The sequence below is a fragment of the Flavobacterium sp. LMO8 genome, assembly GCF_009495755.1.
GTDB lineage: Bacteria > Bacteroidota > Bacteroidia > Flavobacteriales > Flavobacteriaceae > Flavobacterium.
Genome location: NZ_WIBJ01000031.1, coordinates 594,763 through 710,105 on the forward strand (window position 1 = coordinate 594,763; position 115,343 = coordinate 710,105).

A 115,343-nucleotide genomic window follows, 5' to 3' on the forward strand; every position below is an offset into this window, starting at 1 on the left:
TTTAACTCTTTTAACTTTTTTACTTTTTACAACTTTTGGATTTGCTCAAAATGTTCTTTTTAATGATACATTTCAAGATGATTCTAATAAATGGACATACAACGGTGATGGTTTTGATTCAAAGATTGATGATGGTAAGTTAATTTTAGAGAATAAACATGCTACAAAATCTAAGTGGCGCTATATATCTATCGCACAAAATACAGAAAAAGTAGATTTTGATGTACAGGCGACCATAACTCTTGATAAAACCCCAACAGATTATGCTACTTATGGTTTGGTTTGGGGAATGTATAGTGATAATTCGGATTACAGAGTTGTACAATTGTCTGCTAATAAGCAAATTCAAATTTATCATTATTACAGTAAAGAGTTTCACTACGGCAAGAAGTGGAGTGCTTCTAAAAATGTTGGAGGTAAAGGAAAAAAGAACAAAATTAAAGTTGAAAAAAGATCTAATATCTTCAAAGTTTACGTTAATGATGCTTTAGAATATCAAACGGGTGAAAATGCATTTTATGGTACTTTATTCGGATTTATTTTAGATGCTGGTGTTACCATCGAAGTTGAAGATTTGAAAATAATTGAGCGTCCTTCGACTATCAAAGTCGTTCAAGAATTCAATCCTAACTTGAAAATGGTAAAATTACCAGAAACCATATCTAGTTCTACTATAGAAGAAACAAATCCAGTAATTTCTGCTGATGGTACTATCTTATATTTTGATAGAAAAGATAATCCATTAAATATTGAATCTCGAAAAGATGATATTTGGTTCTCCATAAAAGATAAAAATGGAACGTGGTCTGAGGCTAAAAATATTGGTCGACCATTAAATAATCGCGAAAATAATTTTGTTATTTCTACTTCACCTGATAACAATACCTTGTTATTGGGAAATAAATATGCATCAGATGGTGTTTCTTCAAATGGAGGCGGTGTGTCAATAGCTAGAAAAGGATCATCAGGATGGGAAATTCCAACAGCAGTAGCTATAGAAGACTTTGTAAATACAAATTCTTATGTTGGCTATTTTCTTTCCAATGATAACAAAAACCTGTTAATGACAGTAGAACGACCAGAAGGACTTGGTTTTAAAGATATTTATGTGAGTTTTGTAAAAGAAGATGGGACATTTTCTAAGCCTAAAAGTCTAGGTAATGTAGTAAATACTTTTGAAGATGAAGCAAATCCTTTTTTAGCATCAGATGGTAAAACATTATATTTTGCTAGTAAAGGTCACCCTGGCTATGGTTATATGGATTTATTCGTAACAAAACGATTAGATGACACATGGACAAATTGGACAACACCAGAAAATTTAGGAAATATAATCAATTCTTCAGGGTATGAGTTAAGTATTTTTCTTTCTGCAAAAGGTGATAAGGCTTATATTGGAAAACAAAGAGATATCTGGGAAGTCGATAACACTGTCAAGCAAGACCCAGTGGTTTTAGTAAAAGGAAAAGTTTATGATGCTAAAACCAAACAAATTTTAAGTGCAAAAATCGAGTACAATAACTTAAAAACCAATAAAATGATTGGAACTGCAATTTCAGATCCAAAAACAGGAAGCTACTCAATTGTATTGCCATACGGATTTAATTATAGTTTCATGGCAGATAAGGAAAATTATTACGCCATCACTCAAAACGTTGATTTATCTAATTTAAAAGAATACAAAGAAATGGAAGTGGATTTGTATTTAACTCCAATTGAAAAAGGCGCAATCATTCGTTTAAATAATATCTTTTTTGATTCTGGAAAATACGATTTATTATCAGAATCATTTGCAGAGTTAGATATTTTATTCGGATTATTAAATGATAATAAAAATATTAAAATTGAAATTGCAGGTCATACAGACGCAGTTGGATCTGATGTAGCTAATATGGAATTATCAAAAAACAGAGCAAACTCAGTTCAAAAATACTTGGTTGGAAAAGGTATTTCTTCAGATAGAATTGTAGCAAAAGGATATGGCGAAACCAAGTTTATTGCTCCAAATACAACAGAAGATGAAAAACAATTAAACAGAAGAGTAGAGTTTGTAATTCTTGAAAAATAATTCGACTAACTTTTCTATCTTCGTGTAAAAATTATATCATGGCACGAACGAGTTCAACAGAAGTCCAAATTAAAAACATGCTCATTCCAATTGTACAAGCTATTGGTCGCTCGGGAAAGTTAATTTATTTATTGATTTTGTTGATTGTTGGGTTTTTGGTGTATCAGTTTTTTACAAAAAGCAGCGAATCTTCAACCATTGAATACAATTCTGCATTAATAGAAAAACAAATTAAAAATGTTGGAAAATTAGTCGTTACAGAAGGTCATTATGCAGAAGTAATTACTTATAAAGATCAACAAAAGTATTTCATGGATTTTATTACTTTTGAGAAAAAAGCTTTAATTGTAGCTAATGCCGATGTTTTAGTGATGTATGATTTACGTCAATTAAAATATGATATTGATGAAAAAAATAAAACAGTTACTTTAAAGAATATTCCAGAGCCGGAATTAAAAATTAATCAAGATTTGCATTTTTATGATGTAAATCAGAGCAGATTTAATCCGTTTAATGCGCAAGATTACAACAAAATAAACAAAAAGGTTAAAGCAGAACTGACTAAGAAAATTGAAAAATCATCGCTAAAGTCAAATGCTAAAAATCGTCTGTTAAGTGAGTTGTCAAAAATATTAATTCTTACCAACACTATGGGTTGGACATTAAAATATGATGGTAGCGAAGTAAAAACAGACAAAGACATAGAATTAAAAATAATTAATTAAAAAGAAAGTCCCGATTCAATCGGGACTTTCTTTTATAATTTACTTTCTAAACTATTCCAACCACCACCATTAATACAATCAATTCCGTTTTGTTTTAAAATTGAAGTAGCTTGTGCACTTCGCATTCCTGAACGGCAACAAGCGATAATCGGTTTGTTCCATTTTTTGATGGTTTCAATGTTTCCGTTTAAAACTTGTAAGGCAATATTCTTTGAACCTTTAATGTGACCGTCTTTAAATTCATCTGGAGTTCTTACATCTAAAATAATAGCGCCTTTTTGAACGTATTCTTGCACATCATTGGTTTTATTTCCTAATCCTAAAAAATCTAAAATTCCCATAATTGTTTATTTTTTTTGACAAAGATAAAGGTGATTGTATAGCTTTTCAGTAACAAAAGTTACTAAACTTAAACGTTAGCTTTTTCAAAAATCAATTCTAATCCACCATCAATTAAGTGAGCAACTTCTGGGCGATTGGTTTTAACTTTTTCTAAATGATTTAAAACTTTATCTACTAAATCTGAATTTCCTTCTTTTTTAGCCAATTCAGCAATTTCAACTGATAATAACCAATCGTTAGAATGTCCAGCAGAAACCGAAGCAAATGCTTCTTTTAAAGTCGTAGTTGCGGGTTTTCCTTCTCTAATATTACGAACACTTGCATAAAGTTTTTCTAATTCTTCTCTTTCAACAGATTTTTTCTGTTTGATGGTTTGCGATGATGGAACGTGATTAATCATATCAAAACTATTCACATCAGCTGGGCCAGAAAAAGCAGAAATTACTTTTTTACCAACAGCCATATCGTAAATTCCCCATTCTGGTTGAAAAAGGACGGTATCGTTGTGCGTAACAGTACAATTTTTGAATTTAATCAATAAAATTTCACCTTGCAGATTTCTTGAACCTGTGACAATTTCTCCTGTGACTTTGATATTTCCTTCAAATTCTAAAGTTACTTGCTCTCCTTCGTAAATATCATACGCACGTAAATCTCTCGGACTCATTTCTTCAATAGCCAAGTTGATGCCTTTTAGTTTTCCAATTGGCGAACCAAAACCTTCAGCATGATATTCTGTTCCATGACCTACTAATTCTTTTTCTCGGTACGAAAGCGCCGTTTTTCCTGTTGTTTGTACATAAACCGATTTTCCTTCGTGTTCAATTACATTGGTAAAAATTCCAGAAATCTGAATTCCGGTGCTTAACTCGATGGTTCCTAATGATTTAGAGTCAATTAATTTTTGAACACTTTTTGGTCCGCCTTTTCGAAGCGCCATTGTATTTGCAAATTCTTCTAAAACAGAACTTAATTTAGCAAAATCAGGCGTAACATATAATTGCGGTTGAGGTTTTGTAATATCAAAACTTTGGTCTGCCGCCGAAATATCATACGGAATTTTCTTTACGTTATCGGTCATACACCAAGCACTTTCTCCAATTGAAGAAAGTAATCCTGCACCATAAATTTTTGGATTTTCAACTGTTCCAATTAAGCCGTATTCCACTGTCCACCAATGTAGGTTTCTAATGCGCGACATTTCTGATAATTCGCCCATATTATTCTGTAAGAAATCAACTTGCTCTTCTGCTTTTTTAATTTCCTCTTCTGGAGTATCTTCTGCTTCTTTCAAAATCGAAAGCAAGCGAATAGCTTCATACAATTCATAATCGCGAGAAGAGGAGATAGCTTTACAACCAATTTCACCAAAACGTCTTAAATATTCAGCATATTCCGGATTGGCAATAATAGGAGCGTGGCCAGCACCTTCGTGAATAATATCGGGAGCTGGAGTATATTCAATATGTTCTAACTGACGAATATCGCAAGCAATAACCAACACATTATAGGCTTGAAATTCCATAAAAGCATTGGGTGGAATAAATCCGTCAACGGCAACTGCAGCCCAACCGATTTCTTTTAAAATTCGATTCATCCCATACATATTTGGAATGTTATCGATTTCTAAACCTGTTTTTTCTAAACCTTCTAAATAAGAATTATGCGCTACTTTTGAAAGATAAGATACATTTTTACGCATTACATAACGCCAAACCGCTTGATTTATCGGTGTGTAATCATCATAAACTTGAGGTTTAATGAATTGTTTTAAATGCTTTGGTAATCTGTCAATCAGCGGATTGCTTTCAAAATGCGTTTCCATAATTTTACTTGTCATGTTTGAGGTAAAATTACGAATTTTTCAGAAAGCAAGAAAGCTTTTTAACGATTTGACACAACTAATTGTAAATTATCAATCTACTTTTTCAACTGGAACGGCTGGTTCAATTTTAGGAACGCTATCATTCTGAATTGTTGGAGAAGGTGTTGTAGTAGTAGGAACTGTAGTGTTTATAGGAGTTACTCCATTAACATATTCAGTTTCTTCTAATTCTTCCGTTTTTCTTCCAAGTTTGATATGTGGATTGTCTTTATTACCGGTTACATTAATTGGAATTCCAATTATTCCAAGAGGAGGTAGGCCAACCCTCATTTTTAAATTTAATTTTCCATCTAAACTTGTTTGTCCTTCAAATCGTAGGCGAAATCCTGCGGTTTTAATTTTGAATCTTTCTATATTAATAATGTTGTTTTTAATATTTGATTTTATGGTAACTTCTGAAACATCTGGATCTAATATTTCTGGTTTTTCAGTTTTTTTTGAAACCGCATTTAATAATTTAAACCCTTTTATTTTTACCTTTTTCACATAAATTTCTCCATTACCTTCAATTGATGGCAAAATAGGTTCCATTGTGTTGTTAAGTACTCCTTTTAAATTATAATTAATACCTATAATTCCCTCCGCATTTTCTGCAGAAGATGCCATTTCTCTAAAAATTGGGATTTCGGTATAAGCTCTTTTAATATCAAATTCGGATGCTTTTATATTGTATTTAAAATGGGCTTTCTCATTCCCTTCATTTTTATAATAAGCATTCATTGTAGCTTTAGCATTAATTATGTTTAATGTGCTATTATTAAGAGTAACAGCGCCATTTTGAATGACAAGATTTCCATTTAGATTTTCAATCTGAATTTCGTTATATTTTATTTTTTTGATGTTTGAATTTAATTCTAAATTGTAGTTATGAGGTATTTCAATAACTCCAGCTACAATTGTTTCTTTTTCATTGCTATCATGAATTTCGTAGGTTTCATGTGGAAATAAATCGTTAATATCGATGTAGTTTGAGTTCAGTTGAAATTTACCATATAAAATTTCTTTTGAACTAAAAACAAAATGTATAACATTCAATAAATATCCATTAACAGATAGGTCAGAATTTCCAAATTTACCAATGAAATTTTCAAAATTCATTTTATCTTGATTAAAAGTAAATATACCTTTTTCGATTAAAAGTGGTTTATTTAAAAGACTGCTATTAGTGTTTATGTTATTCACAATTAAAGTACCCTTATTTTTTAGCTTATGAATATTACCAGAAACAGCATCACTTTGTTTACCTGTTAATTCAACATTTGCATTAATACTACCATCTAAATCAAGACCTTTTTTTGAGAAAACTTTATAAATCTTAGAAATATTTAGTATACCATTTGCTTTGATATCATAATTTAAATCTTCAAAATTTTTAATTTTCGCACTCAAATTAAAAGTATTATCTTCAAATTTAAATAAAGATGGCATAATGGTAAAGTTTCCATCTTTAAAATATCCATTAGAACAATCTAGAGTTGCATTTAAATTTATATTACTAATAGGATGTGGATAATATGAAGTTTTAATAATTCCATTTTTCAACTCAAAATTTCCTTTAGATATTGGAAATTTATTTTGATCTCTAATATAATCTCCTTTTGAAACAATATTTGCTTTTAATTTTCCACTAACGTTAATATCAGGAATTTGCAATGCTTTGTTCACGATTTCTAAGTCTAAATCAGATGCTATTTTTGTGTCAATAGTAATTTTATTTCCAAAACCAACTGATTTAAAGTAGGCATTTAGTTTACTATTATTAATGTCAAAATTTAAATTATCGATATTAATTTTTAGTTGATTTATGTCTAAGTTGGGAAGTTCTGAGTTTAATTTTATTTCAAGATTTTTTATAGGAAAAGGTGCGTCATCATGTTTTACAAATCCATTTCTAACATTGAAATTAAATTTTAATTCAGGATTTGTTTTGGTGGAAGCAATATATTTACCTTTTAAACTTATTGATGCATCGGTTTTACCATCCATTTTTGTTTTTTGCATCCAACTAATATATTCGGGTGGTAAAGCTGTAAATAAATCTTCTAAATTACTGTTTGCTGTTTTTAAGTTAAAGTCCATTTCATAACCATCTGTTATAAAGTTGAAAAAACCATCAAAAGTTACAGGTAATTTATTTACAATTAAATCATTTTTTTCAAAAATAAAAGATAATGAATTAGTATTTATAACAGTAATTAAATCGGCTTTAAGTTTTTTGTTTTTTAAGTATTCTTTAGAATCATATGTAAAACTAATACTATCAATTTTAGCAGAAGATTTTAAACTAAAATTTGATTTGAGTAAATTTCCTTTTCCTTTGTATTCAAATCCTTTAGCTATAATGTTAATTTTTGTGGAAATATCTTTATAAGTTAAATGAGAGTTTTTAATTTGAATGTTTTCTAAATTTAGAGTGGCACTTTCATTAGAATCTACATCAGTAGTTTTTTCTGATTTATAAATATTGTAATTAGCATTCCCGTTCTTATCAACTAGAATATTAATTTTTGCATCGTTTATATAAATTTCATCTATTTGAGTTTCACTACTAAAAACTAAACTCCATACGTTTATTCCAAAGCCTACTTCTTGTGATTCAAGTAATGATTTTGATTTAAATGGTGCTGAACCTTTTAAATCTAAGTCGTTTAAAGTTAAAGTTAAAGATGGGAAGTTTTTAAAAAATGATAAATTAGAATTTTTAAAATTTAATTCGCCTTCTAAATTATTATTAGCTAACTCTTTTACTTGTTGTGTTATTGTATCTGCAAAAATTATTGGAAGTACTAGGAAAGAAAGTAAAGTAATTATTAATGTAATTCCACTAATTTTTAGTATTTTTTTTTTGCTAGATGACATGATTTGTAATATTTTATATGCAAATGTAATATTTTTGAAGCATTTACTAATTATTTAAAAAAAGTGTTTAAAAAAAACCGTAACAATTGATCTGTTACGGTTTTTTTTAGCCGATTATTTGGTTAAATAAATCTTCGTTTTCATTTAGATAATGAAATTCATATCCTTTTTCTTTCATTTTGTTTTGAATTGGTAATGAATCGCATTTGTTTTTCAATTCAAGACCTACAATAACAGCGCCTGATTCTCTATTGTTTTTTTGTTTGAATTGGAAATACGTAATGTCGTCATCTTCACCCAAAATTTCATTAACAAATTCTTTTAATGCTCCTGGACGTTGAGGGAATTGTATCATAAAATAATGTTTGAGTCCTTCATACAAAAGAGAGCGTTCTTTAATTTCTGCGGTTCGTTCAATATCGTTATTACTTCCACTTACGATGCAAACTACATTTTTTCCTTTAATTTTGTCTTGATAAAAATCAAGAGCTGCTATTGTTAGTGCTCCAGCGGGTTCAACTACCATTGCTTCTTCATTATAAAGTTGTAATATTGTTGAGCAAACTTTACCTTCGGGAACTAAAATAATATCGTCTAAATTGTTTTTACAAATTTCAAAGTTTAGATTTCCTACTTGTTTTACTGCTGCACCATCTACAAATTTATCAATATGGTCTAGTCTTGTATTTGTTTTGTTTTCAATTGAAATCTTCATTGAAGGCGCACCTTGTGGTTCAACTCCAATTATTTTAGTAGTTGGACTTAATTTTTTTAGAACAGATGAAAGTCCAGCTGCTAATCCACCACCTCCAATTGGAATAAAAATATAATCAATTGGGGCACTAAAGCTCTCTAAAATTTCTAGTCCTACCGTTCCTTGCCCAGCAATAACCTTTAGGTCATCAAATGGATGTATAAAAGTTTTATTTGTAGCTAATGATTCGGCTTGAGCAGTTGCATTTGAGTCGTCAAAAGTATCGCCAGTTAAAACAATTTCAATGTACTCTTTTCCAAAAAGTTGTACTTGCTTTATTTTTTGTTTAGGCGTTGTTTTAGGCATATAAATTTTACCCTTTACTTGTAAAAGGTTACAAGAATAAGCTACGCCTTGTGCATGATTTCCTGCACTTGCGCAAACTATTCCGCTTTGTTTTTCATCTGTGCTTAAAGAGCTCATTTTGTTGTAAGCACCACGTATTTTATACGAGCGTACAACTTGTAAGTCTTCTCTTTTTAATAAAATATTGGCTTTAAATGTATTTGATAAATTAATATTAGTTGTTAAAGGTGTTGGAAAAACAATTCCTTTAAATTTTTCTTTTGCAACTATTGTTTCATCAAATAAATTTTCAATTGTCGTTTGTAGCATTATTCTACTATTTTTTTCATTGCAGTCATTGCGGCTCTCAGTTCTGCGCCACAAATTTCAATTGAATGATTTCTGATAGCGGCATTTACTTTTACTAATTCGAAATTATCTACATTTGAATTTGCTGAGTTATTGAAGTTTTCTCCAATTAGATTGGTGTCTATTTTCTTCATGAAATCGGCTAAAAGAGGTTTGCAAGCGTGATCAAATAAATAACAACCATATTCTGCTGTATCAGAAATTACACGATTCATTTCAAATAATTTTTTACGTGCAATTGTATTTGCAATAAGCGGTGCTTCATGAAGTGATTCATAATAAGCAGATTCATTTTTTATTCCAGCAACAGTCATTGTTTCATAAGCTAATTCCACACCAGCTTTTACAAAAGCAACCATAAGAGTAGCATTGTCAAAATACTCTTGTTCGTTAATTTTTTGTTCACATGCTGGCGTTTTTTCAAAATTGGTTTGTCCTGTTGCTTCTCTCCAGGTCAAAAGGTTTTTATCACCAGCAGCCCAATCTTCCATCATGGTTTGTGAAAAATGACCAGATAAAATATCATCCATGTGTTTGTTGAATAGTGGCGTCATGATTTGCTTTAATTCTTCAGCTAATTTAAAAGCTTCTACTTTGGCAGGATTAGAAAGTCTGTCCATCATGTTAGTAATTCCACCAATTTTTAAGGCTTCGGTAATCACTTCCCAACCATATTGCACTAATTTTGAAGCATATCCTGGATTAATACCTTTTTCAATCATTTTGTCGAAACTCAAGATAGATCCAGTTTGCAATAAACCACAAAGAATGGTTTGTTCGCCCATTAAATCAGACTTTACTTCTGCTACGAATGACGATAATAAAACACCAGCTCTATCGCCACCAGTTCCTACACAATAAGCTTTTGCAATTTCTAAACCATCTCCATTTGGATCATTATCACTATGAACAGCAATTAAAGTTGGAACTCCAAAACCTCTTAAAAATTCTGCTCTAACTTCTGAAGCTGGAGATTTTGGAGCAATCATGATTACTGTAATGTCTTCACGTATTTTTGTACCTTCTTCTACAATGTTGAATCCATGGGAATAAGACAAACAAGTCCCTTTTTTCATTAATGGGACTACTTTTTTAATTACATCAGTATGTTGTTTGTCTGGAGCTAAATTAGAAACTAAATCGGCTTTAGGAATAATTTCTTCAAAAGTACCCACTTCAAATCCATTTTCTGTTGCGTTAACAAATGATGCTCTTTTTGATTCAATTGCTTCTTTGCGAAGAGCGTATGCAACTTGTAAGCCACTATCTCTTAAGTTTTGACCTTGAGCTAATCCTTGTGCTCCACATCCTATGATTACTATCTTCTTTCCTTTTAATTTATCGACACCATTAGAGAATTCTGAGGCTTCCATGAAATCACATTTTCCTAATTCTTGAACTTTTAAACGATGTGGTAATGAGTTGAAATAATTTGACATTATCTATTTTTTTAATTTAATTTATTGACTTTGTAATTAAAAATTACATTTGAAATATTTTACTTTTATGATTTAAGTATTCATTATTTATTGGTTGTTTTGTTGGGTCATTTAATTCCATATTCAAAACTTTTTTATGAATCCCTTCACTAGATTTGATAATTGCAATTCGAGAACTTTTTACAAATTCTATTAATCCGTATTTGTCTAATTCGGATAGTAAATTGTTAATTTCTTCATCCTGTCCTGTTGCTTCAAAAACGGTGTAGTCGTTTCTAATTACAACTGCTTTTGCACCAAATTTGCGCAATAAACGTTCTACTTTTACATCTCGCATGATGACATCTGTAGGAACTTTGTAGAGTGCCATTTGTTGCCAGATAATTTCTTCATTAGTGTTATTAAAAACTTTAAAAACATCTACTATTTTTTCAATCTGGCGTGCCAAGTTTTTCACAACATCTGCAGTTTCATGAACCACAATAGTAAAACGATAAATGTTATTGATTTCGCTAGGAGAAGAATTAAAACTGGTTAGGCTGATTTTTCTTCTAGAGAAAATAATAGCAATTTTATTTAGAAGACCAACTTGATTTTCTGTATAAACGGTTAATGTATGTTCCTCTTTCATTTTAAATTTGATCTTTACTTAATACAATTTCTGCAACACCTTTTCCTTGTGGAACCATTGGAAAAACATTGTCTTCGTGTAATACTGCAACTTCTAAAAGGTATGATGCTGGATGATCAAGCATTTCTTTTAAACTCGATTTTAACTCCTCTCTTTTTGAAATTTGTTTTCCTTTAATTCCATAACCTTCAGCAACTTTAACAAAGTTTGGACTTTGTATGTCAGTAAACGAATAGCGTTTTTCGTGGAATAGTTCTTGCCATTGGCGCACCATTCCTAAAAAACTATTATTTAATATCATGATCTTTACATTTGGTTTAAATTGCATGATAGTTCCTAACTCTTGAATATTCATTTGTGCTCCACCATCTCCCATTATTGCTACTACCTGTCTTTTAGGAGCTCCAAATTTGGCTCCAATGGCTGCCGGAAGAGCAAATCCCATAGTTCCTAATCCACCACTTGTAATATTACTTCTTGATAGTGTTTGTTTAGCATATCTGCAGGCTACCATTTGGTGCTGTCCAACATCGGTTACAATAACGGCTTCTCCATTAGTTAATTCGTTTAAAACATGTACCACTTCACCCATAGTAAGTTCTCCTTCAGTAGGATTTAATTCTTTTTCTATCAGTTGTGTTGTTTCAATATTTCGCTTTGTTACAAATTCATTAAACCATTCTTTATGTGATTTTTTATCAACCAAATCAGTTAAAATTGGAAGCGTTACTTTGCAGTTGCCCCAAACAGGAATTGTTGTTTGAACGTTTTTATCAATTTCGGCAGGATCAATATCAAAATGAATAATTTTAGCTTGTTTGGCATATTTGTCTAATCTTCCGGTAACACGATCATCAAATCTCATCCCTACCGCTATCAATACATCACATTCGTTAGTAAGGTAATTTGGGCCATAATTTCCATGCATTCCTAACATGCCAACACCTAAAGGATGGTTTGTTGGAATAGCGCTCATTCCCATAATTGTCCAAGCTGTTGGTAATCCCGCTTTTTCAATAAAGGCTAAAAATTCTTTTTCAGCATTTCCTAAAATAACACCTTGCCCAAAAATCACAAATGGTTTTTTAGCTTCGTTAATTAGTTTTGCTGCTTGCTTTATATATTCGTTTCTAACAACTGGTTCTGGTCTATAACTTCTAATGTGTGAACATTGTCTGTAGCCTTTGTAATCAAATAATTGTAATTGTGCATTTTTAGTAATGTCAACTAAAACAGGTCCAGGTCTTCCAGATTTTGCTATGTAAAAAGCTTTTGCTAAGACTTCAGAAATTTCATTAGCATCAGTTACCTGATAATTCCATTTGGTAACCGGCATTGTGATGTTGATTATATCCGTTTCTTGAAAAGCATCTGTCCCAAGAAGATGCGCAAAAACTTGTCCAGTAATACATACTAAAGGTGTTGAATCAATTTGAGCATCAGCTAAACCAGTTACTAAATTAGTTGCACCAGGTCCGCTTGTTGCAAAAACAACACCGGTTTTTCCACTCACTCTTGAATAGCCTTGAGCTGCATGAATAGCACCTTGTTCATGACGAACCAAAATATGGTTTAATTCTTTTTTATAGTCGTATAGAGCGTCATAAATTGGCATAATAGCTCCGCCTGGATAACCAAAAACGGTTGTTACATCTTCTGATAGTAAAGCGTCAATAACGGCTAAACTTCCTGATGTGTTATGTGTTTTTTCAATGGTAGGCTCAACTATTTTTTGTTTTAATGCTTCCATAATTTTGTTGTTATTGTTCGTCAGTTACACAACCTTCGGATGCGTCAGTTACTAATTTTAAATATTTATATAAAACGCCTCTTGTAACCTTTGGTTTCGGTTGAACAAAAGCCTTTTTTCTGTTTTCTAATTCATCATCTGAAATTGCTAAATGAATTGAGTTGTTTACGGCATCTAATTCAATTAAATCGCCATCTTTTACTAATGCAATTGTTCCTCCATCGTATGCTTCAGGCGATATGTGTCCTACTACAAAGCCATGTGTTCCACCACTAAATCTTCCATCTGTAATTAAGGCTACACTTTTTCCTAATCCAGCGCCAATAATTGCGGATGTTGGTTTTAGCATTTCAGGCATTCCTGGTCCACCTTTTGGTCCAACGTAACGAATAACAATAACATCACCCGCTTGGATTTTTTTATTTTCAATTCCTTTAATCAATTCTTTTTCTCCATCAAAAACTTTTGCTGGTCCACTAAATTTTTCTCCTTCTTTTCCAGTGATTTTGGCAACAGAGCCTTTGGTTGCTAGATTTCCGTATAAAATTTGTAGGTGTCCAGTTTCTTTGATAGGATTTTCAATTGGTCTAATGATGTTTTGTGTTTCAAAATCAATATCTACTATATCTTTTAAATTTTCCGAAACTGTTTTTCCAGTTACAGTTAAACATTCTCCATGCAGCATTCCTTTAGATAATAAATATTTTAAAACCATTGGAACACCACCTTTTTCATGTAGATTTTGCATTAAATAATTTCCACCTGGCTTAAAATCGGCAATTAAAGGTGTTTTATTACTTATTCTTTGAAAATCATCCTGTGTGATTTTTACACCTACACTTTTTGCCATGGCAATGATATGTAATACGGCATTTGTACTTCCGCCAAGAGCAATTAAAGTTGTAATGGCATTTTCAAAAGCCTTGAAAGTCATAATGTCTTTAGGGCAAATATTTTTTTGTAGAAGTAATTTTATATAATGAGCGGTTTGTTTACATTCTTCTATTTTTTCATGAGAAACGGCTGGATTTGAACTAGAGTACGGAAGGCTCATTCCTAAAGCTTCAATAGCAATAGCCATTGTATTTGCTGTATACATTCCACCACATGCTCCTGCGCCAGGGCAAGAATTTTTTATAATTCCTTTATATTCTTCTTCAGAAATTTTACCAGCTATCTTTTCACCAAGCGCTTCAAAAGCTGAGACGATATTCAAATCTTTTCCTTGATATTTCCCTGGAGCAATAGTTCCACCATATACCATAATGGAAGGACGGTTCAATCTTCCCATTGCAATTATTGAACCTGGCATGTTTTTATCGCAACCTGGAATAGCTACTACAGCATCATAATAATGACCGTCTACTACACTTTCAATGCTGTCAGCTATAATTTCACGACTTACAAGTGAATAACGCATTCCATCGGTTCCATTTGTAATTCCATCACTTATTCCAATGGTGTTGAAGATAAGCCCAACCATTTCTTCTTGATTAACTTCTTGTTTAATCAAACTTGCCAAATGATTTAAATGCATGTTACAAGTATTGCCATCATAACCCATTGAAGCAATTCCGACAAAAGGTTGAGCTAATTGTTGATCGTTTAAACCAATTCCATAAAGCATGGCTTGAGCTGCAGGTTGAGTAGGGTCTTGAGTTACGGTTTTGCTGTGTTTGTTTAATTCCATTTGGATTAGTTTTGAATGGCAAATTGTTTTTCCATTACTAAGTTTTTATAGGCAGTTTGCAATTTTTTGCCCAATGTGTTTTCCCAGTTTAGATTGAAGTTTTTCTTTTCTAATGAGTTAATTCCAATTATTTCAGCCGCGGTTCCACATAAGAAAGCGCCATCTGCGTTCTGTAAATCATTAGGAGTATAGCTACCTTCAAATAATTCGATATTTAATTCTTTACAAAGTTCAAATACAGTTGCTCGTGTAATTCCAGGTAGGATATTTCCTGTTTTAGGAGTAAATAGTTTTCCGTCTTTTTCAAAGAATAGATTTGAACCTGGCCCTTCTGCTAAAAACCCATCTGAATCTAATAAAACAGCTTCGTCAAAACCTTTTTCTTTTGCTTCGGTTGCAGCTAAAATCGAATTGATATAGTGTCCACAAACTTTTGCTTCAACTTTTGTTGATCTAGGATGAGGTCTGCAAAACGAAGAAATAGTTATGTTTAAAAGGGTGTCACCTAAGTAAGCTCCCCATTCCCAGGCACAAATCATGATTGAAACTTGTGTAGGTTTTGTGAGACTCATATTAGGACTACAGTATACTAATGGTCTAATATAGGCGTCTTGAAAATTATTTTTTCTTAATACTTCATAAGTTATTTCACATAACTCATCAACATTATATTGAAAAGAAATGTTTATTAACTCACAAGATCTTTTAAGTCTTTCGTAATGCTCTTTTACTTTGAAAATTTTGGTACCATTTTCTGTTTTATAGGCTCTAATTCCTTCGAAAACACCATAGCCATAGTGAAGTGTTTGCCCATATAAATCAATTACTTTTTCAGTTGCTTTGCAATATTCGCCATTCGAAAAGAGGATGGTGTTCTTATTGCAATACGGGTTTAATGCCAAATTTGAATTCATTTTTTCCTGATTTTATTATAAAAAAAAACCTCCAAAATTAATTAGGAGGTTTTGTATCATTTAAACATAGCATCTCCTATTCGATAAGTCGAATAATAATAGAAATGATAATGTTTTTGTTGTTTTCCATTGTAATTAAATACAGGACAAAATTAGTTATAAATTATATAGGTTATAAATTTTTTATATTATTTTCAGTATTTTTATTAAAACTATAAAAAAGTAGTGCTTATTTAGGTAATAATTCTTGAATTAATTATTTTACGACTATTTAATTTATAAATTCAAAATTTTAAATGATTCTATTTTATAGTTGGTGGGTATTGATTTAAAATTTTAGAAACAAATTCTTTAATTCTTTCATCTTTTTTGTCTGTATTGTTAGTTAAATAACCAGATCCTTCTCCTTGCCAAACCAATTCTTTTGTTTTAGCATCAATAATATCTATAAAAAGAGTGCCTTCTGGAGTAGTGGTTACATTTGTAAAACCGCCACCCATTCCCCACCATGGATTCCAGCCCCAGCCCCAGCCAAATCCCATGTTGTTATAAACATCAACACGTTCTCTTTCTTTGGTAAAAATACTAATCAAAACATCAGGATTTTCAGATTTACTGAAGCCTTTTGTTGGCATTACTTCATCGATAGAATATAAAATTCTTTTTTTGTCTAAATCTGAAATTTCAGCTTTATCTACACCACTTTTTAAATAGGCGTATGTTTTATAATTCGTAAATGTTGCTTTTTTATCATAATCAGCATTTACTCTTACTGAACTGCACGAAGCTAAAGTTGCAATAAATAAAATCGAAAGTAATTTTAATGTCTTCATAATTTTAATTGTTTAAAGTTTCAGGTTTCAGGAGTAAAGTTTTTAATCTCAAATTAACTTGAAACTTTAAACTTGAAACTATAATAAATTTTCGTCTACTATATTAGGGATGGTAATTTTTAATAAAGGTTGCGTTTCCATGGCTCTTTTTATTGCAAAAATGGCTCCTTCGTTTCTTGCCCAACTTCTTCTTGAAATTCCGTTGTTAACATCCCAGAAAAGCATTGACTCTAAGCGTCTTGATGCCTCTTTACTACCATCAAGAACCATACCAAAACCACCATTGATAACTTCGCCCCAGCCAACTCCACCACCATTGTGGATAGAAACCCATGTAGCGCCTCGGAAACTATCACCAATTACGTTCTGGATAGCCATATCTGCTGTGAACCGAGAACCATCGTAAATATTTGAAGTTTCACGATAAGGTGAATCTGTACCTGAAACGTCATGGTGGTCTCTTCCTAAAATTACGTAGCCAATTTCTCCACGAGCAATTGCTTGATTGAAAGCTTCTGCGATTTTGATTCGGCCTTCGGCATCGGCATAAAGTATTCTTGCTTGTGAACCAACGACTAATTTGTTTTCCTGTGCGCCTTTTATCCATTGGATATTATCCGCCATTTGTTGTTGGATTTCTTCAGGCGAATTTTTCATCATTTCTTCTAAAACATCACAAGCAATTTTATCTGTTTTAGCTAAATCATCTGGATTTCCTGAAGCGCAAACCCAACGGAATGGTCCAAATCCGTAATCGAAACACATTGGTCCCATAATGTCTTGAACGTAACTTGGGTATTTGAAATCGATATGGTTTTCTGCCATAATATCTGCTCCAGCACGAGAAGCTTCTAGTAAAAACGCATTTCCGTAATCGAAGAAATAGGTTCCTTTTGCAGTATGTTTATTAATTGCAGCTGCATGACGGCGTAAGGTTTTCTGAACTTCTTCTTTGAATTTATCCGGATTATTCGCCATCATGTCATTCGATTCTTCAAAAGAAAAACCAGTAGGGTAGTAGCCACCAGCCCAAGGATTATGTAAAGAAGTTTGATCTGAACCTAAATCGATATGTAAATTTTCCTGATCAAAACGTTCCCAAACATCTACTACATTTCCTAAGTAAGCAATAGAAACTACTTCTTGATTTTCTAATGCTTTGCGTACTCTTGCAACAAGCAATGTAATGTCTTCTACAATTTCGTTTATCCAACCTTGTGAATGACGAATATGTGTAATTTTTGGATTGACTTCGGCACAAACGGTAACGCAACCTGCAATGTTTCCTGCTTTTGGTTGAGCTCCACTCATTCCGCCTAATCCAGAAGTTACGAATAAACCGCCTTTTGGAGATTTTTTTATTTTTCTGAAGCCGTTTAAAACGGTGATTGTTGTTCCATGCACAATTCCTTGTGGACCAATGTACATATAACTTCCAGCAGTCATTTGTCCGTATTGAGAAACACCTAGAGCATTCATTTTTTCCCAATCGTCTGGTTTGGAATAATTTGGAATCACCATTCCATTCGTAACTACAACTCTTGGTGCGTCTTTATGCGAAGGGAATAATCCCATTGGATGACCTGAATACATGGCTAATGTTTGCTCTTCGGTCATTTCTGCCAAATATTTCATGGTCAATAAATATTGCGCCCAATTGGAAAAAACAGCACCGTTGCCGCCATAAGTTATTAGTTCATGTGGATGTTGAGCTACAGCATAATCCAAATTGTTTTGAATCATTAACATAATCGCTTTCGCTTGTTCGCATTTTCCTGGATATTCATGAATTGGTCGCGCATACATTTTGTAATCAGGACGAAGGCGATACATGTAAATTCTACCATACGCTTCTAATTCCGCTTTAAATTCTGGAATTAATTCCGCATGATGTTTCGCATCAAAATAGCGAAGTGCGTTTTTTAACGCTAATTTTTTTTCTTCGGTTGAAAGAATTTCTTTTCTTTTTGGTGCGTGATTTATTTCGGCTTCGTATGGTTTTGGATTTGGTAAAACCGATGGAATACCTTGTAATATTTGTTCTTGAAATGTCATAACTGAGTTTATAAGTTTAACAGATTAAAAGTTTAAAAGAGATTTTCAAATAAACTAATTTTCCCGTTTTTTATTTGTATTCGTTTTTTTATCAAACCCATAAGGGCAATGTCTACAACCGCTTTTACAACAATAGCCTCTCTTTAGATGATATTTTTCTGTGAAACACTTGTATCCTTCAGGTGTGTAGTAGAAATCTTCACCTTCTTTTAAATTATTCGGATTTAAATCGTTATTCATATCGACAAATCGTCTTAAAAATATTTATTTTTATCATTTTACAAAAATAAATATTTTTAACCAAGATTACTTCTTTCCTTTGGCTAAATAATAAATTAAAGAAGAAATTTACCAACTTTGTATCAAATGATAATAATAGTTTTTAAATATTTAATTCCGAAAGGATTTCGAGGAATAACTTTGTTTCCTTTTATATTGCTTTTTAGTAAAAGTGAAAAGCAAAATTGTGTAGTATTGAATCATGAAAAAATTCATATTAGACAGCAAATAGAATTACTAATACTTCCTTTTTTTCTGTGGTATTTTTTTGAATTTTTATTTAGATGGATTCAATGTAAAGACAAGAAAAAGGCTTATTTGAATATTTCGTTTGAACGAGAAGCATATACAAATGAAAAAGACCTCGACTATTTAAAGAGGAGGTCTTTTTGGAATTTTTTGAAATATTGTTAGTTGTTTTTTTTCTTTTTTAAAGTTGGATTTTCTGCTGGAACGCCATCAGAATATTTGCCTTCTCCTAAAAATATTTTGCCTGCATTTGGACCTGCGGGAACAACATCTCCTATTTTTATATGATCTTCAGGATTGTATTTATATACTATATGGTCTGATGGCCATTCATAAATTTTTCTTCCATCAGTTGGTTGATTTTTTGCCTTTGCAGCTAATGGTTCTTTGTCTGATTTTAAATAAGCTGGACCTGGTGCTTGTGGGAAACGTCCTTCTCCATAATTAGTTTTAGGTTTTACAACTAACTGATATTGTAATTTTCCAGAATGATTTCCTCCATTTAATTCTAAAATCTCTACAGAATTTTTAGTTTGCGACATTATTGTAATACCATTAAAATGGGGCATACCCACAGGTGTACAAATTACTCGTATTGGGTTTTCTTCATCAACAACTATTATATCTGCCAATATTTCATCAAGTATAATAGTTGCTTTTCCATTTACCATGTTAACTGTGCCGTAATCTTGATACCAATATTCTGGAGATTCTGGACAAGTTAGTGTTACTCTACCATGGTTTTCAGTTGGAATGATTTCAGATACTGAGGCAGTTCCTGTTATTTTTCTGTTTGTTCCTCCTACAGAAGTTCCTACATAGGCGTAAGCTTGTGAAGTTCCGCTATAATTTAATGCTTCAAAATAGCCTCCTGCTCTCGTGTTAGTGTTGCAATATGCATATCCTTGAACTCCAAATGAATCTTGATTTTGGCTGCTTGCCAATCCTTGAACACCTACTGAATACCCTGGATTTCCAGCAGTTGTTGCTCTATTATTAAAACCTCTCAATGCTATTTGTGTGCCTCCAAGCGTTGCATTAGTGATATTTAACTGGTTGTATGAGGTTGATGGATTGAAAGTTGCAGATGCATTATCAACATAACTGTAAGTTGCCATCCATACGTTTGAATAAGCTATGTTGGCTGCTACGGTTGCTGCACCTGTTGATTGAGCAAATATACTCGTGTATCCAGCAGCAGGATTATTTGCATATAAACCTGAACCATTTAAATTTTGTGCAGGAATTCCAAAACTAAAATTTGTTTCATAACCAATAACACCACCTACATTGGTAGAATGGCCAAAAATTGCATCTCCCGCACCACTACTAACGTCAAGTTTATAAGTTGATGGGGCGATATTGACACCTATATTTCCAGTGTTCCCAATACGAAGTCTTTCGGTATTATTTGTTCTAAACCTTAACTCAACATTATCTGTGGTACCAATAAAGTTTGTAGCGGGTGTGGTTCCAGCATTTCCAAGAATAGACCAGTCATTGGAGTTTCCGGTTGATAATCTAACCCATGCCGCTCCATTCCAATAATAATAGCCAGGTGTTACTTGATTTGGACCAACAGCAGATGTAAATGTATTATATACAAGTTCTGATGTAGTTGGTGCTGTAAGAGGAGCTGCAGCATTGGTAGCAGTTAATGCTACTCTTGGAATTAATAAGCCATCATTTGTTGAGGTTACATCTAAAGCTCCGTTTGGGATTGTAGTTCCAATTCCAACTTGAGCTGTTGCATAAAACCCATAAAATACGAATAAGAGTAAATGTTTTTTCATATAAATTAAGAGTTAGTTTGTTTTGTGTGCAACAAATTAATAATTAATTTAAATATTTAATAGTATTCTGTCTGTTTACTTGTTGAAGTGTTAGTTTTTATCGATAAAAAACAAAAAGGCAATCGATTCGATTGCCTTTTGTTTTTATTTTTAAAATATGTTTTAACCTATATGATTATAAATATTATTTCTTTTTAGGAGCTTCTTTTTTATTGTATTTAATAATGCCATTTGGAATTCTTTCGAATTTAACATTATTTCCATCAAAATAAATAGGAGTTCCTTCTTCTTTACCACCATCATTATTCATAACACCATTCATGTTCTTATCAAAATTGTTAGATAGAACAGTTTCTGAAATTTCTACTCCATTTTCATAACCTTTTCTTGTGCCTATAGCTGTCCAATTAAATGAAGCATTGCTTGTTCCATTTGAATTTTCTTTTACATAAAAACCATCATTTGTAACTTTGCTGATATAAACACCATTAGTTTCTCCAGTAGGAGTGATGGTAATATTGATTGGCTCGTTGTTAGAAACTAAGTTTTTGAATGCTTCTTTGAAAGTAATATAGCTTTCTCCATTAGAAAGTTTTCCTACGCCTCTTGTTGTTACATCTACTTCTGTTGAAGTTGCAGTATAAGAAATGGTTCTTTGAGCGTTATTTGTTTCTGTTAATTGTACAATTGGTTCATTTGTAATAGTATTTCCTTGCACATACATTCCAAACTCATTTCCTTTTGTCATTAATCCATATTGATTTCCCTTTATATAACCTCCCATGAAACCTCCGTTTACTCCAAGTCCAATTAGGTTATTTTGGTTTGCTACATTATTTAGTCTACCAGTGCCTGTTACAACTCCTCCTGCACTTCCAAAATATCCGCTATAATTTGTTCCAGCTCTTGATACATATCCTAAAATTCCAAAATCACCAGCTGCATTTGTGCCTAATACTCCACCTGTAGCATCTGGTTGATCTGCAACTCCTAATAAAAGAATGTCTCCAATAACTCCAAATTGATATGCATCAGAAGAAGAGGATCTTGTTGCAAAATTTCCATATACACCAGCCATTGCATTAGAAGAAGTGTTGTATGCTCCACCTTCAAGGCCAGTTCCTTTTGTAATATTATTGTTTTCTCCTAAAACAGGACTTGCTGTTGTTAATCCAGAAGCAGTTTCATCAATAATTCCGTGAACTCCGATTGGAATTGTTGTTACTCCTGTAGCACCATCTGCTTGACCTAAAACTCCTTCTCCTGTTTGTACAAAACTTGAAATAACGCTTGGTTGTGTTAGCCCAACAACTCCATATCCAGATCTATTTGAAAACCCAAAAACACCAATTCCGCTATCGTCTGAATAGCCTGATACCGCTCTTTTTTTAGTGCTATTTGGGTATCCAGTAATGTTTTGAAATGCTGTTGCAGAAGAATGTGCAGAAAAAACATCTCTCGTGTCTTCTCCAGATGCTTTTCCGATAACAGTATTTCCTTGTACTCTTAATCCGTTTGTTGGTGCCGCATTAGTTGATGCATACGTTGCTCCAATACTAACATTGCTGTTTTCTCTTAGTCTTACACCTTCAACTCCATTAGTTGTTAGTCCTAAGTTGTCTGCTGCAGAACGAAATACTCCTGTATTAGAGTCTGCATTCCAAGAAAATGCTGGCTCTGTATTTGTTCCTGCAAAATAGGATTGTAATTGACCGTTAGTGTTTGAGATATTTAAGCGGTCAGTGTTGTTTGTTTTAAATCGTAAATCTTGAGCATCACTAGTTCCTACATAATTTGTTCCAGGTGTAGTACCAGAATTTCCAGTTAAAGCCCAATCGTTATTTGAACCTGTAGTTGTTAATTTTTGCCAAACTGAACCATCAAAATAATAGAACCCGACTACATCTATGTTTGAAGCTTGTCCTGTTTGTGTGCTATTAAGTGCATTAACATAGATTAGAGTAGATGTAGTAACAGGTGTCATGTTTCTAGCTCTTCTTCTGTCAACTCTAGGAATTATTAGTCCATCTACATTGGTAGCTCCACCAGTTGCATTTAATGCTGTTATATCAAGTGTCGATTGAGGTGTCGCTGTACCAATTCCTACTTGCGAAAAAACTGAAATATTTATTAATAATAGAAAATAAAGTGTAAATTTTAAAATTTTCATGATTTTTTTGTTTTTAGAGAAGGCAAAAATAATGCTTTTTTTTAAAACTTATTAATTATTCGATGTAACGCGTAAAATGCCGATAAAATACCTTTTTAATCGATAAAATGCATTTTTTATTTAAGAATTTGTTGTTAATTGTTGTTGTAATTATATTTATTTAGTAATTTTTGTTTTAAATATTTTTAATTTGGTATTAAATGTTATAAAAATAACATTTAATTAAGTGATATATTTTCTATTTTGTGCCTTTTTTGATTATGGAATTTAGTTTACTATAATTTAGCCTTTTTTAGATTTAAATTTTATGAACGATTATCTTTGATAAAGGCATTTTTAATATATAATAGTTAAAAAAAAACAGCACCAAAATTAATTGATGCTGTAGTATTTTAAAGAACCAAATTATTTTTTAGTTCTGTTTTGATATAGTATTAATAAATTATTTTTTTATTAACTATTGTGCCATTGGTTAATGTAATTTGAATTATTAATCCAGCATTATTTTTTTGAATTTTAGATAATGGAATTTCAAAACTATTAACCTCTGGATAAAAGACTAATTCTCTACCAATAATGTCAAAAACTCTAACGGATTGGATTTCGTTTTTGGTTGATTTTACTGTTAAAACGTCTGAATTGATAACCCAAATATTATTATTATCTGCTTCAAAATCATCTGCTCCTAAAGTTTCGTTCGTGTAACGTAATACAAAACGATTATCATGATTTCCAGCAACGCTTGTAAAACTATATGGACTTTGTCTTAAATCATGAATAATGTTCGTTAACTTGTCTTCCAAGTAAATATTTTGATTTGTATTGGTAAAGAAACCATCAACCACTCCTATTCCTATTGAATAAGTTCCATCTTGTGGTACTTTATATCCTATTGAAACTTTATCATTTTGATCAAAAGGTAATGCTCTACCTTGTATTACCATAGTATCATCACCAATTTTTGAGTACAAATTAAAGTCTAATTTCTCATCAGTAATTGCATCATACATTCTATCTCTATCATTTGAAGCCTCATTAATATATCCTACCAAATTTCTAACAGCATTTGAATTAGATCTAATTAAGTCTAGCCAAATTCTTCCATTACCATCATCAATTCTTTGGTTCGTATTTCTGAAAAACTCGCTATTATCATTTGATGTTCCTCTCATAGAGTTATCAAAAGTTACAGTTTCATTTGTTCCTGCTGATGTATGTAACATAGAAACAAAGAAACCTTGACCTGATGCAATTGAACCTAAAAATATACCTGGCCCTGAAGAAGTACCTGAGCTATTATAAGTTATATAGTCGCCAGGAGAGTAGTTGTATACATGGTCATCATAAAAATGATCTGCTATGGCATTATCAGGTAATGTTCCGTGTGTCCATACTTTAATAAATCCATCAATATTAGTATTGGCTGATAAAAATGATATAGCGTTTACAGCAGATGGATATGGGTTTCCTATTAGATTCCAGTTGTCATCATGATCGGTAGCTAATGTTGAAGATAAACCTGTTGAATAACTTCCTGAATTCCATGCGCCTCTTGATATTGGTGTTGTAATAACTCCGTTATTTGGCGTGCCTGTAAAAGTTGCAGTAAATGGTGCTAAGGCCGTTGTAAAATTATTCGGTCCTCTAACAATGTATCCTTTTCCTAGTTCCATAATTTCATTACCGCTAATCCAAGTACCATGGTTGTTAACAGTATAACCTAAACTAGGAGCCCATTTATAAATATAACTTGTTGGTGTTAAAGGTGAAATAGCGCTACTTGCAAAGGATGTTACAGGAGATGACCAATAGACATAGTCTAATCTTCTCATGTTAACCGTTCTATGCATGTGCATTGTTCCAGAATTTACATCGTTATTAATTTGAATTAAGCTTGAGCTATTGTTAAGTTGTAAATCTCCACCAGCATTAATGTTAACCCAATCAGTAATTATTAAATCATTTGTTGTATTAACAGTTAAAACAGCTCCATTTTCTATAGTTAAATTTAAACCTAGAGCATCGTAGTTTGTACCAGATACGATAGGGTCGTTAGCTGTGTTAGGAATTACTACACAATCAGCCGAAGTTGGAACTCCAGTAGGTGTCCAGTTGTTAGCATTGTTCCAATTAGTATTAACTGAGCCATCCCATACTTTTGATCCATTAATTGTAACTGTAGTTTCGTCTGTTTCTACTATTGTGCTTCCATCACATAAAGTATATGTAATCTCAGCGGTATATGTTGTTGTTGAAGTTGGGCAAACGTTAATTGTTGGAGTTGATCCTACTACAGGCCCTGCTGTCCCTGATCCTTCATGCCATACAATAGAAGCTATTGAAGTTCCATTAGGTACAAAGCGCCAAGCTTCATTAGTTGTAGACCAATTTGGATCTAACACATTTCTTCCTGGAGGCACGGATGCTAAGGTACCCGTTGAATTTTGAATTCCAATTACGGCATTACCATCATTCCACATTGGTTCCGAACCGAAACCTGCATAAGTGGTCACATTTTTTTTCTGAATATAAACTTCAATGATATTTGAATTTTCATAAAGCACTAACATTCCAGTATAATCATTAGCACTATCGTTTGAGAACATTGGAACATTATACCATGCCACAACTAAAGCTCTACATCCACTTGGAAGATTTACTAATTCCCATCCTACATTACCTGCAGTTGAAGGATCCATATCGTGAAATACTCCAAATATAGCATTTTCAATTAAAGCAGCATGTCCACTAACTGGAAGATTTGTTCCTGGTGAATATGTACTCCATCCGCAATATCCGCCAGGAGTATTATTAGTTGTATCAAAAGTTATAACTCCATTTGAGCCTATTAAACATCTATTAAATGTGTTTCCATAGAAGCAAAAATCAAATGGTAAATTTACAAGAGGTGACCATACATCATCTGTATTAACACTAACAGGATTAGCAAGTCCAGTAAATGCAAAAGGAGGATTATAAACTATTGGTTCAACTATATAATCTGTTGTATCTCCTAAATCTAAATAAGTTGCTTCAAGATCTACACAAGTGCTAGCAGCAACACAATTAATTGCAGCTGGATCGGCTCCATTTAAGCCTAATCCACCTGAAACTACATTAGGACAACCAGTAACAACAGTACTCACTGTCATTACTGTAAAAATTCCAGCTGAAGAAGTTGCTGATAAACCGCTGTTAGTGCAAGTAGAAACTAATTGCCAATGTACTAAACCACTAGCAGGAGCTATTGCACCATTGTAATTTGTATATGTACTTGTAGCTGCGCCTGCATTTGTCCATGACGTTCCACCGTCTGTACTGAACTGCCACTGATACAACATGTCTAATGCTAAAGTATTACCTGTAGCTGTTACTGAATATGTTGAGCCAGGCCACCCAGTATTAGGGCTTGTAGATGCGCTACCTCCAGTAGGTGTGCCCAAACAAGAAGGGAAACAGGCGCCACTGTATGATACAGAAAGTGAAAATCCGGAATATACTACTGAACTATCTGAAGTAAATTGAATTGTTAATGTTTGTCCAGCCGCACCAGTGAAATTAATTGAACCATTCCCTGAATAACTTGCTAATAAAGTTCCTCCTGTTCCTACTCCAGAGTAAATATTTATATCATCTATACTTTCGGTAATGTAATTACCAAAAATTGTAATTGTAGATCCAAGACCTGCTTCTAAAACAGTATAACCGTTAGATGAATTGGAATAATTTCCTGAAACACCCCCATTGTCATATAGTACAGTATTAGTTCCACAAGAAACAGTATTATTACCAGAAGAAGGAATATTTAATGTATTTACAGTAGTAAAGGAAGCGTTTGAGGAATTTGCAACCATGCCGCTATTTGTACAAGTTACAACTAATTGCCATAGTACAACAGTTCCTAATACTGGTGCTGAAGCGGTATAATTTGAGTAAGTACTTGTTGCTGCACCAGCATTTGTCCAAGTTGATCCAGAATCTGTGCTATATTGCCATTGATATAACATATTTGTGGCTGAGGTATATCCAGATGATGATACTACATAGTTTGAGCCAAATGCACCAACTGATGGTGAAGTACTGACAGTACCTCCGCTCGGTGTTCCAGAACATGCTAAGTAACAAACCCCGCTATAAGTTATTGTTAGATTAAAACCTGTGCCGTTAATAGAGCCATCCGAAGTGAATTCTACAGTAAGTGTTTGTCCAGCAGTTCCTGTGTAATTTAGTGTTCCAGAACCAGTGTAAGAACCTAATAATGTTCCAGAAGTTCCAACGCCATCGTAAATTCTTATGTAATCGTAGGTTGATTCAGTATCGTGATTTCCAGAAATATTTATTGTTGCTCCAGTTCCAGCTTCTAAAACTGTATATCCATTAGAATTTGATACGTAGTTTCCAGAAGGTCCTCCATTGTCATATAAGACAGAGTTAGTACCACAACTAATTGTGTTGTTACCTGTAGAAGGTATAATTGCAACAACAGTTAATACAGCTACATTAGAATTTGCTGATGTACCACATGTATTGCTTGAACGTGTTCTATAACGATAACCACTCATAGAAAGAGGTACATTTGTAAGATTTAAAGTTGCTGTTGTTGCATTGCTATAAACACCTCCATTAGTTACTGTTGTCCAAGTTGTGCCTCCATCAGTACTTACTTCCCAAATAAAAGTTGTTGGAGAATTACTATAGGTAGCACTAAATGATGTATTAGTTCCTGGAGCAATTGTTTGGTTAGCAGGATTAGAAGAAATTGTTGGTGCACTACCAACTGATAATGCCGTATTATTAGAGTTTACTGTACACCCTAAAGCGTTTCCAACAACTACATAATAATTTCCAGCATCTATAGAGGCAGGATTAGTAATTGTTAAGGTCGCTGTTGTTACACCACTATAAAGCGCTCCGTTTGTTAGTAATGTAGCAGGTGCTTTATACCACTGGTATGTTGTTGCGCCTGTAGCTGTTACTGTCATCGTTCTTGTTCCAGAACCAGCACATACAGTTGCTGGAGCAACTGGTTGTACAGTAATTGTAGGAGGGGAGTTAATTGTAATTGAATAACCATTATGCATTCCTCTAGGGCTTGTTACAACAACCTGACCACTTGTTGTGCCAGGTGCTACTACAGCGGTAATGGTGTTTAAGTTTACACGGGTTACACTCGTACATGATGTGCCGTTTATAGTTACTGTATGAGTCCCAGTTTCAAAGTAATTACCTGATATTGTTATTGTATTGCCAATACATGAGGATGCAGTTACACTGTTAACTACGATGTAATTAAAGACAACTCTTCCAACAGCACCAGCACCACCAGATCTTGGCCCAGTTCCTCCACCAGCTCTTTCGCCACCACTTCCGCCTCCACCGGGAATACCTCCACCAGCACCATTAGAATTTGTTCTTGGAGCTGCTCCGCCTGCTCCTTGGATAGTTATTAAATTTGTTAAATCGTTAAGACCTAAACCAGATACACCTCCTGCTTGACCTGAGGTATTTCCTATTGTACCGTTTGAACCATTGTTATTTGTTGTTCCACCACTAGCAATACCTCCTGTTCCTATTGCTCCAATGTTTGGCCCTCCACCAGTTCCTCCATTAGCAATGATATTACATAATGGTAAAGCACTAGTAATTGTAGTATTTCCTCCAGTTCCTCCAGTTCCTGCTGGATTATTTATTCCTGCCGCGCCACCTCCACCTATTGTATAGGTAAATGTATTACCTGCATTCACTGTATAGGTTGCTGTAGCGGCTCCGCCACCGCCACCGCCAGAACCTCCATTGTTGTTAGAATCTGATCCGCCGCCGCCGCCGCCGCCGCCAAAGGCGCCAACTGTAACATGTGTTACATTTGCAGGAACCACAAACGATCCACTACCTGGACCATTTTGAAAGCCTGGCTGTGCAAATGAGATAATACTAAATAAAATAAAACAACTTAAAATAAATTGTTTTATTGTTTTATGGTTTGTTAAGTAATTAAAATGAAAAACGAAATAGTTTTTCAAAAAATAAGTAATGATTTTCATTTTATTTAGAGCTTTTGTTGTGAATTTGATTTGTTAACTCTCAAATATATATAATTTAATTATATTATTCGTTTTTTTTGACTATAAATGTTTAAGTAAAATGTTAAATATGTACAAATTATTCGTTTTATCGATAATTTAAGCATTTCATCTGGCAATATTACAAAAAAAAAGGCTAACAAGTAGTTAGCCTTTTTTTTTATTAAAATTTATTTTTTATTAAAAAATTACTTTAAAAGTTTTAACAGATCCATTTTCTAATGTAACCTCTACTAATAAAGCACTTTGAGTTTTCATTATATTAGTTGATGAAAAAGTTGAGTTATTTACATTATTATACATACCTAACTGTCTTCCTAATAAATCATGAATTCTTACCGATTTCATGTTTTGATTAAATGAGTTAATGTTTATTGACTCATTTGTGAAAATATTGACAGTGTTATTGGTGTCAAAATCTTCATTTCCTAAAGTGCCATTGAACTTCAAAATAAAACGAGTGTCATTTGTTCCAGTAGTTCCTGTAAAACTATATGGTGCTGCTCTCAAATCATGTGTTATTCCTAAAGTTAGATCTTCTAAATAAATGTTTTGAGATGTATTTGTGAAAAGACCATCAACAGCAGCAATAGCAATTGTATAAATGCCGTTTTCAGGAATCGTTATCCCAAGAGGAATTTGATCATTGTTGTCAAATGGTAATGCTCTACCTTGTATGCTTAGTCTTTCAAATTCATTAGTTGAAAAAATTTCAAATGTAGTTTTAACATCTAATGCTGGTGCATCAAAAAGTCTGTCTATTTGATTTGTAGCTCCAGCAGCATAGCCTACTAATGTTCTTATATTTGTTGTGTTAGGTGCAACTAAATCTATCCATATTCTATTTCTTTCTATTTCATCAGTTGATTGCGTTTCATTTCTAAAAAACTGATCATTTCGATGTGTGTTGCTTCTCATAGTATTATTAAATACTACATTTTCAGTTGTTGCAGCAGTAGTGTGATTCATTCGAACGAAAAATCCTTGTCCAGCTCCAATTTTACCCGTAAATAGAGGGCTACTTGAAGCTCCTAAATTATTATATGTAACATAATCAGCAGTAGTATAATTATATTGAAAACTTTGATAGAATGGTTCAACACTACTTACAGGTAGAGTGCCATGCGTCCAGATTTTTACAAATCCAGCAATATTAGTATTTGTTGACATAAAACTTAAAGCATCAATTGCAGATGGGTATGGATTTCCAACTAAGTTCCAATTATCATCATCTGCGGTAACAGGTGTAGATGTTGGTCCTGCATAAGGTCCACCATTATAAGTACTTCTACTAATGGTTGCGTTGATAATTCCATTATTTGGAACACCAATAAAGTTTGCTGTATAATTTTGAAATGCTGTTGTATAACTATTTGGTCCTCTAACAATATATCCTTTACCAAGAATCATTGTTTCATTACCAGAAATCCAATTACCAAAATCACTTGCATATCCAGTTGATGTTGTTGGTGACCATTTATATATGTAAGTGTTAGTTGTACCTGGTGAAATTGCACTAGAACTAAAGTTAGCAACTGGAGATGACCAATAAACATAATCTTGTTGTCTTATGTTTGCATTTCTTTTCATAGAAATAATACCTGTATTTGCTACATTGTTTATTTGAATTAAACTACTACTGTTTTCTAGATTGAATGTTCCTCCAACACTTACATCAACATAATCTGTTATAGTTAATGTGTTTGTAGGTAAGATGTTTAATTCGCCACCTGGTTTTACTTGTAATGTTTTTCCAAAACCATTAACATTACTTCCAGATATAATTGATCCATTTGTAGCATTTTTAATGATTACACAAGTGTTTGCATCAGGTACACCAACTGGTAACCAGTTATTTGGGTCTGACCAGTCATCTGTATTGCCTAACCAAACTTTAGATTTATTATCAACTGAAACAGTTTGGTTTACCGCACAACCATTTGATAATGTTGCTGTTGCTGTAAATGAATATGATGTTTGTTCTAATTGTGATAAATTAGGTTTTACATATACTGTAACGGCTGGTGAACCAGGGATATATGGAATTGTACATGCTAAATCTTGATAAGCGTCTACTGGAAGTGCACTTGTCCAATTAAAAGATGTGTTTAAAGGAACATTTCCAAATAATTTAACATTATCTATAGCCACTCCATCACACCAAACTCCATAATAGCGAATTCTAAATCTAAAATTAGGATTGTTAATATAAGCACTCAAATCAAATTCTATATTTGTAAAACGAGTTCCGTAACCAATATCGGCTGTGTATCGAGTAATTTCTGTTGGCCATGTTGCTCCTCCATCAGTTGAAACCTCAATTGAAACGTAATCATTTGGTAAACTAGTACCATCTATAAAATATCTTGAATAAAAAATGTCAAAATTTAAAAATAAATCTAAATATGTGTTTGTGTTAACTGTAGGTGATTGTAAAGCTGTGTTAATTGTATAAGCTCCAACATCAGAAGTTGCCATAACGAAATTATTTCCACCTAAACCTGATGAAATTGCTGGAAACCAAACTTGTTGTGCAGGTACAAAAGTACTTGTTTCGTTTTGCCATTGTGTTAATGCGTTTATAGCTCCTCCGTTTGAAGTTATATTATTAACACCAAACACACCCAAACCTGAATTGAATTTTTCATCGATAAGATATGTTAATTCAACATCTCCCGAAGCGGTTAAAGATAATACTTGGTTTTCACCACATACCTCTGGTAGGGAAGGTGTGAAGCTGATGGTAGCCAAAGGATTAACTTTTGCAATCACTTTAGTTCTTACTAAAGATTCACATCCGTTATAAGATGAAACCCAATACGTTGTAGTTGCAGCAATTACAGGAGTAGTCCAAGTTCCTGTTGCAGTTGTTGCTAATGGAGCTCCTCCGTATTCGTTTGCATACCATCTGTATTCTGAAGGACTATTTGTTCCAACGGCAGTTAATTGAACTGTTCCTGGGCCACAAGTTTCTAGTTCAGTAACGCTTGTAATAAACGTGTTACATGTTGCTACAACAGTAAAGGTATAGTCTTCAGTTTCTCCATAATAATTAATGTTTTGACATGAGTCAAACGTGCTTATAGCATTAGGGTCATATGGGGCAACATAGTCGTCTTTATTAATTCTTATTCTTATTCTATAATCTCCAAGAGCTTGTGCTATAGGTATAATAAATCCAAAAGAAGTTGAATAAGTTGCTACACCTCCAGAACTATACACTTCTTCAGAGACATCTAGAAAATCTCCATCTCGATTCCAATCTACCCATGCTTTTACATAGCCTCTACTATTCGTTTGCATTGATATATTTACACCTTGTCCTTGTGCTTGACGAGCTTTGTTTGGAAGTCCAGAAAAATCTTCATAACCTCTTGGTACGGATGAAAATGTTGAAGTGTTAGAAACATCATTCAATGATCCAACAAAAGAAATATTCGTAAAATAAGTTAAATTCTCAAAAGTTGCCCCTACAGAAGGTGTGCAATAGCTTGGTGCTGTAGTGGTTGTAGTTGTTCCAGTTAGTGGAGCTGTAGTGTTATAAATAGGTCCTCCAGTACATAAACTATTGTATGAGAATACAAAAATATAATACGTTGTACTAATTGTTAAACCGGTAGCAACAAAAGAAGTATTACTGTCAGTATCTACAATAATATTTGTGCCTCCTAATACACCTGAGCCAATTGTATAACTAGTTCCATTTGTCAATGTTGGTGCAATTCCTGTTGTATTAATAACTACTAAATAATTATCTGAAACTGGTGAAGCAGCTGTAAAAGATCCGCCTATAGTTGTACCTCCAGGACTTAAAAACAAGGCAGTTGGTTGTGCGGTTGGAGCAACACAAGGTGACGCATCAATAATTTGTAAAGAATAATCTTCGGTTTCACCATCAAATCCTGTTTGACAAGGTCCAGTGGTTGCAGCATTATATCTAGACTGAACTCTCATTAATATGGTGCCACTTATAGCTCCTAAAGGGACTGGTATTGAAAGAGGAGATAAACTTGTTAAGCCGTTTGTTACATTTGTAGCTGTTCCTAAATTGTAAAATTCACCTGCGTCAGCAAAACTTCCATTTCCATTCCAATCAATATAAACAGATTGGTAATTTGTGTAATTTCCACCTGTATTAATGTAAATGTTTAAGGGGTATGAACTTCCTTTTATTAGTGTTGTGCTTAATGAAGTAAAATCTTGGTAACCTGTATTAACAGATGTTCCTAAATTGTTAATAGTATTAAAATTTACACCTGTAATTCCATCTGGAAATGTACCTCCACTGGATGCGCAAATAGTTACAGTTAAAATTGCAACATTAGAATTTGCTGAAGTTCCACATATGTTACTCGTTCTAGAGCGATAACGATAGCCATTCATTGAAAAAGGTACACTTGTAAGATTCAAAGTTGCTGTTGTAGCATTGCTATACACACCACCATTTGTTACAGTCGACCATGTTGTTCCTCCGTCAGTACTAACTTCCCAAATAAATGTAGTTGGTGAGTTTGCAAACGTAGCACTAAAGGAAGTGCTTGCTCCAGCTCCTATGGTTTGGTTTGCAGGATTTGCCGATATAGTTGGAGTACTTCCAACAGATAATGCTGCATTATTTGAATTTAATGTACAGCCTGCTGCGTTTCCAACAACTACATAATAATTTCCCGCATCGGTTAAGGCAGGATTTGTTATGGTTAAGGTTGCTGTATTTACACCACTATATAAAGCTCCATTTGTTAATAAAGTTCCAGGGGATTTATACCATTGATAAGATGTAGTTCCAGTAGCAGTTACAGTCATTGTTCTTGTTCCAGAACCACCACATACTGTTGCTGGTGCAGTTGGTTGAACTGTAATTGTTGGAGGAGTGTTTATTGTTATAGTGTAACCATTATGCATTCCTCTAGGGCTAGTTACAATCACTTGACCACTCGTTGTGCTTGGAGCAACTACTGCAGTTATAGTGTTTACATTAACACGGGTAACACTAGTACAGGCAGTACCATTTATTGTTACTGTATGGGCGCCAGTTAAAAAATAATCTCCAGTTATTGTAATGGTATTTCCAATACAAGCTGTAGCGGGAACAGAATTAACTACAATATAGTTAAAAATTAATTCACCTGTAGCTCCAGCTCCACCAAATCTTCTGCTTCCACCTCTTTCTCCACCGCTTCCGCCGCCTCCAGGAATACCTCCTGTTGCGCCATCAGAATTTGTTCTTGGAGCAGCACCTCCAGCACCTTGTTGCGTAATTAAATTGGTTACGTCGTCTAATCCAAGACCTGAAACTCCTCCCGCTTGCCCCGAAGTGTTCCCTAATGTACCGTTAGAGCCATTGTTATTTGTTGTACCGCCACTTGCGGTACCTCCAATACCTGTCAATCCTAGATTAGGTCCTCCGCCGGTTCCGCCATTAGCAACTATATTACAGAATGGTAATGCGCTTGTAACGGTTGTGTTTCCACCAGCTCCTCCAGTTCCTGCAGGATTGTTGTTTCCTGCAGTACCACCTCCACCAATTGTATACATAAAAGTGTTTCCAGCAGTAACTGTGTAAGTTGCCGTAGCAGCTCCGCCACCTCCGCCACCTGATCCTCCTTCATCATTAGTATCAGAACCGCCACCACCACCACCACCACCAAAGGCGCCAACTGTTACGTGGGTTACGTTTGCAGGCACAACAAATGATCCGCTATTAGGTCCATTTTGAAATCCTGGCCATTGAGCATGGGCGTTACTGACAAAAAGAAATAGAAAACCTAAAATGTAAAAAACCATATTTTCTTTCAGGTTTTTAATTTTTATTGTTAATTCAAGTAAATTTTTTGAAAGAGAATTTGATGAGGTGTAATTATGTTTCATAAAATATACATTTTTACAAGATTGATAGATTTGTTGTTTTGTTCACCTCAAATATAATAATATATTTTAAATAATTGCATTATGAGTCAATAAATTACGATTTTAATAATAAAAAATAATAGAAAATTTATTTTATTTGTTATTTTAACATATAAACACGATATTTTTTAATTTAAATTTTATTTTTTTATCATACGAAATCGTTTGAGAGTGTAATTTTTTAGGTAAAAAAGTAGGTTATAATTAAATTCTATTCAATAATTTTAAACTAATTAAAAAAAAAAAGAAATAATTTAATTTAATTCTATATATTTGTACTAAAGTTTTAAAAGTCAATAGTATGAAAAGAATTTTACTATTATGTGTTGTGATATTAGGTGTTCAGAACACTTTTTCGCAAATGTATGTGAGTCCTAATAGTTATGTTTTTGTTAACGATCAATTTGTATATGTTAAGGAAGATGTTAATTTAGACAACAATGGGCATGTTTTTTTAAGAAATCAGTCTCAATTATTGCAAGGTAGAACGGGTGCTGGTATTAATCAAGGTTTAGGAAATTTATCTGTATTTCAAGAAGGTACTACTAATAATTTTCAGTATAACTTTTGGTGTTCACCAGTAGGTGTTCCATCAGCAGCGGCAGGTAATTCAAACTTTGGTATTACTCGTTTGTTTCAGCCTTCTGGATTAACTAGTAGTACAGCTGCGTTGTTAACGTCTGGTTTTGATGGTGTTGCTGGTCCTTCTTTAACAATTTCAAATCGTTGGATTTATACTTATACTGCATCTAATTTGTATGCACAATGGAATTACATTGGTGCTGCTTCTTCAATTGCTCCGGGTTATGGTTTTACTATGAAGGGTACTTCGGGGACTGATGCTTTTGTAGCTGTTGCTGCCGATGGTGTTCAAAATAATGCAGGAAGTGCACAACGTTATGATTTTAGAGGTAAGCCTAATGATGGTGATATCTCTACATTTGTTTCAAATGCAGCTGGTCCGTCTTATGATAACACTACTTTAGTGGGTAATCCATATCCATCTTCTTTAAATATTAATTTATTTTTATTAGAAAATAGTGGTTATACAGTAAATTATGGTACAGGAGCATATAGTTACGCTGGAGGAGAAATAATTGATGGTGCTGCTTTATTTTGGGAACATAATAAGTTAAATAATTCTCACAATGTTGGACAATATGTAGGAGGTTATGGTGTTTATGTTGCAAATGGAGCTACAGCATTTAGTCCAGGTACATACACTGCAGCGCCTTGGCATACTTATAGTAATGATGGTGAATCTTTTACAGCAGGTGGTTCTGGTGGTAATCATTATGAGAGAATGTTTAAACCTGTAGGTCAAGGATTTAAAGTTCGTGGTGAAGTTGCATCTGGAAATGTTGTAATGAAAAATTTATATAGAGCATTTGTTAAAGAAGGTGCGGTAAATGCATCGCAATTTGAAAGAAATGCTAATACAGCTAATGAAAATGGTAACTGGGATGAAATTCCTAATGTTGCAGGTGTAGATTATACACAATTTTCAAGACTACCTGCTCCGCAATTTAAATTGCTTACAAGAATTAATAATTTACAAATGTATGAAACAGCAGTAGCTTTTAATAATAATGCTACTGATGGTTTTGACTTTGCTTTAGATGCAAAGTCTACTTTTGGTGAAGAGGCTAAAACGGTTTATTTTAAAACAGCAAGCAATGATAGAAAATTGGTAATCACTACAATGCCTTTTGATATTACAAAACGAATCCCTATAGCTTTTAAAACGGATGTTCCTGCAACTTTTGATTTAAAAGTTGGTGATATCATTAATTTTAATTTAGCTGATAATATATTTTTATTTGATGGAGAAACTGGAATGTATTATGATATTAAAAATAATATTCATACAATGGTTTTATCTGCCGGAGATACTGGAAGTCGTTTTGAAATTACATTCTTAGATGAAACTTTATCTAATCCTACAGATGTTTCGACTGATTTTAATGTAGTTCAAAATAATACACAAGGTCAATTGACGATTTTTAATACTAAAAATTACGATATTAAGTCAATTACTTTGTATGATGTTACTGGTAAATTAATCATTAATAAAGCAAATGTTGGAAGTAATGATTCTTATTCATATCCTACTTCTCAATATAGTGAAGGTGTTTACATTGTTAAATTAACTACAGTAGATAATGGTGAAATATCTAAGAAAATTATAATTAGTAAAAAATAATTTTTTTAATACTAAAATAGTAAAGCAGCTTAGGCTGCTTTTTTTATGCAAATTCATAATACCGAAATACAATTAGATTTTAAAAAGAATATAAAACTCTTTATAAAAAGAGAAGATTTGTTGCATCCTATTATTTCGGGAAATAAGTATAGAAAACTTAAATACAATATTGAAGCTGCAAAAAAGTTACATCAAGATACGTTACTAACTTTTGGAGGTGCTTTTTCTAATCATATTTTAGCGGTGGCAGGAGCTGGAGCAGAATTTGGTTTTAAAACTATTGGAGTAATTAGAGGAGAGGAACTCGAATCTAAAATCCAAGATAATCCCACTTTGGCAAAAGCACAAGAATTAGGAATGCAGTTTTACTTTGTGACTAGAGCAGCTTATCGCAACAAAGAGCAAACCTCTTTTATTTCGCATTTACAGAATAAATTTGGAGAATTCTATCTAATTCCAGAAGGAGGCACGAATCAATTGGCAATTAAAGGTTGTGAAGAAATTTTAACGGAAACTGATGTAGACTATTTTACACACATTACATGTGCATTAGGAACTGGAGGCACTACAGCTGGGTTAATCAATTCATTAACTCAAAAACAGCAGCTAATTGGATTTTCTTCTTTAAAAGGTGCTTTTTTGTCTGAGGTAATTCGTAATTTTGTTTCGAAAACCAATTGGAGTATAAACGATGCGTATCATTTTGGAGGTTATGGTAAAGTAACTGACGAATTGATTTCTTTTTTAAATTTGTTTTACAAACAAACGTCAATTCCGTTAGATCCTGTATATACAGGTAAAATGGTTTTTGGAGTTTTAGATTTAATTCAAAAAGGATATTTTCCAGATAATTCGAAAATTTTAATGATTCATACCGGTGGTTTGCAAGGAATTAAAGGCATGAATTTTGCTTTGCAAAGTAAGAATAAAGAAATAATACAGTTTTATGAAATTTAAATTTGCACTATTTATTTTGACGCTATTTGTAGTTAGTTGCACTAGCACAAAGCCAATTGTTAGAACGACTACAAAACCTAAAGTATCAACAAAATCTAAGTCAGTAACTCAAAAACCGGCACCAAAAACAACTACAAAATCTACTGTTGTTACTTCATCAACTAAACCTGAAATAGGAGGAACAAAACCTAAATCTGATTCAGAAGTTAGTTTAGTCGCTACATCTAGTGTAAAAACATATACAGAAGAAATTCAATTTTATGTAGATAATTTTAAGGAAATTGCAATGAATAACATGAGAAATCATGGTGTTCCAGCGAGTATTACTTTGGCGCAAGGAATTTTAGAATCGGGTGCAGGAAAAGGCAAATTGGCAATGAGTGCTAATAATCATTTTGGTATTAAATGTCATACAGGATGGGCCGGTGAAAGTGTAAAACACGATGATGATGCTGCTCAAGAATGTTTCCGTAAATATGAGGATCCAGCTGATTCCTATCGTGATCATTCATTGTTTTTAACATCAAGATCACGTTATTCAAATTTATTTAGATTGAAAAAAAACGATTATGAATCTTGGGCAAAAGGGTTAAAAGCTGCAGGTTATGCAACAGATGTTAAATATCCTGATAAATTAATTGGATTAATTGAAAGATTCGAATTGCATAAATTTGATAGTTTAGTATTAGGTAATGATTTTAAATCTGATACTAAAGAGGAAATAGCTACTCAAGGCGGTAATTATTATACGATTCAGCAAGGGGATACTCTGTATTCGCTGTCAAAAAGATTTAATGTAACAATTAATGATTTAAAGAAATTAAATAATATGTCTGATAACTCAATTTCTATTGGACAACAATTAAAAATTAAATAATGTTTTATAAAAGAAGTAGCGAACTATTTTTAGAAGCTAATAAAGTTATTCCTGGTGGTGTAAATTCTCCAGTAAGAGCGTTTAAAGGTGTTGGCGGGACTCCAATTTTTGTTAAGGAAGCTAAGGGTGCTTATTTATTTGATGAAGACGGTAATCGTTTAATTGATTATATTAACTCTTGGGGACCAATGATTTTGGGTCATGCTTATGAACCGGTTGTTAATGCTGTAATTGAAAAGGCAAAAAAAGGAACCTCTTTTGGAATGCCAACGGAATTAGAGACCAAAATTGCTGAATTGGCAGTATCTATGGTTCCAAATATCGATAAAATTCGTTTTGTAAATTCGGGTACCGAAGCTTGTATGAGCGCAATTCGTTTAGCCCGTGGTTATACAAAGCGTGACAAAATTATTAAATTTTCTGGTTGCTATCACGGACATTCCGATTCATTTTTAATTGCGGCAGGAAGTGGTTTGAGTACTTTCGGTATTCCCAATTCTCCGGGTGTAACTGAAGGAACTGCTAAAGATACATTATTATCAGGATATAACGATATTGATAACGTAAAAGCATTGTTCGAAGCTAATAAAAATGAAATTGCAGCCATAATAATTGAACCTGTTGCTGGGAATATGGGGTGTGTTCCTCCTGTACAAGGGTTTTTAGAAGATTTGCGAGCAGTTTGTTCAGAAAACGGCACTCTGCTTATTTTTGATGAAGTTATGACAGGATTTCGCTTAGCAAAAGGTGGTGCGCAAGAATTATACGGAATTCAAGCGGATATTGTTTGTTTTGGAAAAGTAATTGGTGGTGGATTACCTGTTGGAGCATTTGCAGCAAGAGAAGAAATTATGAATTACTTAGCACCTTTAGGACCAGTTTATCAAGCGGGAACATTATCAGGAAATCCATTAGCTATGGCGGCTGGATTGGAAATGTTGAAAGCACTGAATGCTGATGACGATATTTTTAAACGCTTAGATGAAAAAACAGCTTATTTAGAAAAAGGTATTCGAGAAGTATTAACAGAAGAAAATGTTATTTTCACCATTAACAGGTTAGGATCGATGATTTCTGTGCATTTTGATGCTAATCCTGTTTATGATTTTGCAACAGCTAAGAATGGAGATAATGACACATTTAAGAAGTTCTTCCACGGAATGTTGAACAGAGGAATTTATATTGCACCTTCTGCTTATGAAACGTGGTTTATTACTGATGCGTTAACTTATGAAGATATAGATTTTACTATCGCTAAAATTAAAGAAGTAGCAAAAGAATTATAAACAAAAAGTCCCGATTTTCATCGGGACTTTTTTTATTTTATTAAATTTTCATAAAGCACTTTATTACTTTTTAATTTTTTTAACTGTTCTGGGTTTAATGTATGTTCAATTTTGCTTTTCATTGTTGCATAAACCTCATTTCTTTCATGTTCAGTTGTTGATTTAAGTAATGTTTGATGCTTTAAAGTTAATAAACTATATAAGCCATTTTCTATAGAATCCTCTAAAGGTATTACTTTTAATAATTCATTAAGTTCTAATTTTGCCTCTACTTCAGGATTCAGATTTTTTTTATCTTGAGCAAAGGAAATCGAATTACAAGCGATAAGTAAGAATAGAGAAAAGATTATTTTTTTCATAATAAATAAATTGTTAGAATTGTTTCGAATGTCAAATCTAGTTTAATTTTGAGATTTAAACAATAGAACAATTAAAAAAATTATTTTCTACTATTATTTTTTATGTTTTTTTTGCATTTTTATTTTCCCTTTTTTTATTTTATTTTTTTGTAAATCTTCCCATTTTTGATATTGTTCTGGTTTTAGAATTTTTTTCATTTGAGCCTTGTGTTCAATTTGATGGTCTAAAATTTCATTTTTCATGGCAAACTTCTCATCAGCAGAAGGTTTTTTTCCTTTTTCTCTTTTTGCTTTCATTTCTGTCATTTTAGCTTCTCTTTTTTTGGCATTTTCTAACAAAATCGCCTTAATTTCTTTCTGCTGTTTGGCATCTAAATCTAATTCCAAAGTCATTTTTTTAACTTGTAGTTCTGTTTGTTGTTCTGGAGTTAATTTTTCTCCTTTTCTACCTCTTTCTTGTGCAAAAGTTAGTGATGAAACTACCAATAGTGCTACTAAAATTAATTTTTTCATGTGTTTTATATTTTTAATTGTTTGATGATAAGACACAGCCATTTTAAAAAGGTTTAATCGTTAACAAAATATTATTAAAAATTGTTTTTAATTAATAGTATTAGAAAAACGTTTGTATATTTGCAAAGTGAAAAATTTAGTCATTTTAATTGCTTTTTTTATGCTGGCAAAGCCAGTTATTCCATTTTTGGAATACATTGTTAATTATGACTATATTGTAAAAGAGCTTTGTGAAAACAAGGAGAAACCAGAACTTAAATGTAATGGTAAATGTCACTTAACGAAGCAATTGGCAAAAGCTGCTGAAGAAGACAAAAGCACTTCTTCAGACAAAAAACAAAACGTAAAACAAGAAATTGAGAACATGTTTTGTCAAGAATTTAAAGCAGTTTCTTTTGTTGAAAATTTCGTTTTCACAAACAAAAAAATCAATTCTGACTATCAGAATTTGTATGCTTTGACTGCAATACAGTCCACTTTTCATCCACCCACCTTTTTAGTTTAATTTTTTATTGCAATTGATTCTTATTCTTAGAATCGATTAGGATATCTATGTCTAAAATTGTTTAAAGAAATCAATCTTTAAGCACAAATAATATTAAATTTTAAAAACTAAAAATTTTCAAAAAATGAAATTTCAATTAAAAAATATAGTAGCTGTAATGGCTATAGCTTTAGCATTTACTTCATGTTCAGACGATGATAATAACGCAATAACAGGTGAAGGAAACTTAAAATTAGAATTCGATAATGTATATGGTGATGCAGATTTTGCATTCAATACAGCATACACAAACTCAAACGGAGAAGTTGTTAAAGCTTCAAATGCAATTTACATCGTGAGTAATATTGTTTTAACTAAAGAAGATGGTTCAACTTATACTGTGCCTAAAAGCGAAAGCTATTTCTTTGTAAACGAAGCAGATGCTGCAAGTACATTATTAAATTTACCAAACATTCCAGCCGGAAATTACACAAAAGTTACCTTCGGAATAGGTGTTGACCAAGCGCAATTTAACGCTGGAGCAGACGGGCAAGGAACCATGTGGACAGATGCACAAGCATTAGGAATGACATGGTCTTGGGCTGCTGGATATAAATTTGTAAAATTTGAAGGAACTGTTACTTCAGCAACGCATACAAATGCAAATTATAGAGTGCATACAGGAAAAACCGGTGATGTGTACAATTATGTAGAAGTTACTTTAGATTTACCAGACAACGCATTAGTAAGAACAAACATTACTCCTCAGGTTCATATCATGGCAGATTTAAAGAAGATTGTTGATGGTACAACAGTTATCAATTTTGAAGAAGGTCTAGACGTAATGGGAGGAACAAAAGTGCAAAACATTTCTGCAAACAACGTTCCTACAATGTTTGAAGTACACCACGTTCACAACGATTAATTTTAGTAGAAGCTAATCCAGCTGTACATTTCAAGTCCGCAGGAAAAACAAAAATTTTGTAAGCTAAAAAATGGGCTTCTTAGGTCGCCATTTTTTAGCAACAAAATCAATTTGTTTTTCCTTTACGGGCTTTTCATTCCCATCTGGGCTAAAACATAGCGTTATGCAAACAAAATATTTTATGCTGTTGGCAATTGGATTTTTATGCAGTTGCGCATCAGACTATTCATCAGAATACCAAAACATTCCAATTGATTACCAAGTACCATCAAATTTTCCACCATTAGCCTACAATATGGCTAATAATCCATTAACCGAAAAAGGTTTTGAATTGGGAAAAAAAATCTTTTATGACGGTAGATTAGCTTCAGATGGAGTGGTTTCTTGTGGTTTTTGTCACATTCAAGAAGATGCGTTTACACATCACGGACACACCTTTAGTCACGGTGTTGGTGATGGTGTTGGAACTCGAAATGCACCTCCTATTCAAAATATGGCCTATCAAACCCAGTTTTTTTGGGACGGAGCAGCCGATCATATAGAATTGCTATCAATGGCGCCTATTTCTAACGAATTAGAAATGAATGGCAATATTATCAACATTATCAATATGATGAAAAATGATAATGAGTATAAAAAATTATTCCGTCAAGCTTTTCCAGACGAAGAAATCAATTCAGAAAACATGTTAAAAGCATTAGCACAATTTATGACCATGCTCACTTCTTCCAATTCACGTTTTGATAAATACAGAAGAAACGAAGCAGGAGGAACCTTAACTTCAGAAGAATTAGCTGGTTATGATTTGTTCAATCAAAAATGTGCTTCGTGTCATGCTACTGATATATTTACCGATAATTCGTTTAGAAACAATGGATTACCAATAAATCCGTCAATAAACGACAAAGGAAGATATCGTGTAACTGAATTGGATAATGACAATTACAAGTTTAAAGTGCCAAGTTTGCGAAATATTGAAAAAACCGCACCTTATATGCATGATGGTCGTTTTTATACTTTAGAAGCAGTGTTAAATCATTATTCGTCGGGTGTTTCAAATACTCAAAATTTAGACGCAAGTTTAAACAATGCTGGAACGCTGGGAATTCCATTAACGGCAACCGAAAAATTACAACTTATAGCCTTCTTAAAAACCTTAACGGATAATGAATTTTTAACGAATCCTAAATTTGCAGAATTTTAAAAATATGAAAAAATATATCATCATTTTCCTATTGATTTTTCAATATGGATTTACAACCGAAAAAGACAGTTTGTCAACAATTAATCCGTTTTTAAAATTTCATCAAGTTTCTGAGGATTTTTTTGATGATTGCGATGCTTGTGGCTGTTCGGCAAGTGGCGGAAGTATGGGTTTTGCCTCTATGTTAAATACCAATTTTGTTGGAATTCGTTATTTTAATCAATCCTATAAAAGTAGCGATGGTTTATATAGTAATTCGGCTTGGTATAACGAAAGTTATAACACTATGCAGGTTTGGGCACGAATTCCAGTGGTGAAAAAAGTACAAATTTCTGCTTTAATTCCGTATCATTTTCACAATCGAGAATCAGCAAACGGAAAGCAAAATGTTAGCGGAATAGGGGATATCACCATTTTAGGAATGTATCAATTGTACCAAACACAAAAAGATAGCACCGTTTTAGTGCATTCATTACAAGCTGGAGCAGGAATAAAAGTTCCAACTGGAAAATTTGATGAAGCAAACAACGGCAGTTTCAACCCAAGTTATCAAGTAGGAACAGGAAGTTTAGATTATCTTTTAGCTACCGAATATGTGGTAAAAAGAAAGCAATTTGGACTAAATACCATGCTTAATTATGTGATTAAAACGGAAAATGATAAAAATTATCGTTTTGGAAATCAATTCAATTATTCTGGGACTTTTTTCTATTTGTATGAAAAAGAAAAGTATTCCATTGCACCACAACTTGGTTTTGCTGGTGAGGTATATGAAGATAATTATCAGTTAGGTCAAAAAGTACGCAATACTGCTGGTGATATTTTCTTTGGTAAATTGGGTTTTGAAATAGGAAAGGATAAATTTTCTGTTGGAGCAAATGTAATGTTACCAATTTCGCAAAATTTGAATGGTGGTAATCTGGAAGCCAATTACCGTTGGAGTTTGAATTTGAATTATAGTTTGTAATAAAAAAGGAACTCATTTGAGTTCCTTTTTTATTTATTTTCCTAAATATTCTGCAATTTTATTTTCTCCAACAACTGTTATTTTCATCAAACCATGTTTGCTAATCCCTTTACTAGCAGCATCCCATTTTTTTCCGCTTAAATCGGCTTTTATTTTTAAATCACCAATCGAAATTCCTTCGTTAGCTTTTAAAATTTCAATGATATGTTTTTCATCTTCTGTTAATTCAGGTCCTTTTTTCTCTGGACGCATTTGCGGGAAGAACAACACTTCTTGAATAGAAGCATTATTGGTTAAAAACATAATTAAACGATCCATTCCAATTCCTAATCCAGAAGTTGGTGGCATTCCATATTCTAAAGCTCTTAAGAAATCTTCATCGATAATTCCGTTTGCTTCATCATCACCTTTTTCAGCTAAAGCCATTTGGGCTTCAAAACGCTCTCTTTGGTCAATTGGGTCGTTTAATTCTGAATACGCGTTTGCGATTTCTTTTCCACAAACCATCAACTCAAAACGCTCAGTTAATTCAGGATTATCGCGGTGCGATTTACATAATGGTGACATTTCTTTTGGATAATCTGTAATGAAGGTGGGTTGAATGAAATTACCTTCACATTTCTCACCAAAAATTTCATCAATCAATTTTCCTTTACCCATAGTATCGTTTACTTCGATTCCCATAGATTTTGCAGCTTCGCGCAATTCATCTTCTGTTTTTCCAGTAATGTCAAAACCTGTGAATTGTTTAATCGCATCTGTCATTGTTACTCTTGCATATGGTGCTTTGAAGTTTACTTTATGTTCTCCAAAAGTAGCTTCTGTAGTTCCATTTACTTGTAAAGCACAATATTCTAATAAATTTTCAGTCATTTCCATCATCCAGTTGTAGTCTTTATATGCTACATAAATTTCCATTGCTGTAAATTCTGGATTGTGGGTTCTGTCCATCCCTTCATTACGGAAGTTTTTCGAAAATTCGTAAACTCCGTCAAACCCACCAACGATTAATCTTTTCAGATATAATTCGTTAGCAATTCTCATGTATAATGGAATGTCTAAACTGTTATGATGTGTAATAAACGGACGAGCAGCAGCTCCACCAGGAATCGATTGTAAAACCGGAGTTTCTACTTCCATATAACCAGCTTCGTTAAAAAATGTTCGCATAGCGGTGAACAATTTGGTTCTTTTCATGAACACTTGTTTCACTTGGGGATTTACTACTAAATCTACGTAACGCATACGGTAACGCAATTCAGGGTCGGTAAACGCATCAAATACATGACCTTCTTCGTCGGTTTTTGGTAACGGAAGCGGTTTTAATGTTTTGCTCAACATTTTAAAATCATCCACACGAACGCACATTGCGCCCACTTTTGTCATGAATAATTCACCTTCAATTCCAATAAAATCACCTAAATCGGTTAATTTTTTGAAAACTTGGTTGTAAAGTGTTTTGTCTTCGCCTTCGCAAAGTACATCACGATTAAAATACAACTGAATTCTTCCTTCGCTGTCTTGTAATTCAGCAAACGAAGCTTTTCCTTGATCACGAACACTCATTAGTCGACCAGCCAAAATAACCTTCTTGCCTTCTTCAAAATTTTCCTTCACTTGCTTTGAAGTGTGATTCACCGGAAATAAATCCGCTGGATAAGGGTTAATTCCAAGTTCGCGTAAAGCGTTTAGTTTGTCTCTTCTAATGATTTCTTGTTCCGAAAGTTGCATAGTATTGTATTTAAGCGTGCAAAGATAATTTATTTTGTTTCAAGTTTCAAGTTCAAAGTTTAATGTTTTTTGAAGCGAATGGCTTAGGCGTTTTTGGTTTCCATGTTCCTGCTTTTCGTTTCAATCTTTTTAAACCTGACAGGTTTCAAAAACCTGTCAGGTTTAAAAAGGATTTTCTCTTCAATCAGGGCTAATTAGTAAACTATTCGTATCTTTGCGTTACTTTTTAAAACACAATTTCGGTTGTTATGAAATCGCGACCAAACACGAGTTTGCGCAAGCAAACACATATGACTAGAAAGGCGATACATTTGACCTTTAAAAAACAATAAAAGCTACAAATGAACAAAAAAGTCCAACTTCAAGATTTAGGAAATAAAGATTATAAAGACACTTGGGATTATCAAGAAGAATTATTCAAAGAAATTGTGGATATTAAAATTCAAAACAGAAAAGAAAACTCCCAACTTCCAACTCCTAACTTCTTTCTATATGTTGAACATCCACATGTTTATACCCTAGGGAAAAGTGGTGATGTATCAAATTTATTACTTTCCGAAAAACAATTAGAAACAAAAGGAGCCACTTTTTATAAAATTAATAGAGGAGGAGACATTACGTATCACGGACCTGGTCAAATCGTGGGGTATCCTATTTTAGATTTAGAAAACTTTTTCACCGACATTCATAAATATTTACGATTCTTAGAAGAAGCAATTATTCTGACATTAGCAGATTACGGTTTACATGGAACCAGAAGCGAGGGAGAAACCGGAGTTTGGTTTGATGTAGGCACTCCATTTGCAAGAAAAATTTGCGCTATGGGCGTTCGAGCTTCGCGTTGGGTAACCATGCATGGATTTGCATTAAACGTAAATGCTGATTTAGGTTACTTTGATAATATTATTCCATGTGGAATAAAAGGGAAAGCAGTTACATCTATGCATGCAGAATTAGGGAAAGAAATAAATGAAGATGAAGTAAAAGAAAAAATCTTAAAACATTTTCAAAACTTGTTTGAAGCGGAGATTGTTACTTCTAAAATCTAAAATTATTAATCTTTAATTATAAATCCAAACTCAATTGCTCAGGCAATAGTCTAAAACTCATTCGGTGATATTTGCACGGACCATATTTCTTAATGGCTTCTCTGTGTTCAGTTGTAGGATAACCTTTGTTTTTCTTCCAATTGTACATTGGAAACTCTTCGTGAATTTTATCCATATATTCATCACGGTACGTTTTTGCTAAAACTGATGCAGCAGCAATACTTAAATATTTACTATCTCCTTTAATAATACTTGTAGAAGGAATTGATTTTAATAGTTCGATTTCCTCGATAGTAAAAATTTTACCAGTTTTTTGTTTCATACCTAATTTTCCATTCAAAGGACGATTTCCATCTACAATTATATACTCTGGAGTTGGATTTAGCTGCAAAACACTCTCTTGCATAGCTTTCATGGAAGCATTTAATATGTTTATTTCGTCAATTTCGTTGGGAAAAATATGGGTTACTGCAAAAGAAGTTGCTGTTTCTTCAATAATAGGTTTTAGTTTTTCTCTGTTTTTTTCGGAAAGTTGTTTGGAGTCGTTTAGTAAAATATTTTCAAATTCTTCAGGTAATAATACAGCAGCTGCAGTTACTGGGCCAGCCAAGCATCCTCTTCCGGCTTCGTCAGTTCCGCATTCTAATATTAAATTACTGTAACTTTTACTTAACATACTTTTTTTTGACAAAAATATATTTTTCTACGCAACCTTTTTGTGATATTTTCATCTTTAGTATGAGAATGTTCCGTAAAATGTTTTTTTAAAACTAAAACTTTAACAAAAATAAATTAGTAATATTCCGAGGTATTATTTGTTTATTTAAGAAATAATTAAGAAGTTTGCGGAATAACTAACTCAAATAAATTTAATATGAGATCGAAGTTTAAATGGATTTTTACGCTTTTAGTAGCGTTTACGATGCAGTTTTCGTTCGCGCAAGAGAAAACTGTTACAGGTGTAGTTTCTGATGAACTAGGGCCTATCGCTGGTGCTAATGTTGTTGTTCAAGGAACAACTCGTGGTACTACAACTGATTTTGATGGTAATTATACTATCAAAGCAAAACAAGGTGAAGTTTTAGTGTTTTCTTACACTGGTATGAAAGCTTCAACTGTAACTATTGGTGCTGCAGGTAGCTATAACGTTACAATGGCAGAGGATGTTTTAACAGGTAGAAATGTTGAAGTTATTGGTGCCGTAGGTATCAAAAGAAAACAAGATGCTGTTACATCATCAAATCAAGTTGTCAACTCTGCTGAGTTAAGACAAGCAGCTAGTCCTAACGTTGTTCAGTCGTTAGCTGGTAAAGTATCTGGTTTAACAATCAATACTACAAACAATGGTGTTAATGCTACTACAAGAATTGTATTGCGTGGTAACAGATCGATTTCTGCTAATAATGAAGCTTTAGTAGTAATTGATAACGTTATTTCTAATGCAAGAACGTTACAGTCTTTGGCTCCAGAAATTATTGAGTCTACAAACGTATTAAAAGGTGCTCAAGGTGCTGCTTTATACGGTGAACAAGGGGTTAATGGTGTAATTATTGTTAACACTAAAAGAGGTAACAAAGGTGGTAAACTAAGAGTTGCTATTAATTCTTCAATGGATTTTGAAGAAGTTAATTTTGTGCCTCAAAGACAACAACGTTACGGACAAGGATGGAATGGTGAACACATTTCTTACGAGAATGGTGGTTGGGGTGCTGAAATGGATGGTGTTGTAAGACCTGTTGGTTTAGCTCAAGCTGATGGAACTTATATTATGGCTCCATATTCTCCAATTAAAGACAATATCAAAAAATTCTTTGGTACTGGTACTTTGTTTCAAAATGGTATTTCTATTAGTGGTGGTGATTCTGAGTCAGGATATGTTACTTTGTCTGCAAACAGACAAGCGACTGCATTCGTTGTTGATGGTGATAACTTAAACAGAGATACTTTTTTGTTTAGAGCTGGAAAGAAATTTAATAAGTGGACAGTTGACGGTAACGTAACTTACAATACTGAAAAAACACAAACTACTTCTTCAAGTTTATTTACAGATTTATTACAAACGGCTACAAATATTCCAATTGAGCGTTTTGAGAACTCTGGAAACGAAGGTCACTGGACTTCATACTACAACAATCCTTACTGGTTAAGAGATAATGTAAGAAATACAAACAGAAGAGATCAGTTTAGAGGTATTGCTTCATTAAACTATGAGTTAAATAAAAATATTAACTTTAACTATGTTGCTGGTTTAACTTTCTTACAAACAAATGGTATGTCTTATACAAATGGATATACTGATTTATTGCAAGTAGGTGGTGGTAACCATACTATTGTGTCTTCATTTGATACAAACAATGCAAATTCAAGAAACTTTTACCATGATTTTATGGTTAACTTTAATTACAAGTTAACAGATAAAGTTTCGTTTAAAGCTAATATTGGTAACAATATTCAAGATAGTTATTCTCAATTTACTTCAGTTGGAGGTGATAACTTAACTATTCCTGGATTATACAATATTTCTAATGTTACTGGAGAGGTTAGAAGATCTAATAATTTTACTAGAACAAGACGTTTTTCTTTATTTGCTAATTTAGATTTCGGATTAAGTAAAGGTGGAGATTCTGATGAGTTTTTATTCTTAAACTTAACAGCTCGTAACGATTGGGATTCAAGATTCACTGGATTTGAAAAAAATAATTATTTTTACCCATCTGCAGGTTTATCTTTTATTCCTACAAAAGCATTTGAAGGTTTAAAATCGAATACTTTTAACTACTGGAAACTTGCTGTTTCAGCTGTAAAAGTAGGTAACGCGGGTCCGTTAACGGCATATCAATCTGAATTAAATTATAATCCAGGTTCTGGTTATCCTTTTGGTGATTTGAATTCATTTTTACCAACACAATCTCCAGTTAATGCAAGTTTATCTCCTGAGTTCATGACAACTTTTGAGTTTACAACAAATTTTGGTTTCTTTAATGATAGATTAACACTTGATGTTTCTGCATTTCAAACAAAAACTACAGACTTAATTACAAGACAAGAGTTGTCTGCAGGTACAGGTATTACTAATCAGTTAACAAATATTGGTCAATTAACAAATACTGGTATTGAAATTGATTTAGGATTTACTGCGATTAAAGCTTCTGACTTTAATAATTTAGGATTAAAATGGGAAAATCGTATCGGATATTTTACAGCTAAAACAATTGTTGATAAAGTTTCTGATTTAGCTACAGAAGTTCCGTTAGTTAATTTTACTGGAACAGGTGTTGGTATTTTTGCTGTTGAAGGTGAAGAATTTCCTTTAATCAAAGGTATTGCTTATGCAAGAGATGATCAAGGTAGAGTTTTAATTGATCCTGTTTCAGGAAACCCAGTTAGATCTGAAGGTTATGAAGTTTTAGGAAAAGCTACTCCTGATTATATTATTAACTACAATACTGCTGTTGAATTTAAAGGTGTTCGTTTAGCTGCTGTAATGGATTATAGAACAGGTCACCAATTTTGGTCAGGTACTAAAGACTGGTTATCTTGGTCAGGTCACTTATATGAATCAGCTGAAAACGGAAGAGGTGGATTTATTTTCCCTAATTCTGCAATCGAAACTGCTCCAGGTGTTTATACAGAAAATACTAATGTAGTAACAGGAGGTTCATCTTATACTAGTTACTTGAATTATTTCTCTAATGAATATAGAGCAGTTACAGAAAATTTCATATTAGATGCTACTGCATTTAAAGTAAGAGAGTTGTCATTAAGCTATACTTTACCAACTAAAACTATTGAGAGAACAGGTTTAACTTCATTACGTCTAGGTGTTAATGCAAGAAATCCTTTCATGGTATTACCTAAAGAAAACAGAGGTTATTCTGATCCTGAGCAATCAAGATCTTCAGGAAATGATCAAGGTTTAGCAGTTACTGGACAGTATCCAACTACTAGAACTTTTGGTTTTTCACTTAATGCTTCATTTTAATAAATTAGAATATGAAAAAATTAAAATTAATAATCCCATTAGTAGCACTTGCGTTCTTTTCGTGTGATAATTATTTAGATATCAACGATAATCCAAACCAAGCTACTGAATCTAATGTTAACCCTAAGTTAACGTTATCGGCTGCACAAACAGCTTCTTTTTCTCCTTTAGTAAGAAGGATGAATGAGTTAGGAAGTGTATTTATGAATCAATGGGGTCCAAACGTAAACTCTTTTACTGGAGGTTATGCAGAAGAGTTTGGTATTACTATGAGTAATAACTTCTACGAAGATATTTGGACTTCTGTTTACAGAAATACTTATGAGTATTCAAGAATTATCAACTTCCAATCTGCTGATTACGATAATCATAAAGCAATTGCTAAAATTATGAAGTCATTTTACTTCCAATATTTAGTAGATATTTATGGTGATGTTCCTTATTCTCAAGCACATTTAGGAGTTGCTAGTCCATTTCCTACTTATGATGATGATCAAGCAATTTATAGAGATTTAATTGTACAATTAGATAGTGCTATAGATATGATTAATAACGCTCCTTCTACAACTGTTGCAGTTGGTGCAGAAGATGTCATGTTAGCTGGTGATATGTCTAGCTGGATTAAGTTTGCTAATACTTTAAAATTAAGAATTTTATTACGTGAAGCAACTAAAGCTGAAACAGATGCTGCAACTGATACATACTTAACTGATCAGTTTGCTGCTTTAGATCAAAATTTTTTAAACTTTGATTTAACAATTAATCCTGGTTATTCAAACGGTAGTGATTCAAGACAAAATCCTTGGATTAACTTAATGTGGGAACTTAACTTAAGCTCAGCTGGTGCTAGAGTTGAAAGAAATACTTATCGTTTTAGAAGAGCATCTGATTATTTTGCTGGTCAATTAAACAGTTCATCAGATCCAAGAAGATCTAGATTATTTACTACTAATGGAAGTGGAAATGTGGTAGGAGTTGAACAAGGTTCAGCAACGGCTCCAAGTGATTTATCTGGCTTTGGTCCTGGTTTAATGGTTGAGCATGATCAAGATGGTTATGTAATGTTATTAGCAGAAAGTTTGTTATTACAAGCTGAAGCAGTAGAAAGAGGTTATATCTCTGGAAATGCGCAAATGTTATTTGATCAAGCTATTGATGCTTCTTGTAACGTTTTAGGTGTTACTCCTGCAAATGCTGCTGCATATATCTCTGCTATTAATACTGTTGACGGTAAAGGTTATGCTGCTAGTGCTGATAAGATTGAAGCTATCATGTACCAAAAAAGTGTAGCATTATCTTGTATTAATGGTTTAGAGTCTTGGATTGAGTATACTAGAACTGGTTATATTAACAATATTCCAATGCCTTTAGGTGCTACTTCTCCAACAGGTGCAAAACCAATGCGTTTAATGTACCCAACATCTGAGTTAGCTAGTAATTCTGCGAATGTTCCTGCTTTGTCAGTTAACCAGTCGTTTACTACTGCTCCTTTTTGGAAGAACTAATTTTAAAAATTGTAAATATGAAAAAATTGTTAACCTTAGCTATATTAGCGTCTGCTTTTATTGCTTGTACAGATGATGACATCCGTGTAGAACAGAATCTTTCTGGTCCTCAGGTTGTTGGTTTTAATTCTTCTTTTGAATCAGTTGCTTATTTCGAAGATTTAGGTGCTATTGAAAGAGAGTTTCCAGTAAATTTACTTAATTCTGGTAACGGTCAATTGACTGAAAGTGATATCGTTGTTGAGTATGAAATTAATTATGATTTATCAACTGCAACAGAAGGTGTAGAGTTTGATTTTGTTAATTCTACTGGTTCAGTTGTTATTCCTGCTGGAACTAATTTTGGAATGATTCCATTAATTGTTAATACAGGAAGTTTAAACCCTACTGCTAAAACAGAATTGGTTCTTAATTTAACAGCAACTACTGAAGGTTCAGTTATTGGTGAGCAATACAAAACAATGAAAATTGTTTTTGTAGGTTGTGAAACTAATTTGGAAGGAACTTATACAAGAGGTTCTAGAACAGCTGATATTTCTAAAATAGCACCTAATGTTTATTATTCAACTTATTTCCCTGCATTTTCTTCTTACTACTGGTTTGAGTTTTCTGATGTATGTGGAGATTTGGCTATTTTAGATTGGCAATTCCAAGCTTCTAATCCTATAACTCCAACAGATTCACCTGATGAATTTGTTCACGGAATTATAGAGAGTAATGGTGATTTAACTTTCTCTGGAGCTAATGTTGCGGGTGTTTCATGGTATGTTGATCTAACTTGGACTTTAGTTAAACAATAATTTAATTTATATGAAAAAACATAATTTAAAATATATTCTTGCTTTTTCTGTATTCGGATTATTACTATCTTGTAGTGATGACGAGGATGCAACAAAAGATAGAATCGCTAAGTCTGTTGTAACAGCAGATTTAACAACTTTCAACTTACTTGAAGGTGAAACAGCTACAGTTACTTTAACAACAGACGTTCCTTTGAAAGATAAATCGGACTTTAAACTAGAATTAGTTGGAGGTACAGGCTCTTTTAGAGATTTCTCTTGTTCAGGTACTGAAACTGGTATTGATGATGGATGGGGTGTAATTGGTCACAAGATTGAACTTCCTGCTTATGCAACTTCAACTACTTTTGACATTTCTCCAATTTTTGATTTATTACCAGAAGGAACAGAAACATTAACTTTTAGATTATATCCTATGGGTAACAGTCTTAGCTTAGTTGATGATGCATCTGAAACAATCACAGTAAATGTAACAAATGCTACTTCTGATGATGTAGTTGCTGTTCTTGATTGGTCTGAAAACTATTATGACGCTCACGGAACATTAGTTGAAGGAGCTTATTTAGATGTTGATGGAGACGAACATGCATTTTGTGATTATGATTTTGATCTTGAAATTTATGATTCAGCTTTTAACGTTGTAGCCAATAGTTATTCTTCTTGCCCAGAGGAAGCTTCTCTTTCTTCTTCAGAGCCAGATGGTGAATACTATATTGTTCCTAGTTTTTGGACTTCTGCTGGTCCTGTAGCTCCCGCTGAAACAATTTTCTTTAATGCTAAAATTACTATGGCTAAGCCTGGTGTTTGGATAAGTGAAAATGTAATCACTTCTTGGGATAGTACTACTGGTGGTGTTGTTGAAGGAAATCCAGATGGGTATAACTTTGCTGGAATACTAACAAAAACAGGTACAACTTATTTATTAGAAGATGAAGATGGTAACACTTTAGCTTCAGGAAGAGTTCAAAATTTAAAAAATAGAATTCCTCGTAAAACTAAATAATAAGTTAAATTATTATTTTATAAAGGTCACACATTGTGTGACCTTTTTTTATTGCTTATTTCTCATTACATTTGCTCATATTTATTTATGATGAAAAAGTTTATTTTTGTTTTATTGTGTTTAAATTCTTATTTAATTTTTTCTCAAGTTCAAGATGATAAAAATTTATCAGAAGACTCAGTTTTGGGAAAAAAAATAAAGCCTTCTATTGACCTATATAAAATTTATTCTTTAGAGAAAGACACAACTTATGTAGACACTTCTTTAACTATAAAAGATGAATACAAATACAATTACTTAAGAAAAGATGTTTTTGGGTTAATGCCTTTTGCTAATGAAGGTCATACTTACAATACATTAAATTTTGGTTTAATTAAAAAAGATGTTTTACCAAATATTGGTTTCACTGCAAAACATTTTAATTATTTAGAGGCTCGTGATATTAAATATTATTCTGTTCCAACGCCTTTAACGGAATTATATTATAAAACAGTTATGGAGCAAGGACAATCTCTAGATGCTTTTTTAACTATAAATGTTAAGCAAAATCTTAATTTTTCAATTGCCTATAAAGGATTACGCTCAATAGGTAAATATATTAATAATATTTCTAGTGCTGGAAATTTCAGATTTACAACCAGTTATTTTACAGAAGACAAACGTTATTTTTTAAATGCTCATTTTACTGGTCAAGATATTTCTAATCAAGAAAATGGAGGGATAACTGATACAAGTCTTTTTGAATCAAGCGAAGATCCTTATAATGAACGAGATCGTTTAGATGTGTATTTTAGAAACGCTACATCTTTATTAAAAGGAAATCGTTTTTTTATCGATCATTCTTTTAAATTAAATAAAACCAATCCAAATAGTTTAGTCTTTACACATCAGTTTAAACAAGAATATAAGTTCTTTGAATTCTCACAGCCAACTGTAAGTGACCGTTTTGGTGCTGCATTTTCAAGTGCTATAAAAAATAAAACACGTTTCAATACCCTATACAATAAATTAGGGGTAGGATATAAAACAAAAAAATTAGGTCATTTAGAGTTTTTTATAGACGACACTAATTATAACTATTATTACAATAGTTTTGTTTATGGTGGTTCAGGAGCAATTGTTGTTCCAAATGCTATTTCTGATAGAATTAATATGTTTGGCGGAAATTACACTTATTTTGCAAATAAATTAACAGCTAAATTACAAGTAACACAAGCTATTACAAAGCAAGCTATTTCTAATATTGAGGCAACAGCTAAGTACGTTATTAACTCAGATTATCAATTTGAATTTCAATATAAAAAACTAAATAGTTTACCAAATTTAAATTTTACTTTAAATCAAAGTAATTATGTAGATTATAATTGGTATAATAAATTTAAAAACGAAAAACTTAATCAATTTTCATTTTCAGCTTTAACAAAATGGTTAAATGCTTCAGTTCAATATAAAGTATTAAACGATCATTTGTATTTTGATAATACTACAAACGATATCACTAAACTTACAATAAAACCGTTTCAATACGATAAAACCATTAATTATTTATCAGTAAATGTAAATAAAGAAGTTAAGTTATGGAAATTAGGCTTAGATGTAACTGTTTTATATCAAAAAGTAGATCAAGCTTCAGAAATTATTAATGTACCTGATTTAACTGCCAGAAGCACTTTGTATTTTTCTGATTATGTTTTCCAGAAAGCAATGCTTATACAAACAGGAGTTACTTTTCAATATTTTTCTGAATATTTCGGAAACGATTATAATCCATTAATTGGTGAATTTTACGTTCAAAACGAAAAGAGAATTGGAAACTTCCCTATGTTTGATTTCTTTGTGAATGCTAGAATTAGGCAAGCAAGAATTTATCTAAAGGCAGAGCATTTCAATTCTGCTTGGACAGGCTATAACTTCTATTCAGCTCCAAATTATCCGTATCGTGATTTCATGGTTCGTTTTGGATTAGAATGGAATTTCTTTAAATAGATTTTTTTTATATTCTTCATTTTTAGTGTATTTGCTTTATTAATAAATTTCACACTATCTTTGCAAAAGATTAGAAATGTAACAAATGAAATACGCAAAAAATATATTAGAAACTATTGGAAATACACCTTTAGTACAATTAAATAAAGTTACTTCAGAAGTAGATGCATTAGTTTTGGCTAAGGTTGAAACCTTCAATCCAGGTAATTCTGTAAAAGATAGAATGGCTGTGAAAATGATTGAAGATGCAGAAGCAGACGGTCGTTTAAAACCAGGAGGAACCATCATTGAAGGAACTTCAGGTAACACCGGAATGGGTTTGGCTTTAGCAGCTATCGTTAAAGGTTACAAATGTATTTTTGTTATTTCTGATAAACAATCTAAAGAAAAGTCAGATATTCTTAGAGCAGTTGGAGCTAAAGTAATCGTTTGTCCAACCGATGTTGAACCAACCGATCCACGTTCATATTATTCAGTTTCAAAAAAATTAGGAGAAGAAATTCCAAATTCTTGGTATGTAAATCAATATGATAACCCAAGTAACGCTATTGCACATTACGAACAAACGGGTCCAGAAATTTGGGAACAAACTGAAGGAAAGATTACGCATTTTGTTGTAGGTGTTGGAACGGGTGGAACTATTTCAGGAACTGCAAAGTATCTAAAAGAGAAAAATCCAAATATCAAAATTTGGGGTATTGATACCTATGGTTCGGTTTTCAAAAAATACCACGAAACTGGAATTTTTGACGAGAACGAAATCTACTCATATATCACAGAAGGAATCGGTGAAGATATTTTACCTAAAAACGTTGACTTTTCATTAATCGACGGATTTACTAAAGTTACCGATAAAGATGCAGCTGTTTATACCAGAAAAATTGCTTTAGAAGAAGGAATTTTTGTTGGAAACTCTGCTGGAGCTGCCGTAAAGGGTTTATTACAGTTAAAAGAACATTTTGGTCCAGAAGATGTAGTTGTGGTCTTATTTCACGATTCTGGAAGCCGTTATGTTGGAAAGATGTTTAACGATGATTGGATGCGCGAAAGAGGTTTCTTAGAAGAAGAAATCACAAAAGCTGAAGATTTAATCAAAGAGCATATCGAAAAACCATTAGTAATTGTTCGTACTGAAGAATTAGTTTCGCACGCTATCGAAAGAATGAGAAAATATAAAATCTCTCAAATTCCAGTAGTTGATGTAAATGGATTTGTAGGTTCTGTTGATGAATCCGATTTATTCCAAAGTTATATCACGGATAAAAATACTGCGGAAAGACCAATTCGCGAAGTAATGGGAAAACCATTTCCAATTGTAAAATTAGGTACGCCAGTGGAAGAAGTTTCTAAATTAATCACTAAAGATAACCAAGCGGTTTTAATTGATTTAGGAAATGGTAAACATCACATTATTACAAAACACGATATTATCAACTCGATAAAATAATTTTAAAAGGACGTTCATTTGAACGTCCTTTTTTTATTCTCCTAGTAAAACTCCTGAGACATTCCAAGCACTAAAACTTCCACCTTCGTTTGGACCTTGTGGGATTTTAACTTGTATCGTATGTGTTCCCGCTTTCAAATTTCCTAATTCAATATAAATTGGATTTGTTCCCGTTCCCGGACACCAATTCGAACGACTTAAATCTGAAGAAGATAATCCATCATTAAAATTTCCTGATGCAGGATTAAATAAGCGATAACCACCACAATCTTGTCGCCATGGAATAAACGAAAACACTTCTTTTCCGTTTAAAACAATGGTGTTTTTCTTTGGAACAAATTCGTCACCGTTTTCCCAACCACCATGACCAGTGGTAATGTAGCGCAATTGTGCGTTTTTGATTTCTTTGTCCAAAGTAAAAGTTACTTCTAAACCTTTTTCGTGATTGAACATCGTAGCATATTCTTGTCCCGCCATTTCCATTACGTTTGTAGTGTTGAATAACGGAATTGAAACATTCGTTTTATCCAACGAACTTTCGCTTGGATTAATAGTGATATTCATCGAAATTTTATGTCCGCCTTTGTCATAATTACCAATAAACGTTCCTACATAAACCGTTTTTCCTGATAAATTTGATTTTAAATCGGTTATGTCCATTCTGTATGGCACAATTTCGTACCAAGTTTTATCTTTCAGTTGAATGTAGTTGTATTGTTTGATTCCGAAAGGTGTAAAAAAGCGCATCAATTCAATTATTGGAGAAAAATCAGAAGTTGCCACAACACCCTGATATTGTTTTCCATTTCCGTTTTCATAAATAGGTAAAGTTTTAGCGCCATTTTGCAAACCATCTAAAAACGATTGTTTCTTATCTTGCGGAACCATAAAAACCGAACCCGTTCTGTCATAAGCATCACCATTCGATTGTTCCATTAAGTCTAAAAAGACTAAATCTCCTTTCTTAATTTCAGGAAATGTGATTTTTTTCAAAATAATAGTACCGTTTGCAAATCGCAAAATACTATCATTCGATTTGGAAGCGTCTGAGAAATTAATGATTTCATTTTCAAATATTTTAATCGTTGTAAAACGACTTTTCCAAACCAAATCTTTATAAGTCAATCCATCTAAAATAGGACTATTTGTAGTGCTGTTTTGTAAAATCATATTCGGACTAACCGATTTCATTTTCTCAATTTTAGTAGCCGAAATCACAAAATTACCATTACGAACCATCTCTAAAACCAACCCAATATTTTGTCCTAAAGTAGTTGGCGCTCCTTTAACTTGCAATTCATTCGTGTACCAAAGTTCAATGGTGTTTGAATTGATAATGGTTTTCGCTTTTTGACATTTGTAACCTAAAATAGTTTTGGTTTCTGGTAGAAATTCGAAGTTTTGTTTCGCTAAAGAAAGACTATCAACCGTAGTAACTGACTTGTCTTTTTTGAGTTGGGTAACATGAACAATTTTATTTTCAGAACGATTGATTAACGTTTGTTCGTATGGAAATTCCGCTTTTCTTGAATTCATTTTCTCAGTAGTAACTAAAGTTTCTGTTGGATTTGAGAAAACAAATATTGCATCTTGATTTTCGATTAGCTTCCCATTTGAACTTCTGCTGTAAGTAATTTTGAATCCTTTTGGTGGTTTTGCGCCTGTTTGAGATTGCGCAAACGTAAAAAGAATTAATAATGTGATGGTTATAAATTTTTTCATAAAAGTTGGGTTGTTCAGCAAATATAATTTTTTATCTTTGTTTTTCAATTATATACGCCATACAGAATGAAAGAAGATTTTTTGCACCACGTGTGGCAATTCAAGAAATTTGATATTGCCAATTTAAAAACTACAAAAGGAGAGTCGATTCAGATTCTCAATTCAGGACAATATTTGCAACTTGCCGGACCTGATTTTTTCAATGCGCAATTGATTATCGGTAACCAAAAATGGGCTGGAAATGTAGAAATACATCTCAAGTCATCAGATTGGTATGTGCACCATCACGAAAAAGATTCTAATTATGATTCGGTCATTTTACATGTCGTTTGGGAACATGATGTGCCTGTTTTTAGAAAAGATAATTCCGAAATACCAACTTTGGAACTTAAAGAACATGTTGTACTGTCGGATTTACATAAGTATCAATCGTTAATAAGTCAGAAATCATGGATTTATTGTGAAAATGATATTGGAAAAGTCGATGATTTTGTCTTTAAAAATTGGCAAGAGCGTTTGTTTTTTGAACGTTTGGAAAGAAAATCAATAGAAATTGTAAAATTATTACAAGATTCCAATAATGATTGGGAAGCTGTTTTGTTTTGTCTTTTAGCAAAGAATTTTGGGCTAAATACAAATGGAATTTTGTTTCAAAATATGGCAAAATCAATTCCGTTTTCAGTTATTCGAAAAGAATCTTTTTCAGTTGAAAACTTGGAAGCTTTATTTTTTGGACAAGCCAATATGTTGGAAGCTAATTTTCAAGATAATTATATTAAAAAGCTACAACAAGATTATAATTACCAGATTCATAAGTATCAAATTCCTAAAAAGATGTTCGAAAAAGTTGAGTTTTTTAAACATAGACCCGATAATTTTCCGACCATTCGATTAGCGCAATTAGCAGCTTTATATCATAAAGAACAGAATTTATTTTCAAAAATCATAAGTATTTCAAAAATATCAGATATCTATAATTTGTTCAAAGTTGAAGTTAGTAGTTATTGGGAAACACATTATAATTTTGATAAGGTTAGCGTTTTAAAAAAGAAGAAATTATCAATAGCTTTTATCGATTTGATTCTTTTAAACACTATTATTCCTGTTAGATTTACTTACGAACAAAGTTTGAAAAAAGAAAACGCTCAAGAAATTATAAATTTTGTAGAAGTAATTGAACCTGAAAAAAATATTATTGTAGATAAATTTTCAGCAATAGGAATTGTTGCTAAAAATGCTTTTGAAACCCAATCCTTACTGCAATTAAAGAAAGAATATTGCGAAGCTAAAAAATGCTTGGAATGTGCTATAGGTATTCATTTACTTAAAAATTAATTGTATTTTTGAGCGTTAATACTCAATCAATGGTTCAGAATTTATTACATTTTTTTGAAAAACACGGATTTTTTGTGGCTTCTCGTTTAGCTGATAGGTTAGGAATGCGTGCGACTAATGTGCGTTTGTTTTTTATTTATATTTCGTTTATAACCGTTGGTTTAGGATTTGGGTTTTATTTGACATTAGCATTTCTATTAAAGTTAAAAGATATGATAAAAGCAAAAAGAAGTTCAGTTTTTGACTTATAAAATTTCATTAAACGCAACTTTTATTTGTTTTTTAGATTGTTTTCTTATCTTTGAAAAATTAACAACCAATACAATTATATGACTGCAAAAGTAGAATCGTGGGGTTCACGAGTTGGACTTATTTTAGCCATGGCTGGAAATGCTGTAGGATTAGGAAACTTTTTAAGATTTCCTGTTCAAGCAGTTCAAAATGGAGGAGGAGCTTTTATTATTCCTTATTTAGTTTGTTTTTTATTAATGGGAATTCCGTTATTGTTTGTTGAATGGAGTATGGGTAGATTTGGTGGAAAATCAGGTCATCATAGTACACCATTTATTTTAGATAGTATGGATAAAAGAAGATTTTGGAAATATATTGGTGTTTTTGGAATTTTTACAAACTTAGCCGTTGCAGCTTATTATTGCTATTTAGAATCATGGACTTTAAGTTGGGTTTGGCATACAATATCAAGAACTTTTGCTGGTCAATCCCAAGAAGAAGTTGCTGGATTTTTTAATAGTTATGTTGGTTTAGAATCTCCATCTCAAACAATTTTCTTTTGGGTATTCTGTTTAATTTTAAACACTTGGATTTTATCAAAAGGATTAAGTGGAGGTGTTGAAAAAGTAGCTAAAATAGGAATGCCATTATTAATTTTATTTGGTGTTTTCTTAGCTATAATGGCTTTTAATGTTGAGGCTGGAGTTGCTGGAGCTATTAACGATGCGTCTGTTGGATTAAATTTCTTATGGACACCAGATTTTTCAACTATTTGGACACCTAAAGTATGGTTGGCAGCTGCTGGGCAAATTTTCTTTACACTTTCTGTAGGTATGGGGTCTATACAATGTTACGCTTCTTATGTAAAAAAGAATGATGATATCGCTTTAAATGCAATGAGTGCTGGTTGGATGAATGAATTTGTTGAAGTGGTTTTAGGAGCATCAATAATAATCCCTATTTCTGTTGGATATTTAGGTATAGATAAAGTTTTAGAAATGACTCAAACAGGTGGTTTAGGTCTTGGTTTTAAAACTTTACCATTCTTATTCGAACAATGGGGAACTGTTTTAGCAATTTTATGTGGAGTATGTTGGTTTGGATTATTGTTTTTTGCAGGAGTAACTTCATCATTAGCAATGGGTACACCAGTTTTAGGATTCTTAAAAGATGAGTTTGGTTGGAAACATAAAAATGCGGCTTGGGCTTTTGGTGGTTTAGTATTTATATTAGGATTGCCGACAGTATTATTCTTTAATTACGGTGTTTTTGACGAATATGATTATTGGGCAGGAACTTTTTCATTAGTAGTTTTTGCATTTTTTGAAATTATTCTTTTTGCTTGGATTTTTGGAATGGATAAAGGCTGGAAAGAAATTACAACAGGTGCAGATATTAAAGTGCCAACTATTTATAGATTTATTATAAAATTTGTAACACCAGTATTCTTAGGGGTTGTTTTCTTTTCGAGTTTGCCAGGTGTTTGGGATAAAATTTTAAATAAAGATATATATCAAAAAATTGCAAATACAACAGATGCTAAGGAATTAGAATTATTAAATGAAACTATTTTATTTGTAAACGCTTCAAGATTATTATTACTTTTAGTTTTCTTAGGAATTTCATATATGGTATTTGTAGCTTATAAAAAACGTAAAAAAGAAGGGAGAATATAATTATGAAAACAGAAGCTTTAATTACAATGCTTACAGCAGTTGGAACGGTAACAGCTGTTACAGGATATTTTTTCTACTTGGTTTTGACTACTCCTCCAAGGCAAGAGCCAGATTCTTTTGAGGAAAACGATGAAGAATTAGTACGTAAAAACGATTAATTAAGAATAAAATGAACAAAATAAAATCCTACTTCATGTTTTCAAGAGAACACCGAAGTGGGATTTTCTTGTTATTACTACTCATTCTTTTTGGACAATTAGCTTATTTTTTTCTATCCGAAAATTTATTTCAGAATAAAGAAATAAAAGAAGATAAAGCGTGGTTATTAGTTCAAAATGAAATTGATAGTTTAAAACAAATAAAAACAAATAGTAAGGATACTATTTATCCTTTTAATCCTAATTATATAACGGATTATAAAGGATATAAATTAGGAATGACAATTCAAGAAATTGACCGTTTACATGCGTATCGAAAACAAGGAAAATTTGTAAATTCTGCAAAAGAATTTCAACAGGTAACTCAAGTTTCAAATGATTTTCTATCTAAGATTAGTCCGTATTTTAAATTTCCTGATTGGGTTGTAAATAAAAGAACGTCTACTTCGGAAAAATTCCATAAGTTTTTACCAAAGGAAAAGGAAAAAATTATCCAAAAAGATATAAACACAGCAACACGAGAAGATTTAATCGCGGTGTATGGTATTGGGGAAAAATTGGCGGACAAAATTTTGCTAGAAAAAGAAAAGCTTGGTGGTTTTGTTAGCATGGAACAATTTCAGTTTATATGGGGAATTAGTCTAGAAGCTATTACTGATTTACAAAAACGTTTCTTTGTTAAAAATACCTCCGAAATTAAAAAAATAGCAATTAATGATTTGTCAATGAAAGAATTGGCAAAGTTTCCTTGTTTTAATTATGCTCTTGCAAAAGAAATTGTTGTGTATAGAACAATGAACAATGGTATAAAAGACATTACGGATTTAACAAAAATTAAGGGAATGCCTAACGAAAAAATCAAAATAATCGCCTTATATTTGGAATTCTAAAAAAATAAATAAAATCAATACATTAATTTTATGAATTCAATATATTTCACTGAAGAGCACGAATTATTCAGACAAAGTTTTAAAGATTTTTTGCATAAAGAAGTTGTTCCTCATATCGAAAAATGGGAAAAATCAGGAACAATTGAACGTTTCATTTGGGGAAAATTTGGCGAAATGGGTTTCTTTGGATTAAACTATCCAGAAGTTTACGGAGGAATGAACTTAGATTTATTTTACACAGTTGTTTTTTTAGAAGAGCTCCAAAAAATTAAATCTTCTGGCTTTGCGGCTGCTATGTGGGCTCATGCTTATTTAGCAATGACACATTTAAATGCTGAAGGTAGTGAGCGAATTAAACAAGAGTATTTAGCGCCAAGTATTTCGGGTAAAAAAATAGGCGCTTTATGTGTAACTGAACCTTTTGGAGGTAGTGATGTAGCAGGAATGCGAACTACAGCTGCAAAAAATGGAGATAAATACATTATTAATGGTTCAAAAACATTTATTACAAATGGTGTTTATGCAGATTATTATGTTGTAGCTGCAAAAACAAGTCCTGAACTAGGTAATAAAGGTATTAGTATGTTCTTGGTGGATACAAATCTAAAAGGAATTTCGGCAACAAAGTTAGATAAATTAGGATGGAGAGCTTCTGATACTGCTGAAATAGCATTTGATAATGTTGAAATTCCTGCAGAAAACTTAATGGGAGAAGAAGGAAAAGGTTTTCCATATATCATGCAACACTTTGCTTTTGAGCGTTTAATTATGGCAATTAATGCGCATGCAAGAGCAGAATATGCCATTGAATATACTATTGAGTATATGTCACAGCGTGAAGCTTTTGGAAGCACAATCAATAAGTTTCAAGCCTTGAGGCATACCATGGTTGAACATGCAACAGAAATTGAGCATTGCAAATTGTTTAATTATGCTGCTGTAGCTCGTTTAGATAAAAAAGAATACGTTGTTAAAGAAGCTACCATGGCAAAATTAAAATCAACTAAAGTGGCAGATTTAGCAATTTACGATTGCTTACAAATGTTAGGTGGTTACGGTTATATGGAAGAATATCCTTTGGCACGTTTGTTAAGAGATAGTCGTTTAGGTCCAATTGGTGGAGGAACTTCTGAGATTCTGAAAGAAATTTTATCAAAAATGATAATTGATAATCAGAATTATAAACCAGCGGTTAAATAATTTTGATTTATAATTTTTAATTCAGAATTATTTTCTACATTTGCAGCCTTAACGAGAGGAGGTGTCTATATTATGTTAATTATACCAATTAAAGACGGAGAAAATATCGATAGAGCATTAAAGCGCTATAAAAGAAAATTTGATAAAACAGGAACTGTTCGTCAGTTACGTGCTCGTCAAGCTTTCATTAAACCATCTGTTGTAAACAGAGCTAAGATCCAAAAAGCATCTTACATTCAAGGATTAAGAGACTCATTAGAGAGTTAATTTTTTGAATAAACTATACTAACCGCTAACTAATAAAGTGTAACTTTGTTGTTAGCGGTTTTTTTTATGTCTACAAATCTACAAGCATATCAGGATTATTTAGTTAAAGAGAAAAACTATTCTCCTTTAACGGTTCGTGCTTATTTAGATGATATTAAATCTTTTCAAGAATATCTTCTCGGTCAATCTGTAAATCTCGAAGAAGTTATTTACCCACATGTTAGAAATTGGATTGTGGTTCTTGTAGAGCAAAATATTTCAACCACTTCAGTTAATCGTAAAATATCGGCTTTAAAATCGTATTACAAATTTTTGTTGAAGGTGAAGCAAATTTCGATTAATCCATTGTTGAAACATAAATCTTTAAAAACTGCGAAGAAAGTTCAAATTCCTTTTTCCGAAAAAGAGTTACAAGATGTTTTTTCTGAAAATGAATACGCAAATGACTTTGAAGGTATTCGAAATCAATTTGTAATAGAACTTTTTTACACAACTGGAATTCGTAGAGCAGAGTTGATTAACTTAAAAATGAATAGTGTAAACGAAATTCAAAAAACAATTAGAGTTTTAGGAAAACGAAATAAAGAACGAATTATTCCGATGTTAGATTGTACTATTGAACTTTATAGATTATATAAGGAGCAACGAAATCAATTAGAGAGGATTAATGATGGTGAGGTGTTAATTTTATCTAAAACCGGAAATAAAGTAAGTGAATCACTTGTTTATCGTTTAATAAATGATTACTTTAGTACTGTCTCGAAAAAAGAAAAAAAGAGTCCACACGTTCTTAGGCATTCCTTTGCAACACATTTGTTGAATAATGGAGCCGATTTAAATTCCGTAAAAGAGTTATTAGGTCATGCTAGTTTATCGTCTACTCAGATATATACGCACAGCAGTTTGGCTGAAATAAAAAAAGTGTATCAAGAAGCGCATCCTAGAAATAAGAAATAACTCGATTGTATAACCATTTTAATTAACAGAATTATGAAAGTTAATGTGCAAGCAGTAAATTTTAATGTAGACAGAAAATTGGTAGATTTCATTCAAGAGCGAATGGATAAATTAGAAAAATATTACGATAAAATAGTTTCAGCTGAAGTTTTTTTAAGGCTTGAAAATACGAGTGATAAAGAAAATAAAACAGTAGAGATAAAAATTAATGTTCCTGGCGACGATTTTGTGGTTAAAAAAACTGAAAAGAGTTTTGAAGAAGGAGTAGATTTATCGGTTGATTCTTTAGAGCGTGTAATCTTAAAACGAAAAGAAAAATTAAGAGCGCATTCATAAAAAGAAAAAAAACATAAAAAATGTTTTGATTCAAAAATAAATTATATACATTTGCAGTCCGTTAGAAATAGCGGACTTTTTATATTTAAGTTGCCGGTGTAGCTCAGCTGGCTAGAGCAGCTGATTTGTAATCAGCAGGTCGTGGGTTCGAGTCCCTCCATCGGCTCAAAGTTATAAGTAACTGAATGTAAAAGGTTTGGGGAGATACTCAAGCGGCCAACGAGGGCGGACTGTAAATCCGCTGACTACGTCTTCGCAGGTTCGAATCCTGCTCTCCCCACGAGATTTTGAATTTAGAGAGAAGGATTTGGTTTTCTGAATTCTGATGGCTAACTTCTGAATACACAAAAGCCGGTGTAGCTCAGGGGTAGAGTGCTTCCTTGGTAAGGAAGAGGTCACGGGTTCAATTCCCGTCATTGGCTCTTAAAAAAAGTTTATTTTTTGAACACTAATATATAACTAAGATTAAATTATTAAATCATGGCAAAAGAAACCTTTGATCGTTCGAAGCCCCATTTAAATATTGGAACTATCGGACACGTTGACCACGGTAAAACTACGTTAACAGCTGCAATTACTAAAGTATTAGCTGATGCTGGTTTATCAGAAGCAAAATCATTTGATCAAATTGATAATGCTCCAGAAGAAAAAGAAAGAGGTATTACTATTAATACATCTCACGTAGAATATTCTACAGCTAACCGTCACTACGCTCACGTTGACTGTCCAGGTCACGCGGATTACGTTAAGAACATGGTTACAGGTGCTGCTCAAATGGACGGTGCTATCTTAGTAGTTGCTGCTACAGATGGTCCTATGCCACAAACAAGAGAGCACATCCTTTTAGGTCGTCAAGTAGGTGTGCCTAGAATGGTTGTATTCATGAATAAAGTGGATATGGTTGATGATGCTGAATTATTAGAATTAGTAGAAATGGAAATCAGAGATTTATTGTCTTTCTATCAGTATGATGGTGATAATGGTCCTGTTGTTCAGGGTTCTGCTTTAGGAGGATTAAACGGAGATCCAAAATGGGTTGCTACTATTATGGAGTTAATGGATGCTGTTGACAACTGGATTGAATTACCAGTTCGTGACGTTGAAAAACCATTTTTAATGCCAGTTGAAGATGTGTTTACAATTACAGGACGTGGAACTGTTGCTACGGGTCGTATCGAAACTGGAGTTGCTAATACAGGAGATGCTGTTGAAATCATTGGTATGGGAGCTGATAAATTAACTTCTACTATTACAGGAGTTGAGATGTTCCGTAAAATTCTTGATAGAGGTGAAGCTGGAGATAACGTAGGTTTATTATTAAGAGGTATCGCTAAAGAAGATATCAAAAGAGGAATGGTTATCATTAAGCCAGGATCAGTTAAACCACACGCTCATTTCAAAGCTGAGGTGTATATCTTGAAAAAAGAAGAAGGTGGGCGTCACACTCCATTCCACAATAACTACCGTCCTCAGTTCTACGTAAGAACAACTGATGTAACAGGTACTATTTCTTTACCAGCTGGTGTAGAGATGGTTATGCCTGGTGATAACTTAACAATTGATGTTCAATTATTAAGTCCTATCGCTTTGTCAGTAGGTTTACGTTTCGCTATCCGTGAAGGTGGTAGAACAGTAGGTGCTGGTCAGGTTACTGAAATTTTAGACTAATTATAAGTCAAAATAATAATTAAACCAGCAGTTCCGCTGCTGGTTTTTTAACAAACGGGCGTAGTACAAGGGTTAGTATAGTGGTCTCCAAAACCATTGATGGGGGTTCGAATCCCTCCGCCCGTGCAAATAAAGATTAAAATGACAAAAGTAGTTAATTACATATCTGAAGCATTTCATGAATTGAAAACGAATGTTACTTGGCCAGTTTGGGCAGATGTGCAACGTTTGACAATTATTGTAGCTGTATTTTCAATTGTTTTCGCTCTATTAACTTGGGGTGTTGATGAATTATTTGTAAAAGCACTTGAAGGTTTTTTTAACATTTTAAAATAGTACTTACAGTATGGCTGATAATAATGTTAATAAGTGGTATGTAGTAAGAGCTGTAAGTGGTCAGGAAAACAAAGTTAAAGCTTACATTGAAACAGAAACAGCTAGATTAGGTATGGCTGATTATATTTCTCAGGTTCTTGTTCCTACTGAAAAAGTAGTTCAAGTTAAAGATGGGAAAAAAATAGCTAAGGATAAAGTATACTTTCCTGGTTATATTATGATCGAAGCTAACTTAACTGGTGAAATTCCTCATATCATCAAATCGATTCCAGGAGTTATCGGTTTTTTAGGTGAAACTAAAGGTGGTGATGCTGTGCCATTAAGACAATCTGAAGTAAACAGAATGTTAGGTAAAGTAGATGAATTATCTGTTACAGTGGATAATGTAGTAATTCCTTATACTATTGGTGAAACAGTTAAGGTGGTAGATGGTCCTTTTAATGGTTTCAATGGAACTATTGAAAAAGTAAATGAAGAAAAGCGTAAACTTGAAGTAATGGTGAAAATTTTCGGAAGAAAAACACCTTTAGAGTTAAGTTTTATGCAAGTTGAAAAAGTATAATTTTCGTTACATATATAAATCACATCAATCGCTTCCAATTGATAGATGTGCTAAATTTTTTTAAAAATGGCAAAAGAAGTTAGTAAAGTAGTTAAACTACAAGTTAAGGGAGGTGCAGCGAATCCATCGCCACCGGTTGGACCTGCTTTGGGGGCTGCTGGGGTTAACATCATGGAGTTCTGTAAGCAGTTCAATGCAAGAACACAAGATAAACCTGGCAAAGTTTTACCAGTACAAATTACTGTGTATAAAGACAAGTCTTTTGACTTCGTTGTTAAAACGCCACCTGCTGCAATTCAATTATTAGAAGCAGCTAAATTAAAGTCTGGTTCTGGTGAACCAAATCGTAAAAAAGTTGCAAGTGTTACTTGGGACCAAATTAAAGCTATTGCTGAAGACAAAATGGCCGATCTAAATGCATTTACATTAGAGAAAGCTATGAGTATGATTGCAGGTACAGCTAGATCTATGGGTATAACAGTAACAGGGAATGCTCCTTTTTAATCGTTAAAAGAATTAGACAATGGCAAAATTGACAAAAAAGCAAAAAGAGGCTGCAGCAAAAATTGAGAAGAATAAACTTTATAGTTTAAAAGATGCTTCTGCATTAATTAAACAAGTTGCTTCTGCAAAATTTGATGAGTCTGTTGATATCGCAGTTAAATTAGGGGTAGATCCAAGAAAAGCGAATCAAATGGTAAGAGGGGTTGTAACATTACCTCACGGAACTGGTAAAGATGTAAGAGTTTTAGCTCTTGTTACTCCAGATAAAGAAGCGGAAGCTAAAGCTGCTGGTGCAGACCACGTAGGTTTAGATGATTATCTTCAAAAAATCAAAGATGGTTGGACAGATATTGATGTAATTATCACTATGCCAGCTGTTATGGGTAAATTAGGTCCATTAGGACGTGTTTTAGGACCAAGAGGTTTAATGCCTAACCCTAAAACAGGAACTGTAACTATGGATGTTGCTAAAGCTGTTGCAGAAGTAAAAGCTGGTAAAATCGATTTCAAAGTTGATAAAACTGGTATCGTTCACGCAGGAATAGGTAGAGTATCTTTTGATGCTGATAAAATCTATGAAAATGCACACGAAATCGTTCAAACATTAATCAAATTAAAACCAACTGCAGCTAAAGGTACATATATTAAGTCTATTCACTTATCTTGTACAATGAGTCCTGCTATTGCTTTAGATCCTAAAGCAATATAATTGGTAGTTAAAAATTTTTAGTATGACTAGAGAAGAAAAATCAATCGCGATTAAAGATTTAACTGCACAGTTAGCGGATGTTAATGTTATCTATTTAGCAGACATTTCAGGACTAGATGCAGATACTACTTCAAACTTAAGAAGAGCTTGTTTTAAAGCAGGTATTAAATTAGAAGTTGTGAAGAATACATTACTTGAAAAAGCAATGGAAGCTTCTGATAGCGACTTTGGTGATTTATCAACAGTTCTTAAAGGAAATACTTCTATGTTTATTGCTGATACGGCTAATGGTCCAGCAAAAATCATTAAAGAATTTCGTAAGAATGGTGAAAAACCACTTTTTAAAGGAGCTTATATTAACCAGGAAATTTACATCGGTGATAATTTATTAGACAGCTTAGTAGCTATCAAGTCTAAAGAAGAAGTTATCGGAGAAATCATTGGATTATTACAATCTCCTGCTCAAAGAGTTATTGCAGCTCTTAAAAATCAACCTAACAAGGAAGAAGGAGCAGAATAATAAGTACGCACAAATAAATTATATTTTTTACAAAACATTTTAAACGATAGAAAAAATGGCAGATTTGAAACAATTCGCAGAACAATTAGTTAACTTAACAGTTAAAGAAGTTAACGAATTAGCAACAATATTAAAAGATGAGTATGGTATCGAGCCTGCTGCTGCAGCTGTTGTAGTTGCTGCTGGTGGTGGAGCTGCTGGAGCTGCTGCTGAGCAAACTGAATTTACAGTAGTATTAAAAGAAGCTGGTGCTTCTAAATTAGGAGTTGTTAAAGCAGTTAAAGAATTAACTGGTTTAGGTCTTAAAGAAGCAAAAGATTTAGTTGATGCTGCACCAACAAATGTAAAAGAAGGTGTTTCTAAAGATGAGGCTGAAGGTCTTAAGAAAGCTTTAGAAGAAGCAGGAGCTGTAGTTGAGTTAAAATAATTTTTACTCATTAATAAGCTAGGTTTAGGTCTTGAGAGTGTTCTCAAAGACCTAAACCATTTTGCGTATATTAAATTATTGTATTTTTTATGCGTTTTAAAGTAAACAATAACGAAGAAAAAAATTAAACTAACTTTCCTGGTTTATTTTAAAGATGTATTGTTTATTAAAAAGGAAGTATTATTAAAACAGTGTATTTACACAAAAATTACTTTTTTTAAATCAAAATTTTATCCATTGATGATTGCTAATCAGACTGAAAGATTAAATTTTGCTTCTACTAAGAACATTCCTCAATATCCAGATTTCCTAGATATTCAGGTAAAATCGTTTAAAGATTTTTTCCAATTGGAAACTAAATCTGACGAAAGAGGCAACGAAGGGCTGTATAATACCTTCATGGAAAACTTTCCAATTACGGATACGAGAAATCAGTTCGTATTAGAATTCCTAGATTATTTTATTGATCCACCTAGATATACCATCGAAGAGTGTATTGACAGAGGTTTAACGTATAGCGTTCCTCTTAAAGCTAGACTAAAATTATATTGTACTGACCCTGAACACGAGGATTTTGAAACAATCGTTCAAGATGTGTATTTAGGAACAATACCATATATGACTCCTAGTGGTACATTCGTAATTAATGGTGCTGAGCGTGTAGTTGTATCGCAATTACATAGATCTCCAGGTGTATTCTTTGGACAGTCTTTCCATGCAAATGGAACTAAATTGTATTCTGCCAGAATTATTCCTTTTAAAGGTTCTTGGATTGAATTCGCTACTGATATCAATAACGTAATGTATGCGTATATTGATAGAAAGAAAAAATTACCTGTTACTACTTTATTTAGAGCAATCGGATTTGAAAGAGATAAAGATATCTTGGAAATTTTCGACTTAGCAGAAGAAATTAAAGTTTCTAAAACGGGTATTAAAAAATATGCTGGAAGAAGACTTGCTGCTCGTGTATTAAATACATGGCATGAAGATTTCGTAGATGAAGATACTGGAGAAGTAGTTTCTATCGAACGTAATGAAATTATCTTAGATCGTGATACAATCCTTGATAAAGATAATATCGAAGAAATAATTGAAGCAGACGTAAAAACTATCCTTTTACATAAAGAGGATAACAACGCGGCTGATTATACAATTATTCATAATACGTTACAAAAAGATCCAACAAACTCTGAAAAAGAGGCTGTTGAACACATTTACAGACAATTACGTAACGCGGAACCGCCTGATGAGGAAACGGCTCGTGGTATTATAGATAAATTGTTCTTCTCTGATCAACGTTATAACTTAGGTGAAGTTGGTCGTTACAGAATGAACAAAAAGTTAAACCTTGATATTCCAATGGAAAAACAAGTTTTAACGAAAGAAGATATTATTACAATCGTTAAATATTTGATCGAATTAATCAACTCTAAAGCAGAGATTGATGATATTGATCACTTATCAAACCGTCGTGTAAGAACAGTTGGTGAGCAATTATCAGCTCAGTTCGGAGTAGGTTTAGCTCGTATGGCTAGAACAATCCGTGAAAGAATGAACGTTCGTGATAACGAGGTGTTTACACCAATCGATTTGATTAATGCTAAAACATTATCATCGGTTATTAACTCTTTCTTTGGAACTAACCAGTTATCTCAGTTCATGGATCAAACAAATCCATTAGCAGAGATTACACACAAACGTCGTTTATCTGCCCTTGGACCTGGAGGTTTATCTAGAGAAAGAGCTGGTTTCGAGGTGCGTGACGTTCACTATACACACTACGGAAGACTTTGTCCAATTGAAACTCCAGAGGGACCAAACATTGGACTTATTTCATCTTTAGGAGTTTATGCTAAAGTAAACGGAATGGGATTCATCGAAACGCCTTACCGTAAAGTAACGGATGGTGTGGTTGATTTAGAATCTACTCCAGTTTATTTAAGCGCTGAAGAGGAAGAAGGTAAAATGATTGCTCAAGCAAACATTGAAATGGATGCTAAAGGTAAAATTACTGCTACGAATGTTATTGCACGTGAAGAAGGAGATTTCCCAGTGGTTGCTCCAACTGCCGTTCATTATACAGACGTTGCTCCAAATCAAATTGCTTCGATTTCAGCTTCATTGATTCCTTTCTTAGAACATGATGATGCGAATCGTGCGTTGATGGGATCTAACATGATGCGTCAGGCCGTTCCATTATTACGTCCTGAAGCTCCAATCGTGGGTACTGGTTTAGAAAGACAAGTTGCTTCTGATTCAAGAGTATTAATCAATGCGGAAGGAAACGGAACTGTTGAGTATGTTGATGCTAATATGATTACTATCAAATACGACAGAACTGAAGAAGAACGTATGGTAAGCTTTGATTCAGATGAGAAAACGTATCAATTAATCAAATATAGAAAAACCAACCAAAGTACTTGTATCAACCTTAAACCTATCGTAAGAAAAGGTGACAGAGTTGCTAAAGGACAAGTATTATGTGAAGGTTATGCTACTCAAAACGGAGAATTAGCAATCGGAAGAAACTTAAAAGTGGCGTTCATGCCATGGAAAGGGTACAACTTCGAGGATGCAATCGTAATTTCTGAAAAAGTAGTTCGTGATGATATTTTTACATCATTACATATTGATGATTATACATTAGAAGTTCGTGATACTAAATTAGGTAACGAAGAATTAACTAATGATATTCCAAACGTTTCAGAAGAAGCTACTAAAGATTTAGATGAAAACGGTATGATTAGAATTGGTGCAGAGGTTAAACCTGGCGACATTCTAATCGGAAAAATTACACCAAAAGGAGAATCAGATCCTACTCCAGAAGAAAAACTTTTAAGAGCTATCTTCGGGGATAAAGCGGGTGATGTAAAAGATGCTTCATTAAAAGCGTCTCCATCTTTACACGGTGTAGTTTTAGACAAAAAATTATTTGCGAAAGCAGTAAAAGATAAGAGAAAACGTTCTAAAGATAAAGAAGACGTTGATAAATTAGAAGTTGAGTTTGAAGTTAAGTATACTGACTTGAAAGACAAATTAATTGAAAAATTATTTGTTATCATCGACGGTAAAACTTCTCAAGGTGTAATGAACGATTTAGGTGAAGAAGTATTACCAAAAGGTAAAAAATTCACTAAAAAGATGTTACAAGGAGTAGAAGATTTTGCTCACTTAACTAAAGGTCAATGGACAACAGATGAGCATACCAATGCAATGGTAAATGACTTAATTCACAACTACAAAATCAAATTAAACGATTTACAAGGTTGGTTAAGAAGAGAGAAATTTACAATTACTGTTGGGGATGAATTACCTTCTGGAATTTTAAAACTTGCTAAAGTTTACATCGCTAAGAAACGTAAATTAAAAGTAGGGGATAAAATGGCAGGACGTCACGGTAACAAAGGTATTGTTGCTAAAATCGTTCGTCATGAAGATATGCCATTCTTAGAAGACGGAACACCAGTAGATATCGTATTAAATCCACTTGGGGTACCATCTCGTATGAACATCGGTCAGATTTATGAAACAGTTCTTGGTTGGGCTGGACAAAAATTGAACAAGAAATTTGCTACTCCAATTTTTGACGGTGCTACTTTAGATCAAATTAATGAATTTACAGACGAAGCTGGAATTCCAAGATTCGGTCATACATACTTGTATGATGGAGGAACTGGAGAGCGTTTCCACCAACGTGCAACTGTGGGTGTAATTTACATGTTGAAATTAGGACACATGGTAGATGATAAAATGCACGCACGTTCTATTGGTCCATACTCGTTAATTACGCAACAACCATTAGGAGGTAAGGCTCAATTTGGAGGTCAGCGTTTTGGAGAGATGGAGGTTTGGGCACTTGAAGCATACGGTGCATCAAGTACTTTAAGAGAAATCTTAACTGTTAAATCGGATGACGTTATTGGTAGAGCTAAAACTTACGAAGCTATCGTTAAAGGTGAAACTATGCCAGAACCAGGATTGCCAGAATCATTCAATGTATTAATGCATGAATTGAAAGGTCTTGGTTTAGACATCAGATTAGAAGAATAAAAAAGAATGCAGTATTCAGTTCCGATTTTTTCTGAGCTGAATACTTTTTATAATTAAGTTTTTAAGGATTTATAACCGTAAACCGTTCCGATTTTTTATTTAAACCTTTTGGTTTTTATAATTAGCACTTCAAAATTTTAGATTTGAAGTTTAGAGAAGTAATCCGTGTTAGAGACGTTGCACCGCAACGTCTGTACAAAATCAATTTTTAATTGCAAAATAAATCAATAGTAAAAACTATGATGAATAATAGAAATAGTAAAGACAAGCAACAAATCAAAAGATTTAACAAAATCACGATAGGATTAGCTTCTCCAGAATCAATTTTAGGAGAATCCAGAGGTGAGGTTTTAAAGCCAGAAACTATCAACTATCGTACTCACAAACCAGAAAGAGATGGTCTTTTCTGTGAACGTATTTTCGGTCCAGTAAAAGATTACGAGTGTGCTTGTGGAAAATATAAAAGAATTCGCTACAAAGGAATCGTTTGTGACCGATGTGGTGTTGAAGTAACAGAGAAAAAAGTACGTAGAGATAGAGTTGGACACATCAACCTTGTTGTGCCTATCGCTCACATCTGGTATTTCCGTTCGTTACCAAACAAAATTGGTTATATTTTAGGTTTACCATCTAAGAAATTAGATATGATTATTTACTACGAAAGATACGTAGTAATTCAAGCAGGTGTTGCTAAAAACGCTGATGGCGAATCATTACAAAGATTAGATTTCCTTACGGAAGAAGAGTATTTAAATATTTTAGATACACTTCCAATGGAAAATCAATATTTAGATGACAACGATCCTAATAAATTCATCGCTAAAATGGGTGCTGAATGTATTATGGATTTATTAGCTCGTACTGACTTAGACGAACTTTCTTATAGTTTACGTCACGCTGCTAATAACGAAACATCTAAACAACGTAAAACTGAAGCGTTAAAACGTTTAAATGTTGTAGAATCGTTCCGTGACTCGAATAAAAATAGAGAAAACCGTCCTGAATGGATGATTTTAAAAGTTATTCCAGTTATTCCACCAGAATTGCGTCCGTTAGTGCCTCTTGATGGAGGTCGTTTCGCAACTTCAGATTTAAATGATTTATACAGAAGAGTTATCATCCGTAACAACCGTTTAAAAAGATTAATGGAGATTAAAGCTCCAGAAGTTATCTTAAGAAACGAAAAACGTATGTTACAAGAATCTGTAGATTCATTATTTGATAACACGCGTAAAGCTTCTGCTGTTAAAACAGAATCAAACAGACCATTAAAATCTTTATCAGATTCATTAAAAGGTAAACAAGGTCGTTTCCGTCAAAACTTATTAGGAAAACGTGTAGATTATTCTGCTCGTTCAGTAATTGTCGTTGGACCAGAAATGAAATTGTTCGAATGTGGTCTTCCAAAAGATATGGCTGCTGAACTATACAAACCATTCGTTATTCGTAAGTTAATCGAAAGAGGAATTGTTAAAACAGTGAAGTCGGCTAAGAAAATTATCGACAAAAAAGAGCCAGTTGTATGGGATATTTTAGAGAATGTAATTAAAGGACATCCTGTATTATTAAACCGTGCTCCTACGCTTCACCGTTTAGGTATTCAAGCATTCCAACCTAAGTTAATTGAAGGAAAAGCAATCCAGTTACACCCATTAGTATGTACGGCATTCAACGCCGATTTCGATGGTGACCAGATGGCGGTTCACTTACCATTAGGGCCAGAAGCTATTTTAGAGGCACAATTATTAATGTTGGCTTCTCACAATATCTTGAATCCTGCTAACGGTGCTCCAATTACAGTACCTTCTCAAGACATGGTACTTGGTCTTTATTACATGACCAAAGAGCGTTTGTCTACTCCAGAAATGAAAATTTTAGGAGAAGGTTTAACTTTCTATTCTGCTGAAGAAGTAAATATTGCTTTGAATGAAGGAAAATTAGAATTAAATGCTAGAGTGAAAATTAGAGCAAGAGATTTTAATGAAGAAGGTGAATTAGTTTATAAAATTATCCAAACTACAGCAGGTAGAGTATTATTTAATGAAGTAGTACCTGAAGCTGCAGGATATATTAATGAGGTATTAACTAAGAAATCACTTCGTGATATTATTGGTAAAATCTTAGCGGTTACTGACGTTCCTACAACAGCAGCTTTCTTGGATAACATGAAAGATATGGGGTATAAGTTCGCATTCCGTGGAGGATTGTCATTCTCATTAGGTGATATTAGAATTCCAGAACAAAAAACGCAGTTAATAGCTGATGCTCGTGAGCAAGTTGATGGAATTTCGATGAACTATAGTATGGGTCTTATTACCAATAACGAACGTTACAACCAAGTTATTGATATCTGGACTTCTGCTAATGCTCAATTAACAGAGTTAGCAATGAAAAATATCCGTGAAGACCAACAAGGTTTCAACTCGGTATATATGATGCTTGACTCTGGAGCAAGGGGTTCTAAAGAACAGATTCGTCAGTTAACTGGTATGCGTGGTTTGATGGCTAAGCCTAAAAAATCAACCGCTGGTGGTGGTGAAATTATTGAAAACCCGATTTTATCTAACTTTAAGGAAGGTCTTTCGATTCTTGAGTACTTCATTTCTACTCACGGTGCTCGTAAAGGTCTTGCGGATACGGCTCTTAAAACTGCCGATGCAGGTTACTTAACGCGTAGATTACATGATGTATCTCAAGATGTTATTGTAAACTCTGTAGATTGTGGTACTTTAAGAGGAATTGAAGTTTCTGCTTTAAAGAAAAATGAAGAAATCGTTGAAACTTTAGGAGAAAGAATCTTAGGACGTGTAGCTTTACAAAATGTAATTAATCCTCTTGATAATGAAGTTTTAATTCATGCTGGTGAACAAATTACAGAAGCTGTCGTTAAGAAAATTGAAGCATCTCCAATCGAAAGAGTAGAAGTGCGTTCTCCATTAACATGTGAAGCTACAAAAGGTATTTGTGCAAAATGTTACGGAAGAAACTTAGCTACAGGTAAGATGACTCAGAAAGGTGAAGCAGTTGGAGTTATTGCAGCGCAATCAATTGGTGAGCCAGGTACGCAGTTAACACTTCGTACGTTCCACGTTGGAGGGGTTGCTGGAGGTATCTCTGAAGAATCTAGCATTGTTACTCGTTTTGCAGGTAGATTAGAAATTGAAGATTTAAAAACAGTTAAAGGTGAAGATGCTGAAGGAAACACTGTTGATATCGTAATTTCTCGTTCTACGGAATTAAAATTAGTAGATGCTAAAACTGGAATTTTATTAAATACACACTATATTCCTTACGGTTCAAGTATTTTTGTTAAAGACGGAGACGTTGTTGAAAAAGGTACTACAATCTGTAAATGGGATCCATATAATGGAGTTATTGTTTCAGAATTTACAGGAAAAATTGCTTACGAAGATTTAGAACAAGGACAATCGTTCTTAGTTGAAATCGATGAGCAAACAGGTTTCCAAGAAAAAGTAATTTCTGAAGGTAGAAATAAAAAATTAGTTCCTACTTTATTGATTTACGGAAAAGATGGCGAATTAATTCGTTCATATAACTTACCAGTTGGAGCTCACCTTATGGTAGATGATGGCGAGAAAATTAAAGCAGGTAAAATTTTAGTAAAAATCCCACGTCGTTCTTCTAAAACAGGCGATATCACGGGAGGTTTACCAAGAATTACCGAGTTATTAGAAGCTCGTAATCCATCTAACCCAGCAGTAGTTTCTGAAATTGACGGTGTAGTTACTTTCGGAAAAATAAAAAGAGGTAACCGTGAAATCGCTATCGAGTCTAAATTTGGTGAAGTGAAGAAATACTTAGTAAAACTTTCGAACCAAATCTTAGTACAAGAGAATGACTACGTGAAAGCAGGTACGCCACTTTCTGATGGTGCAATTACTCCAGAAGATATTTTAAGAATTCAAGGGCCATCTGCTGTTCAACAGTATTTAGTAAATGAAATTCAAGAAGTTTACCGTTTACAAGGGGTAAAAATCAACGACAAACACTTTGAGGTAGTAATTCGTCAAATGATGCGTAAAGTAAGAATTGTTGATCCAGGAGATACATTATTCTTGGAAGATCAATTAGCTCATACTAGTGATTTCCTTGTTGAAAACGACAAGTTATACGGAATGAAAGTAGTGGAAGAAGCAGGTGACTCTGAAAATTTAAAACCGGGTCAAATTATTTCTCCACGTCAGTTAAGAGATGAAAATTCGTTATTAAAACGTAATGATAAAAATTTAGTAGAAGCTCGTGATGTTATTACAGCAACTGCTACTCCAGTACTTCAAGGTATTACGAGAGCATCGTTACAAACAAAATCATTTATTTCTGCTGCATCGTTCCAGGAAACTACTAAAGTATTAAACGAAGCTGCAGTTGCAGGTAAAGTAGATACTTTAGAAGGATTAAAAGAAAACGTTATTGTAGGTCACAGAATTCCAGCCGGTACAGGTATGAGAGACTACGATAATACAATAGTAGGTTCTAAAGAAGAGTACAACGAACTTATGGCTGCTAAAGAAGAGTTTAACTACTAATAATTAGTAACTATTATTCAAATATCCAAAAGCCTAACAGATTTTTCTGTTAGGCTTTTTTTTTACACTAATAATACTTATTCTTGTATAAGATTTTCAAATATTGTTTATATCAACTAATATTATACAGGTCAAATAAATTCAAAAACTTCAATGACTTATATATTTAAAAATTAAAAATTATGGAAAATAATAACCAGCAAGGGCAAATTAACATTGAGTTAGACGAGCAAACGGCTGAAGGAACCTATTCAAATTTAGCAATCATAAATCACTCCAATTCTGAATTTGTTGTCGATTTTGTAACAATTATGCCTGGAGTGCCAAAAGCAAAAGTAAAATCAAGAATTATCTTAACACCACAACATGCAAAACGTTTATTAAAAGCATTAGGTGAAAATATTAATCGTTTCGAAAACGCGCACGGAAAAATTGAAGAAGGCGAACAAATGCCAATTCCTCTAAATTTTGGTCCTACAGGACAAGCTTAGTTAGGAAATCCTCAAGAGTTATTGAGGATTTTTATTTTAAGTATTTTATCGGTTAAAATTGTATTTCATCGTTGATTTATCTAAGATATTGTTTTTTTTCAGAAATTGTATAGCTTTTTGTAGGCAAACTTAAATTTTTTTACGGCAATTAATAAAAATTAACTATATGATAAACAACTACGATTCAGTTGATGCCTTTGTTTTTAATGGCTCAGCAAATTTGAAAAAACAAGAATCGACATCTTTCTCGGTAAAAAAAGGAACTTTAGTGCTCTTTATGACTGTGTTTTTGATGTTGTTTTCTTTTGTTTTTGTACAAGGGCAATCAGTAACAAACTATGCCTTTAGTACAACAACAACTGGTTCATTAGCCTTAGATGCTAATGGAAATACCGTTGATATGTCAACAGGAACAACTCAATTGCTAGCATCGGGTTTAGACGATGTGGCATCTTCAGTTAATCCAATTGGATTTGATTTTATTGGTATGGGAGTTACGCATACCAATTTCTCTGCCAATACAAATGGAGCTTTTGCTCTAGGAAATGCTGCGATTGGTACATCTGGTACTACTAATACAGGATCAGCTACAAGGCTGTTTATTGCTCCTTTTGGTGGTGACCAAGCTACGCACTCAACAGGTAAAGTACATTATAAAATAATTGGTTCAGCTCCAAACAGAACACTTGTGGTAGAGTGGTTAAATATGGAGATGGATTATCAATCATCAATTTCTAATGCTACGTATCAAGCAAGGATATACGAAACATCTGGAATTATTGAGTTTGTATACGGATCTATGTCAGTTGCAGATGCTTTTTTTACAGGCCCAATTATTGGTTTTTCTGCAGGAACAACGGCAGGAACAATTGCTTCCGTAACTTCATCAACCAATGCAGTTACAACAAACGGAACTGCTTATGTAAATAACACTTACGTTGTAGGTGCTATAGCAAATTTAGATTCTAGTGCTGATGGTTCAAGAAGAACTTATGTGTTTACACCATCAACTTTAGCTGTTACAGCACCAACAACTTTAACTTTTTCGGGAGTTACATCATCGGGTACAACTGTAAACTGGGTAGATGACTCAATAAATGAATTTGGATTTTTAGTAACAAGAGCAACAGATGTCGCTTTTACAACAAATGTTGTTACTACAACTATTGCTTCAACAACAGTAGCTGCTACTGGTGGAGCTTACAATTCTATACAAACAGGTTTAACACCAAGTACGTTATATTATTATAAAGTTCAGGCACTTTCTGAGGCAATATATTCAACTGAAATTTCAGGTTCTCAAGCAACAAACCCTCCAGGCTTTTTTGTTTCAATTACTGATGGTAACTGGAATGATCCTGCTACTTGGGATGCAAATGCAGTTCCAACAGGTGTTGATAACGCAACAGTTGCGGCTCACACCGTTACGATAGACGCGGCTGGCATGTCAATTAATAACTTAATAGTTCAAGGTTCATTAGAATATGGTGTAACACCAACTACTTTTAATGTTAATGGTAATTTAACTATTGAAGCAGGAGGAGAATTCCTTGTGTTTAATGGCACTATAGGAAAGGCTTTAGTTGTTACAGGAAATATAGTAAACGATGGAAATATTGATTTATCTGTTGGAGCAACAACTGCAGGAAGTTTAACATTAAATGGAAGTACAGTTCAGACAATTTCTGGTTCTGGTACGTTTGCTAGTAACTTAATAAGAAATTTAATTTTTACCAATACATCAACAACAATTCCAAATATTAATTGGGATTTTGATGATATAAGTGTTGCATATAATTTAAATATAGCAAATGCTAAAATTAATTTAAATAACAATAAAATTAACTTTGGTATTGGATCAGCTGTTGCTGCGGATACTGGTAATACATTTACATCTACAAATGGAGGTTTTTTAAACGGAACATTTTCTAGATGGTGGACAGCCGCTCAGACAGGTTATACTACTTCAGGACCAACAGCTATTCCAACAGCTGCGGCTGGAAGATATCCTTTTTATTCACCAACTGGAGATCAAAGAATATTCTATGTTGGTAGAACAACTCCTTCGGCGGGTGGTAAATATGCAGTAACTTATAATAACGCTACAACAAGTACTACAGGATTAAGTATTGTTGATGGTGCTTATACGGTTACTAATCAATGGGATGGTAATTTTGTAGTTACACTAGATGGTACAACACCTGCTGCTGCTTCAAACTGGGTAACAATGTTTACTCCAAATGCTTTCTTTACTACTGCACTTGGTGCAAGAATTACAGGTGAAAGTGTTGCGATATCAGGAACTCACGTTAATACTTCAAGTGCTCCATATGGACAAAGAAGTGGGGTTTCAACTGCCGATTTAACTTCCGCGACAGGTTTACATCTTGGAGTTAATGTGTCTGATGTTCCAATTGTTTCTGTTGCTTCTGGAGATTGGAATACAGGTTCTACTTGGAATGGTGGAGTTGTGCCATCTTGTGCAGATGTTGCTGTAATTGCAAACGGTCATACAGTTACATCTACTACTTCAGGTAATGTGGCAAGAAATGTAACAATAGCAACAGGAGGTACATTGGAAGTTTCTGCTGGAGATTTAACAGTAGGTTGTACATTAAACAATAATACTTTAGCGAATAGTGGTACTTTAACCGTTTCAGGTGGTCTATTAGCAGTTAATGGAAATATGGTACACAATGCAGCTTCTATTTTTAATCAAAGTGGCGGGGATATTCTTGTTGATGGTAATGAAGGTGGTATTGTGGCAAATTCTGTTGCATCTGGTGTTGCAATCGTTCAATTAAATTCACAATTCATTAACTGGACAGGTGGTGCATTAACTATTTTAGACCCACACGCTAATACAACAGCGTCAAATACTTTAGCTTACAATAATAGTACTGCTCACGTAAACGTTCCAAATACACATACTCTTAGATTAGGGGATGGTGTTTCAACAGATGCAGGAGGGAATGCGACTAATGGATTTAGATTGAATACTTGGGTAGGTTCTAATAGAATTTTATTTGGTAACTTAGAAGTAAATACGCTTGGAGGAACAAATAGACAAGTAACTACAACTTATACTTTAGGATTTAGCGGAAATATGACTATTGAAACAAGTTCGGAAGTAGTCTTTGGTACTTCTTATGTCGCTGGGAATGTATTAAATAATGGGACTTTTACATCTACTACATTGTTTGGATTAGCTAATTATTTAAATGGTACTGTTTCTGCAACAACAAATCCTCAAACAATAGGAGGTACAGGTGTTTATAGAAATTTAGCTACTACACCTACAGCAAATTTAACTTCTTTTTTAGTTAATAATACTAATGCAACAGGTGTAACATTAAATGCTCCATTATCGGTTAGTGGTACATTAACAATGACATCTGGTATCATTAATACTACAAATACAAATTTATTAACATTAGGAACTGCAACTGCAGGAGGAACTTTAGCAGGTACGCCAAGTGATACTAACATGGTTAGAGGTCCTTTCGCGAGAACTATTGCTAATGCTAATGCAAATACAAATTATTTATTATTCCCTGTTGGTAAAGTAGCGTATGCTCCTGTTTGGGCTGCACCAGCTACTACAGCTGCAACTGTAATGAAGGCAGAAACTTTTGATACCAATACTGGAACACAAAATGCTGCGATTGCAAATATGGGAACTAACAGAAGATGGGAATTACCATTAATATCTGGAACAATTAGTGATATTAATGTAAGAGTAGGTGATGCTGGAATTTTAGCAACAAGTATTCCAGTTCAAGCACCTTCTGCTAGTGGAGAATATACAAGTACTTTTGGTTCTGTTGCAACTGCTGTTGCCGGGGTTTCAACTGAATCTACAACACCTGTTTTAAGTGCTAGCTATACAGGATTTTTAAGTTATGCAGATTCTAATGCTTGTGCTGGAGCTCCAACACCAGGTAATACAATTGCTTCAGATAACTCAATTTGTTTAGGAACTTCTGTTACTTTAAGTTTACAAAATTTAACAACAGGTTCTGGTGTAACTTATCAATGGTTTTCATCACCTGACGGAGTGACGTATTCTTCAATTCCTACAGAAACTAATCCGACTTATTCTACTACGCCAACTGAATCTACTTACTTTATGTGTGAAGTGACTTGTGCTTCAGGTCCTTCAACTACTGCTTCAACTCCAGTGCAAATAACTTTTGCAAATGAAGTAACTGCAACTGTGCCAGCTACTAGATGTGGAGCAGGAACTGTTGATTTAAGTGCTACACAAAGTGCTGGTGCAACTATTAATTGGTTCGCAGCTGCAACTGGAGGTTCTTCATTAGCTTCTGGTTCTTCATTTACAACACCTTCAATTGCAACAACAACTACTTTCTATGCTGCTGCAACAACTGCTTCTGCAGGTAGTTTAGTTTTAGGAGCAGGTGCAACAAACTCCTCATCTACAGCGGCAAGTTTCTTTCCTGGTTTCTGGGGAGGATCTAAAACCCAGTATATAATTCGTGCTTCAGAATTAATCCAAGCTGGATTAACGGCTGGACCTATAACTAATCTTGGGTTTGAACCAACAAACTCTGGTCAAACATATCAAGGATTCTTTGTTCAAATTGGACATACTGCTTCTACAACTGCACCAACAACTACATTTATACCAAATGCTGGTTTAACTTTTGTTTATGCAGGTACTGAAGCAAACGATGGTTTTACACCTGTTGCGGGTTCTGTAAATAATTTAACATTTGGTACAGGAGCAGGAACTACAAGTAGTTTTGTTTGGGATGGAACTTCTAATATTGTAGTTTCAATTTCATGGTCTAGAGTTCCGTCTGCAACTACAGCTACATCAACAACAATGAAAGTGGATAATGTAGGTTTTGTTTCTGCAGCTTATAGACAAAGAGATAGTTTTACTCCAATAGCAATGCTAGATGAAACCTCTGTAAATAGTACATCATCTAATAGACCAAGATTTACAATTAATGGTCAATTAATTTGTTCTTCACCAAGAGTTGCTGTGGTAGCTACTGTTTCTTCACCGCCAGCTTTAACTTTAAGCGCAGCAAATACAACAATTTGTGAAGGTGATTCTTCAAGTGTTGTTACTTTAACTGCTGGTTCTGGGGATTATGATACTTTCGTATGGTCTCCTGCAACTGGAGTAACAGGAGATGAAACAACAGGATGGACTTTTAATCCAACTACTGCAACTAGTTATACTTTAACTGCTAGTCAAACTTCTGGTGCATTATGTGTAACATCTACAACGTTTGATGTTGATGTGAATCCGGTTCCTACTGCAATTACTATTACTCCAGCTTCACCAATAATTTGTGTTGATGGTATTCAGTCGTTAGCTGTTACAGGTGGAACAATTGGATCTTCAGGTTCAACGACAATTGGTTCTGATACTACAGTTACAACTCAAAACGGTATAGAGCCAACTGCTTTTAATAATAGATATGAGCATTATTGGATGCAAATGGTATTTACAGCAGCTGAATTAAATGCTGCAGGTGTAGAAGCAGGTAATATTAATGGTATTAAATTTAATATTACTACTATTGGTTCTGCTGCATTTGTTTCAGATTATCGTGTTCACATGGCTAACACTGGATTGTCAGTATTAACAGGATTTGTTACTACAGGATTAACTGAAGTTTTCGCTGCGGCAACCTATAATCAACAATTAGGTGTAAATACAATTACATTTAATACTCCTTATGTATGGGATGGCGTTTCTAATATTATTTTAGATGTTAGAAATACTGGAGCTGATGCAACAAATAACTCAAGTACTTATTATACTGCTACTCCAGACAATAAAACAGTTTCTTCAGTAACATCTACTTCTTTTGGAAGTTCAAATGCTTATGTAGCTTCTAATCCAACAGGAACTCTTAGCTTAAGAAGATTAAATACAACATTTGATTGGGTAAGTTCTCAACCAACGACTGTAACTTGGGCTCCATTAACAGATTTATACACAGATGCTGCTGCAACAATTCCTTATACAGGAACCAATGCTACAACAGTTTATGTAAAATCTTCAACTATTGGAACTCAGACTTATACTGTAACTTCAACTGCAGCTACAACTTGTTTTACTACAGCAACTGTAGATGTAGAGGTAAGTGCTTTACCAGATACTACAATTTCTCGTTTAGATGATACATTAACAGTGGCAGAAGCTGGTGCAACTTATCAATGGGTTACTTGTGATGCAGGTCCTGTATACACACCTATTGGAGGAGCAACTTCTCAATCATATTTAGTAACTGCTATTGGAAGTTATGCTGTAGAAGTAACTAAAAACGGATGTACTACAAGAAGTGCATGTTTTGATGTTACTACTTTAGGAACTTCTTCTTTTGATATGAATGCTTTAACTGTTTATCCTAATCCAGTTGTAGACATTTTATCAATTAGATATAATGAAGAAATTACTGCGATTAACGTATATGACTTAAGTGGAAGATTGGTGAAACAAATAACACCAAATCAAACTGAGGTTGAGGTAAACATGTCTGAATTAGCTGCTGCAATGTATATTGTAAAAGTGAACGCAGGTGAAAGCCAAACTGAAATTAAAGTAATTAAAAAATAAAGTTAAGTTAAGTTTTTTAAATAAAAAAGGGTCAATCTTTAGAGGTTGGCCCTTTTTGTTTTTATTTTAGCAACATGAAATTGACAGCATTAAAAATAGAACAACTCCCAATAGTAATCGACTTAACCAAGAAAATTTGGCCTGTGGCGTATGGTGAAATCTTGTCAAAAGAGCAATTAGATTACATGATTGACAAATTTTATAACGAAACCGCTTTGCGCGAATTAATACAAAAAGGTCACGTTTTTTATTTGGCACAAGACGATAATGGAAAAGAGGTAGGTTTTGTTTCCTATGAAATTAATAGCGAACCCAACAAAACAAAAATCCATAAAATTTACGTGTTACCCGAAACACAAGGCACTGGTTTAGGTAGACAATTCTTTGAATTGGTTAAAGAAAAAGCTATTGAAAATAACCAAAAAGCCATTTTCTTAAACGTAAATAAATACAACAACGCCTTACATTTTTACACCAAACTAGGCTTTACAAAAGTAAAAGACGAAGTTATTGATATTGGAAACGGTTACGTAATGGATGATTATGTGATGGAAATAGCAATTTAAAATGTTTATAACATTACGGATTTCCACATTTTGGTTTGAAATGGGTTTTGTAAATTGCATGAAGTTATTCGGAAGGAAGTTTTACTAATATGTAACATTTTTAAATAATGTGGGTAAAATCATTTATAGAGTATAAAAGCAAAGAGCTTATTGAGTGTAAATTACTTTTTAAACATGGTAAAATACAAGAGATTGAAATGGAATTTTTTAATGGAATAAAGCCATTTGAAAATAATTCAGAACTTGCAGAAAATCTTGAAATATTGAAGACATATAAACAGGATGAATCAAATATGTTTTGTAAATATTTTATTAAAAAATCTATTAATAGAGAGGTTTTTAAAATGTTTTTAGATATTAATTACTTTGAGTATCTCAAACTTCAATGGCAATTAAAATATTTTTTAATACAATCAAAAGATATAAAAATTGAAGTATTAAAATATATAATTATAAGTATATTAGCTTTTATTGGCGGACTTTTTTATTTTAAAAATGATGTCTCAAAAAATATAAATAATGATAGTGTAGAAAAAATAAAATCTGATGATTTAAATAAAGTTGATGGAAAAATAGATTCGTTACACTTGTCTAAATAATTAAATTTAATAACGGTTACTTAAAAATAAAATTCAATGAAACAATCAATTTTTGGAATCATTTTTTCATTTTTTGTTATTCCATTATTTGGGCAAACAATAGTTAAAGATAGTATTTCCGGAAAATACCAATCTGAAGGCGTTGTAGTTTTTGATAGTATTAAGGCAGATATGATTTTCACTAAGGCTAAAGAGTGGATTGCTATTAATTATAAATCTGCAAATGATGTTATTCAGTTAGCAGATAAAGAGAGTCTAAAAATTATTGTAAAAGGTAATTTTAAAACTTCAATGTTTATGAAAGATGTTTGGATAGCTCACACTTTAATCTTAGATTTTAAAGATAATAAGTTAAGATATTTTTACTCAAATTTTAGCTATTACAGCTCTGGTTCAGGAAGTTTAGAATTTGAAAGTAAAAGTTTAGGTTTCAAAAAATCAGTTATAAAAACTACGGAGAAAAATTTGATAGCATCAATAGATGATTTAAAAAAATACATCATTCAAAACAGAAAAAGTGATTGGTAGTTGACACGCTCGTGCCCACAAAGCAAAAAAAAGCACGAGCAAGATGCTCGCGCTAGCTTTTTCAAATTATTTATTTTCTATCTATTCCTCTCCCCATAATTCCTTTTCCCCGTAAATTTGCTTTTATTACTTGGTAAACTCGCTTCTTCCGTTTTGCTTGAAGGAGCAATTAGTTGGTTTAATTCCGCAACTTCGGCATCGGTTAAGTTTCGGTATTTGCCTTCTTGTACGTCTAATGAAATGTTGATAATGCGAGTACGTTTTAAAGCCGTTACTTCGTAATCTAAATATTCACACATTCTACGAATTTGTCTATTCAAACCTTGCGTTAAAATAATTCGGAAAACGTATTTGCTAATTTGTTCTACTTTGCATTTCTTGGTAATCGTTTCCAAAATCGGAATTCCGTTTGCCATTCGGTCAATAAATCGGTCGGTAATGGGTTTGTTTACGGTTACGATATATTCTTTTTCGTGGTTGTTTCTCGCACGAAGAATTTTGTTTACAATATCGCCATCATTCGTCATAAAAATCAATCCTTCACTGGCTTTGTCCAAACGGCCAATAGGAAAAATACGCTCTGGATAATTGATGTAATCTACAATATTGTCTCGCACACCTAAGTTGGTCGTACATTCAATACCAACCGGTTTGTAAAACGCTAAATAAATAGGTTTTTCGTTTTTCTGTTGTACCAATTCACCATTCACACGAACTTCATCACCAGGCGCAACTTTAGCACCCATTTCCGGAATCTTTCCGTTAATAGTAACTCTTCCTTGCTCAATCAAACGATCGGCTTCTCTACGAGAACAAAAACCTGTTTCTGATAAAAATTTATTAATTCGTGTTGTATTTTCTTCCATGATGCAAAGATAAGTTTTTTTAGTAATTTTTTTGTTGCACAAAGTTTCTCAAAGTTTTCACAGTGTAACACAAAGTTTCTTTATAAGTTTTTAAAAAAGTAAAACGTCTTTGTGTATCTCTTATCAACACAATCAAAATCAAAAAAAACTCTGTGAATCTCTGTGTAATTTAACCTCAAAGTTCGCCAAGTATTTTGTCTTAAAAGTTAATGTCTCTGCGTATCTCTTTTCAATTCAATCAAAGTCAAAAAATCTCTGTGAATCTCTGTGTAATAAAAACAAAAAAAAGCCCTTTTAAAAAAAGGACTTTCATTTATTTGGAAAAGGATTCAATTAGATGCTAGCAAATAATTTTTCCATTTTTTCTTTTTCTTCGTCAGCTAAAACACCGTCTACTAAGATTCTTCCACTGTGCTCATCTGTAATAATTTTTTTACGAGCTGCAATTTCCATTTGCGTTTGTGGTGGAATTGTGAAAAATGAACCGGCAGAAGCGCCACGCTCAATAGAAACAACCGCTAAACCGTTTCTTACACTGTTTCTAATTCTGTCGTAAGCAGCAATTAAACGCTCTTCAATTTGACCTCTTAATTCTTCTGATTTTGCTGATAAGAAGTTTTCTTCTTTTTCAGTTTCAGCCATAATATCGCTTAATTCAGCTTTTTTATGTTTTAAGTGAGTTTGTTTTCCGTCTAATTTTTCTTTAGTTTGAGCTACTACTTCTTTTTTGTGCTCAATAGAAGTTTTCATTTCTTTAATGTGTTTTTCAGCCAATTGAATTTCCAATTCCTGAAACTCCACTTCTTTAGTTAAAGAGTTGAATTCTCTATTATTACGAACATTTTTTTGTTGCTCTAAATATTTTTTAATCGCAGCTTTGTGCTCGTCGATAGCATTTTTCTTGTCTTTGATTTGCTCGTCAATAGTCTCTAAATCGCTTTTTAGTTTCTCTAAACGAGTAGAAAGTCCTGCAACTTCATCTTCTAAATCTTCTACTTCAAGAGGTAATTCTCCTCTTACATTTCTTATTTCGTCTATTTTAGAGTCAACTAGTTGTAAAGCATAAAGGGCTCTTAACTTATCTTCTACACTTAGCTCTTTGATTGTTGCCATATTTAAAAGTACTTAACTGGATTTGTATTTTCTTCTGATAAAATAATTCCGCATTGCAGCGAATTTGGTGCAAAATTAGTGATTTTTTCTTTAAGAAAATCAACAATATAATTTTTTGTATATCTTTCGCTTTCAAAGTGACCAATATCGGCTAAAAGTAACTGATTTTCAGCTTCATAAAACTGATGGTATTTTAAGTCGGCCGTAAGGTAAGCGTCTGCTCCTGAAGATATTGCGTTTTTAATTGCAAAACTTCCACTTCCGCCTAAAACGGCTACTTTTTTTATTGATTTTCCAGTAAAAGCCGAATGACGAATACCTCCACATTGTAATTTATCTTTTACTAATTGCAAAAACTCGGTTTCAGAAAGCGGATTTTCGAATTCACCCACGCGTCCCAAACCAATATTTTGATGTTTGTTTTCTAATTGATAAATTTCGTAAGCTACTTCTTCATACACATGATTTTTGAATAAAGCTTTCAAGATTTTCCCTTGCAAATGCTTTTCAAACGTCATTTCGATTTTAATTTCTTCGTTTTCGACAAATTCAAAACGTTCACCAATTTCTGGATTCGAATTTTCATTTCCCATATATGTTCCAATTCCTTTCGAATTAAAACTGCAATCTTCATAATTTCCAATGGTTCCAGCTCCAGCATCAAACAAGGCATTTCGCAATTTTTCAACGTTTTCCGGAATCGTATAAGTAACTAATTTTTGAATGTAATTTTCTTTTGGAATTAAAACTTTAGATTTTTTTAACCCTAGTGCATCACAGAAAATTTTATTAACTCCATTCTGATGATTGTCTAAAGCAGTATGAACGGCATAAATTGCAATATCATTTTTAATGGCTTTTAAAATCGCGCGTTCCACATAATTTTTGCCCGTTATTTTCTTAATTCCCGAAAACAAAATAGGATGGAAGCAAACCACCAAATTACATTTTTTCGAAATCGCTTCATCAATCACTGATTCCAATGCATCATGACAAACTAAAACGCCTGAAATTTCCTGATTTGGATTGCCAACTAAAAGGCCAACATTATCAAAATCTTCGGCATAACCTAGTGGCGCCATTTCTTCAAGAACAGAAAGTATATCGGAAAGTTTCATGATGTTTGATTTTACTAAATGATTACACAAATTAACGAAATACCAGTTAGAAATGAAATGATAAATAGCATAAACTTTAATATGATGATAATTTATTATACTTTCGTAATATGATTTTGTTACGAAAAATACTTTTTCCTTTGGCCTTTTTGTATTGGCTTATTACGTTTATCCGAAATTGGCTTTACGACAAAGGCATTTTCAAGAGTTATTCTTTTGATATACCTATAATTGCTGTTGGTAACCTTAGCGTTGGCGGCACAGGAAAAACACCTCAAATTGAATATTTAATCCGATTGCTTTCAGAGAAATATAAAGTGGCTGTTTTGAGTCGCGGTTACAAGCGTACGACTGAAGGTTTTATTTTGGCAGATGAAAACGCAACTGCGAGTTCTATTGGTGATGAACCATTTCAGTTTTATTCAAAATTTCCAAACATTCAAGTGGCAGTTGATGCCAATCGTAAAAACGGAATTGAAAATTTATTACAACTTCAGAATAAACCAGACATCATTTTATTAGACGACGCTTTTCAGCATAGAAAAGTAAAAGCTGGTTTTTATATTTTGCTTACGGCGTATGACGATTTGTTTTGCGACGATTATATTTTGCCTTTCGGGAATTTACGCGAACCTTCATCTGGTAAAAGAAGAGCGGATATGATAATTGTCACAAAATGTCCGAAGGATTTGTCCGAACTTGCACAGCAGAAAATCAGAGAAAAGTTAAAAGTAAATCAACCGGTTTTATTTACAACAATTCAGTATGATGATTTTGTTTTTGGGAATGATGTGCAACATTTAGTTACTGAAATTCAATCCGAAAGTAAAGTGTTGGTTGCTGGAATTGCAAAACCTAAATTGTTCTTCAATTTTCTAAAAAATGAAACAGATGAGACTTTGGTTTTTCCAGATCATTATCATTTTTCGAAACAAGATTGTGAGCAAATTTTGGCAAAAGCCAACGGAAGAAAAATAATTACAACAGAAAAAGATTTTGTTCGTTTAAACGGATTATTGCCAAAATCGCAATTGTTCTATTTGCCAATAAAATCAACTTTTTTAAATGCAAATATTGATAAAACAATAGAAGATTATGTGGGAAAATGTACAAGAAACAGTTAGTTTTATTAAAAGCAAAACCAATTTTACTCCAGAATACGGTGTAATTTTAGGTTCAGGATTAGGCGGATTTACTTCAGATATTACCATTGAATATACATTACCGTACACGGAAATTCCAAATTTCCCAGTTTCAACCGTTCAAGGGCATCATGGAGCTTTGGTTTTTGGAACAATTGAAGGGAAAAAAGTGGTGGCGATGCAAGGACGTTTTCACTTTTATGAAGGGTACGATATGAAACAAGTTACTTTTCCAATTCGTGTAATGAAATATTTGGGTGTAGAAAAATTAGTTGTTTCCAATGCTTCGGGTGGTGTAAATCCTGCCTATGTTGTTGGAGATGTAGTTGTAATTACTGATCATATCAACATGATGCCTGAACATCCTTTGAGAGGACATAATGATGAACGTTTTGGTCCAAGATTCGTAAATATGAGCGAACCGTATTCTAAAGCAATGATTGAAAAAGCATTTGAATTGGCTGAGGATTTAAATATTTATCTTAAAACAGGTATTTATTTAGGATTACAAGGTCCAACATTTGAAACCCTTGCCGAATATAAAATGGTAAAAGCTTTAGGAGCAGATTGTGTTGGAATGTCAACCGTTCCAGAAGTGATTGTGGCACGTCATATGAATATGGAGTGCTTTGGAGTTTCTGTAATTACTGATATGGGTGATGAGGAAAATATCGAAGAAGTAAACCATGAAGAAGTGTTACAAGCGGCACAAAAAGCAGAACCTCATGTAAGAAACTTAATTAAGAATTTGATTGCTCAGTACTAGTTAAGTATTTGGTTACTACATTATAGAAATGCTCTGGTTCAAAAGGTTTTGTGATTACTTCATTCATACCATATGATAGAAGCATTTCTCTATTTTCATTTAGAGAGATTGCGGTTAGTGCTACAATTGGAATATGACTGTTGAATTTTCTGATTTCACTAGTTGCTTCCGTTCCGTTGATTCCAGGTAAGTGAACATCCATTAGAATTAAATCGTAATCATTTACTTTTGCGTCTTCTATGGCATCTTCTCCATTATCAATAATATTACATGAAATGCCCCTTCTTTCGAGCATTTTCTGTGTAATCATTTGATTGATTTTGTTATCTTCCACTAAAAGGACTTTTTTCGTATTCAGTAAAGTTAAGTTAGGGGTAATTTCTACTTTTTTACTTTTGTTTGCTGCTCCTTTTTCAAATTCTAATTCAAAACTAAAAGCACTACCCTTTCCAGATTCACTCGTTAGGTGAATTTCACTTTCCATTAATTCCAAAATTTTCTTCACGATGGAAAGACCTAAACCTGTCCCTCCATAAGTGCGATTAATTTCAACCGAACCTTGGCTAAAACTATCAAAAATAGCTTCTTTTTTGTCTTTTGGGATACCAATTCCGTTGTCTTTAATCTCAAAATATAAAGTTACGTTATCTTCTGTTTCTCGCTTATTTTTAATAGTACACCAAATATCTCCATTTTTACTAAATTTAATAGCATTGTTTAATAAATTAATCAGAATTTGAGATAATTTAGTTGGATCTCCTTGTAAATTGTAATCAATCGATTTGTCAATATTTAAGTGACATTTAATGTTGTTTTCGTGAATGAATTCTTTGAATGAAGTGACAATGTTTTCAGTAAGTTCAGAGATGTTAAAATTGATTTTTTCGATTACTACTTTGTCAGATTCTAAACGATTGATTTCTAAAATATCATTAATGAAATTTAATAAGTAATTTCCTGAAAACTCCAGTGATTTCAAGTAATTCAGCTGACTTGGTTTTGGTTTTTCTTGTAATAAAAGATACGTAATTCCATTAATAGCATTTAAAGGAGTTCGAAGTTCATGACTTACTGTAGATAAGAAATCAGCTCTAGCTTTTGAAGCACTTTCAGCTTTATCTTTCTCTATAGTTAATTCTCTGTTTTTTTCTTTTAAAAGTTTATTGGTAGTAATTCTAATTTTATTGTTTTTATACAAAGACAAACTCAATAAGGATAAAATCGAAATTAAGGCAATACTCAAAATACTAATTAACTTAGAGAATCTTAAGGTTTTTTGTTGACTTTTTTTCTCTTTGTCTAATTGTTCAATAGTTTTCAATTGCTTATCAAATTGAATTTTGTCAACAGTGTTTTCAGCTACATAATTATTATAATATTTTCCTATGGAATCTGTTAAATTTGCATATTTTTTTAAATATAAATTCGCATTTGAAATGTTGCTGTTTTTCTCATATGTAGTGCTTAGTAGGATGTAAATGCGTTTGGTTAATTGAAAATCATTATTGTTTGTTTTGTTTGTTTGATTGGCAAGATTGAAGTAATTGATCGCTTGTGGATACTTCTCTTTTAAAATTTCTATTTCACCTAACTGAATGTAAGCTTCTGTTTTTGTGCTAAGTAAAGCGTCGTCACTAATGTTTTCTACAACTCCTTTTAGTATAAGGCTAGCTTCGTCAATTTTTCCTTTTTCTTTTTTTATGATAGCTTTTTGAAGATTAATTAATTCAATAGCTTCAAGGAAGTTTAATTTTTTATAAATAACTGTAGCTTTTTCAAAAAAGGTTTCAGCGTAATCAATCTTGTTTTTTTTAAGATAACATTTTCCTAAACCATAATAAGAAAGCGCAATATTAGATTTTGGCTCGCTTTTACTATAAATGCTAATCGCTCTTATGTAATAATCTATTGCTAAATCATTTTTTTCTAGTTCATAAAATATAGTGGCTAATTGAAGATAGCAATCAGCTAATTTTTTTTCTAAATTATTTTTTTTAGCAAATTCAATAGCTTTTTCGGTGTACAAAATAGCTTTTGAGTAGGATTTTTTTTCTTCTTTGTTAAAAAGACCAATCTCTAAGTAGTAATCAGTACTATCGCTTATTTTCCCCGCATCTTTATATATAGATTGCGAGTAACTGTTTACAGTTATTAAAAGAAATAATATGAGAAGTCGATTAATCAAGGAATGCCCTAGTTATATTTAACTTTGCAATTTAAGTTTTTTACATATAAAAAAAAACTTTATTTTTTATATGCGAAGGTAATTAAATCAATTAATCGAGAAGAATAACCAATTTCGTTGTCGTACCAACCTACAATTTTAACCATTTTATCAATAACAGAAGTTAATTGCGCATCAAATAAACAAGAATTTTGGTTTCCAATAATATCCACAGAAACAATTGGGTCTTCAGTGTAATCAAGAATGCTTTTAAAATTAGTTTCAGCTGCTTTCTTGAATGCTTGATTGATTTCTTCAATAGAAACTTGACGCTTTACATTGAAAGTAATATCGGTCAACGAACCATCTGGAACTGGAACGCGAATACCACAACCACCAATTTTTCCTTCTAATTCTGGAAATATTTTTGTCAATGCTTTTGCTGCTCCAGTTGTTGTTGGAACAATAGATTGAGAAGCGCCACGAGCTCTGCGCAAATCTTTATGCGGTTGGTCGTGTAAACTTTGGTCGGTAGTGTAGGAGTGAACTGTGGTAATGTACGCTTGCTCAATTTCGCACAATTCCTGTATGATTTTAATCATCGGAGCGGCATTATTCGTGGTACAACTTGCGTTGGAAATAATGGTTTCACTTCCGTTTAAAATGTGTTCGTTTACACCTAAAACAACGGTTTTTATTTCATCTACTTCAGAAGGTGCGGAAAGAATTACTTTTTTCGCTCCAACTAAAATGTGTTGGTTAATCTCTTCAAACGTTTTGAATTTTCCTGTCGATTCAATTACAATATCAACTTTTGCCGATTTCCAATCTAAATTTTTAATTTCTCTTTCGTGAAAAAACAAAAATGACTTATCATCAATGATAATCGAATCATCAGAAAACGAAACTTTTTGATTCAAAACACCGTGAATGCTATCGTATTTCACCAAATGCGCCATTGTTTTATTATCTGCAATGTCGTTGATGGCAACTACTTCAATAGTAGGATGATTCAAAAGCAATCGGAACAAATTACGTCCAATTCTTCCAAAACCATTAATAGCAATTTTTATTTTTGTTTCAGGTTTCAATGTTTTTGTTTCAAGTTTCAAGTTTCAAGTTGAAAAGTTAGTGTAACTAAGCTTAATTATTTGAATTCAGGATTTAAAAAACTTCCAGTATCCAGCTTCCCGCTTAATGAATATGTTTCTCTGCATGATAAGAAGAACGCACTAAAGCGCCACTTTCCACATGTCTAAAACCTAATTCTTTTCCTATTTGTTCGTATTTCGCAAATTGCTCTGGCGTGATGTATTCTTTAACCGGTAAATGTTTTTTACTTGGTTGTAAGTACTGACCAATAGTAACAATATCCACTTTCGCATCAGCTAAATCATGTAAAACTTGAATCACTTCTTCCTCAGTTTCACCTAAACCTAACATGATACCCGATTTAGTTCTTTTGATGCCTTGCTCTTTCAAATAACGTAACACTTCCAAGCTTTTTTCATATTTCGCTTGAATGCGTACTTCACGAGTCAAACGTTTTACGGTTTCCATGTTGTGTGAAACTACTTCTGGAGCTACTTCGATGATTCGGTCTAAATTTCTCGTGTTGCCTTGAAAATCTGGAATTAACGTTTCTAAAGTCGTATTTGGATTCATTCGGCGAATGGCTTTCACGGTTTCTGCCCAAATAATCGAACCCATATCTTTTAAATCATCACGGTCAACGCTAGTAATTACAGCATGCTTGATGTTCATAATTTTGATAGAACGCGCTACTTTTTCAGGTTCGTCCCAATCCACAGTTTCTGGACGACCGGTTTTAACACCACAAAAGCCGCACGAACGTGTACAGATATTTCCTAAAATCATGAAAGTTGCGGTTCCTTCACCCCAACATTCGCCCATATTAGGACAACTTCCCGAAGTACAAATCGTATTCAGTTTGTATTTATCTACTAAACCTCTTAGTTCGGTGTAGTTTTTACCGGTTGGTAATTTTACGCGTAACCATTTTGGTTTGGGTTCTCTTGGTGGAAAAACATTGTCAATAGCCGTGTCCATAATCAAAATTTTGAGAGGCAAAGATACGATATGAAATTTAGAATTTAGAAGTAAGAATTTAGAAAATGAGAAAACTTTAGGAAAGTTTTAGGAAATGTGAAAGAAGATTATTTTAAATCGATTTTCTCTTTTTTCAATTTTTCAACAAAAGTATTTCGATTTCGTTCAATATGATCAAATAAACCAATTGGGTAATTACAATTATAAAAATGATCAAATTGATTTCCAGAAAATATTTTTGAGAAATTTACATACTCAATGGATTTCATGAGAATAATTGATAAGTCGCCCTTTCTAAGGTTGCTATTTTGTTTTATACAACTTTTAATGTTTAATGATGTTGTATCTAATATACTTTCAATAATTTCATCTCTGTTTTTGATGTAATTAACTTTTAAATCATTAAAGTTTTTATTTTCAACAAAACGATTAGAGGATGAATCCCAAGTCAGAGTGTGATTAAAATTGAATTCAACTTCAATTAGATCAGTTTGTTTTTCAGAACATGAAGAAAGTAAAATTATAACAGGTAAAATCCATTTGATATTTTTCATATACTTTATTAAATAGTTGAACTTGTTATAAAGTTAAAGAAAATATCTACTTCCCCGAAATAATCTCCGCCAATAATTTTTTAGCTCTAAGTAACTTAATTTTGATGTTATTCAACGGTTCATCAATTTGTTCAGCCATTTCTTGATAGGTCATTTCTTGAAAATAACGCATTTGAATGACTTCCTGATAAGCAGGTTTCAATTGTTTGATGTATTGGAGTAATTGGGCTAAATTTTGCTCGATAATCAATTCATCTTCAGCAGAATTGGAGTCATCGGCGACGCTGTAGGCTTGATGGTCTTCTTCGTCATTCATTTCAATAAATAAAGACGATTTCTTTTTGCGAAGCATATCAATATGTACATTTTTTGCAATCGCAATCAGCCAAGTATTAAATCCATATTCGGGATTATAGGTTGCTATTTTATCAAATGCTTTCGCGAAAGTTTCAATAGCAATATCTTCAGTATCGGTTTCGTTTTCGGTGCGTTTTAGCATGAAACCATAGACTTCATTCCAGAAAAAATCCAATAAAAACGTGAAAGCAACTTGGTCTCCCTTTTTTGCTTTTTCAATGTTTTCTTGAATAATGACCGAATTTACTTCCAATGTACAGGTTTTGAGATGAGGTTTCTAAAAAATACGCTCAGTTGTGTAAAGATAAGCACAATTTCAATAATCGGATACCAATACATCACATCTTTTTCTTTTAGTTTTCCAGCGGCATAGCCTAAAGAAATCCAAGTGAATAAATATCTGAAAACAATAATTCCAGTCACAATCATCCATTGGAATTGAAACGCTAATAAAACAATCGCTAAAACTAGAAACCAAAACTGACTAAAGAAAAATAATCCCAACTGAAATTTATCAAATCCTTTGTAGAATTTCGCAGTGGTAGCGTGTCTTCTTTTTTGGTACATCCAAGACGAAAAAGTAGTTTTTGGTTCCGAAAAAGTAAAACTTTCTGGAGTGTATAAAATTGCCGTGTTCTTTTTCGTAGCCGCTTGATTGATAAATAAATCATCATCACCTGAACGAATTTTCATGTGATCCATAAAACCACGAACGTTGAAAAACTCTTCTTTTTTGTAAGCTAAATTGCGCCCAACACCCATATAAGGTTTGCCAATTTTCGCCCAAGAAAAATATTGCGTAGCGATTAACATCGTTTCAAAACGAATGATTTTGTTTAGGAAAGAATTCTTCACTTTTTCGTAAGCACCATAACCTAAAACGATGGTTTTTTCTTTGGTAAATTGACTCGAAATTTGCAATAACCAATCGTTTGACGCTGGATAACAATCTGCATCGGTAAAAACTAAATACTCGTTTTTTGCGGCTTTGATTCCTAAGGTTAACGCGAATTTTTTATTACCCCAAAACGCTTCGTTGTTTTGAACTTTTACCAATTTTACATTCGCATATTGCTTTTCGTAACTTTCAAAAAGTTCCAAAGTTTCATCGCTCGAAGCATCGTCAATTAAGACAATTTCGTAATCAGGATAATTTTGAGTTACTAAAGTTTGAAAATACTTTTTGATATTTTCTTCTTCGTTTTTAGCACAAACAATTATGGAAATAGGTAAACGTTTCGGAGTTCCTTCGGTTTTTTTACCAAATGAGAATTTTCCGAAAATAAAAAGGTAATAAATAAATTGAATAAACACGATAACCGCAAAAGCGATTAAGAGTATTGTTTGTATCATAAATGGATAAAATTATGCGTGCGATTCTTCGTTGCAGTCTTTCATTTGTTCTGGAGTTTTTCCGCAATAGCTGCAGTTTTCTCCATCTTTATTTAAAAACGGACTTTGGCTAGCACAAGTTCCAGCGAATTTTCCATCTTTTTTTGCCCAAATTTTTATCGCGATACCTGCAAACGCAAGTCCTAAAAGTCCAATGGTTACTAATACAAGTTTCATCTTTTTCTATTTTGAACTGCAAAATTAATTAAAATCCAAATAACAAATCCCAAATTCCAAACAAATCTCAAAAACAAATTCAAATTTTTTGGAACACAGATTTAAGAAATGGAAGAAATCTTTAAGTCGAAAAAGATTAGCACGCAGATAGAGCAGATTTGCTAATGCAAAACGCAGATTTAAGCGGATTTCTTATGTTGCCTATGAAAAGTGAAATGCCTAAAATCAACACAAAGCAAATCTAATGTGTCTATGTGTTTAAAAAAGCACGCCAAGATTTCAAACTCCTAACTTCCTTCTCCCAACTCCCAACTAAATAATATTTACTTCTGCTTCTATTGCAATTCCAAATTTTTCTAAAATGGTTTGTTGAATATTTCTCGAAAGGGCTACAATTTCTGCTCCAGTTGCGGTTCCATAATTCACTAAAACCAAAGCTTGATTTTTATGTACACCCGCATCACCAAAGCGTTTTCCTTTAAAACCGGCTTGTTCAATTAACCAACCAGCAGGAACTTTTACTTCGGTTTCTGAAACTACATAATGCGGCATTTCTGGGTGAAGTGCTTTTGCTTTTTCGTAAGCGTCTTTTACTATAATCGGGTTTTTAAAGAAACTTCCGCTATTTCCTAATTCTTTTGGATCTGGTAATTTGCTTTGACGAATTGCAATTACAGCATTGCTAACATCTTTTAGAGTTGGGTTTTCGATTCCGTTTTGTTGTAATTCGGTTTCAATTGCTCCATAAGTAGTAGAAACTTTATGATTTCTCATAGTCAATTTAAAACAAACCGAAGTAATGATATATTGATTTTTCAATTCGTTTTTGAATACACTTTCGCGATACTCAAATTTGCATTGTGCATTAGTGAAAGTTTCAATTTCTAATGTTTTCAAGTTTAAAGCTTCGCAAGAAAACATGGTATCTTTAATTTCAACACCGTAAGCACCTATATTTTGAATTGGAGTCGTACCAACGTTTCCGGGAATCAACGATAAATTCTCAATTCCACCAAATTTTTGGTCAATGCACCAAAGTACAAATTCGTGCCAGTTCTCACCAGCTTGAGCTTTTACAATGGCAAAATCATCGTTTTCTTCAACAATTTCTCTTCCTTTTAAATTCACATGAACGACTAATTTTTCGATGTCTTGTGTTAAAAGCATATTACTTCCGCCACCTAAAATAAAAATATCATCGTTTTCTGTCAACACTTCTTTCAATTCATCAATCGAACTTACCGAAACAAATTGTTTGGCTTTGGCTTCAATTCCAAAAGTATTGTAATTTTTTAGAGAGAAATTGGTTTGAATATTCATCGTAGAATAATTTTTTTCAAATGTAATGTTTATGTGGTAATTTTCAAATTCAACATTATGAAGTATCTTCTTTGGAACACAGATTAAAGAAATTTTAATAATTTTTAAAATCTGTTCCATCTGTGTTCCAAAAATTATTCAAGTTTAAATCGGAAATATTTTATAAGATTGATGTGTTTCTTTAATAATCAATTCCGTTCGTTCTACATGTGTATCGGAAATAAAAATTTGTCCAAAAACAGCATCATTCACCATCGTTACAATTTTTTGCACACGCGTTTCGTCCAATTTATCAAAAATATCATCAAAAAGAAGGATTGGTAATTCGCCACTTTGTTTTTTCATGAATTCGAATTGCGCCAATTTTAAAGCAATCAAAAATGATTTCTGTTGGCCTTGCGAACCAAATTTCTTAATAGGGAAACCATCTATTTCAAAAATCAAATCATCTTTATGAATTCCAGCGCTGGTATATTGAATAATTCGGTCTTTTTGAAGCGATTCTTCTAAAAGCGACATTAAATCTTTTTCAAATAATTGACTTTCGTATTTTAATGCAACTTTCTCATTTCCACCTGAAATATTGGTGTGATGTTTTTCGAAAATTGGAATAAAATTGGCAAGAAATTGTTTTCTTTTTTCGAAAATTAATTGTCCGGAATTACTCAATTGCTCGTTATAAATTGATAAATTATCCGCATCAAATGTATGATTTAAAGCGAAATATTTCAATAAAGCATTTCGTTGCGCTAACGTTTTTTGGTATTGTATCAGCAATTGCAAATACGTATTGTCTAAAGTTGCAATTACACTATCAATAAATTTTCTACGTGTTTCGCTTCCCTCCACAATCAAATCGGCATCAGAAGGCGAAATAATCACTAAAGGAATCAATCCTAAATGTTCAGAAAGTTTTTCGTAAACTTTTCCATTGCGTTTGATGGTTTTTTTTTGCCCTTTTTTTAAACTGCAAACAATTTTTTCTTCTTTATTTTTTTTTTCAAGCAAAGCATCAATCACAAAAAATTCTTCTCCGTGTTTTATATTTTGAATCGCCAACGGATTAAAATAGCTTTTTCCGTAGGCTAAATGGTAAATCGCATCTAAAATATTGGTTTTTCCAACACCGTTTTTTCCAACAAAACAATTAATCTTAGCGTCAAAATCAAATTCGATTTGGGCTAAATTTTTGTAATTAAGAAGCGATAATTGTTTTAAAAACACAATAAGTATACTTTGATTTTTGACTAAAAATAGGACTTTATGCAAAAGTAAATCGAATTTGTTAAAAATATATACTAAAATGGTTTTTAATTTTAATAAAAATTATATTTTTGCACCTCATTAAATTTAATATAAATGGCAACATATAACAAAAGAGGTTACAAAGCTCCAAAACCAGAAGAAGCTAAAGTTGAAAACGAATTGGAAGAAGTAATTGATACTACAGATAGTACAACCGCTGAGGTTTTCAATACATTAGACGAAACAGCATCAAAAACGGAAGATTGGGTAGCTAAAAATCAAAAAGTAATTTTAGGAGTGGTTGGAGCAATTGCAATCGCAACTTTAGGTTATTTGTTATACAATCGTTTTGTTGTGGAGCCAAAAGAAGAAAAAGCAGCTAACGAAATTTTTCAAGCACAACAATATTTTCAACAAGCAGTTGATGCTACAGAGAAAAACGATTCTTTATACAATTTAGCACTTAAAGGTGGTGATGGTAAATTAGGGTTTATCGGAGTTGCAGAGCAATATTCAGGAACTGATGCAGGAAACTTAGCTAATTACCATGCTGGTATGGCTTACTTAAACTTAGGTGATTTTAAAAATGCAATTACGTATTTAGAGAAATTCAAATCGGAAGATGCTATTTTAAAACCATTGGCTTTAGGAGCTATCGGAGATGCTTTATCGGAAACTAATAAAGTAGAAGATGCTATTTCTTATTACAAAAAAGCAGCTGAAGCTTCTGAAAATGATTTCACAACGCCAAGATATTTATTAAAAGCAGCTCAATTAAGTTTATCAGCTGGTAAAAAAGCAGAAGCACATGCTTTGTTTGTTGAGATTAAAGAGAAATATGAAACTTCTAAAGAAGGAATGAATATTGATGCTTTCATTGCAATGACTGAATAAGAATGGCAACAGAAAATAAAAATTTATCCAATTACGATAAAAACACAATCCCAAACGCGAAAGATTTTCGGTTTGGGATTGTTGTTTCAGAATGGAACGAACAAGTAACCGAAGGTTTATATAACGGAGCTTTCTCAGCTTTAACAGATTGTGGTGCTTTGCCAGAAAATATCATCCGTTGGAATGTGCCGGGAAGTTTCGAATTGATTTTCGGAGCACGCCAAATGCATGAAAAATTAGAGCTAGATGCTGTAATTGTAATTGGTTGTGTAATTAAAGGGGAAACCATGCATTTCGAGTTTGTTTGCGAAGGCGTAACACAAGGCATGAAGGATTTGAATCTTTTATATGATGTGCCAACCATTTTTTGCGTGCTAACCGATAACAACATGCAACAATCATTAGATAGAAGTGGTGGGAAACACGGTAATAAAGGTGTAGAAGCTGCAATAGCTGCAATTAAAATGGTAGATTTGAATAGAAAATAAAAGGATTTCCTTTAAAATCAATATACTAATCCCGATTTTCATCGGGATTTTTTGTTAACAAAAATTTGGAGGTTAAAAGCGTAAAAATCCCTAAATTTGAAAAAAATAATGCGATATGTTTAAGTTTGGAAGAGGAGGATTCAAATTGCCACAAAATAAAAAGTTTAATTATACACCACGTCATTACCAAGGTAAAGAGGTGGATAATCCGTTCGATTTTGATTCTTCAATCAGAAAAGACAGAGAGTCAGTTAATTATAATGATTTTAGAGCACATTGGAGCGAAGCCAGAACCAGCAGTCGTCACAGAGGAAACCGTCAATTTAATATGAGAATTTTGATTATCATATTAGTTTTGTTATTGGTTTTTATGTACATCATCGATTTTGATTTATCCATTTTTAAAAGAAAATAAATATGAATAATAGTATTTGGTTTTTTGATAATATTGATGTTTTTCAAATTCTTTGTCCGCATAAATTTACCGAATACAAGAAAGATCACTCTTTTAACTTTTTTAAAAAAGGCGATTATATCTATTTTGAAGATGATATTGCTAATAAAGTTTTTTTGGTTAATTCTGGTAAAATTAAAGTAGGTTATCTTACTGAAGATGGAGAGGAAATGATTACTGCTATTTTATCCAAAGGACAGATTTTTGGAGAAAAAGCCATTTTAGGTGAAGAAAAAAGAAATGAATTTGCTCAAGCATTAGATAATGAAGCGTCAACTTGTGTGGTTACTTTGGATATAATGCACGAATTACTTCGACAAAATACAGAATTTAGTATTTCGATTTATAAATTCATCGGTTATCGCTTTAAAAAATTAGAACGAAGGCTACAAATTATGCTTTTCAAAGATGCTAAAACACGTTTATTAGAATTTTTAAAAGAATTAGCAGATGATTACGGATTTAAAAATGCAGTTTCAGGTGATACTGTTATTAAGCATCCATTTACTCAAAAAGATATCGCTTCATTAATTGGTTTATCGAGACCAACATTGAATATTTTAATCAATGAACTTCAAGATGAAAAAGTATTAACTTTTGAACGAAAACAAATAATTCTTTATAAAAATTAGTTGTGTTAGTTAGCTAACATTTTTTTCATTTTTCTGAATATAATTTTGAACATCATTTTATTGTTAAAATGTATTGAAGAAGTATTGAAGTTCTTCATATTAACTAAATTAGCTCGAAAAGATGAAAAAAATTGTATTTGCTTTTATAGTATTTGTATCAAGTAATATTTTTTCACAAGGCTGCAGTGATGCCGGATTTTGCACCTCCGAAAATATGAAATATGGCACTATGGTTGATTCTTTAAAACATACAGTAAAGTTTGGAATCAATCAAGGTAGTGCAGATTTTGATGTATCGGTATTTGGTATGTACTTAGAATACAAATATCAAATAAGCGAAAAATTAAATTTTGGAACAAGAATAAATTACACAAGTCAAAGTAACGATGCTGTTTCATCAAGCGCAATTTCTGATGGATATATTATTGCAGATTATTTGATAAATCCAACAATTAGTGCAAGTATAGGATTAAAAATTCCATTTACCGATGGAAATGTAAAAGAAAATGGTGTTGCTTTACCAATGGACTTACAACCGAGTTTGGGAACATATGATTTAGTGTTGGGTGTGTCAAAAAAATATAATAATTTATTTTTTGCTCTGGGATATCAACAACCGCTGAATAAGATTAAAAACACTTTTTTTAAGCCATTAGGTACAAATGAATTTTTTACAACAAATCAATTTAATAGAGCGCCCGATTTATTATTGCGAGTAGGTTATAACTACGAAATAACTAATAAATGGAAACTAAGCCCAAGTTTGCTCCCAATCTACCATTTAGCTAATGACACTTTTGAAGATGTTACCAATCAGGAAATTCAGATAAAAGGATCAGAAGGCTTAACACTGAATGCGAATCTGTTGGTTCAATATGCAATTAACGATAAAAATGCGCTCGAATTTAATTTTGGTTCACCATTAATTGTAAGAGATGCTAGACCTGATGGATTAACTCGCTCTTATGTTATGAATTTAGAATATAAATATCGATTTTAGTTTTTAAAGTTTGTTTTTATAAACCTACATTTTTTATGTAGGTTTATTTTTTTTATAAAGAAAACCACATATAAATTCTTTATTTTTGCAATTCACCTAAATTCATTATTCGTCAAATGACTGCGAGTATTATTCAACTTTTACCCGATCATGTTGCCAATCAAATTGCTGCTGGAGAAGTCGTTCAACGACCAGCTTCTGTAGTAAAAGAATTGTTAGAAAATGCTGTAGATGCAAAAGCTACAGATATCAAATTAATCGTTAAAGAAGCCGGAAAAACTTTAGTTCAAGTAATTGATAACGGTTTAGGAATGAACACCACCGATGCACGTTTGTGTTTCGAACGTCATGCGACATCTAAAATTCGCCAAGCGGAAGATTTATTTGATTTACATACCAAAGGTTTTCGTGGAGAAGCATTGGCTTCTATTGCTGCAATTGCGCATGTAGAAATGAAAACCAAACAAGATCAGGAAGAATTAGGAACGCATATCGTAATTGAAGGCAGTAAATTAGTTACACAAGAAGTAGCGGTTTTGCCAAAAGGAACTTCGTTTGCGGTTAAAAATTTGTTTTTTAATATTCCAGCTCGAAGAAATTTCCTAAAATCAGAAACAGTTGAATTTCGTCATGTGATGGATGAATTTCAGCGTGTGGCAATGGCGCATCCGTCGATTTCATTTACGTTGATTCATAACGGAAGTGAGTTGTATAATTTACCAAGTTCAAATTATCGTCAAAGAATCGTAAATGTTTTTGGTGGAAAAACCAATGAAAAATTAGTACCCGTTTCAGAAGAAACCGAGTTAATCAATATCACAGGATTTGTTGTAAAACCAGAATTCGCTAAGAAGAGTAGAGGCGAACAGTTTTTCTTTGTAAACGATAGATACATCAAAAGTGCCTATTTGCATCATTCTATCATGAGTGCTTACGAAGGTTTGTTAAAGGAGGGCAATCAACCAAGTTATTTCTTGTATTTACAAGTGCCACCGCATACTATTGATATCAATATCCATCCAACCAAAACAGAAATTAAGTTCGATGACGAACATTCGTTATATGCTATTTTGCGTTCGGCTGTAAAACATAGTTTAGGACAATTTAACGTAGCGCCAGTTTTAGATTTTGAACGCGATTCAAATTTAGACACGCCATATCAATACAAAGATAAAGAAGCCGATTTTCCTACGATTCAAGTTGATTCTAGTTTTAATCCGTTTGCCAATGATAAACCAGCTGCTAAATCGCTTTCTTCTTTTGGAAGTTACAAGAGAGAAACGTCAACGGCAAGTTGGGAAAGTTTATATGTTGGATTAAAACAAGAAGCTCAAGAAATAGAGCAATTTTCGTTTGAAAGTGCAGAAGTTACAGGAACTTTATTTTCTGAAGATACTGTAGAAAGTGCACCAACTTCAACCTATCAAATTCATAAAAAATATATTGTTAGTGCCATAAAATCAGGTATGTTGGTGATTGATCAACGACGTGCGCATGAACGCATTTTGTATGAACAATTTTTGACTAATATTACTGTTTTCAAAGCTTCAAGTCAGCAATTGTTATTTCCTTTAACAGTGTATTTTTCGTCAGATGAAATGCAGTTATTGAAAGAATTACAACCTACATTAGAAAATACAGGATTTGTTTTTGACGCGTTTAATGTGGATTCCGTTCAAATTTCGGGCTTACCCATTTTAATGGCAGAAAGCGAAGTTTCAATCGTTTTAGAAGAATTAATCAGTAATTTACAAAATGAAATTCCGGAAAGTAGTTTTTCGCAAAGTGATAGCATTGCAAAATCGATGGCTAAAAGTTTGGCTGTAAAAACAGGAACTTATATGACTGTAAAAGAGCAAGAAAATTTAGTAAATTCATTGTTTGCTTGTAAAGACCCAAATGTTTCCCCTTTTCAAAAACCCACATTTATTACCTTAACGGTAGAAGATTTAGATAAAAGATTTGCTCTATGATGAATAATATGACCGATACCGTAAAACAGTTATTAATTATTAACGTTTTATTTTTTATAGGAAGTTATTTTGTGCCACAAGCCAATGAATTATTATCGCTACATTATTTTGAGAGCGATGGTTTTAAATTCTGGCAACCCATTACGCATATGTTTATGCATGGAAGTTTGATGCATATTTTCTTTAATATGTTTGCTTTGGTTTCGTTTGGAAGTGCTTTAGAGCATTTTTGGGGCGCTAAAAAGTTTTTGTTTTTTTACCTTTCTTGTGGAATTGGAGCAGCTTTAATTCAATCTGGAATAAATTATTATGAGTTTCATTCTTTAATTAATGAAATTTCAATAACTTCAATTTCTGAAGCCGATATGAGACTAATGTTAAATGCTGATATGAGTGATGGAATTTCATTTAGATCTGATTTGTTATTTGAAGCAACAAAACCCCTATTGGAAAAATATAATTTTGATACTGATAATTTTACGATTTTGTTTCAAGCAGCTTGTGAAAATCAAGGAATTATGGTTGGAGCTTCAGGAGCAATTTATGGCTTGTTAGTTGCTTTTGCCTTTATGTTTCCTAATGCAGAATTAGCTTTACTATTTATTCCAGTTCCCATTAAAGCAAAGTATTTTGTTCCCGTAATTGTCTTGTTAGATTTATTTTCTGGAGTTACAGGATATAGTATTTTTGGTGGAGGAATTGCTCATTTTGCGCACGTTGGTGGTGCTTTATTTGGTTTTATTATGATGTGGTATTGGAAGAAAAACCAGTTTGATAAAAACCGCTGGGATAGATAGTTTTTAGAAAATAGAATTAAGAGCAAAGAAAACAGAAAATGAATATTTTAGACGATTTAAAACTACAATACAAAACAGGAGGCATGGTTCAAAAGTTAATCTTTTGGAACATTGGTCTTTTTTTAGTCTTTACGCTGTTGGATGTTGTTTTAAAATTCTCAAAAATAGATTTCAATTATTTTGATGTTGTTGCATTATCTTCTGATATCAATACGTTTTTGGTTAAACCTTGGACAATAATTACGTTTAATTTTTTTCATGCCGGAATTTTTCACTTGATTTTTAATCTTCTAATTTTGCATTTTTCCGGAAGATTATTTAACACCTATTTTACCGATAAACAATTGTTTGGTGTTTATGTTTTAGGTGGTATTTTCTCCGGAATTACCTTTGTTTTATCCTATTTTTTTATTGGAAAAGCTGGTTTGTTAGTAGGAGCAAGTGGTGCAATTATGGCTATTTTAATTGCTACAACAACGTATGCGCCTTTTATGTTGTTGCGCATTCCGTTAATAGGAATTGTGAAGCTTTGGCATGTTGCTTTTGTGATATTATTTATTGATTTAATTCAATTGCCTTTAGAAAATACCGGTGGACATTTAGCGCATCTTGGTGGAGCTTTATTCGGATTTATTTATGTAAAAATCTTGCAATCTGGAACCGATTTAACCAAACCATTTTCTTTGTTTTTAGATGCCATTGTGAATATTTTTAAACCTAAAAAGAAAACACCTTTTAAAAAAGTACATCGCAACGCAACAAAAAATGTTGTAAATTCGTTAGTATCGAAGAAAGATTTTACTCAAAAACAAATTGATGATATTTTAGATAAAATCAGTAAATCGGGCTATGATAGTTTAACAAAAGAAGAAAAGGAATTCCTATTTAAAGCAGGAAAGTAATACATGCAAAAACAAAGTTGGTTAAGCAAATTAATGTTTTTTCTTAATATAGTTCTTGCTGTAGTAACTTTTGTTGCTTATTCTTTGCCTTTTTTAGCGCCAAAAGTTTTTCCGTTTTTAAGTGTTTTAACATTAGGATTGCCTGTGTTTTTATTCCTTAATTTTTTCTTTTTTGTGTATTGGTTACTTCAGTTAAAGCGTTATATGTTGCTTTCCGGATTTGTTTTGTTGCTAGGAATTACGTTTGTAAATCGATTTTATAAATTTTCTGAAACCAATATACCATCTGAAAATTCCGATTTTAAATTAATGAGCTATAACGTAAGATTGTTCAATTTATATGAATGGTTACCCAATACAGATGTGCCAGAACAAATTTCAAAGTTTATAGTGGAAGAACAACCTGATATTTTGTGTTTGCAAGAGTTTTCTCCAAACGAATTGGTTTCAAAATCGTTCAATTTTAAATACAATTTTACAAAGTTGTATGGTGGAAAAAATAAATACGGACAAGCCATTTATTCTAATTTTAAAATGATTCACGAGGGAGAAATTGAGTTTCCAAATTCGAGTAACAATGTCATTTTTGCTGATATTGTTAAAGGTAAAGATACTATTCGTGTGTATAGTATGCATTTGCAATCCATAAAAATCAGTACAGATATTCATGAAAAAATTGATGAAGAAAAGTCAAAGTTTATTTTCAAACGATTAAGCGAAGCTTTTACTGTGCAGCAACAACAGACTGAATTGATTAAAAAGCATTTTGAAGATTGTAAATTTTCAAAAATTATTTGTGGCGATTTGAATAATAGTGCTTTTTCTTACGTGTATCGAACGATTAAAGGTGATATGAAAGATGCTTTTGAACAAGCTGGAACTGGTTTTGGTAAATCGTATAATTACAAATATTACCCTGCTCGAATTGATTATATTTTTGTAGAAGAAAACATTGAAGTAAAAGAATTCAAATCGATTGAAACTTTCAAACAAAGTGATCATTTTCCGCAAATTACACGTTTGAAAATTGAGGACAAAGAGTAGTGCTAAAGTTGTTGTTTCTTCAAATAATCAACAGCGTATCTACCATCGTTAAACAACAAATCCAGAATACTTAAATTATTGATAAAACCATGTTTTTCATTGAAAACCTGTGTGTATTCTTCTATTTGAGTAGTATCTTTTTTTCCATTTACTAAATGTCTGAAATCAGTATAATCAGGAACTTCATGGAAGAATTCAGTAGTTTTTTTGGGTTGGATATTAATTCCCAATGAATCGTTTACCAATTGAAAAACTTCTAAATTCAAATCCATTAAAAATTCATGCTTCTTTTCAAATAACGGACGGAAATCATCTTCAAAATATTCAAAGAAAGGCGAAGTTCGGTAAGCTGCTTCAAGTGATTTAAAGTGGTTTTTCTGCCAACCAAAATCGTTTTCAATGCGAACATCTTTATATTTTTGATGTTTTTCAACAGCATGTTTTACCGGAATATTTAGTAATTGAACTCCGTTTGGACTATAAATATACATCCTATTTCTATTGGTTTGTTTTTGGAAATTATCTTCCATTTCAAACGTAACCGAATCCGCTTGAAGCATTGCCACATAATTGCTAATTGATGGGAAATAAGTTGGATGTATTAGGATGTTGTTCATTATAAAATATTGTTTTAAAAACACTAATTTCACTAATTAGCACGAATTAATTTGTGAAAATTAGTGAAATTAGTGTTTGAAATATAATTAAGCTTCTTCTTTCTTTTTCTTCTTTTTTCTGAAATAATCAAAAGCAAAGTAAGCTGCTAAAGCAATTAAGAAATATTGGAAATACGATTTTGGTTGCCCATCACCGCTAACCGTTGTGAATAATCTATCCCAACGAATGCTCCAGTTTTTGATGCCATCATTAATTCCATCAATACTCATCCAAATGAAAATTGGTTTTCCAACGATATGATCAGCCGGAACAAATCCCCAATAACGGGAATCTAATGAGTTATGACGGTTGTCTCCCATCATCCAATAGTAATCCTGTTTAAAAGTATAAGAAGTTGTAACTTGTCCGTTGATGCGAATTTCATTTCCGTTTACTTTTAAATCGTTTCCTTCGTATTCGCCAATAATCTTTTTGTAAAGCGGTAAGTTTTCTTTGTTTAATTCAACTGTTTTTCCTGCTTCTGGAATATAAATTGGACCCATGTTATCTTTGTTCCAACTATTTTTAGATGAAGGTTTTCCATCTAGAATATCTGTAAATATTCCATCTTCAGCTGTTTTGCTAATTTGTTGTTTTACAAAACTAATTCTACTATCAGATTTTAATTTTTCAAATTTTTCAAAAGTAAGGTTGCCATAAAAATAACTTGGTGAAATCATCAAACTTAACTTGTTATAAATCTCTTGATCGACTTGCCCTGTTACAGCTGTTGTTAAAGTTTCTCTTGATATTTCTTCAAATGCATATCTACTAATAAGCTCGTTTTTTAATTCAGGTTTGTCCCAAATTTCATTTTTAATTTCAAATAATGGATAACCTTCTGTAATTTGATAGAAACTTTTTATGTCATCTGGGTTTACATTATTTGTTTTAATTAAGTAAAAATACTGAGGTTTTGCTCTTTCAGGAAGAATAGATTCTTTTCCATTAATAAATATGATTCCATCTCTAATCTCAAAATTATCACCAGGAATAGCCGTACAACGTTTTACATAGTTGGTTTTTTTATCAATTGGTTTATCGTATCTTTTATCAGCCGCTTTGTACATATGAAATAAAGTATCAGCTGGCCAGTTGAAAACTACAATATCATTACGCTCAATTTTTTGCAATGCAGGAAAACGGAAATAAGGTAATGAAGGTTTTGAAGTATACGATTTAACTTTTACAACAGGTAAAGTATCATGAACCATTGGTGCAGCAATTGGAGTCATAGGAGTTCTTGCTCCGTAATGAAACTTACTCACGAATAAAAAGTCACCCACTAATAACGATTTTTCTAACGATGATGTTGGAATCGTATATGGTTGAATAAAATACGTGTGAACTAAAGTGGCAACAACAATTGCAAAAGACAACGAACCCAAAGTATCCATTGTTTTGTTTGGTGCCGTTAAATCGCGATTGGCATGATAAGTAGTTTCTTGTGTGTAATTTACATAAGCGATGTAAAATCCTAATGTAACTACTCCTAAAACCATATCAAGGGTTGATTTTTTACCAAAAGTTCTTAGTGTTTCAATCCAAATAATTGGAAATAAAAACAAATTGATAACTGGAATAAAAAGCAATAAAATCCACCATTTTGGTCGGTTGATGATTTGCATTAATACAATTCCATTATACACCGGAACAAATGCTTCCCATGCTTTTCTACCTGCTTTTACATATAATTTCCAAGTTCCAATTCCGTGAATTACTTGAACTAATAAGATAAAGATTAACCAACCTGATATTTCCATTTTTAATATCGTTTACTTGTTAAATTGTATAATTGTTTATTTTGAGGACAAACCTAAAACATCTTTCATGGTGAAAACACCTTTTTTACCTACTAACCATTCGGCAGCTACCACAGCTCCTAAAGCAAAACCTTCTCTACTGTGTGCTGTGTGTTTGATTTCAATTTGGTCGACTTCGCTATCATAGAAAATACTATGCGTTCCAGGAACGTTTTCGATGCGTTTTGCTTCAATGTGTATTTCGTTGCTAATTGGTGTTTCTAATGTCCAATTGGCATAATCTGTATGTTTGATAACGCCTTCTGCAAGAGTAATTGCTGTTCCGCTTGGTGCGTCTAATTTTTGTGTGTGATGAATTTCTTCCATTGAAACGTTGTATTGTTTCAAATTTGCCATCATTTTAGCTAAATATTCGTTTAATTCAAAAAACACATTTACACCTAAACTAAAATTAGAAGCATAAATAAAACTTCCGTTTTTAGCTTCACACAAGTCTACCATTTTTGGATACTCTGCAACCCAACCTGTAGTTCCTGAAATAACAGGAATTCCGTTGTTTAAACATTCTGAAATATTTTCAACAGCACTATCGGGAACACTAAAATCGATAGCGACATCGGTATTTAATAATCCTTCAAAAGTGTTGTTTTGGTCTTTTTTTAATACGATTTCATGACCTCTTTCTAAAGCTATTCTTTCAATAACTTTTCCCATTTTTCCGTATCCTAAAAGTGCAATTTTCATAGTAGTTAGTTGTTGGATTGATTGAAATGTTACCCAATTTTTTGTTAAAAACTATAGGTTAATGTCATTCCGTAATTGAATCTGTAATCCAATTGATTTTGATTCATATCTGGTTTAATTGATAGATTGTCATTAACATTGAATTGCATTAAATGCGCATCAATGTTGGCATCTACAATATTCAAGATATAAATTGCTCCTGTGATTAAAGCAGATAAATCTCTGTTTCTTTGGTGAAATTTCTGCCCTCTAATTAAACGATCATTGTCTAAATTTCCATAAATTGGATGATCAGGATCACTTGTCCCGTCTAATCTTCGTTTGTACTCATCTCTAAACTTATGATATTCTTTTTGATTAAAAGTATAGTAGTAAAGACCAACTCCTAAACCAGCATAAACAACAGGGATTTTCCAATATTTTTTATTGTAAGCCTGACCTAAACCAGGAACAAGCGCCGAATAAAAAGCCGC

Annotated in this window: 88 protein-coding genes and 4 tRNA genes (2 of these 92 only partly in view); 55 read left to right on the forward strand and 37 right to left on the reverse strand. The window is 32.8% G+C overall.

The window, feature by feature from the left end:
- Together GFJ94_RS10660 and GFJ94_RS10665 are read left to right on the forward strand one after the other, a co-directional pair.
- Positions 1 to 2,068, forward strand: partial view of an OmpA family protein gene (locus tag GFJ94_RS10660; RefSeq protein WP_153201511.1) — the 3' portion only. The gene continues 11 nt to the left of window position 1, outside the view; the window shows 2,068 of its 2,079 coding nt (coding positions 12-2,079); its start codon lies off the left edge, out of view; it ends in the stop codon at positions 2,066 to 2,068.
- Between the two features lie 38 nt (positions 2,069 to 2,106).
- A complete protein-coding gene (locus GFJ94_RS10665) occupies positions 2,107 to 2,793 on the forward strand; it encodes a DUF4230 domain-containing protein (protein ID WP_370513822.1) in 687 nt (228 codons plus the stop codon).
- Between the two features lie 32 nt (positions 2,794 to 2,825).
- On the opposite strand, the gene GFJ94_RS10670 is transcribed toward GFJ94_RS10665, so the two are convergent.
- From GFJ94_RS10670 to GFJ94_RS10740, 16 genes are all read right to left on the reverse strand, one after another.
- Complete coding sequence (locus tag GFJ94_RS10670; protein ID WP_153201512.1) at positions 2,826 to 3,134, reverse strand: rhodanese-like domain-containing protein; 309 nt, start codon at positions 3,132 to 3,134, stop codon at positions 2,826 to 2,828.
- Between the two features lie 68 nt (positions 3,135 to 3,202).
- Entirely contained in the window at positions 3,203 to 4,960 is a 1,758-nt protein-coding gene (locus tag GFJ94_RS10675; RefSeq protein WP_153201658.1) for an aromatic amino acid hydroxylase, read from the reverse strand.
- A gap of 90 nt (positions 4,961 to 5,050) precedes the next feature.
- A complete protein-coding gene (locus GFJ94_RS10680; RefSeq protein WP_153201513.1) occupies positions 5,051 to 7,879 on the reverse strand; it encodes an AsmA-like C-terminal region-containing protein in 2,829 nt (942 codons plus the stop codon).
- Between the two features lie 106 nt (positions 7,880 to 7,985).
- Positions 7,986 to 9,248 carry a threonine ammonia-lyase IlvA gene (ilvA, locus tag GFJ94_RS10685; RefSeq protein WP_153201514.1) on the reverse strand — a complete coding sequence of 421 codons (1,263 nt, stop codon included), beginning with the start codon at positions 9,246 to 9,248 and terminating at the stop codon, positions 7,986 to 7,988.
- Positions 9,248 to 10,726 carry a ketol-acid reductoisomerase gene (gene ilvC, locus GFJ94_RS10690; RefSeq protein ID WP_153201515.1) on the reverse strand — a complete coding sequence of 493 codons (1,479 nt, stop codon included), beginning with the start codon at positions 10,724 to 10,726 and terminating at the stop codon, positions 9,248 to 9,250. Before ilvC ends, ilvA begins: the two co-directional genes overlap by 1 nt.
- A gap of 43 nt (positions 10,727 to 10,769) precedes the next feature.
- Positions 10,770 to 11,357 carry an acetolactate synthase small subunit gene (gene ilvN / locus GFJ94_RS10695; protein WP_153201516.1) on the reverse strand — a complete coding sequence of 196 codons (588 nt, stop codon included), beginning with the start codon at positions 11,355 to 11,357 and terminating at the stop codon, positions 10,770 to 10,772.
- Between the two features lies 1 nt (position 11,358).
- A complete protein-coding gene (gene ilvB, locus GFJ94_RS10700; RefSeq protein WP_153201517.1) occupies positions 11,359 to 13,107 on the reverse strand; it encodes a biosynthetic-type acetolactate synthase large subunit in 1,749 nt (582 codons plus the stop codon).
- A gap of 10 nt (positions 13,108 to 13,117) precedes the next feature.
- Positions 13,118 to 14,797 (reverse strand): dihydroxy-acid dehydratase, encoded by a 1,680-nt coding sequence (ilvD, locus tag GFJ94_RS10705; protein ID WP_153201518.1) that lies wholly within the window; start codon positions 14,795 to 14,797, stop codon positions 13,118 to 13,120.
- Positions 14,798 to 14,802: 5 nt separating this feature from the next.
- On the reverse strand, positions 14,803 to 15,711 hold the full coding sequence (locus GFJ94_RS10710) for a branched-chain amino acid transaminase (RefSeq protein WP_153201519.1): 909 nt from the start codon (positions 15,709 to 15,711) through the stop codon (positions 14,803 to 14,805).
- 302 nt (positions 15,712 to 16,013) lie between these two features.
- Positions 16,014 to 16,544, reverse strand: coding sequence for a DUF4136 domain-containing protein (locus GFJ94_RS10715; protein WP_153201520.1), 531 nt, complete (start codon positions 16,542 to 16,544; stop codon positions 16,014 to 16,016).
- A gap of 78 nt (positions 16,545 to 16,622) precedes the next feature.
- Entirely contained in the window at positions 16,623 to 18,599 is a 1,977-nt protein-coding gene (locus GFJ94_RS10720) for a urocanate hydratase (RefSeq protein ID WP_153201521.1), read from the reverse strand.
- A gap of 54 nt (positions 18,600 to 18,653) precedes the next feature.
- The gene (locus tag GFJ94_RS12580) at positions 18,654 to 18,839 is read right to left on the reverse strand and encodes a DUF5522 domain-containing protein (RefSeq protein ID WP_162523841.1); all 186 of its coding nucleotides are present in this window, start codon (positions 18,837 to 18,839) and stop codon (positions 18,654 to 18,656) included.
- Between the two features lie 449 nt (positions 18,840 to 19,288).
- Positions 19,289 to 20,920: a hypothetical protein gene (locus GFJ94_RS10725; RefSeq protein WP_153201522.1), complete on the reverse strand. Its 1,632-nt coding sequence runs from the start codon at positions 20,918 to 20,920 to the stop codon at positions 19,289 to 19,291.
- A gap of 184 nt (positions 20,921 to 21,104) precedes the next feature.
- Entirely contained in the window at positions 21,105 to 23,090 is a 1,986-nt protein-coding gene (locus GFJ94_RS10730; RefSeq protein WP_153201523.1) for a hypothetical protein, read from the reverse strand.
- A 434-nt stretch (positions 23,091 to 23,524) separates the two neighbouring features.
- Positions 23,525 to 29,131, reverse strand: a complete 5,607-nt coding sequence (locus tag GFJ94_RS10735; protein ID WP_153201524.1) for a CUB domain-containing protein — start codon at positions 29,129 to 29,131, stop codon at positions 23,525 to 23,527.
- Between the two features lie 219 nt (positions 29,132 to 29,350).
- Entirely contained in the window at positions 29,351 to 35,038 is a 5,688-nt protein-coding gene (locus GFJ94_RS10740; protein ID WP_153201525.1) for an S-layer family protein, read from the reverse strand.
- A 340-nt stretch (positions 35,039 to 35,378) separates the two neighbouring features.
- Between GFJ94_RS10740 and GFJ94_RS10745 the strand changes: the two genes are divergently transcribed.
- Genes GFJ94_RS10745 through hemL form a run of 4 tightly spaced genes read left to right on the forward strand, consistent with a single transcriptional unit; the run spans position 35,379 to position 40,400 of the window.
- Positions 35,379 to 37,280, forward strand: coding sequence for a T9SS sorting signal type C domain-containing protein (locus GFJ94_RS10745; protein WP_153201526.1), 1,902 nt, complete (start codon positions 35,379 to 35,381; stop codon positions 37,278 to 37,280).
- Between the two features lie 45 nt (positions 37,281 to 37,325).
- Positions 37,326 to 38,237, forward strand: a complete 912-nt coding sequence (locus GFJ94_RS10750) for a 1-aminocyclopropane-1-carboxylate deaminase/D-cysteine desulfhydrase (RefSeq protein WP_153201527.1) — start codon at positions 37,326 to 37,328, stop codon at positions 38,235 to 38,237.
- Positions 38,227 to 39,114, forward strand: a complete 888-nt coding sequence (locus GFJ94_RS10755) for a glucosaminidase domain-containing protein (RefSeq protein WP_153201528.1) — start codon at positions 38,227 to 38,229, stop codon at positions 39,112 to 39,114. The genes GFJ94_RS10750 and GFJ94_RS10755 overlap by 11 nt, the downstream gene beginning before the upstream one ends.
- The gene (gene hemL, locus GFJ94_RS10760; RefSeq protein ID WP_153201529.1) at positions 39,114 to 40,400 is read left to right on the forward strand and encodes a glutamate-1-semialdehyde 2,1-aminomutase; all 1,287 of its coding nucleotides are present in this window, start codon (positions 39,114 to 39,116) and stop codon (positions 40,398 to 40,400) included. Before GFJ94_RS10755 ends, hemL begins: the two co-directional genes overlap by 1 nt.
- A 32-nt stretch (positions 40,401 to 40,432) precedes the next feature.
- On the opposite strand, the gene GFJ94_RS10765 is transcribed toward hemL, so the two are convergent.
- A complete protein-coding gene (locus tag GFJ94_RS10765; RefSeq protein WP_153201530.1) occupies positions 40,433 to 40,759 on the reverse strand; it encodes a hypothetical protein in 327 nt (108 codons plus the stop codon).
- A gap of 93 nt (positions 40,760 to 40,852) precedes the next feature.
- Positions 40,853 to 41,272 (reverse strand): hypothetical protein, encoded by a 420-nt coding sequence (locus GFJ94_RS10770; protein ID WP_153201531.1) that lies wholly within the window; start codon positions 41,270 to 41,272, stop codon positions 40,853 to 40,855.
- A 160-nt stretch (positions 41,273 to 41,432) separates the two neighbouring features.
- Between GFJ94_RS10770 and GFJ94_RS10775 the strand changes: the two genes are divergently transcribed.
- The 4 genes from GFJ94_RS10775 (at position 41,433) to GFJ94_RS10790 (ending at position 44,852) form a co-directional block, all read left to right on the forward strand.
- On the forward strand, positions 41,433 to 41,777 hold the full coding sequence (locus GFJ94_RS10775; RefSeq protein WP_153201532.1) for a hypothetical protein: 345 nt from the start codon (positions 41,433 to 41,435) through the stop codon (positions 41,775 to 41,777).
- Positions 41,778 to 41,901: 124 nt separating this feature from the next.
- Complete coding sequence (locus GFJ94_RS10780) at positions 41,902 to 42,681, forward strand: MbnP family protein (protein ID WP_153201533.1); 780 nt, start codon at positions 41,902 to 41,904, stop codon at positions 42,679 to 42,681.
- Between the two features lie 163 nt (positions 42,682 to 42,844).
- Entirely contained in the window at positions 42,845 to 43,885 is a 1,041-nt protein-coding gene (locus GFJ94_RS10785) for a cytochrome-c peroxidase (protein ID WP_153201534.1), read from the forward strand.
- A gap of 4 nt (positions 43,886 to 43,889) precedes the next feature.
- On the forward strand, positions 43,890 to 44,852 hold the full coding sequence (locus GFJ94_RS10790; protein WP_153201535.1) for a transporter: 963 nt from the start codon (positions 43,890 to 43,892) through the stop codon (positions 44,850 to 44,852).
- 33 nt (positions 44,853 to 44,885) lie between these two features.
- On the opposite strand, the gene lysS is transcribed toward GFJ94_RS10790, so the two are convergent.
- Positions 44,886 to 46,583, reverse strand: a complete 1,698-nt coding sequence (lysS, locus tag GFJ94_RS10795; protein ID WP_153201536.1) for a lysine--tRNA ligase — start codon at positions 46,581 to 46,583, stop codon at positions 44,886 to 44,888.
- A 341-nt stretch (positions 46,584 to 46,924) separates the two neighbouring features.
- Between lysS and lipB the strand changes: the two genes are divergently transcribed.
- A complete protein-coding gene (gene lipB / locus GFJ94_RS10800; protein ID WP_153201537.1) occupies positions 46,925 to 47,632 on the forward strand; it encodes a lipoyl(octanoyl) transferase LipB in 708 nt (235 codons plus the stop codon).
- Between the two features lie 16 nt (positions 47,633 to 47,648).
- Here lipB and GFJ94_RS10805 read toward each other — a convergent pair whose 3' ends face one another.
- A complete protein-coding gene (locus GFJ94_RS10805) occupies positions 47,649 to 48,308 on the reverse strand; it encodes a ribonuclease HII (RefSeq protein WP_153201538.1) in 660 nt (219 codons plus the stop codon).
- A gap of 198 nt (positions 48,309 to 48,506) precedes the next feature.
- Between GFJ94_RS10805 and GFJ94_RS10810 the strand changes: the two genes are divergently transcribed.
- From GFJ94_RS10810 to GFJ94_RS10835, 6 genes are all read left to right on the forward strand, one after another.
- A complete protein-coding gene (locus tag GFJ94_RS10810; protein ID WP_153201539.1) occupies positions 48,507 to 51,614 on the forward strand; it encodes a SusC/RagA family TonB-linked outer membrane protein in 3,108 nt (1,035 codons plus the stop codon).
- A gap of 11 nt (positions 51,615 to 51,625) precedes the next feature.
- On the forward strand, positions 51,626 to 53,119 hold the full coding sequence (locus GFJ94_RS10815; protein WP_153201540.1) for a SusD/RagB family nutrient-binding outer membrane lipoprotein: 1,494 nt from the start codon (positions 51,626 to 51,628) through the stop codon (positions 53,117 to 53,119).
- A gap of 17 nt (positions 53,120 to 53,136) precedes the next feature.
- Positions 53,137 to 53,919, forward strand: coding sequence for a hypothetical protein (locus GFJ94_RS10820; protein ID WP_153201541.1), 783 nt, complete (start codon positions 53,137 to 53,139; stop codon positions 53,917 to 53,919).
- Between the two features lie 10 nt (positions 53,920 to 53,929).
- Complete coding sequence (locus GFJ94_RS10825) at positions 53,930 to 54,922, forward strand: hypothetical protein (RefSeq protein WP_153201542.1); 993 nt, start codon at positions 53,930 to 53,932, stop codon at positions 54,920 to 54,922.
- A 90-nt stretch (positions 54,923 to 55,012) separates the two neighbouring features.
- Positions 55,013 to 56,908 carry a putative porin gene (locus GFJ94_RS10830; RefSeq protein ID WP_153201543.1) on the forward strand — a complete coding sequence of 632 codons (1,896 nt, stop codon included), beginning with the start codon at positions 55,013 to 55,015 and terminating at the stop codon, positions 56,906 to 56,908.
- 85 nt (positions 56,909 to 56,993) lie between these two features.
- The gene (locus GFJ94_RS10835) at positions 56,994 to 58,355 is read left to right on the forward strand and encodes a pyridoxal-phosphate dependent enzyme (protein ID WP_153201544.1); all 1,362 of its coding nucleotides are present in this window, start codon (positions 56,994 to 56,996) and stop codon (positions 58,353 to 58,355) included.
- Positions 58,356 to 58,388: 33 nt separating this feature from the next.
- On the opposite strand, the gene GFJ94_RS10840 is transcribed toward GFJ94_RS10835, so the two are convergent.
- Positions 58,389 to 60,077: a GLPGLI family protein gene (locus GFJ94_RS10840; RefSeq protein WP_153201545.1), complete on the reverse strand. Its 1,689-nt coding sequence runs from the start codon at positions 60,075 to 60,077 to the stop codon at positions 58,389 to 58,391.
- A 66-nt stretch (positions 60,078 to 60,143) separates the two neighbouring features.
- Here GFJ94_RS10840 and GFJ94_RS10845 point away from each other — a divergent pair, with 66 nt between their 5' ends.
- The 27 genes from GFJ94_RS10845 to GFJ94_RS10970 all read left to right on the forward strand — a co-directional run bounded on the left by GFJ94_RS10845 (position 60,144) and on the right by GFJ94_RS10970 (position 89,238).
- Positions 60,144 to 61,412: a DUF2851 family protein gene (locus tag GFJ94_RS10845; protein ID WP_153201546.1), complete on the forward strand. Its 1,269-nt coding sequence runs from the start codon at positions 60,144 to 60,146 to the stop codon at positions 61,410 to 61,412.
- Between the two features lie 29 nt (positions 61,413 to 61,441).
- Positions 61,442 to 61,663 (forward strand): PspC domain-containing protein, encoded by a 222-nt coding sequence (locus GFJ94_RS10850; protein WP_153201659.1) that lies wholly within the window; start codon positions 61,442 to 61,444, stop codon positions 61,661 to 61,663.
- A 78-nt stretch (positions 61,664 to 61,741) separates the two neighbouring features.
- Positions 61,742 to 63,319, forward strand: coding sequence for a sodium-dependent transporter (locus GFJ94_RS10855; protein ID WP_153201547.1), 1,578 nt, complete (start codon positions 61,742 to 61,744; stop codon positions 63,317 to 63,319).
- Positions 63,320 to 63,321: 2 nt separating this feature from the next.
- The gene (locus tag GFJ94_RS12625; RefSeq protein ID WP_203228656.1) at positions 63,322 to 63,477 is read left to right on the forward strand and encodes a hypothetical protein; all 156 of its coding nucleotides are present in this window, start codon (positions 63,322 to 63,324) and stop codon (positions 63,475 to 63,477) included.
- 11 nt (positions 63,478 to 63,488) lie between these two features.
- Positions 63,489 to 64,367 (forward strand): helix-hairpin-helix domain-containing protein, encoded by an 879-nt coding sequence (locus GFJ94_RS10860; RefSeq protein ID WP_153201548.1) that lies wholly within the window; start codon positions 63,489 to 63,491, stop codon positions 64,365 to 64,367.
- 30 nt (positions 64,368 to 64,397) lie between these two features.
- Positions 64,398 to 65,567: an acyl-CoA dehydrogenase family protein gene (locus GFJ94_RS10865; protein WP_153201549.1), complete on the forward strand. Its 1,170-nt coding sequence runs from the start codon at positions 64,398 to 64,400 to the stop codon at positions 65,565 to 65,567.
- 72 nt (positions 65,568 to 65,639) lie between these two features.
- Positions 65,640 to 65,834 carry a 30S ribosomal protein S21 gene (rpsU, locus tag GFJ94_RS10870; protein ID WP_111567655.1) on the forward strand — a complete coding sequence of 65 codons (195 nt, stop codon included), beginning with the start codon at positions 65,640 to 65,642 and terminating at the stop codon, positions 65,832 to 65,834.
- 66 nt (positions 65,835 to 65,900) lie between these two features.
- A complete protein-coding gene (locus GFJ94_RS10875) occupies positions 65,901 to 66,791 on the forward strand; it encodes a tyrosine-type recombinase/integrase (RefSeq protein WP_153201550.1) in 891 nt (296 codons plus the stop codon).
- Between the two features lie 33 nt (positions 66,792 to 66,824).
- Entirely contained in the window at positions 66,825 to 67,127 is a 303-nt protein-coding gene (gene hpf, locus GFJ94_RS10880) for a ribosome hibernation-promoting factor, HPF/YfiA family (RefSeq protein ID WP_153201551.1), read from the forward strand.
- Positions 67,128 to 67,219: 92 nt separating this feature from the next.
- Positions 67,220 to 67,293 (forward strand) — tRNA-Thr (locus GFJ94_RS10885).
- Between the two features lie 32 nt (positions 67,294 to 67,325).
- Positions 67,326 to 67,407, forward strand: a tRNA-Tyr gene (locus GFJ94_RS10890).
- A gap of 70 nt (positions 67,408 to 67,477) precedes the next feature.
- Positions 67,478 to 67,549: transfer RNA gene (locus GFJ94_RS10895), tRNA-Thr, on the forward strand.
- A gap of 58 nt (positions 67,550 to 67,607) precedes the next feature.
- Complete coding sequence (tuf, locus tag GFJ94_RS10900) at positions 67,608 to 68,795, forward strand: elongation factor Tu (protein WP_026724875.1); 1,188 nt, start codon at positions 67,608 to 67,610, stop codon at positions 68,793 to 68,795.
- A gap of 54 nt (positions 68,796 to 68,849) precedes the next feature.
- A tRNA-Trp gene (locus GFJ94_RS10905) sits at positions 68,850 to 68,921 on the forward strand.
- A gap of 15 nt (positions 68,922 to 68,936) precedes the next feature.
- Positions 68,937 to 69,131: a preprotein translocase subunit SecE gene (gene secE / locus GFJ94_RS10910; protein WP_133610637.1), complete on the forward strand. Its 195-nt coding sequence runs from the start codon at positions 68,937 to 68,939 to the stop codon at positions 69,129 to 69,131.
- A 10-nt stretch (positions 69,132 to 69,141) separates the two neighbouring features.
- Complete coding sequence (nusG, locus tag GFJ94_RS10915) at positions 69,142 to 69,693, forward strand: transcription termination/antitermination protein NusG (protein ID WP_153201552.1); 552 nt, start codon at positions 69,142 to 69,144, stop codon at positions 69,691 to 69,693.
- A gap of 66 nt (positions 69,694 to 69,759) precedes the next feature.
- Entirely contained in the window at positions 69,760 to 70,197 is a 438-nt protein-coding gene (gene rplK, locus GFJ94_RS10920) for a 50S ribosomal protein L11 (protein ID WP_008256586.1), read from the forward strand.
- 19 nt (positions 70,198 to 70,216) lie between these two features.
- Positions 70,217 to 70,906 carry a 50S ribosomal protein L1 gene (rplA, locus tag GFJ94_RS10925; RefSeq protein WP_153201553.1) on the forward strand — a complete coding sequence of 230 codons (690 nt, stop codon included), beginning with the start codon at positions 70,217 to 70,219 and terminating at the stop codon, positions 70,904 to 70,906.
- Between the two features lie 22 nt (positions 70,907 to 70,928).
- Positions 70,929 to 71,426, forward strand: a complete 498-nt coding sequence (rplJ, locus tag GFJ94_RS10930; protein WP_153201554.1) for a 50S ribosomal protein L10 — start codon at positions 70,929 to 70,931, stop codon at positions 71,424 to 71,426.
- A gap of 55 nt (positions 71,427 to 71,481) precedes the next feature.
- Positions 71,482 to 71,853, forward strand: a complete 372-nt coding sequence (gene rplL, locus GFJ94_RS10935; RefSeq protein ID WP_153201555.1) for a 50S ribosomal protein L7/L12 — start codon at positions 71,482 to 71,484, stop codon at positions 71,851 to 71,853.
- A 240-nt stretch (positions 71,854 to 72,093) separates the two neighbouring features.
- A complete protein-coding gene (gene rpoB / locus GFJ94_RS10940) occupies positions 72,094 to 75,906 on the forward strand; it encodes a DNA-directed RNA polymerase subunit beta (protein WP_153201556.1) in 3,813 nt (1,270 codons plus the stop codon).
- 239 nt (positions 75,907 to 76,145) lie between these two features.
- Positions 76,146 to 80,453, forward strand: a complete 4,308-nt coding sequence (gene rpoC / locus GFJ94_RS10945) for a DNA-directed RNA polymerase subunit beta' (RefSeq protein WP_153201557.1) — start codon at positions 76,146 to 76,148, stop codon at positions 80,451 to 80,453.
- Positions 80,454 to 80,635: 182 nt separating this feature from the next.
- Positions 80,636 to 80,944 (forward strand): DUF3467 domain-containing protein, encoded by a 309-nt coding sequence (locus tag GFJ94_RS10950; protein ID WP_153201558.1) that lies wholly within the window; start codon positions 80,636 to 80,638, stop codon positions 80,942 to 80,944.
- Positions 80,945 to 81,110: 166 nt separating this feature from the next.
- Positions 81,111 to 87,545, forward strand: coding sequence for a T9SS type A sorting domain-containing protein (locus tag GFJ94_RS10955; protein ID WP_153201559.1), 6,435 nt, complete (start codon positions 81,111 to 81,113; stop codon positions 87,543 to 87,545).
- Positions 87,546 to 87,619: 74 nt separating this feature from the next.
- Complete coding sequence (locus GFJ94_RS10960) at positions 87,620 to 88,111, forward strand: GNAT family N-acetyltransferase (protein WP_153201560.1); 492 nt, start codon at positions 87,620 to 87,622, stop codon at positions 88,109 to 88,111.
- A 107-nt stretch (positions 88,112 to 88,218) separates the two neighbouring features.
- Complete coding sequence (locus GFJ94_RS10965) at positions 88,219 to 88,710, forward strand: hypothetical protein (protein WP_153201561.1); 492 nt, start codon at positions 88,219 to 88,221, stop codon at positions 88,708 to 88,710.
- A gap of 36 nt (positions 88,711 to 88,746) precedes the next feature.
- Positions 88,747 to 89,238 (forward strand): DUF4468 domain-containing protein, encoded by a 492-nt coding sequence (locus tag GFJ94_RS10970; RefSeq protein WP_153201562.1) that lies wholly within the window; start codon positions 88,747 to 88,749, stop codon positions 89,236 to 89,238.
- Positions 89,239 to 89,315: 77 nt separating this feature from the next.
- Here GFJ94_RS10970 and rluF read toward each other — a convergent pair whose 3' ends face one another.
- The 3 genes from rluF to GFJ94_RS10985 form a co-directional block, all read right to left on the reverse strand.
- The gene (gene rluF, locus GFJ94_RS10975; RefSeq protein ID WP_153201563.1) at positions 89,316 to 90,104 is read right to left on the reverse strand and encodes a 23S rRNA pseudouridine(2604) synthase RluF; all 789 of its coding nucleotides are present in this window, start codon (positions 90,102 to 90,104) and stop codon (positions 89,316 to 89,318) included.
- 333 nt (positions 90,105 to 90,437) lie between these two features.
- The gene (locus GFJ94_RS10980; protein ID WP_153201564.1) at positions 90,438 to 91,217 is read right to left on the reverse strand and encodes a zinc ribbon domain-containing protein; all 780 of its coding nucleotides are present in this window, start codon (positions 91,215 to 91,217) and stop codon (positions 90,438 to 90,440) included.
- Between the two features lie 2 nt (positions 91,218 to 91,219).
- Positions 91,220 to 92,335 (reverse strand): Nif3-like dinuclear metal center hexameric protein, encoded by a 1,116-nt coding sequence (locus GFJ94_RS10985; RefSeq protein WP_153201565.1) that lies wholly within the window; start codon positions 92,333 to 92,335, stop codon positions 91,220 to 91,222.
- Positions 92,336 to 92,445: 110 nt separating this feature from the next.
- Between GFJ94_RS10985 and lpxK the strand changes: the two genes are divergently transcribed.
- Positions 92,446 to 93,459 (forward strand): tetraacyldisaccharide 4'-kinase, encoded by a 1,014-nt coding sequence (lpxK, locus tag GFJ94_RS10990; protein ID WP_153201566.1) that lies wholly within the window; start codon positions 92,446 to 92,448, stop codon positions 93,457 to 93,459.
- Entirely contained in the window at positions 93,431 to 94,243 is an 813-nt protein-coding gene (locus GFJ94_RS10995; RefSeq protein ID WP_153201567.1) for a purine-nucleoside phosphorylase, read from the forward strand. Before lpxK ends, GFJ94_RS10995 begins: the two co-directional genes overlap by 29 nt.
- Here the strand turns inward: GFJ94_RS10995 and GFJ94_RS11000 are convergent.
- The 9 genes from GFJ94_RS11000 to GFJ94_RS11040 all read right to left on the reverse strand — a co-directional run bounded on the left by GFJ94_RS11000 (position 94,218) and on the right by GFJ94_RS11040 (position 103,501).
- Positions 94,218 to 96,269, reverse strand: a complete 2,052-nt coding sequence (locus GFJ94_RS11000) for an ATP-binding protein (protein ID WP_238989459.1) — start codon at positions 96,267 to 96,269, stop codon at positions 94,218 to 94,220. The genes GFJ94_RS10995 and GFJ94_RS11000 overlap by 26 nt on opposite strands.
- Before the next feature lie 218 nt (positions 96,270 to 96,487).
- Positions 96,488 to 97,519 (reverse strand): type I glyceraldehyde-3-phosphate dehydrogenase, encoded by a 1,032-nt coding sequence (gene gap, locus GFJ94_RS11005; protein ID WP_238989460.1) that lies wholly within the window; start codon positions 97,517 to 97,519, stop codon positions 96,488 to 96,490.
- Between the two features lie 82 nt (positions 97,520 to 97,601).
- On the reverse strand, positions 97,602 to 98,477 hold the full coding sequence (lipA, locus tag GFJ94_RS11010; protein ID WP_133610606.1) for a lipoyl synthase: 876 nt from the start codon (positions 98,475 to 98,477) through the stop codon (positions 97,602 to 97,604).
- A 107-nt stretch (positions 98,478 to 98,584) separates the two neighbouring features.
- On the reverse strand, positions 98,585 to 99,031 hold the full coding sequence (locus tag GFJ94_RS11015) for a hypothetical protein (RefSeq protein ID WP_153201569.1): 447 nt from the start codon (positions 99,029 to 99,031) through the stop codon (positions 98,585 to 98,587).
- 46 nt (positions 99,032 to 99,077) lie between these two features.
- Positions 99,078 to 99,641 (reverse strand): RNA polymerase sigma factor, encoded by a 564-nt coding sequence (locus GFJ94_RS11020; protein ID WP_133610604.1) that lies wholly within the window; start codon positions 99,639 to 99,641, stop codon positions 99,078 to 99,080.
- On the reverse strand, positions 99,632 to 100,741 hold the full coding sequence (locus GFJ94_RS11025; protein ID WP_153201570.1) for a glycosyltransferase: 1,110 nt from the start codon (positions 100,739 to 100,741) through the stop codon (positions 99,632 to 99,634). The genes GFJ94_RS11020 and GFJ94_RS11025 overlap by 10 nt, the downstream gene beginning before the upstream one ends.
- A 12-nt stretch (positions 100,742 to 100,753) precedes the next feature.
- Positions 100,754 to 100,957: a membrane or secreted protein gene (locus tag GFJ94_RS11030; RefSeq protein ID WP_133610600.1), complete on the reverse strand. Its 204-nt coding sequence runs from the start codon at positions 100,955 to 100,957 to the stop codon at positions 100,754 to 100,756.
- A 312-nt stretch (positions 100,958 to 101,269) separates the two neighbouring features.
- Entirely contained in the window at positions 101,270 to 102,397 is a 1,128-nt protein-coding gene (gene murB / locus GFJ94_RS11035) for a UDP-N-acetylmuramate dehydrogenase (RefSeq protein WP_255471480.1), read from the reverse strand.
- Positions 102,398 to 102,421: 24 nt separating this feature from the next.
- Positions 102,422 to 103,501: a DNA replication and repair protein RecF gene (locus GFJ94_RS11040; protein WP_162523842.1), complete on the reverse strand. Its 1,080-nt coding sequence runs from the start codon at positions 103,499 to 103,501 to the stop codon at positions 102,422 to 102,424.
- A 135-nt stretch (positions 103,502 to 103,636) separates the two neighbouring features.
- Between GFJ94_RS11040 and GFJ94_RS11045 the strand changes: the two genes are divergently transcribed.
- The 9 genes from GFJ94_RS11045 (at position 103,637) to GFJ94_RS11085 (ending at position 111,706) form a co-directional block, all read left to right on the forward strand.
- Complete coding sequence (locus tag GFJ94_RS11045; protein WP_153201572.1) at positions 103,637 to 104,416, forward strand: tetratricopeptide repeat protein; 780 nt, start codon at positions 103,637 to 103,639, stop codon at positions 104,414 to 104,416.
- Between the two features lie 2 nt (positions 104,417 to 104,418).
- Positions 104,419 to 104,904 carry a 6,7-dimethyl-8-ribityllumazine synthase gene (gene ribH / locus GFJ94_RS11050; RefSeq protein ID WP_153201573.1) on the forward strand — a complete coding sequence of 162 codons (486 nt, stop codon included), beginning with the start codon at positions 104,419 to 104,421 and terminating at the stop codon, positions 104,902 to 104,904.
- Between the two features lie 115 nt (positions 104,905 to 105,019).
- A complete protein-coding gene (locus GFJ94_RS11055; RefSeq protein ID WP_153201574.1) occupies positions 105,020 to 105,319 on the forward strand; it encodes a hypothetical protein in 300 nt (99 codons plus the stop codon).
- A gap of 2 nt (positions 105,320 to 105,321) precedes the next feature.
- Entirely contained in the window at positions 105,322 to 105,990 is a 669-nt protein-coding gene (locus GFJ94_RS11060) for a Crp/Fnr family transcriptional regulator (protein ID WP_153201575.1), read from the forward strand.
- 121 nt (positions 105,991 to 106,111) lie between these two features.
- Entirely contained in the window at positions 106,112 to 106,990 is an 879-nt protein-coding gene (locus tag GFJ94_RS11065; protein ID WP_153201576.1) for a hypothetical protein, read from the forward strand.
- Positions 106,991 to 107,106: 116 nt separating this feature from the next.
- Entirely contained in the window at positions 107,107 to 108,963 is a 1,857-nt protein-coding gene (gene mutL, locus GFJ94_RS11070) for a DNA mismatch repair endonuclease MutL (protein WP_153201577.1), read from the forward strand.
- A complete protein-coding gene (locus tag GFJ94_RS11075) occupies positions 108,963 to 109,760 on the forward strand; it encodes a rhomboid family intramembrane serine protease (RefSeq protein WP_153201662.1) in 798 nt (265 codons plus the stop codon). Before mutL ends, GFJ94_RS11075 begins: the two co-directional genes overlap by 1 nt.
- A 38-nt stretch (positions 109,761 to 109,798) precedes the next feature.
- Entirely contained in the window at positions 109,799 to 110,662 is an 864-nt protein-coding gene (locus GFJ94_RS11080; RefSeq protein ID WP_153201578.1) for a rhomboid family intramembrane serine protease, read from the forward strand.
- Between the two features lie 3 nt (positions 110,663 to 110,665).
- On the forward strand, positions 110,666 to 111,706 hold the full coding sequence (locus GFJ94_RS11085; RefSeq protein WP_153201579.1) for an endonuclease/exonuclease/phosphatase family protein: 1,041 nt from the start codon (positions 110,666 to 110,668) through the stop codon (positions 111,704 to 111,706).
- Between the two features lie 2 nt (positions 111,707 to 111,708).
- On the opposite strand, the gene GFJ94_RS11090 is transcribed toward GFJ94_RS11085, so the two are convergent.
- The 4 genes from GFJ94_RS11090 to GFJ94_RS11105 form a co-directional block, all read right to left on the reverse strand.
- Complete coding sequence (locus GFJ94_RS11090; RefSeq protein ID WP_153201580.1) at positions 111,709 to 112,323, reverse strand: WbqC family protein; 615 nt, start codon at positions 112,321 to 112,323, stop codon at positions 111,709 to 111,711.
- Between the two features lie 87 nt (positions 112,324 to 112,410).
- Positions 112,411 to 114,126, reverse strand: coding sequence for a signal peptidase I (gene lepB / locus GFJ94_RS11095; RefSeq protein WP_153201581.1), 1,716 nt, complete (start codon positions 114,124 to 114,126; stop codon positions 112,411 to 112,413).
- A 36-nt stretch (positions 114,127 to 114,162) separates the two neighbouring features.
- The gene (gene dapB / locus GFJ94_RS11100) at positions 114,163 to 114,870 is read right to left on the reverse strand and encodes a 4-hydroxy-tetrahydrodipicolinate reductase (RefSeq protein WP_153201582.1); all 708 of its coding nucleotides are present in this window, start codon (positions 114,868 to 114,870) and stop codon (positions 114,163 to 114,165) included.
- 44 nt (positions 114,871 to 114,914) lie between these two features.
- Positions 114,915 to 115,343 carry the 3' portion of a DUF5683 domain-containing protein gene (locus GFJ94_RS11105; protein WP_162523843.1) on the reverse strand. It continues 132 nt past the right edge of the window, so the window shows 429 of its 561 coding nt (coding positions 133-561); its start codon lies beyond the right edge, outside the window; the stop codon is at positions 114,915 to 114,917.

Bases quoted from the DNA above. Each gene is read 5' to 3' on its own strand.
- GFJ94_RS10665 (WP_370513822.1), top strand. From the start codon at position 2,107: ATGGCACGAACGAGTTCAACAGAAGTCCAAATTAAAAACATGCTCATT.
- GFJ94_RS10670 (WP_153201512.1), bottom strand. From the start codon at position 3,134: ATGGGAATTTTAGATTTTTTAGGATTAGGAAATAAAACCAATGATGTG.
- GFJ94_RS10675 (WP_153201658.1), bottom strand. From the start codon at position 4,960: ATGGAAACGCATTTTGAAAGCAATCCGCTGATTGACAGATTACCAAAG.
- GFJ94_RS10680 (WP_153201513.1), bottom strand. From the start codon at position 7,879: ATGTCATCTAGCAAAAAAAAAATACTAAAAATTAGTGGAATTACATTA.
- ilvA (WP_153201514.1), bottom strand. From the start codon at position 9,248: ATGCTACAAACGACAATTGAAAATTTATTTGATGAAACAATAGTTGCA.
- ilvC (WP_153201515.1), bottom strand. From the start codon at position 10,726: ATGTCAAATTATTTCAACTCATTACCACATCGTTTAAAAGTTCAAGAA.
- ilvN (WP_153201516.1), bottom strand. From the start codon at position 11,357: ATGAAAGAGGAACATACATTAACCGTTTATACAGAAAATCAAGTTGGT.
- ilvB (WP_153201517.1), bottom strand. From the start codon at position 13,107: ATGGAAGCATTAAAACAAAAAATAGTTGAGCCTACCATTGAAAAAACA.
- ilvD (WP_153201518.1), bottom strand. From the start codon at position 14,797: ATGGAATTAAACAAACACAGCAAAACCGTAACTCAAGACCCTACTCAA.
- GFJ94_RS10710 (WP_153201519.1), bottom strand. From the start codon at position 15,711: ATGAATTCAAATTTGGCATTAAACCCGTATTGCAATAAGAACACCATC.
- GFJ94_RS10715 (WP_153201520.1), bottom strand. From the start codon at position 16,544: ATGAAGACATTAAAATTACTTTCGATTTTATTTATTGCAACTTTAGCT.
- GFJ94_RS10720 (WP_153201521.1), bottom strand. From the start codon at position 18,599: ATGACATTTCAAGAACAAATATTACAAGGTATTCCATCGGTTTTACCA.
- GFJ94_RS12580 (WP_162523841.1), bottom strand. From the start codon at position 18,839: ATGAATAACGATTTAAATCCGAATAATTTAAAAGAAGGTGAAGATTTC.
- GFJ94_RS10725 (WP_153201522.1), bottom strand. From the start codon at position 20,920: ATGAAAAAACATTTACTCTTATTCGTATTTTATGGGTTTTATGCAACA.
- GFJ94_RS10730 (WP_153201523.1), bottom strand. From the start codon at position 23,090: ATGAAAATTTTAAAATTTACACTTTATTTTCTATTATTAATAAATATT.
- GFJ94_RS10735 (WP_153201524.1), bottom strand. From the start codon at position 29,131: ATGAAAATCATTACTTATTTTTTGAAAAACTATTTCGTTTTTCATTTT.
- GFJ94_RS10740 (WP_153201525.1), bottom strand. From the start codon at position 35,038: ATGAAACATAATTACACCTCATCAAATTCTCTTTCAAAAAATTTACTT.
- GFJ94_RS10745 (WP_153201526.1), top strand. From the start codon at position 35,379: ATGAAAAGAATTTTACTATTATGTGTTGTGATATTAGGTGTTCAGAAC.
- GFJ94_RS10750 (WP_153201527.1), top strand. From the start codon at position 37,326: ATGCAAATTCATAATACCGAAATACAATTAGATTTTAAAAAGAATATA.
- GFJ94_RS10755 (WP_153201528.1), top strand. From the start codon at position 38,227: ATGAAATTTAAATTTGCACTATTTATTTTGACGCTATTTGTAGTTAGT.
- hemL (WP_153201529.1), top strand. From the start codon at position 39,114: ATGTTTTATAAAAGAAGTAGCGAACTATTTTTAGAAGCTAATAAAGTT.
- GFJ94_RS10765 (WP_153201530.1), bottom strand. From the start codon at position 40,759: ATGAAAAAAATAATCTTTTCTCTATTCTTACTTATCGCTTGTAATTCG.
- GFJ94_RS10770 (WP_153201531.1), bottom strand. From the start codon at position 41,272: ATGAAAAAATTAATTTTAGTAGCACTATTGGTAGTTTCATCACTAACT.
- GFJ94_RS10775 (WP_153201532.1), top strand. From the start codon at position 41,433: ATGCTGGCAAAGCCAGTTATTCCATTTTTGGAATACATTGTTAATTAT.
- GFJ94_RS10780 (WP_153201533.1), top strand. From the start codon at position 41,902: ATGAAATTTCAATTAAAAAATATAGTAGCTGTAATGGCTATAGCTTTA.
- GFJ94_RS10785 (WP_153201534.1), top strand. From the start codon at position 42,845: ATGCAAACAAAATATTTTATGCTGTTGGCAATTGGATTTTTATGCAGT.
- GFJ94_RS10790 (WP_153201535.1), top strand. From the start codon at position 43,890: ATGAAAAAATATATCATCATTTTCCTATTGATTTTTCAATATGGATTT.
- lysS (WP_153201536.1), bottom strand. From the start codon at position 46,583: ATGCAACTTTCGGAACAAGAAATCATTAGAAGAGACAAACTAAACGCT.
- lipB (WP_153201537.1), top strand. From the start codon at position 46,925: ATGAACAAAAAAGTCCAACTTCAAGATTTAGGAAATAAAGATTATAAA.
- GFJ94_RS10805 (WP_153201538.1), bottom strand. From the start codon at position 48,308: ATGTTAAGTAAAAGTTACAGTAATTTAATATTAGAATGCGGAACTGAC.
- GFJ94_RS10810 (WP_153201539.1), top strand. From the start codon at position 48,507: ATGAGATCGAAGTTTAAATGGATTTTTACGCTTTTAGTAGCGTTTACG.
- GFJ94_RS10815 (WP_153201540.1), top strand. From the start codon at position 51,626: ATGAAAAAATTAAAATTAATAATCCCATTAGTAGCACTTGCGTTCTTT.
- GFJ94_RS10820 (WP_153201541.1), top strand. From the start codon at position 53,137: ATGAAAAAATTGTTAACCTTAGCTATATTAGCGTCTGCTTTTATTGCT.
- GFJ94_RS10825 (WP_153201542.1), top strand. From the start codon at position 53,930: ATGAAAAAACATAATTTAAAATATATTCTTGCTTTTTCTGTATTCGGA.
- GFJ94_RS10830 (WP_153201543.1), top strand. From the start codon at position 55,013: ATGAAAAAGTTTATTTTTGTTTTATTGTGTTTAAATTCTTATTTAATT.
- GFJ94_RS10835 (WP_153201544.1), top strand. From the start codon at position 56,994: ATGAAATACGCAAAAAATATATTAGAAACTATTGGAAATACACCTTTA.
- GFJ94_RS10840 (WP_153201545.1), bottom strand. From the start codon at position 60,077: ATGAAAAAATTTATAACCATCACATTATTAATTCTTTTTACGTTTGCG.
- GFJ94_RS10845 (WP_153201546.1), top strand. From the start codon at position 60,144: ATGAAAGAAGATTTTTTGCACCACGTGTGGCAATTCAAGAAATTTGAT.
- GFJ94_RS10850 (WP_153201659.1), top strand. From the start codon at position 61,442: ATGGTTCAGAATTTATTACATTTTTTTGAAAAACACGGATTTTTTGTG.
- GFJ94_RS10855 (WP_153201547.1), top strand. From the start codon at position 61,742: ATGACTGCAAAAGTAGAATCGTGGGGTTCACGAGTTGGACTTATTTTA.
- GFJ94_RS12625 (WP_203228656.1), top strand. From the start codon at position 63,322: ATGAAAACAGAAGCTTTAATTACAATGCTTACAGCAGTTGGAACGGTA.
- GFJ94_RS10860 (WP_153201548.1), top strand. From the start codon at position 63,489: ATGAACAAAATAAAATCCTACTTCATGTTTTCAAGAGAACACCGAAGT.
- GFJ94_RS10865 (WP_153201549.1), top strand. From the start codon at position 64,398: ATGAATTCAATATATTTCACTGAAGAGCACGAATTATTCAGACAAAGT.
- rpsU (WP_111567655.1), top strand. From the start codon at position 65,640: ATGTTAATTATACCAATTAAAGACGGAGAAAATATCGATAGAGCATTA.
- GFJ94_RS10875 (WP_153201550.1), top strand. From the start codon at position 65,901: ATGTCTACAAATCTACAAGCATATCAGGATTATTTAGTTAAAGAGAAA.
- hpf (WP_153201551.1), top strand. From the start codon at position 66,825: ATGAAAGTTAATGTGCAAGCAGTAAATTTTAATGTAGACAGAAAATTG.
- tuf (WP_026724875.1), top strand. From the start codon at position 67,608: ATGGCAAAAGAAACCTTTGATCGTTCGAAGCCCCATTTAAATATTGGA.
- secE (WP_133610637.1), top strand. From the start codon at position 68,937: ATGACAAAAGTAGTTAATTACATATCTGAAGCATTTCATGAATTGAAA.
- nusG (WP_153201552.1), top strand. From the start codon at position 69,142: ATGGCTGATAATAATGTTAATAAGTGGTATGTAGTAAGAGCTGTAAGT.
- rplK (WP_008256586.1), top strand. From the start codon at position 69,760: ATGGCAAAAGAAGTTAGTAAAGTAGTTAAACTACAAGTTAAGGGAGGT.
- rplA (WP_153201553.1), top strand. From the start codon at position 70,217: ATGGCAAAATTGACAAAAAAGCAAAAAGAGGCTGCAGCAAAAATTGAG.
- rplJ (WP_153201554.1), top strand. From the start codon at position 70,929: ATGACTAGAGAAGAAAAATCAATCGCGATTAAAGATTTAACTGCACAG.
- rplL (WP_153201555.1), top strand. From the start codon at position 71,482: ATGGCAGATTTGAAACAATTCGCAGAACAATTAGTTAACTTAACAGTT.
- rpoB (WP_153201556.1), top strand. From the start codon at position 72,094: ATGATTGCTAATCAGACTGAAAGATTAAATTTTGCTTCTACTAAGAAC.
- rpoC (WP_153201557.1), top strand. From the start codon at position 76,146: ATGATGAATAATAGAAATAGTAAAGACAAGCAACAAATCAAAAGATTT.
- GFJ94_RS10950 (WP_153201558.1), top strand. From the start codon at position 80,636: ATGGAAAATAATAACCAGCAAGGGCAAATTAACATTGAGTTAGACGAG.
- GFJ94_RS10955 (WP_153201559.1), top strand. From the start codon at position 81,111: ATGATAAACAACTACGATTCAGTTGATGCCTTTGTTTTTAATGGCTCA.
- GFJ94_RS10960 (WP_153201560.1), top strand. From the start codon at position 87,620: ATGAAATTGACAGCATTAAAAATAGAACAACTCCCAATAGTAATCGAC.
- GFJ94_RS10965 (WP_153201561.1), top strand. From the start codon at position 88,219: ATGTGGGTAAAATCATTTATAGAGTATAAAAGCAAAGAGCTTATTGAG.
- GFJ94_RS10970 (WP_153201562.1), top strand. From the start codon at position 88,747: ATGAAACAATCAATTTTTGGAATCATTTTTTCATTTTTTGTTATTCCA.
- rluF (WP_153201563.1), bottom strand. From the start codon at position 90,104: ATGGAAGAAAATACAACACGAATTAATAAATTTTTATCAGAAACAGGT.
- GFJ94_RS10980 (WP_153201564.1), bottom strand. From the start codon at position 91,217: ATGGCAACAATCAAAGAGCTAAGTGTAGAAGATAAGTTAAGAGCCCTT.
- GFJ94_RS10985 (WP_153201565.1), bottom strand. From the start codon at position 92,335: ATGAAACTTTCCGATATACTTTCTGTTCTTGAAGAAATGGCGCCACTA.
- lpxK (WP_153201566.1), top strand. From the start codon at position 92,446: ATGATTTTGTTACGAAAAATACTTTTTCCTTTGGCCTTTTTGTATTGG.
- GFJ94_RS10995 (WP_153201567.1), top strand. From the start codon at position 93,431: ATGTGGGAAAATGTACAAGAAACAGTTAGTTTTATTAAAAGCAAAACC.
- lipA (WP_133610606.1), bottom strand. From the start codon at position 98,477: ATGGACACGGCTATTGACAATGTTTTTCCACCAAGAGAACCCAAACCA.
- GFJ94_RS11015 (WP_153201569.1), bottom strand. From the start codon at position 99,031: ATGAAAAATATCAAATGGATTTTACCTGTTATAATTTTACTTTCTTCA.
- GFJ94_RS11025 (WP_153201570.1), bottom strand. From the start codon at position 100,741: ATGATACAAACAATACTCTTAATCGCTTTTGCGGTTATCGTGTTTATT.
- GFJ94_RS11030 (WP_133610600.1), bottom strand. From the start codon at position 100,957: ATGAAACTTGTATTAGTAACCATTGGACTTTTAGGACTTGCGTTTGCA.
- murB (WP_255471480.1), bottom strand. From the start codon at position 102,397: ATGGAACAGATTTTAAAAATTATTAAAATTTCTTTAATCTGTGTTCCA.
- GFJ94_RS11045 (WP_153201572.1), top strand. From the start codon at position 103,637: ATGGCAACATATAACAAAAGAGGTTACAAAGCTCCAAAACCAGAAGAA.
- ribH (WP_153201573.1), top strand. From the start codon at position 104,419: ATGGCAACAGAAAATAAAAATTTATCCAATTACGATAAAAACACAATC.
- GFJ94_RS11055 (WP_153201574.1), top strand. From the start codon at position 105,020: ATGTTTAAGTTTGGAAGAGGAGGATTCAAATTGCCACAAAATAAAAAG.
- GFJ94_RS11060 (WP_153201575.1), top strand. From the start codon at position 105,322: ATGAATAATAGTATTTGGTTTTTTGATAATATTGATGTTTTTCAAATT.
- GFJ94_RS11065 (WP_153201576.1), top strand. From the start codon at position 106,112: ATGAAAAAAATTGTATTTGCTTTTATAGTATTTGTATCAAGTAATATT.
- mutL (WP_153201577.1), top strand. From the start codon at position 107,107: ATGACTGCGAGTATTATTCAACTTTTACCCGATCATGTTGCCAATCAA.
- GFJ94_RS11075 (WP_153201662.1), top strand. From the start codon at position 108,963: ATGAATAATATGACCGATACCGTAAAACAGTTATTAATTATTAACGTT.
- GFJ94_RS11080 (WP_153201578.1), top strand. From the start codon at position 109,799: ATGAATATTTTAGACGATTTAAAACTACAATACAAAACAGGAGGCATG.
- GFJ94_RS11085 (WP_153201579.1), top strand. From the start codon at position 110,666: ATGCAAAAACAAAGTTGGTTAAGCAAATTAATGTTTTTTCTTAATATA.
- GFJ94_RS11090 (WP_153201580.1), bottom strand. From the start codon at position 112,323: ATGAACAACATCCTAATACATCCAACTTATTTCCCATCAATTAGCAAT.
- lepB (WP_153201581.1), bottom strand. From the start codon at position 114,126: ATGGAAATATCAGGTTGGTTAATCTTTATCTTATTAGTTCAAGTAATT.
- dapB (WP_153201582.1), bottom strand. From the start codon at position 114,870: ATGAAAATTGCACTTTTAGGATACGGAAAAATGGGAAAAGTTATTGAA.